Origin of the sequence: Massilibacillus massiliensis (genome assembly GCF_900086705.1) — a bacterium.
GTDB lineage: Bacteria > Bacillota > Negativicutes > FLKF01 > FLKF01 > Massilibacillus > Massilibacillus massiliensis.
In genome coordinates this window covers 3,328,377-3,442,688 of record NZ_LT575483.1, presented here as the reverse complement: position 1 = coordinate 3,442,688, position 114,312 = coordinate 3,328,377, and the positions used below count along the sequence as shown (strand labels likewise).

The 114,312-nt window shown below is 37.8% G+C and carries 145 protein-coding genes, 7 tRNA genes, 3 rRNA genes and 4 other annotated features (1 of these 159 cut by a window edge); of the genes, 9 read left to right on the top strand and 146 right to left on the bottom strand.

Annotated elements, in window-relative coordinates; all coding sequences use genetic code 11:
- The 48 genes from BN6559_RS16580 to BN6559_RS19345 all read right to left on the bottom strand — a co-directional run.
- Positions 1-208, bottom strand: the start of a protein-coding gene (locus BN6559_RS16580) for a GH25 family lysozyme (protein ID WP_234407852.1). Its footprint begins 365 nt before the window's first position; only the first 208 of its 573 coding nucleotides appear in the window; the start codon lies at positions 206-208; its stop codon lies off the left edge, out of view.
- Between the two features lie 21 nt (positions 209-229).
- Complete coding sequence (locus tag BN6559_RS16575; protein WP_199884086.1) at positions 230-688, bottom strand: phage holin family protein; 459 nt, start codon at positions 686-688, stop codon at positions 230-232.
- Between the two features lie 48 nt (positions 689-736).
- Positions 737-877 carry a CD1375 family protein gene (locus BN6559_RS19370; RefSeq protein WP_199884085.1) on the bottom strand — a complete coding sequence of 47 codons (141 nt, stop codon included), beginning with the start codon at positions 875-877 and terminating at the stop codon, positions 737-739.
- Positions 874-1,269 carry a hypothetical protein gene (locus BN6559_RS16570; RefSeq protein ID WP_110955767.1) on the bottom strand — a complete coding sequence of 132 codons (396 nt, stop codon included), beginning with the start codon at positions 1,267-1,269 and terminating at the stop codon, positions 874-876. Before BN6559_RS16570 ends, BN6559_RS19370 begins: the two co-directional genes overlap by 4 nt.
- A gap of 10 nt (positions 1,270-1,279) precedes the next feature.
- On the bottom strand, positions 1,280-2,212 hold the full coding sequence (locus BN6559_RS16565; protein ID WP_110955766.1) for a hypothetical protein: 933 nt from the start codon (positions 2,210-2,212) through the stop codon (positions 1,280-1,282).
- Between the two features lie 12 nt (positions 2,213-2,224).
- A complete protein-coding gene (locus BN6559_RS16560) occupies positions 2,225-2,824 on the bottom strand; it encodes a hypothetical protein (protein WP_110955765.1) in 600 nt (199 codons plus the stop codon).
- Positions 2,824-3,522, bottom strand: a complete 699-nt coding sequence (locus BN6559_RS16555; protein ID WP_110955764.1) for a hypothetical protein — start codon at positions 3,520-3,522, stop codon at positions 2,824-2,826. Before BN6559_RS16555 ends, BN6559_RS16560 begins: the two co-directional genes overlap by 1 nt.
- Before the next feature lie 12 nt (positions 3,523-3,534).
- Positions 3,535-3,978: a hypothetical protein gene (locus BN6559_RS16550; protein ID WP_110955763.1), complete on the bottom strand. Its 444-nt coding sequence runs from the start codon at positions 3,976-3,978 to the stop codon at positions 3,535-3,537.
- The gene (locus BN6559_RS16545; protein ID WP_110955762.1) at positions 3,971-4,969 is read right to left on the bottom strand and encodes a putative phage tail protein; all 999 of its coding nucleotides are present in this window, start codon (positions 4,967-4,969) and stop codon (positions 3,971-3,973) included. Before BN6559_RS16545 ends, BN6559_RS16550 begins: the two co-directional genes overlap by 8 nt.
- Entirely contained in the window at positions 4,959-6,020 is a 1,062-nt protein-coding gene (locus tag BN6559_RS16540) for a baseplate J/gp47 family protein (protein WP_110955761.1), read from the bottom strand. The genes BN6559_RS16545 and BN6559_RS16540 overlap by 11 nt, the downstream gene beginning before the upstream one ends.
- A gap of 4 nt (positions 6,021-6,024) precedes the next feature.
- Positions 6,025-6,456, bottom strand: a complete 432-nt coding sequence (locus BN6559_RS16535) for a DUF2634 domain-containing protein (RefSeq protein WP_110955760.1) — start codon at positions 6,454-6,456, stop codon at positions 6,025-6,027.
- A gap of 13 nt (positions 6,457-6,469) precedes the next feature.
- Positions 6,470-6,883 (bottom strand): DUF2577 domain-containing protein, encoded by a 414-nt coding sequence (locus BN6559_RS16530; protein ID WP_110955759.1) that lies wholly within the window; start codon positions 6,881-6,883, stop codon positions 6,470-6,472.
- Positions 6,883-7,860, bottom strand: a complete 978-nt coding sequence (locus BN6559_RS16525) for an XkdQ/YqbQ family protein (protein WP_110955758.1) — start codon at positions 7,858-7,860, stop codon at positions 6,883-6,885. Before BN6559_RS16525 ends, BN6559_RS16530 begins: the two co-directional genes overlap by 1 nt.
- Entirely contained in the window at positions 7,853-8,407 is a 555-nt protein-coding gene (locus tag BN6559_RS16520; RefSeq protein WP_110955757.1) for a hypothetical protein, read from the bottom strand. Before BN6559_RS16520 ends, BN6559_RS16525 begins: the two co-directional genes overlap by 8 nt.
- 226 nt (positions 8,408-8,633) lie before the next feature.
- Positions 8,634-11,015, bottom strand: a complete 2,382-nt coding sequence (locus BN6559_RS16515) for a phage tail tape measure protein (protein ID WP_110955756.1) — start codon at positions 11,013-11,015, stop codon at positions 8,634-8,636.
- On the bottom strand, positions 11,015-11,164 hold the full coding sequence (locus tag BN6559_RS19365; RefSeq protein ID WP_199884084.1) for a hypothetical protein: 150 nt from the start codon (positions 11,162-11,164) through the stop codon (positions 11,015-11,017). Before BN6559_RS19365 ends, BN6559_RS16515 begins: the two co-directional genes overlap by 1 nt.
- Positions 11,165-11,190: 26 nt before the next feature.
- A complete protein-coding gene (locus BN6559_RS16510) occupies positions 11,191-11,610 on the bottom strand; it encodes a phage tail assembly chaperone (protein WP_110955755.1) in 420 nt (139 codons plus the stop codon).
- Positions 11,611-11,655: 45 nt separating this feature from the next.
- Positions 11,656-12,090, bottom strand: coding sequence for a phage tail tube protein (locus BN6559_RS16505; protein WP_110955754.1), 435 nt, complete (start codon positions 12,088-12,090; stop codon positions 11,656-11,658).
- 23 nt (positions 12,091-12,113) lie between these two features.
- Positions 12,114-13,208 (bottom strand): phage tail sheath C-terminal domain-containing protein, encoded by a 1,095-nt coding sequence (locus tag BN6559_RS16500; protein WP_110955753.1) that lies wholly within the window; start codon positions 13,206-13,208, stop codon positions 12,114-12,116.
- A gap of 50 nt (positions 13,209-13,258) precedes the next feature.
- Complete coding sequence (locus BN6559_RS16495; RefSeq protein WP_110955752.1) at positions 13,259-13,705, bottom strand: phage tail terminator family protein; 447 nt, start codon at positions 13,703-13,705, stop codon at positions 13,259-13,261.
- Positions 13,706-13,708: 3 nt separating this feature from the next.
- Positions 13,709-14,137 (bottom strand): hypothetical protein, encoded by a 429-nt coding sequence (locus tag BN6559_RS16490; RefSeq protein ID WP_110955751.1) that lies wholly within the window; start codon positions 14,135-14,137, stop codon positions 13,709-13,711.
- The gene (locus BN6559_RS16485; RefSeq protein ID WP_199884083.1) at positions 14,130-14,468 is read right to left on the bottom strand and encodes a phage head closure protein; all 339 of its coding nucleotides are present in this window, start codon (positions 14,466-14,468) and stop codon (positions 14,130-14,132) included. Before BN6559_RS16485 ends, BN6559_RS16490 begins: the two co-directional genes overlap by 8 nt.
- A complete protein-coding gene (locus BN6559_RS16480; RefSeq protein ID WP_199884082.1) occupies positions 14,465-14,764 on the bottom strand; it encodes a head-tail connector protein in 300 nt (99 codons plus the stop codon). Before BN6559_RS16480 ends, BN6559_RS16485 begins: the two co-directional genes overlap by 4 nt.
- Positions 14,765-14,784: 20 nt before the next feature.
- Positions 14,785-15,057, bottom strand: coding sequence for a X2-like carbohydrate binding domain-containing protein (locus tag BN6559_RS16475; RefSeq protein ID WP_267886736.1), 273 nt, complete (start codon positions 15,055-15,057; stop codon positions 14,785-14,787).
- Positions 15,039-16,301, bottom strand: coding sequence for a phage major capsid protein (locus BN6559_RS16470; protein ID WP_110955747.1), 1,263 nt, complete (start codon positions 16,299-16,301; stop codon positions 15,039-15,041). The genes BN6559_RS16475 and BN6559_RS16470 overlap by 19 nt, the downstream gene beginning before the upstream one ends.
- Positions 16,294-16,992, bottom strand: coding sequence for a head maturation protease, ClpP-related (locus tag BN6559_RS16465; RefSeq protein ID WP_199884081.1), 699 nt, complete (start codon positions 16,990-16,992; stop codon positions 16,294-16,296). The genes BN6559_RS16470 and BN6559_RS16465 overlap by 8 nt, the downstream gene beginning before the upstream one ends.
- Positions 16,979-18,235, bottom strand: coding sequence for a phage portal protein (locus BN6559_RS16460; protein WP_110955746.1), 1,257 nt, complete (start codon positions 18,233-18,235; stop codon positions 16,979-16,981). The genes BN6559_RS16465 and BN6559_RS16460 overlap by 14 nt, the downstream gene beginning before the upstream one ends.
- A 15-nt stretch (positions 18,236-18,250) precedes the next feature.
- On the bottom strand, positions 18,251-19,957 hold the full coding sequence (locus tag BN6559_RS16455) for a terminase large subunit (RefSeq protein ID WP_110955745.1): 1,707 nt from the start codon (positions 19,955-19,957) through the stop codon (positions 18,251-18,253).
- Positions 19,954-20,334: a hypothetical protein gene (locus BN6559_RS16450; RefSeq protein ID WP_110955744.1), complete on the bottom strand. Its 381-nt coding sequence runs from the start codon at positions 20,332-20,334 to the stop codon at positions 19,954-19,956. The genes BN6559_RS16455 and BN6559_RS16450 overlap by 4 nt, the downstream gene beginning before the upstream one ends.
- 91 nt (positions 20,335-20,425) lie before the next feature.
- Positions 20,426-20,734, bottom strand: coding sequence for an HNH endonuclease (locus tag BN6559_RS16445; RefSeq protein ID WP_110955743.1), 309 nt, complete (start codon positions 20,732-20,734; stop codon positions 20,426-20,428).
- A gap of 134 nt (positions 20,735-20,868) precedes the next feature.
- On the bottom strand, positions 20,869-21,153 hold the full coding sequence (locus BN6559_RS16440) for a hypothetical protein (RefSeq protein WP_110955742.1): 285 nt from the start codon (positions 21,151-21,153) through the stop codon (positions 20,869-20,871).
- A gap of 149 nt (positions 21,154-21,302) precedes the next feature.
- Positions 21,303-21,821 (bottom strand): DUF1492 domain-containing protein, encoded by a 519-nt coding sequence (locus BN6559_RS16435; protein ID WP_110955741.1) that lies wholly within the window; start codon positions 21,819-21,821, stop codon positions 21,303-21,305.
- A 91-nt stretch (positions 21,822-21,912) separates the two neighbouring features.
- Positions 21,913-22,044 carry a hypothetical protein gene (locus BN6559_RS19685; protein WP_267886713.1) on the bottom strand — a complete coding sequence of 44 codons (132 nt, stop codon included), beginning with the start codon at positions 22,042-22,044 and terminating at the stop codon, positions 21,913-21,915.
- Positions 22,037-22,570: an ASCH domain-containing protein gene (locus BN6559_RS16430; RefSeq protein WP_110955740.1), complete on the bottom strand. Its 534-nt coding sequence runs from the start codon at positions 22,568-22,570 to the stop codon at positions 22,037-22,039. The genes BN6559_RS19685 and BN6559_RS16430 overlap by 8 nt, the downstream gene beginning before the upstream one ends.
- Positions 22,571-22,792: 222 nt before the next feature.
- Entirely contained in the window at positions 22,793-22,966 is a 174-nt protein-coding gene (locus tag BN6559_RS19360; protein WP_199884080.1) for a hypothetical protein, read from the bottom strand.
- Positions 22,967-22,972: 6 nt separating this feature from the next.
- Positions 22,973-23,137, bottom strand: coding sequence for a hypothetical protein (locus BN6559_RS19355; RefSeq protein WP_199884079.1), 165 nt, complete (start codon positions 23,135-23,137; stop codon positions 22,973-22,975).
- The gene (locus tag BN6559_RS16425; RefSeq protein ID WP_110955739.1) at positions 23,115-23,513 is read right to left on the bottom strand and encodes a hypothetical protein; all 399 of its coding nucleotides are present in this window, start codon (positions 23,511-23,513) and stop codon (positions 23,115-23,117) included. Before BN6559_RS16425 ends, BN6559_RS19355 begins: the two co-directional genes overlap by 23 nt.
- 406 nt (positions 23,514-23,919) lie before the next feature.
- Positions 23,920-25,200, bottom strand: coding sequence for a ParB/RepB/Spo0J family partition protein (locus BN6559_RS16420; protein WP_110955738.1), 1,281 nt, complete (start codon positions 25,198-25,200; stop codon positions 23,920-23,922).
- Between the two features lies 1 nt (position 25,201).
- Positions 25,202-25,969: a ParA family protein gene (locus BN6559_RS16415; RefSeq protein ID WP_110955737.1), complete on the bottom strand. Its 768-nt coding sequence runs from the start codon at positions 25,967-25,969 to the stop codon at positions 25,202-25,204.
- Positions 25,966-26,511 (bottom strand): hypothetical protein, encoded by a 546-nt coding sequence (locus tag BN6559_RS16410; protein ID WP_110955736.1) that lies wholly within the window; start codon positions 26,509-26,511, stop codon positions 25,966-25,968. Before BN6559_RS16410 ends, BN6559_RS16415 begins: the two co-directional genes overlap by 4 nt.
- A 47-nt stretch (positions 26,512-26,558) precedes the next feature.
- Positions 26,559-27,281, bottom strand: coding sequence for a rolling circle replication-associated protein (locus BN6559_RS16405; protein ID WP_110955735.1), 723 nt, complete (start codon positions 27,279-27,281; stop codon positions 26,559-26,561).
- A 205-nt stretch (positions 27,282-27,486) separates the two neighbouring features.
- On the bottom strand, positions 27,487-27,819 hold the full coding sequence (locus BN6559_RS16400) for a hypothetical protein (RefSeq protein ID WP_199884078.1): 333 nt from the start codon (positions 27,817-27,819) through the stop codon (positions 27,487-27,489).
- Between the two features lie 61 nt (positions 27,820-27,880).
- Positions 27,881-28,027 (bottom strand): hypothetical protein, encoded by a 147-nt coding sequence (locus tag BN6559_RS19350; protein WP_199884077.1) that lies wholly within the window; start codon positions 28,025-28,027, stop codon positions 27,881-27,883.
- Between the two features lie 2 nt (positions 28,028-28,029).
- Positions 28,030-28,233, bottom strand: coding sequence for a hypothetical protein (locus tag BN6559_RS16395; RefSeq protein WP_110955733.1), 204 nt, complete (start codon positions 28,231-28,233; stop codon positions 28,030-28,032).
- Positions 28,214-28,432, bottom strand: a complete 219-nt coding sequence (locus BN6559_RS16390) for a hypothetical protein (protein ID WP_110955732.1) — start codon at positions 28,430-28,432, stop codon at positions 28,214-28,216. The genes BN6559_RS16395 and BN6559_RS16390 overlap by 20 nt, the downstream gene beginning before the upstream one ends.
- Positions 28,429-28,860, bottom strand: coding sequence for a DUF5348 domain-containing protein (locus BN6559_RS16385; RefSeq protein ID WP_110955731.1), 432 nt, complete (start codon positions 28,858-28,860; stop codon positions 28,429-28,431). The genes BN6559_RS16390 and BN6559_RS16385 overlap by 4 nt, the downstream gene beginning before the upstream one ends.
- Positions 28,853-29,065 carry a hypothetical protein gene (locus tag BN6559_RS16380; RefSeq protein ID WP_110955730.1) on the bottom strand — a complete coding sequence of 71 codons (213 nt, stop codon included), beginning with the start codon at positions 29,063-29,065 and terminating at the stop codon, positions 28,853-28,855. The genes BN6559_RS16385 and BN6559_RS16380 overlap by 8 nt, the downstream gene beginning before the upstream one ends.
- A 45-nt stretch (positions 29,066-29,110) precedes the next feature.
- A complete protein-coding gene (locus BN6559_RS19345) occupies positions 29,111-29,260 on the bottom strand; it encodes a hypothetical protein (RefSeq protein ID WP_199884076.1) in 150 nt (49 codons plus the stop codon).
- Between the two features lie 89 nt (positions 29,261-29,349).
- On the opposite strand from BN6559_RS19345, the gene BN6559_RS16375 reads away from it, so the two are divergent.
- The 6 genes from BN6559_RS16375 (at position 29,350) to BN6559_RS16350 (ending at position 32,979) form a co-directional block, all read left to right on the top strand.
- The gene (locus BN6559_RS16375; RefSeq protein ID WP_110955729.1) at positions 29,350-30,024 is read left to right on the top strand and encodes a 3'-5' exonuclease family protein; all 675 of its coding nucleotides are present in this window, start codon (positions 29,350-29,352) and stop codon (positions 30,022-30,024) included.
- Positions 30,025-30,175: 151 nt separating this feature from the next.
- Positions 30,176-30,688 (top strand): helix-turn-helix domain-containing protein, encoded by a 513-nt coding sequence (locus BN6559_RS16370; protein WP_110955728.1) that lies wholly within the window; start codon positions 30,176-30,178, stop codon positions 30,686-30,688.
- Positions 30,689-30,796: 108 nt separating this feature from the next.
- Positions 30,797-31,174: a PH domain-containing protein gene (locus BN6559_RS16365; protein WP_110955727.1), complete on the top strand. Its 378-nt coding sequence runs from the start codon at positions 30,797-30,799 to the stop codon at positions 31,172-31,174.
- 107 nt (positions 31,175-31,281) lie between these two features.
- Positions 31,282-31,455, top strand: coding sequence for a type II toxin-antitoxin system HicA family toxin (locus tag BN6559_RS19830; RefSeq protein ID WP_110955726.1), 174 nt, complete (start codon positions 31,282-31,284; stop codon positions 31,453-31,455).
- A 46-nt stretch (positions 31,456-31,501) separates the two neighbouring features.
- The gene (locus BN6559_RS16355) at positions 31,502-31,894 is read left to right on the top strand and encodes a type II toxin-antitoxin system HicB family antitoxin (RefSeq protein ID WP_110955725.1); all 393 of its coding nucleotides are present in this window, start codon (positions 31,502-31,504) and stop codon (positions 31,892-31,894) included.
- A gap of 62 nt (positions 31,895-31,956) precedes the next feature.
- Positions 31,957-32,979: a tyrosine-type recombinase/integrase gene (locus tag BN6559_RS16350; RefSeq protein ID WP_110955724.1), complete on the top strand. Its 1,023-nt coding sequence runs from the start codon at positions 31,957-31,959 to the stop codon at positions 32,977-32,979.
- Between the two features lie 157 nt (positions 32,980-33,136).
- Here BN6559_RS16350 and rpsI read toward each other — a convergent pair whose 3' ends face one another.
- From rpsI to dcuC, 80 genes are all read right to left on the bottom strand, one after another.
- Positions 33,137-33,529: a 30S ribosomal protein S9 gene (gene rpsI, locus BN6559_RS16345; RefSeq protein WP_110955723.1), complete on the bottom strand. Its 393-nt coding sequence runs from the start codon at positions 33,527-33,529 to the stop codon at positions 33,137-33,139.
- A 22-nt stretch (positions 33,530-33,551) separates the two neighbouring features.
- Positions 33,552-33,992: a 50S ribosomal protein L13 gene (gene rplM, locus BN6559_RS16340; RefSeq protein WP_110955722.1), complete on the bottom strand. Its 441-nt coding sequence runs from the start codon at positions 33,990-33,992 to the stop codon at positions 33,552-33,554.
- 306 nt (positions 33,993-34,298) lie between these two features.
- Positions 34,299-35,063 (bottom strand): tRNA pseudouridine(38-40) synthase TruA, encoded by a 765-nt coding sequence (gene truA / locus BN6559_RS16335; RefSeq protein ID WP_110955721.1) that lies wholly within the window; start codon positions 35,061-35,063, stop codon positions 34,299-34,301.
- A 1-nt stretch (position 35,064) separates the two neighbouring features.
- Positions 35,065-35,868, bottom strand: a complete 804-nt coding sequence (locus tag BN6559_RS16330) for an energy-coupling factor transporter transmembrane component T family protein (protein ID WP_110955720.1) — start codon at positions 35,866-35,868, stop codon at positions 35,065-35,067.
- The gene (locus tag BN6559_RS16325) at positions 35,862-36,725 is read right to left on the bottom strand and encodes an energy-coupling factor transporter ATPase (protein WP_110955719.1); all 864 of its coding nucleotides are present in this window, start codon (positions 36,723-36,725) and stop codon (positions 35,862-35,864) included. The genes BN6559_RS16330 and BN6559_RS16325 overlap by 7 nt, the downstream gene beginning before the upstream one ends.
- Entirely contained in the window at positions 36,716-37,549 is an 834-nt protein-coding gene (locus BN6559_RS16320; protein ID WP_110955718.1) for an energy-coupling factor transporter ATPase, read from the bottom strand. The genes BN6559_RS16325 and BN6559_RS16320 overlap by 10 nt, the downstream gene beginning before the upstream one ends.
- Positions 37,550-37,664: 115 nt before the next feature.
- Entirely contained in the window at positions 37,665-38,003 is a 339-nt protein-coding gene (gene rplQ / locus BN6559_RS16315) for a 50S ribosomal protein L17 (RefSeq protein WP_110955717.1), read from the bottom strand.
- 14 nt (positions 38,004-38,017) lie between these two features.
- Complete coding sequence (locus tag BN6559_RS16310; RefSeq protein ID WP_110955716.1) at positions 38,018-38,977, bottom strand: DNA-directed RNA polymerase subunit alpha; 960 nt, start codon at positions 38,975-38,977, stop codon at positions 38,018-38,020.
- A gap of 63 nt (positions 38,978-39,040) precedes the next feature.
- Positions 39,041-39,634 (bottom strand): 30S ribosomal protein S4, encoded by a 594-nt coding sequence (rpsD, locus tag BN6559_RS16305; RefSeq protein ID WP_110955715.1) that lies wholly within the window; start codon positions 39,632-39,634, stop codon positions 39,041-39,043.
- A gap of 18 nt (positions 39,635-39,652) precedes the next feature.
- Complete coding sequence (gene rpsK / locus BN6559_RS16300; RefSeq protein ID WP_110955714.1) at positions 39,653-40,045, bottom strand: 30S ribosomal protein S11; 393 nt, start codon at positions 40,043-40,045, stop codon at positions 39,653-39,655.
- A 14-nt stretch (positions 40,046-40,059) separates the two neighbouring features.
- Positions 40,060-40,431, bottom strand: coding sequence for a 30S ribosomal protein S13 (gene rpsM / locus BN6559_RS16295; protein WP_110955713.1), 372 nt, complete (start codon positions 40,429-40,431; stop codon positions 40,060-40,062).
- A gap of 22 nt (positions 40,432-40,453) precedes the next feature.
- Entirely contained in the window at positions 40,454-40,567 is a 114-nt protein-coding gene (gene rpmJ / locus BN6559_RS16290) for a 50S ribosomal protein L36 (protein WP_004092858.1), read from the bottom strand.
- 62 nt (positions 40,568-40,629) lie between these two features.
- Positions 40,630-40,848 carry a translation initiation factor IF-1 gene (gene infA / locus BN6559_RS16285; protein ID WP_110955712.1) on the bottom strand — a complete coding sequence of 73 codons (219 nt, stop codon included), beginning with the start codon at positions 40,846-40,848 and terminating at the stop codon, positions 40,630-40,632.
- A 32-nt stretch (positions 40,849-40,880) separates the two neighbouring features.
- Positions 40,881-41,156 (bottom strand): KOW domain-containing RNA-binding protein, encoded by a 276-nt coding sequence (locus BN6559_RS16280; RefSeq protein WP_110955711.1) that lies wholly within the window; start codon positions 41,154-41,156, stop codon positions 40,881-40,883.
- 110 nt (positions 41,157-41,266) lie between these two features.
- Positions 41,267-41,857 carry a M24 family metallopeptidase gene (locus BN6559_RS16275; RefSeq protein WP_199884075.1) on the bottom strand — a complete coding sequence of 197 codons (591 nt, stop codon included), beginning with the start codon at positions 41,855-41,857 and terminating at the stop codon, positions 41,267-41,269.
- 1 nt (position 41,858) lies between these two features.
- Entirely contained in the window at positions 41,859-42,506 is a 648-nt protein-coding gene (locus BN6559_RS16270; RefSeq protein WP_110955710.1) for an adenylate kinase, read from the bottom strand.
- 13 nt (positions 42,507-42,519) lie between these two features.
- Entirely contained in the window at positions 42,520-43,776 is a 1,257-nt protein-coding gene (gene secY, locus BN6559_RS16265; RefSeq protein ID WP_110955709.1) for a preprotein translocase subunit SecY, read from the bottom strand.
- Between the two features lies 1 nt (position 43,777).
- Positions 43,778-44,218: a 50S ribosomal protein L15 gene (gene rplO / locus BN6559_RS16260; protein WP_110955708.1), complete on the bottom strand. Its 441-nt coding sequence runs from the start codon at positions 44,216-44,218 to the stop codon at positions 43,778-43,780.
- 18 nt (positions 44,219-44,236) lie between these two features.
- On the bottom strand, positions 44,237-44,422 hold the full coding sequence (gene rpmD, locus BN6559_RS16255) for a 50S ribosomal protein L30 (RefSeq protein ID WP_110955707.1): 186 nt from the start codon (positions 44,420-44,422) through the stop codon (positions 44,237-44,239).
- Positions 44,423-44,435: 13 nt separating this feature from the next.
- Positions 44,436-44,936, bottom strand: a complete 501-nt coding sequence (gene rpsE / locus BN6559_RS16250; protein ID WP_110955706.1) for a 30S ribosomal protein S5 — start codon at positions 44,934-44,936, stop codon at positions 44,436-44,438.
- Positions 44,937-44,959: 23 nt separating this feature from the next.
- Positions 44,960-45,319, bottom strand: a complete 360-nt coding sequence (gene rplR / locus BN6559_RS16245; RefSeq protein ID WP_110955705.1) for a 50S ribosomal protein L18 — start codon at positions 45,317-45,319, stop codon at positions 44,960-44,962.
- Positions 45,320-45,344: 25 nt separating this feature from the next.
- Complete coding sequence (rplF, locus tag BN6559_RS16240) at positions 45,345-45,896, bottom strand: 50S ribosomal protein L6 (protein ID WP_110955704.1); 552 nt, start codon at positions 45,894-45,896, stop codon at positions 45,345-45,347.
- Positions 45,897-45,925: 29 nt separating this feature from the next.
- Complete coding sequence (gene rpsH / locus BN6559_RS16235; protein WP_110955703.1) at positions 45,926-46,324, bottom strand: 30S ribosomal protein S8; 399 nt, start codon at positions 46,322-46,324, stop codon at positions 45,926-45,928.
- A 26-nt stretch (positions 46,325-46,350) separates the two neighbouring features.
- Positions 46,351-46,536: a type Z 30S ribosomal protein S14 gene (locus BN6559_RS16230; RefSeq protein ID WP_110955702.1), complete on the bottom strand. Its 186-nt coding sequence runs from the start codon at positions 46,534-46,536 to the stop codon at positions 46,351-46,353.
- Between the two features lie 14 nt (positions 46,537-46,550).
- On the bottom strand, positions 46,551-47,090 hold the full coding sequence (rplE, locus tag BN6559_RS16225) for a 50S ribosomal protein L5 (RefSeq protein ID WP_110955701.1): 540 nt from the start codon (positions 47,088-47,090) through the stop codon (positions 46,551-46,553).
- Between the two features lie 29 nt (positions 47,091-47,119).
- Positions 47,120-47,446 (bottom strand): 50S ribosomal protein L24, encoded by a 327-nt coding sequence (gene rplX / locus BN6559_RS16220; protein WP_110955700.1) that lies wholly within the window; start codon positions 47,444-47,446, stop codon positions 47,120-47,122.
- Between the two features lie 17 nt (positions 47,447-47,463).
- On the bottom strand, positions 47,464-47,832 hold the full coding sequence (rplN, locus tag BN6559_RS16215; RefSeq protein WP_110955699.1) for a 50S ribosomal protein L14: 369 nt from the start codon (positions 47,830-47,832) through the stop codon (positions 47,464-47,466).
- A 55-nt stretch (positions 47,833-47,887) separates the two neighbouring features.
- Positions 47,888-48,145, bottom strand: a complete 258-nt coding sequence (gene rpsQ, locus BN6559_RS16210; protein ID WP_110955698.1) for a 30S ribosomal protein S17 — start codon at positions 48,143-48,145, stop codon at positions 47,888-47,890.
- Positions 48,146-48,204: 59 nt separating this feature from the next.
- Positions 48,205-48,399, bottom strand: coding sequence for a 50S ribosomal protein L29 (rpmC, locus tag BN6559_RS16205; RefSeq protein WP_110955697.1), 195 nt, complete (start codon positions 48,397-48,399; stop codon positions 48,205-48,207).
- Positions 48,389-48,838 (bottom strand): 50S ribosomal protein L16, encoded by a 450-nt coding sequence (gene rplP / locus BN6559_RS16200; RefSeq protein WP_110955696.1) that lies wholly within the window; start codon positions 48,836-48,838, stop codon positions 48,389-48,391. The genes rpmC and rplP overlap by 11 nt, the downstream gene beginning before the upstream one ends.
- Positions 48,839-49,510 (bottom strand): 30S ribosomal protein S3, encoded by a 672-nt coding sequence (gene rpsC, locus BN6559_RS16195; RefSeq protein WP_110955695.1) that lies wholly within the window; start codon positions 49,508-49,510, stop codon positions 48,839-48,841.
- A gap of 17 nt (positions 49,511-49,527) precedes the next feature.
- Positions 49,528-49,860 carry a 50S ribosomal protein L22 gene (rplV, locus tag BN6559_RS16190; protein WP_110955694.1) on the bottom strand — a complete coding sequence of 111 codons (333 nt, stop codon included), beginning with the start codon at positions 49,858-49,860 and terminating at the stop codon, positions 49,528-49,530.
- A gap of 24 nt (positions 49,861-49,884) precedes the next feature.
- A complete protein-coding gene (gene rpsS, locus BN6559_RS16185) occupies positions 49,885-50,166 on the bottom strand; it encodes a 30S ribosomal protein S19 (protein ID WP_110955693.1) in 282 nt (93 codons plus the stop codon).
- A 69-nt stretch (positions 50,167-50,235) separates the two neighbouring features.
- A complete protein-coding gene (rplB, locus tag BN6559_RS16180) occupies positions 50,236-51,063 on the bottom strand; it encodes a 50S ribosomal protein L2 (protein WP_110955692.1) in 828 nt (275 codons plus the stop codon).
- 31 nt (positions 51,064-51,094) lie between these two features.
- The gene (gene rplW / locus BN6559_RS16175) at positions 51,095-51,382 is read right to left on the bottom strand and encodes a 50S ribosomal protein L23 (protein ID WP_110955691.1); all 288 of its coding nucleotides are present in this window, start codon (positions 51,380-51,382) and stop codon (positions 51,095-51,097) included.
- Positions 51,382-52,008, bottom strand: a complete 627-nt coding sequence (gene rplD, locus BN6559_RS16170; protein ID WP_110955690.1) for a 50S ribosomal protein L4 — start codon at positions 52,006-52,008, stop codon at positions 51,382-51,384. The genes rplW and rplD overlap by 1 nt, the downstream gene beginning before the upstream one ends.
- A 35-nt stretch (positions 52,009-52,043) precedes the next feature.
- Positions 52,044-52,685, bottom strand: a complete 642-nt coding sequence (rplC, locus tag BN6559_RS16165; RefSeq protein ID WP_110955689.1) for a 50S ribosomal protein L3 — start codon at positions 52,683-52,685, stop codon at positions 52,044-52,046.
- 17 nt (positions 52,686-52,702) lie between these two features.
- Entirely contained in the window at positions 52,703-53,014 is a 312-nt protein-coding gene (gene rpsJ, locus BN6559_RS16160; protein ID WP_110955688.1) for a 30S ribosomal protein S10, read from the bottom strand.
- 162 nt (positions 53,015-53,176) lie between these two features.
- Positions 53,177-54,364, bottom strand: a complete 1,188-nt coding sequence (gene tuf, locus BN6559_RS16155) for an elongation factor Tu (protein WP_110955687.1) — start codon at positions 54,362-54,364, stop codon at positions 53,177-53,179.
- Between the two features lie 15 nt (positions 54,365-54,379).
- Positions 54,380-56,458 carry an elongation factor G gene (fusA, locus tag BN6559_RS16150; protein ID WP_110955686.1) on the bottom strand — a complete coding sequence of 693 codons (2,079 nt, stop codon included), beginning with the start codon at positions 56,456-56,458 and terminating at the stop codon, positions 54,380-54,382.
- A 49-nt stretch (positions 56,459-56,507) separates the two neighbouring features.
- Complete coding sequence (rpsG, locus tag BN6559_RS16145) at positions 56,508-56,978, bottom strand: 30S ribosomal protein S7 (protein WP_110955685.1); 471 nt, start codon at positions 56,976-56,978, stop codon at positions 56,508-56,510.
- 45 nt (positions 56,979-57,023) lie between these two features.
- Entirely contained in the window at positions 57,024-57,401 is a 378-nt protein-coding gene (gene rpsL, locus BN6559_RS16140; protein WP_110955684.1) for a 30S ribosomal protein S12, read from the bottom strand.
- An 87-nt stretch (positions 57,402-57,488) separates the two neighbouring features.
- A complete protein-coding gene (locus BN6559_RS16135; RefSeq protein WP_110955683.1) occupies positions 57,489-57,734 on the bottom strand; it encodes a L7Ae/L30e/S12e/Gadd45 family ribosomal protein in 246 nt (81 codons plus the stop codon).
- A gap of 340 nt (positions 57,735-58,074) precedes the next feature.
- Positions 58,075-58,491, bottom strand: a complete 417-nt coding sequence (locus BN6559_RS16130; protein ID WP_110955682.1) for a cupin domain-containing protein — start codon at positions 58,489-58,491, stop codon at positions 58,075-58,077.
- Positions 58,492-58,617: 126 nt separating this feature from the next.
- The gene (locus BN6559_RS16125; protein ID WP_110955681.1) at positions 58,618-59,913 is read right to left on the bottom strand and encodes an NAD(P)H-dependent oxidoreductase; all 1,296 of its coding nucleotides are present in this window, start codon (positions 59,911-59,913) and stop codon (positions 58,618-58,620) included.
- A 78-nt stretch (positions 59,914-59,991) separates the two neighbouring features.
- Positions 59,992-60,360, bottom strand: a complete 369-nt coding sequence (locus BN6559_RS16120) for a PTS glucitol/sorbitol transporter subunit IIA (RefSeq protein ID WP_110955680.1) — start codon at positions 60,358-60,360, stop codon at positions 59,992-59,994.
- A gap of 14 nt (positions 60,361-60,374) precedes the next feature.
- On the bottom strand, positions 60,375-61,403 hold the full coding sequence (gene srlE, locus BN6559_RS16115) for a PTS glucitol/sorbitol transporter subunit IIB (protein ID WP_110955679.1): 1,029 nt from the start codon (positions 61,401-61,403) through the stop codon (positions 60,375-60,377).
- 33 nt (positions 61,404-61,436) lie between these two features.
- Positions 61,437-61,964 (bottom strand): PTS glucitol/sorbitol transporter subunit IIC, encoded by a 528-nt coding sequence (gene srlA, locus BN6559_RS16110; protein ID WP_110955678.1) that lies wholly within the window; start codon positions 61,962-61,964, stop codon positions 61,437-61,439.
- A 132-nt stretch (positions 61,965-62,096) separates the two neighbouring features.
- Positions 62,097-62,486, bottom strand: a complete 390-nt coding sequence (locus tag BN6559_RS16105; RefSeq protein WP_110955677.1) for a transcriptional regulator GutM — start codon at positions 62,484-62,486, stop codon at positions 62,097-62,099.
- Between the two features lie 30 nt (positions 62,487-62,516).
- On the bottom strand, positions 62,517-63,482 hold the full coding sequence (locus tag BN6559_RS16100; protein ID WP_199884074.1) for a sugar-binding transcriptional regulator: 966 nt from the start codon (positions 63,480-63,482) through the stop codon (positions 62,517-62,519).
- A gap of 330 nt (positions 63,483-63,812) precedes the next feature.
- The gene (gene rpoC / locus BN6559_RS16095; RefSeq protein ID WP_110955676.1) at positions 63,813-67,784 is read right to left on the bottom strand and encodes a DNA-directed RNA polymerase subunit beta'; all 3,972 of its coding nucleotides are present in this window, start codon (positions 67,782-67,784) and stop codon (positions 63,813-63,815) included.
- Between the two features lie 17 nt (positions 67,785-67,801).
- Positions 67,802-71,560, bottom strand: a complete 3,759-nt coding sequence (gene rpoB / locus BN6559_RS16090) for a DNA-directed RNA polymerase subunit beta (protein WP_110955675.1) — start codon at positions 71,558-71,560, stop codon at positions 67,802-67,804.
- Between the two features lie 380 nt (positions 71,561-71,940).
- Positions 71,941-72,309, bottom strand: coding sequence for a 50S ribosomal protein L7/L12 (gene rplL / locus BN6559_RS16085; RefSeq protein WP_110955674.1), 369 nt, complete (start codon positions 72,307-72,309; stop codon positions 71,941-71,943).
- 50 nt (positions 72,310-72,359) lie between these two features.
- Positions 72,360-72,890, bottom strand: coding sequence for a 50S ribosomal protein L10 (gene rplJ / locus BN6559_RS16080; protein WP_110955673.1), 531 nt, complete (start codon positions 72,888-72,890; stop codon positions 72,360-72,362).
- A gap of 21 nt (positions 72,891-72,911) precedes the next feature.
- Positions 72,912-73,059, bottom strand: a sequence feature (ribosomal protein L10 leader region).
- A gap of 18 nt (positions 73,060-73,077) precedes the next feature.
- Positions 73,078-73,776, bottom strand: a complete 699-nt coding sequence (gene rplA, locus BN6559_RS16075) for a 50S ribosomal protein L1 (protein WP_110955672.1) — start codon at positions 73,774-73,776, stop codon at positions 73,078-73,080.
- A gap of 66 nt (positions 73,777-73,842) precedes the next feature.
- Positions 73,843-74,268 (bottom strand): 50S ribosomal protein L11, encoded by a 426-nt coding sequence (gene rplK, locus BN6559_RS16070; protein ID WP_110955671.1) that lies wholly within the window; start codon positions 74,266-74,268, stop codon positions 73,843-73,845.
- Positions 74,269-74,299: 31 nt separating this feature from the next.
- On the bottom strand, positions 74,300-74,830 hold the full coding sequence (gene nusG / locus BN6559_RS16065; protein WP_110955670.1) for a transcription termination/antitermination protein NusG: 531 nt from the start codon (positions 74,828-74,830) through the stop codon (positions 74,300-74,302).
- Between the two features lie 42 nt (positions 74,831-74,872).
- Entirely contained in the window at positions 74,873-75,088 is a 216-nt protein-coding gene (secE, locus tag BN6559_RS16060) for a preprotein translocase subunit SecE (protein WP_110955669.1), read from the bottom strand.
- Between the two features lie 54 nt (positions 75,089-75,142).
- Positions 75,143-75,292, bottom strand: coding sequence for a 50S ribosomal protein L33 (gene rpmG / locus BN6559_RS16055; protein WP_110955668.1), 150 nt, complete (start codon positions 75,290-75,292; stop codon positions 75,143-75,145).
- 224 nt (positions 75,293-75,516) lie between these two features.
- Positions 75,517-75,593 (bottom strand) — tRNA-Met (locus BN6559_RS16050).
- A 6-nt stretch (positions 75,594-75,599) separates the two neighbouring features.
- Positions 75,600-75,675 (bottom strand) — tRNA-Thr (locus BN6559_RS16045).
- Between the two features lie 24 nt (positions 75,676-75,699).
- Positions 75,700-75,775: transfer RNA gene (locus BN6559_RS16040), tRNA-Met, on the bottom strand.
- Positions 75,776-75,797: 22 nt separating this feature from the next.
- A tRNA-Tyr gene (locus BN6559_RS16035) sits at positions 75,798-75,882 on the bottom strand.
- Positions 75,883-75,892: 10 nt separating this feature from the next.
- Positions 75,893-75,968: transfer RNA gene (locus BN6559_RS16030), tRNA-Thr, on the bottom strand.
- A gap of 79 nt (positions 75,969-76,047) precedes the next feature.
- A tRNA-Met gene (locus BN6559_RS16025) sits at positions 76,048-76,123 on the bottom strand.
- Positions 76,124-76,285: 162 nt separating this feature from the next.
- Positions 76,286-77,536: a diphosphate--fructose-6-phosphate 1-phosphotransferase gene (gene pfp, locus BN6559_RS16020; RefSeq protein ID WP_110955667.1), complete on the bottom strand. Its 1,251-nt coding sequence runs from the start codon at positions 77,534-77,536 to the stop codon at positions 76,286-76,288.
- Positions 77,537-77,837: 301 nt separating this feature from the next.
- On the bottom strand, positions 77,838-78,572 hold the full coding sequence (sigH, locus tag BN6559_RS16015; protein ID WP_110955666.1) for an RNA polymerase sporulation sigma factor SigH: 735 nt from the start codon (positions 78,570-78,572) through the stop codon (positions 77,838-77,840).
- A 223-nt stretch (positions 78,573-78,795) separates the two neighbouring features.
- Positions 78,796-79,323 carry an NYN domain-containing protein gene (locus BN6559_RS16010; RefSeq protein WP_110955665.1) on the bottom strand — a complete coding sequence of 176 codons (528 nt, stop codon included), beginning with the start codon at positions 79,321-79,323 and terminating at the stop codon, positions 78,796-78,798.
- Between the two features lie 96 nt (positions 79,324-79,419).
- Positions 79,420-80,199 carry a 23S rRNA (guanosine(2251)-2'-O)-methyltransferase RlmB gene (rlmB, locus tag BN6559_RS16005; RefSeq protein WP_110955664.1) on the bottom strand — a complete coding sequence of 260 codons (780 nt, stop codon included), beginning with the start codon at positions 80,197-80,199 and terminating at the stop codon, positions 79,420-79,422.
- Between the two features lie 15 nt (positions 80,200-80,214).
- Complete coding sequence (locus BN6559_RS16000; RefSeq protein WP_110955663.1) at positions 80,215-81,552, bottom strand: FAD-dependent thymidylate synthase; 1,338 nt, start codon at positions 81,550-81,552, stop codon at positions 80,215-80,217.
- A gap of 158 nt (positions 81,553-81,710) precedes the next feature.
- Complete coding sequence (locus BN6559_RS15995; protein ID WP_110955662.1) at positions 81,711-82,196, bottom strand: Mini-ribonuclease 3; 486 nt, start codon at positions 82,194-82,196, stop codon at positions 81,711-81,713.
- Positions 82,196-83,635 (bottom strand): cysteine--tRNA ligase, encoded by a 1,440-nt coding sequence (cysS, locus tag BN6559_RS15990; RefSeq protein ID WP_110955661.1) that lies wholly within the window; start codon positions 83,633-83,635, stop codon positions 82,196-82,198. The genes BN6559_RS15995 and cysS overlap by 1 nt, the downstream gene beginning before the upstream one ends.
- Positions 83,619-84,365 (bottom strand): serine O-acetyltransferase, encoded by a 747-nt coding sequence (cysE, locus tag BN6559_RS15985; protein WP_110955660.1) that lies wholly within the window; start codon positions 84,363-84,365, stop codon positions 83,619-83,621. Before cysE ends, cysS begins: the two co-directional genes overlap by 17 nt.
- Before the next feature lie 57 nt (positions 84,366-84,422).
- Positions 84,423-84,641 (bottom strand) — a binding site (T-box leader).
- 43 nt (positions 84,642-84,684) lie between these two features.
- Positions 84,685-86,151 (bottom strand): glutamate--tRNA ligase, encoded by a 1,467-nt coding sequence (gltX, locus tag BN6559_RS15980; protein ID WP_110955659.1) that lies wholly within the window; start codon positions 86,149-86,151, stop codon positions 84,685-84,687.
- Positions 86,152-86,296: 145 nt separating this feature from the next.
- Positions 86,297-86,554 (bottom strand): hypothetical protein, encoded by a 258-nt coding sequence (locus tag BN6559_RS15975; protein ID WP_110955658.1) that lies wholly within the window; start codon positions 86,552-86,554, stop codon positions 86,297-86,299.
- 71 nt (positions 86,555-86,625) lie between these two features.
- Positions 86,626-87,102: a 2-C-methyl-D-erythritol 2,4-cyclodiphosphate synthase gene (gene ispF / locus BN6559_RS19340; RefSeq protein ID WP_199884073.1), complete on the bottom strand. Its 477-nt coding sequence runs from the start codon at positions 87,100-87,102 to the stop codon at positions 86,626-86,628.
- Positions 87,099-87,860 carry a 2-C-methyl-D-erythritol 4-phosphate cytidylyltransferase gene (gene ispD / locus BN6559_RS19335; protein WP_199884072.1) on the bottom strand — a complete coding sequence of 254 codons (762 nt, stop codon included), beginning with the start codon at positions 87,858-87,860 and terminating at the stop codon, positions 87,099-87,101. Before ispD ends, ispF begins: the two co-directional genes overlap by 4 nt.
- Before the next feature lie 264 nt (positions 87,861-88,124).
- Entirely contained in the window at positions 88,125-89,252 is a 1,128-nt protein-coding gene (locus BN6559_RS15965; RefSeq protein ID WP_110955657.1) for a PIN/TRAM domain-containing protein, read from the bottom strand.
- A 79-nt stretch (positions 89,253-89,331) separates the two neighbouring features.
- Positions 89,332-89,826, bottom strand: a complete 495-nt coding sequence (locus BN6559_RS15960) for a CarD family transcriptional regulator (protein ID WP_110955656.1) — start codon at positions 89,824-89,826, stop codon at positions 89,332-89,334.
- Positions 89,827-90,152: 326 nt separating this feature from the next.
- Positions 90,153-91,517: a C4-dicarboxylate transporter DcuC gene (gene dcuC / locus BN6559_RS15955; RefSeq protein WP_110955655.1), complete on the bottom strand. Its 1,365-nt coding sequence runs from the start codon at positions 91,515-91,517 to the stop codon at positions 90,153-90,155.
- Between the two features lie 158 nt (positions 91,518-91,675).
- Between dcuC and BN6559_RS15950 the strand changes: the two genes are divergently transcribed.
- Positions 91,676-91,987 (top strand): stage II sporulation protein P, encoded by a 312-nt coding sequence (locus tag BN6559_RS15950; protein ID WP_110955654.1) that lies wholly within the window; start codon positions 91,676-91,678, stop codon positions 91,985-91,987.
- Between the two features lie 35 nt (positions 91,988-92,022).
- Here the strand turns inward: BN6559_RS15950 and radA are convergent, their stop codons facing one another.
- The 12 genes from radA to BN6559_RS15890 form a co-directional block, all read right to left on the bottom strand.
- A complete protein-coding gene (gene radA / locus BN6559_RS15945; RefSeq protein WP_110955653.1) occupies positions 92,023-93,387 on the bottom strand; it encodes a DNA repair protein RadA in 1,365 nt (454 codons plus the stop codon).
- A 285-nt stretch (positions 93,388-93,672) separates the two neighbouring features.
- Positions 93,673-96,141 carry an ATP-dependent Clp protease ATP-binding subunit gene (locus BN6559_RS15940; RefSeq protein WP_110955652.1) on the bottom strand — a complete coding sequence of 823 codons (2,469 nt, stop codon included), beginning with the start codon at positions 96,139-96,141 and terminating at the stop codon, positions 93,673-93,675.
- Entirely contained in the window at positions 96,138-97,229 is a 1,092-nt protein-coding gene (locus tag BN6559_RS15935) for a protein arginine kinase (RefSeq protein ID WP_110955651.1), read from the bottom strand. The genes BN6559_RS15940 and BN6559_RS15935 overlap by 4 nt, the downstream gene beginning before the upstream one ends.
- 13 nt (positions 97,230-97,242) lie before the next feature.
- Positions 97,243-97,761, bottom strand: a complete 519-nt coding sequence (locus BN6559_RS15930; protein ID WP_110955650.1) for a UvrB/UvrC motif-containing protein — start codon at positions 97,759-97,761, stop codon at positions 97,243-97,245.
- A 13-nt stretch (positions 97,762-97,774) separates the two neighbouring features.
- Positions 97,775-98,221: a CtsR family transcriptional regulator gene (locus tag BN6559_RS15925; protein WP_110955649.1), complete on the bottom strand. Its 447-nt coding sequence runs from the start codon at positions 98,219-98,221 to the stop codon at positions 97,775-97,777.
- Between the two features lie 172 nt (positions 98,222-98,393).
- Positions 98,394-99,302 (bottom strand): metal ABC transporter substrate-binding protein, encoded by a 909-nt coding sequence (locus tag BN6559_RS15920; RefSeq protein WP_199884071.1) that lies wholly within the window; start codon positions 99,300-99,302, stop codon positions 98,394-98,396.
- A gap of 185 nt (positions 99,303-99,487) precedes the next feature.
- On the bottom strand, positions 99,488-100,150 hold the full coding sequence (gene deoC / locus BN6559_RS15915) for a deoxyribose-phosphate aldolase (RefSeq protein ID WP_110955648.1): 663 nt from the start codon (positions 100,148-100,150) through the stop codon (positions 99,488-99,490).
- Between the two features lie 124 nt (positions 100,151-100,274).
- Positions 100,275-101,549 (bottom strand): PTS ascorbate transporter subunit IIC, encoded by a 1,275-nt coding sequence (locus BN6559_RS15910; RefSeq protein WP_110955647.1) that lies wholly within the window; start codon positions 101,547-101,549, stop codon positions 100,275-100,277.
- Between the two features lie 25 nt (positions 101,550-101,574).
- Positions 101,575-101,844: a PTS sugar transporter subunit IIB gene (locus BN6559_RS15905; protein ID WP_110955646.1), complete on the bottom strand. Its 270-nt coding sequence runs from the start codon at positions 101,842-101,844 to the stop codon at positions 101,575-101,577.
- 27 nt (positions 101,845-101,871) lie between these two features.
- The gene (locus BN6559_RS15900) at positions 101,872-102,321 is read right to left on the bottom strand and encodes a PTS sugar transporter subunit IIA (RefSeq protein ID WP_110955645.1); all 450 of its coding nucleotides are present in this window, start codon (positions 102,319-102,321) and stop codon (positions 101,872-101,874) included.
- 16 nt (positions 102,322-102,337) lie between these two features.
- The gene (locus BN6559_RS15895; RefSeq protein WP_110955644.1) at positions 102,338-104,392 is read right to left on the bottom strand and encodes a BglG family transcription antiterminator; all 2,055 of its coding nucleotides are present in this window, start codon (positions 104,390-104,392) and stop codon (positions 102,338-102,340) included.
- Positions 104,393-104,647: 255 nt separating this feature from the next.
- Entirely contained in the window at positions 104,648-105,586 is a 939-nt protein-coding gene (locus tag BN6559_RS15890; RefSeq protein ID WP_110955643.1) for a nitronate monooxygenase, read from the bottom strand.
- A gap of 266 nt (positions 105,587-105,852) precedes the next feature.
- Here BN6559_RS15890 and speD point away from each other — a divergent pair, with 266 nt between their 5' ends.
- On the top strand, positions 105,853-106,308 hold the full coding sequence (gene speD / locus BN6559_RS15885) for an adenosylmethionine decarboxylase (RefSeq protein WP_110955642.1): 456 nt from the start codon (positions 105,853-105,855) through the stop codon (positions 106,306-106,308).
- 66 nt (positions 106,309-106,374) lie between these two features.
- On the opposite strand, the gene BN6559_RS15880 is transcribed toward speD, so the two are convergent.
- Entirely contained in the window at positions 106,375-106,956 is a 582-nt protein-coding gene (locus BN6559_RS15880) for a beta-class carbonic anhydrase (RefSeq protein WP_110955641.1), read from the bottom strand.
- A gap of 105 nt (positions 106,957-107,061) precedes the next feature.
- On the bottom strand, positions 107,062-107,451 hold the full coding sequence (locus BN6559_RS15875; RefSeq protein ID WP_110955640.1) for a cytidine deaminase: 390 nt from the start codon (positions 107,449-107,451) through the stop codon (positions 107,062-107,064).
- Positions 107,452-107,625: 174 nt separating this feature from the next.
- Here BN6559_RS15875 and BN6559_RS15870 point away from each other — a divergent pair, with 174 nt between their 5' ends.
- Positions 107,626-109,383, top strand: coding sequence for a GGDEF domain-containing protein (locus BN6559_RS15870; protein WP_199884070.1), 1,758 nt, complete (start codon positions 107,626-107,628; stop codon positions 109,381-109,383).
- A gap of 242 nt (positions 109,384-109,625) precedes the next feature.
- Here the strand turns inward: BN6559_RS15870 and rrf (BN6559_RS15865) are convergent.
- The 4 genes from rrf (BN6559_RS15865) to BN6559_RS15850 all read right to left on the bottom strand — a co-directional run bounded on the left by rrf (BN6559_RS15865) (position 109,626) and on the right by BN6559_RS15850 (position 113,757).
- Positions 109,626-109,742, bottom strand: a 5S ribosomal RNA gene (gene rrf / locus BN6559_RS15865).
- 4 nt (positions 109,743-109,746) lie between these two features.
- Positions 109,747-109,863: ribosomal RNA gene (rrf, locus tag BN6559_RS15860) — 5S ribosomal RNA — on the bottom strand.
- Positions 109,864-110,075: 212 nt separating this feature from the next.
- Positions 110,076-113,010: ribosomal RNA gene (locus BN6559_RS15855) — 23S ribosomal RNA — on the bottom strand.
- A 671-nt stretch (positions 113,011-113,681) separates the two neighbouring features.
- A tRNA-Ala gene (locus BN6559_RS15850) sits at positions 113,682-113,757 on the bottom strand.
- Between the two features lie 166 nt (positions 113,758-113,923).
- Positions 113,924-114,056, bottom strand: a sequence feature (16S ribosomal RNA rRNA prediction is too short).
- Positions 114,057-114,118: 62 nt separating this feature from the next.
- Positions 114,119-114,216, bottom strand: a sequence feature (16S ribosomal RNA rRNA prediction is too short).
- Positions 114,217-114,312 lie beyond the last annotated feature (96 nt).

Sequence of the window (114,312 nt, the reverse complement as noted above, 5' to 3'; positions counted from 1 at the left end):
CGCTTAAAGCATAGCTATAGTGATATGCGCCAACCTTCAAACCTGCCGCATGAGCACCAGCGACGTTTTGTATAAACATGCTGTCCTCTGAATTTAATCCGTATGAGCTTCTTATGATTGCAAATTCAATACCTGCATCCGCTACCGCTTTCCAGTCTACTTCTCCATTATTTTCGCTTACGTCAATTCCTCTCATTTTAAAACTCATTATTTATCGCTCCTTCTATTTCTATAATTTTCTTTCAGTTCTTATTTGTACAAATTTATCTCTAATAAACGCGGGAAACACATTTCCCCATCCACCACGATCCGCATTTTCGACAATTGAAATAATCTCCATTACCCCATACCCGCAGATCGCAAAGTATCTAAGCGTAGTCATATTCATCATCAAGTCAATACCATAACAAAAGGCAACTACCGCGAAGATAGTTGCCTTTTTGAATATTCCGCGAAAGCTTTTGTAGCTTGATACTTGATCTGTTTTGTATGCAGCGTATAAACCTGTTGCATAGTCTAAAGCGACAAAAAAGAGCAGCATTTTAATTTGTATATCAAAGCCGCCTATCATTTTTGCTGCAAGCATTCCAAGAACCCCCGACAGTGCAATAATTTTAATTTCTGCTGCTGTATATAGTTCAATTAAAAATTTATACATTTCTAATAAACTTTGCGTAAATGTGTTCAAACCTTTCATCCTTTCTACTTTTAGACATAAAAATAAGGCTTAATTAGCCTATTTTGCAAGGTATTCCGCTACTGCAATTTGATATGCTTCTGGCACAACTTCAAGCGTAGAATTTTTTTCTGCTTCTAACGCCATGCGACCACCGCGCACCAAAATTGCATATGCGATTATTTTGTATTTGTATATCACGTTTGACTGCTCCCTTCTAATTTTTCAACTTTATTTGATAGCTCTAAAACTGCTTCGGCTAAATCAAGCATTGCAGGATCAATTGTTTCATTGTCTTGCTGTACTGGTTCTTCGGAAATTTCTTCTTTAGGCTGCCTGTCAATTTGTTTTTGCAAAATTGTATCAATATCATTGATAATTTGATCAAATACTGCACTTTGAAAACTTTCCTGAAGCTCATGATTTATGACGTGTACTTTTAAAGTCTGATTGTAAATAACATGATCAAATTTACTTTTCTCTAAACTATTTCTGTAATCGATGCAAAAATTCTCAAAAGTATCTTGGTAAACCTTATTGCCATTACAAATAATTACTTCATTATTTTGTAACTGAAATAAATTCTGTTGCATTTTTTCCCTCCTAATATATTTTTTTGATATATGCTAAACCAACGTAAGCAGGTCTATTGTCAAATGCCTGCCCTCCGCCATTAGCGGCAACACTGACTCCAACATTATAACCATGCGCGCCAACTGAATTTGTAGAGGGTGTATTAATCCAAAGATTACCGTTTACGTATTGTCCTGGACTATAGTCACCCGTTTTGCCAAAACTATATCCTTTTTTCCCGCCTCCAGTGCTTCCATTCCAAACATTGGTTGTATGTGTATGCGCCCCCTGCGCATCAGTCCACGCACTCGCGGTATGGGCGTGATTTGGCATATGATCTACAGACAAACTCACGCTGTTTGTTCCGCCCGTACTCCCAATACTACCTGCATTTGCTCCCATGATAAATTGATTGATCAAATTTCTTGTTCCGTTCGTTCCATCACAAATATGACAATCTAACATTGCTAGTCCCGTAATTTTATGAATTGGGAATCCGTCAGCATTAAATTCTCCATCATACAGCCAAATGTCACCGACATTATGCATTTCACCCTTATGGCGAATCGTCCACTTACAAGAGCCGTCCGTAATTTGCTGTCCTATCGCTACTATAGTAATTCCTAATTTTTCATTTGAAGTTATCCCGGCTTCTATACATTCTAGCTGCGCCCAACTTGGCAAATTTGGATCACTTACGATTGCACCATTTTGATATTGCGTTTCTGGCTGCCTGTATTGTGATTTATCTAAATTGTTATTTTTCAGCCAATTATCATTGGACAATAGCCTTACAAGCATTAGATTAAAAGTTGCCGCGTCAACGGGGTCATTTTCGATAAGTTGCGGGAAGTCAGCTGCATATTCTAAATCGATTGCAATCATTTCGTTTGGTCTTGTTTGTCCTTCAACGATCTGCGGCAATAGTTGCTTTTTCAATGCTTCAAATTCTTCATTAGTCAAACCTATCACCTCTTATCTATTTTTTATACGAAGATATCCATTACAATTAAGCATCCCATGCCATTTGGGTTTATACCCTTGAAAAAGCACTGTATGATTACCAGCACCTAAATTAAAATTAATTGTCTTAGAAAACGTATGTGCATTTGCCCCTGCATTTTCTTCAAAACTGACAATAACATTGTTATCTATTACAACTCGTACACCTACATTGCCGCTTCTTCCTTCATTCGCTCTATAGTTGTAATAAAATTCTAGGGTTAGAATTTGCGGAACATCCGTATGAAAACTACCTAATGTATAGGACTTGCCCGGAAAACTCCCTCCATCATTAAAGCCCATATTGAGCGAATAGCTTAAATTCAAAATTGCAATTGATTCAGAGCATATCTGCCACCATTTATTGTCTGCAATACGAAATATCCGCCCACATGTGCCATACGGTTTGCCAACTTCGTCAAGTTGTGCATATGCCATTTGTCCACTTGCTAGAATGATCGGCAAATAAGGCAAACTGGGTATTAAATCGGTAAGCGCACTATAGAGTGCTGCATACTCTGTTTTACCTTGGCTTGCTGAAATGATTTCAATGTGATTATTTAATTTTGCCATTAAATCACCCTTATTTTACTGCCATCTGGAAAAACTAATTGACCATCTGCATTGAAAATATTTGCGGCAATGGTTACTTTCTTTTCTTTTGTATCAGCATTTATAGTAATCATTTTCCCAGCTGCTATTGTCAAACTATCTTCTTTGGTTGTCGCATTGATGGTTGATGTACCAACTAGAATCTTACTTATCGCATTTTGATTGACTTCTGCCCCATCGGAAATATTTTTAACATTGATCGTGACTTTTCCATTATCAGCAAGTTTTATTTCTACATTGTTCCCGGCAACAAAATTCAAAATGTCTTGCACTTCATTTGCGGTATAGGTCTTATCACCAATTTTTATTACGCCGAAGGCATTTTGATTTACCTGTGCTCCGCTTTCTATTTCATCCAATTTCTTTTTGTCTTGCGCACTCATTAAGCCCTTTATGGTTTGTGTTGCTAGCTCAAAATCTTCTTTGTTTAGTGCGTCCATAAGCTGGTCAATCCATTTTTTTAAGTTACAATCATTAGATAACAAGCGCATAAGTACAGAATTAATTTGTTTATACCATACTTTATCCTTTTGAATAAATTGAGGAAAATAATCACTGAATTCAAGCGTATTTTCTATACCAGCATTCGGTCTTATATAACCTAGCAATTCGTCTGGAAATAAGTCTTCAAGGATTTCTATAAATTCCTGTTCTGTCATAATACCAGCCCCTTAAAATTCTAATGTCCACTTAAATACTAAGCCGGATTCTGCATCTGTTCCCTTACTTGTATAAAGTCGCATCTTTGCAAAAGTTTCATCATTTTCACCGATTAAGGCAACTTCATTGATATTTGCGGTAAGTTCGCCCGCGGCAATTTCACACTCAAAGCAGACACTTGTTTCGGATGGATAGGTAATAATCGAAATATCTTTCGTCAATAAGAGATTATTTAAACCGCCTGTATCAGACGGCACTTCCGGGTTTCCTTGGTCGTCTGTTTCCCCGCCATTTCCAAATGCCATTTTTATAATTTTGCTAATTTTCCCCGTTTCACTAACTGCATGTGCTAATGCTTTTCTAAAATCTATTGTTGTTTTCTTATTTGACAATAAAAAGTCGTCAACATCGACTGTTGACGTTATTTCAACCTCTTGATTTTCTGTATCACTCATAACTCTTTTTTCCTCCTTCTATAATACAAACTCTTTGATTTATGAATCCGCTTCGAAATTCACTACTGAAATTACATTTACGGTTTAGCCGTCGTGTACCATCCATACGAATTTTATGTTTGCCGTTGCTCTGCTTAAAACATGATTGATTTAACGATGATATTCTGCTATTTGTAGTTACTTGTAATTCGGGGCTTGCGATACTCGTTTGCGTGCTAGAATGTGCGTATTCTAATTTTATATTTGCTTTTGTATTAATCCCATAGAAGACATTCGTTTTCGGCTGGCTTTGCTGTTTTGCTTTGATACTTGCAAACATTTTTATTTCCTGCCACATTTTTTCCCTGTACAATCTGTCCGGCGCCATGCCATCCCAGCGCAATGTACCATCAAGCATATATGTGCCATCCCAAAACACACTTGACACACTGCCAAGATTCCAAAAGCAATGTTTGGCATCCACTATTTGCATTGCATGTAATGTATGCCGAATCAAAATTTTTTGCATTATATTGGCTATCAAAAACATGCCTAAGTGTGCGGGCTTATATAAATCTAATGTTTTTATAAGCTCCGCCCAATCTTTTACTTTGTCAATATCAACAATGATATTAAATGCGTTTTGACTATTTAATTCTTGAATTCCACCTGTTTTATCTATTGTATAACGTCGCACCAATTCAGTCATAAACGCTTTAGTAGATGTTTGATTGGCTTGATATCTTGCCAAAATGCGATTACGTCTTGCTAAATAATCGTCTGTAGGTTTTGGAGTAATTCCTAAAATATTTTCATAATACCCTAGCCCCCAAGTCGCAGTAGTAACAAAGAATTGCCTAAGAACGTCCTGTAGTTGCAATTTAATTCGCTCATGTTCATTACTACATACATTTCCAACACTTGTAAAACTCGAATCAGATTGCAAAAATTCCGGAAGATGTTTCATAATGTTTACTTGATCTTGCCGCATCCAACTCATATCAAACAACATTTAATATTACCTCTCCACAAACTGGCAATTCTTCATCACTCAAACTGATATTTCCACTTTGCCCGTTAATTAACAAGCTATCTTTATCATAATCTTTAATCGTTCCGCCATTATTTTCTAAAAGCAACTTACCGATTTGAACAATTGAAACATACTTCATGTTCAGAACATCATCTTTTAAATAGTTATTAATACTTTGCTTTATTTTTTCTATATCATAAACACCTTTTATATTAGCCGTAATGTTTATTAACTTAGGCGCTGGGCTTGTAGTCGTCACAGTCGCACCAATCGGTCTAACCGTTTCTATATAGTCAGCTACTTTTTCAATCAATTCTGCACTTGCTGTTGTTAAATTGGAATTTATGATAATTACTTTAACTGTACCATTACCATCCCATAAAGGTATTACCTTTGCCTGTCCCACACCTGCAACAGCCATCGCCCATTGCCAATAATGAAATTTGTTGCCACTCGTTGCGGGGGTACGCACTTTCATTAAATAACGTACTAAAAATTCCTTGTCATTTTCTTCGTCGAAGCCGTCATAAGTTGCAATTTCGTTTATGCAACTTATGACATTTGGTATAGACATCGGAATATTAACAATTGTACCCGATTTTACTACCCCAACCGCCCCGGCTGTTCCGGCTTCAATATCAATTGTAACCGTCCCAGTTGCTCCGATTATCGCATCTTCTGTAGAGTAAAATTTATTGTCTTGCGCGGTAGTAAATAAACTCCCTTTTATAATTCTCGCGCCTACCTCACCTACTATTTTTAATTTTCCAATTGCTTTCGTTGCTTCTTTTCTAATAACACCAAATTCAGCAGCTCTCATTGTAAGAAACTTTCCCCAACTTGTATCTGCAAAGCCAGCTTCTATCACCATATTAATTTCTTTATACACTTCTGAAAATTCAATGCTATTTGCTGATAACATATCAGAGTTGAAAGAACCTTCTATGTCACTTGCTTCATTATTAGTTTCATTAAGATTTATTTTAAGGCGCTTTAGTACATCACTTTCACTTTGCATTTCAAAACTCATAAAATCACCCCTTTTCCGACACAGTTAAAGTACCATAGATTGTAGTAAGCATGATTGTATATGACAATGAATCTCCATCAATTTCCGCTTTGATATCGTCAATAGATTTAATGTACGGATTCACAAGCAAGGCTTCTCTAATATATTGATCTATTTCCGCAGCATTACTATTGTTATTTGTATATGCTCCAATGAACTGCTCTAATTGAATTCCATAAGCATTGTCGTAAACACGATACCGCCAGCGTTCGGTTTTCAAAGTCTTGTAAATCCAAACTTTCAGCGCTTCGTTTTCCTCGACGATCTTATGTTTACCAGATTCAAATATAAAGCGATCATGTTCAAAATCCCAAGCATATTCTTTAAATGTCGGCAAATTGCTTATTGTGCTTGTCGCATCAGCCGTAGTCGTACCAGCTACAAAAGGATTCCCCATATCTCCACCAACTTTATAAATGTACTATTTTGTCCAAAACGATATATTGCTGACTGCTGCCATCTTCGGACATCATCGGCATAATACTGACGGTATCGCCAGCCTTTAAGGTATCCGTATAAATGATATTGTTCGTGTAGTCATTATCAATATCATGATTATGACTTGCAAATTCGGCATAGCCGCCACCACCTGCCCGGTTTTGTGTCGCACTTGCAAGATGTCCTTTTGCTGTGCGTTCATAGCCGACAAGCAAATACTCACTGATCCAAATTTCTTCTTTTTCAAGAATAATTCCGTTGTAACTGATCTGAATTTCTGGCGGCGGTGTGATTATCTTGCCAATCTGAATTGATGGACTATTACTGTTTAGGCTTACACCTCGCATCACTCCTAAAATTTTGCTATATGGATTTTCATTTTTCATTAGCTATCCACCGCTTTCAAAAATTCAAGATCAAGTTCCATCGTGTGTACATTGTTTTCTATGTTATGCCTGTCTGCTTTGATTGCAAAAATTCCTTTGAGTTGTTCCTCCTGCACAGTGATCGAATACCCGGAAATGCACTGCACATTTCCAATGCCGGATAAATTACTTTTAAAAGATACTGTTTTCAGCATTGCCCTTGCAGCCGTTTGCGTATCTTGTTTTTTATTTTCTTTGTAGACATCTTGCAAGCGTCCATAAGCGGCTAAATCAGAATCATTATTTATCCGTCCAATTTCTGTACCATTTTTATCAACGATTATTACAGTATTTATCATGTCTTCAATACTCTCACTATGCTGTGTGTTTTGCACATTCACAGAATCAGTAGCTATATAATTTTCAATCGTTTCCGACTGTTCAACAACATAAAGTTTATCTTGATTCATGTAATAGTGATACTGCTTACTATTTTGCGCGTATGCCAACCAAAAGGCTTTTTTAATAATCTCTGTGTAACTTTGCCTATCAGCAATAAAGTTAACGTAAACACCGATTGGCGCAATACTACCTATTTCAATGCTATTATCATTTGCGACCTGTTCAATTACTGATTCTACAGTGATATTTTTAAATTTGCGTGTTGTTTTGCTTTTTGCAAGATAGATTAAACGATCATAGACAATAAATTCAAACGTGAAATTTTCTGTATTTCTGTTTCGTGCAAAAACAATCCCTCGAAAAATTTCAATCGGCTGCGCGCCTTGGATTTGATCGTCAGTCCAATAAATGTAGACTGTATCCCCAACTATGATATTCTGATTGATAAAACCTACATCTTTTGTATTGTAAGCGATTGCAAAATCAACTTTGCGCGCTGCCTGATCTATTGCTCCTTGCCATGTACACCTTACAACATAGTCCGAAACATCTTTGATTTCACTGCTTGCACGACTTTTACACTTAAAATTAAACAATTTTACCATTCACTTTCAAAATATTATTTGTTGCTGCATAGGTCACAATATCACCAGTTTGAATACCGCCACTTTTAGCAACTTTTTTATAAGCCGCTAGGACATTTTGATCGTTTTCCCCAAGATTTGTTGTTCTTCCTACAGCGCGACCGATAATATCGCCTATTGAATCGCCGGGGTATACAGTTACGTTCGTCAAAGCATTTTCGGTAAACGACGAATCCGCCCTTTCCTTCATGCCCGTAACTTCATTTACTTGTGTACTATCAACTACACCGCCGATAAATTTATACTCTTTAAAATCAAGTGTAAAATAAACATCACCAGTTCCATCTTGCTCACCCCATTTAAAATTCTCGATCGACACCGCGTAATTAATTGGTGTGCCTGAAATGATAAAACGTGATGGTTTATTGGATACTCTCCAATCATCAATTTTTTTTATATAACTATATGGATCATCCGGTGTACATTGACAAAATGGATATTGCTGATTCGGGAAAAATGAGGAAAGACTCATTTGTTTAAGTCCAGTTTTACCAAGCATATTCAATTCACCTATGTTGTTTATATTAAGTGTAGAATTATTTTGTCTAACTGTAACTTCAAAGTCAGACGGGGGAACAGGAAACTGTATTCTATCGCTATTATTCTGCAAATAAACATTTGGGGCTGTATTAGGGGTTATTCTATTATTTAAATTCGATAACAGACTTGATAAAAAGCTCAATTTTCCACCTTCTTTCAATACAAAAAGCGGTCATTTCTGACCGCTATACTGCACCTTCTGGCTTATTCATTGCATAATTTTCAATTTCTTGCGCTAATTCTTTTGCAACACGCTTAATATCTGCTTCTTCACGCACTATTAATTTTGCAACATGAATCACAATACTAACTTTTCCTTGCCCTGATCCGTCAGCCTTGCCACGTGCGTACTCTGCCTGCATGGATTTATCGTGAGGGATAACACGACTACCAGTAGGCAAATCTACAATTTCCGCTCCGGCATCATGAATCATTGCTTTACCGCCACGCCAATTGTCAGTACCTTGCGCCAGCATTGGGATTTGCGGTTGATAATGCTGACCGCCAACAACCGGCACCCATTCCGGTACATCAACACTGACGCTGTTAACGCCTGCAATTACTTCATTAATAGCGGCTTTAATTGTACTCATGACCGTATTGCAGATTCCTTCGATTGTCGAAAAAATGCCGCTGAATATCTCTACAATCCCCTGCCATACCATAGTCCAATTACCAGTAAATACGCCCGTCAAAAATGTAATTACCCCGCTAAACACGCTAATTAATCCACCGACTACTATACCGATAACATCTAAAAAACCATTCAGATATACACCTACTATATTTACCATAATATTAAACGATGTACTAATTACTTTTAGTATCGTTGCTATTATGCTGCCGCCAGCGATTGTTTTTCCTATAATCACATTCCACACTGTACTAATTAAGCTAATTACAGGGCTTGCAATTGCCATAAATATAGCAATAACAGCATTCTTTAATCGCATAAATAAACTTATGCATACAGCAACAAACGTTGCTATTTTCGGCATGAGTGTCTGCAATTTTTCAGTAATTCCAGTCTTATCCATCCATGTTTTAATTGCCGTTATAGCTGTACTAAATGCGTTTACAATTCCATTCCATAGACTGATAAAAAACGCTTTGATCGGCTCCCAATATGTGTAGATCGCAACAGCTAACGCGATAATTGCCAAAACAGCCAAACCAACTGGATTCATAAATAATACCGTTAATGCTCTGCCAATAACCATAATACTACTTGCAAACTTACTCATAACACCAGTCACTAAATTTATTATTCCCCCGGCTTTTGTAACCGCCAAGGCTGCCATATTAAACGTTTTAGCTATATTAGCAACCATCATAATTGATTTACCACCAATGAGCAGGAACGCTGTAAGACCAACGACTACAGCAGCAATTTTTATTACCATGTCTACTGTTTCCGGATTCATACCTTTAATTGCGGCTGATATATACATGATAAAAGATGTAAATTCAATAAGCGTAGGTTTCAATTTCTCTCCGATTGTCATTGCTAAATCGGTCAGATTGTTCATTGTAATTTTAAGTACATTGATTACGCTTGTATTCATCATTGCCGCAACATCGGCAGACGTTCCACCAGATTCGGCGATCTGCTGCGCTAAATCATCCCACGCGCCAGTCCCTTGGTTGACAAGTGCCAGCATTCCCGCCATAGCTTCTTGTCCCCATAATTGAGACGCTAAAGCAGTTTTTTGAGCGCTGCCCATATTTTCGGTTGCTTTTGCAAATTGATCAATTGCAGATCGTATGCCAACAAATTTCCCTTCGCTGTCTGTCAGTGTCATATTTAACTGGTCAATGACATCTGCGGCAGCTTTTGGCGGCGCTAACATTCTAACCATGGCGCCACGCAATGCCGTTCCGGCTTCTGATCCCTTAATACCACTGTTAGACATTAAGCCTATTGCAGTGGATACTTCGTCAAACGAAGTTCCTGCCGCTTTTGCGACTGACGCAACATATTTTAAAGATTCTCCCATGAGCGGAATGCTTGTATTTGTTGCGTTAGCCGTTAACGTCAACTTATCCGAAAATTCTCCTGCTTTATCGGCTGATAAACCAAAAGCGGTCATATTATTTGTCAGAACGTCTGCCGCGGTCGCTAAATCTACTTGCGCTGCCGTTGCCATGTTCAAAAGCGCCGGGGTTGCTGCCATGATGTCGTTTGCTTTCCAGCCTGCCGCCGCCATGAAGTCCATACCCTCTGCAACTTCTTTGGCGCTGTATGCTGATACTAGTGACAATTGCCTTGCCTGCTCTGTTAGTGCCTTGAACTCTGCTTCCGTGCCGCCCATTTTCCCCTTGACGGATAACATTGCATATTCAAAATCTGAAAAAGCCTTTACGCCATAAGCCGCAACCCCGGTAATGCCTGCCGCAACTGGTAACATAGCTTCACCTAATGAATACATTGACTTACCAGTGTTTCTAATAGACCTTGTCAAACGTTCGTTTGCCCGTTGTTGTTCCTCTATATTCTTGCTGATCTGTTTCAGTGTTGGGCTAAACTGATCTTTTAAACGCATAACTGCGTCAATAACTCTTGCCATTACAATCCGCCCCCATCCGGTGACGAATTTTCATTGGAACGTTGTTCAAGTTCATACCGCATAAAACTATATAAAATTTGCCGTTCTCCCAGCGGCATCCAATAAATTTCGGAAGGTGTTTTATGATGAAAACGGAAAAGGGCGTACAATAAACGTGCTTCCCAATCCGTTTCAATTAGTTTTTTACTTCTTCATTTACTTCCTCATCTTCCTTATCGTACCCGGATAATTCATCTATTTCCGCTTTGATGTCGTCAATTTCTCCAGATAAAAAGAGCTTTGTTACAAGATCTTTTGGCGTTGCTGCGCCAAGATGAGCCAGCATTTTGGGATCTTTCAAATTTGGATCTTTGACGCCATCAAGCACAGTTAAAATTTTAGGATCAAACATATTTACATCTTTAATCCCGCCCTTTTTGCTAAATTCAAGCGTCATACGCTGTATTTCAGCGTATCTCTCTGGGGTAAGTGCGATTAACGTCATTTCAAATTTTTCTTTTATTTTTTCTGAAAGACGTTTTATTTCAAATTTTTTCGTTGGTATTTCCGTAAGTTTTTTCGCGTCTGTTTGTAAAAGTTTATCAATCAATGACATAATTTATCATCCTTTCAAAATTAAATAATAAAAATAGCGGCAATATTAATCTGCCGCACTATCTAAAATATCCCAATCGGTAAATGTAAAATTATACGATTCTTCTCCAATTTTTTTTGCTGTCCAGTCCGCCAAGGTTAAAGAATCAAATACTGCATCCTTAATGACAACTCTTTCCGTTCCAACTGCATCAGGATCGGAAAGTTTTGAAACAATGGTACAAGTTGTTTGTTTGCCTTGTTTCATGTTGTCATTTAGTTTACGAATCATGTAACTAGAAACTTTGTTCATTTTAAGAGAGCCTTTGCCCTCCCATCCAGTCATTTTGAATTGATCACCCATTGTTTTCACAATATTTACGGCTGTTTTTTTAAGATTTACCTGCGCTTTGAATTCTGTAATCTGCGCCATGTAATCTCCATCAATCCAAAGCTCCCCATGAGTACCACTCATGACCTGTTGGGCTTTCATACCTTTCATCTATATCACCTACCTTTTTGAAGTTAAACAGCTACGCCAAGTTTCACATCCTCGATCGCATCAAGTATCTTGATGTTAGCGGAAAGAAATACTTTATCACGTGTATTTGCTTCTTTAATTTCTTGATCTTTCGCCTCTGCTAATTCGGCTTTCGTATAATCACCGTTTGAAAGCAAATAAGCTTTTTGACTTTCTAAATCTATTTGACAATCATTTTTACCTTTATCTAGCAAACCATCGATTTCAAGTTGCATATAATAACCTTGAATCGCAGATATAAGCAGACATTTATTGTCGTAGCTATTCGCGTACTTCCCAATGTAGGATTCATTTGTCGTATCTTTGATATCGTCATGAATCATATCCATGCAATCAATTAATTTGATTTTTTTAAATGAATCATTTTTATCTTGCGTAGTTGTGATAAGGCTGTTAACGCCGCGCGCAATTTTATATTTTCTTCCATCAAATATGACAAAAAGCTCACCTTTGCCGACTTTCTCGTCCATCTGATCTTTTATATACTTGTCACAATCAACGACTTCCGGCAGCGGCGCGTAAGTACAACTAATTGCCATAGGTGTACCACAAATAATCCCTGCAATTCGGCTACAATACTGCGCTGTCGTATATTCTTTCGCCTTTGTGACAATTTTCGTGTTTGTAAAATTAACAACCCCTTCAAAGTCCGCAGGACAATTCGGAAGAACTGCTTTAACCATCTTATCTGCAATCGTTCTTGTGCTTTTAATCCATGTTGCAATTTTTTGGACGTCAGCATCATCAATTTTAGGGATAACAAGATAATCCCATCTTGCATGTAAAAGTTCTAAAAGATTTTCATTGTAATCTGCCGCTGTTTCATCTTGCACATAGACAAGAATGTGTTTTGGAGTTGTTTGATATCCCATCAAAGTAAGTTCAATTTGTTCCTTATTTTCATCTGATAACCCCTCCGGAACGTCGGTTGTACCATAGACAGTATAGGGTGAAGCAGGAAATTTTTTCATATCAGATTCTTTAAGAATAAGCGCTACAATACCGCGCTTACTTCTTTCAATTGCGGTAATTGACTTACTTTTAAATGCAATTTCAATGCTAGGTAATCCAAGTGCCATTTACACCATTCCTTTCTTGCTAAAATAAAAAGCCGCCCAATACTGGCGGCTTAATACTGATTTTTCATATTCATTTTTAAATCTTTCATAAGGTCATATCCATAATCGGGATCATATCCCGTTGAATCTAAGTAATCTATACTGATATTCACCTGCAAAATGTCCTGCTTCTCGCCGATCCGCTCGGCGTGAATAGATTTTACATGTAAATACCTCTTGCCTACCTGAAAGCCAATACTAAATAGCTGGTCAATATCATCCTCGCAATCAATAAAAGCAAGCTGTTTATTTGCGGCTGCATCGGCAAAGTAATTAATTATTAGACTTACGCTATCGCTAGTAATACTTTTCGTTTCAGTATTTCGCTGTTTTATCAACTTAATAAAAAAACACGGTTGCTTGAAGCCTTCTACAACTTCATCCGTGTATATTTTGCAAGTATATTTTGTTTTAAGCAGCGAAATAGCCGCTTTCAATATTTCCTTTTGCTTTAACATGCATCAATCACCTATCTTTTTACTGATTGTTTTATACAATCTTTCGATTTCGGCTGGAACAACATCAGATTCAACTTCTTTTGCTGTAGCTTCAAGGAAATGCTTGCCTTGTACAAAACCAATTGCATTACCTTTCTTATCTACTTTTTTATGACCACGGTCTACTAAATGAAAATGTGGCGACGTACTCCAAATATTCATTTTAAGATCATCACCGCTATGACCTTCCATTTCACTTTTCCACGATTTTTTTAATTTTCGTTTGTGTTCCGTACCACTATCCGGACTTTTTTCCGAAACGATTTTTTTGAACTTATTGCCGATCCGCTTTAAATGCTTTTCAGCCGTTCCGGGGTATTCTCTTGCTACAGCTTCATTTTGCTGCTTAAACTCTTCAAGATCGGAAAAATCTAAGCCGTTATCATCAGCCATTTGCAGCAGCGCCTCTTGACTTTATTGTGCAATATAATTCAAGTCTTTCGTGTCTCATATATGGATCTGTTACGGTTTTAATTTCATACTGTTGCTCACCGTAACGGATAATCATATCATCCGTTACACCTTTCCTGTAGCGTGTAGTGATCTTGAAGCTGTCGACTTCTTTGACTCGCTGTGCTTCGTAATATTCTCGCCCGCGCAAAGGCTCAATGCGCGCCCATGTGCTAAAAGCCTTAACAGGCTTTTGTTCATTTGCACCTACTTCGTTTTCAACGTCTTCATAGCGGTAAAAAGTAATTTTGCGGTCTAATGTACCTGCGTTCATATTTTTACTTCCTCCGGATATGCACCGCATAATGCTATATGTGTAATAATTGCAGTTATGCTGTGCGGATATTCAGAAAGAGTTCCGGGCTTCGTTGGATTTGGTTGCCGGGTATCGTACCAATGGGAGACAAGTAGCTCAATGCAGACATTCCAAATTTCATCATCTGCATACTGTTTGCCCGTTTGGTTCGTGATGTATTGCTGTGCGGCTGTAATAAGCGATTGGATTGTGATATCATCTTCGGTAATATCTTCATCAATACGCAAATAATTTTTTACGTCTTCTAATGTCAATATTAATCACCTCTTAGAGACTAATCTGTAATCGTAATAATTACACTCAGACTATCGCCTGACGCCATAACGACAGTGATTTTTTTATCACCATTTGCTAACGTAGCCAAATATTCTTTCTTAAAAATCACCTTTCCGTCTGCGACAGTATAATTATCAACATTTACAATGGCACTACCATTTTTTACATTACTCACTGCGTTACCTGATACTGTAAGCACTACGTCAGCGGCAGCGGCTTTACTGAATGTAGCATTTTCAAGGCTTACGGTATTTAATTTTTTTTTATCAATACAAATGCTTTCGTCGTCAATACATCACCATCAATAATGGCATATCCCATATAGTCGGTTTTTCTAGGTTTTACATGATCTTCTTGGTACATTGTGATATTCTCATTAGCATTAATTGCATATCCCTTTCCAACATTACCAATCACAATTTCCCCTTTTGAAACAGCATCTTCCTCTTTAACTGGCAATCCTAAAATTCTTCCTACACCGCCTGCATTTGCATCAGGTACAAAAATAGGTCGACCAACTCCATCAACAATATTAGCAAGTACATTCCATATCATGTCATTCTGTGCATAGATAGCCGCGCCACTTAAATAACCTGATTTCATTTTCGCAAGTGCCGCCGTCAATTTTTTATAAACGATCGGATCGCTATCTGAATAAGAAATGACTTGTGGAGTAGAAGTCTCCGCTTCTAATGCAACGGCTATACCTCTTGCCTGTGGTTTCCAAGTATCATTTGTTCCAGGCTTTCCTTTCCCTTCAACAACCCATTTAGCCAGACCATTCCCCATTTTTTCAGCAATTTTCTTAGTTATGTACGTCAAAAAAGCATCCATTGACATTTTCTTTAATTTCCAACTAATTGTAATCGCCTTTGACAATTCACAGCCTGTTAAATTTAATTCACCAAAGTCAAGTTCATCATCGTCCCCCGCTTCGTCTTCCTCATTTGATCCATCTGCATTGCTCAATGAATTCTCTTCCTTGATTAACGTCAAGTCTCCCGGAACAAAAGTCATAGCCAAATCATTTAAAATAGGATGTGCTTCTCCTATCTCTTGCCAAATCTGATCCCTTACGGTTTCAGGAACTAAAACCGTATGCGCTGCTTCGGTTTGCACTGCATTACTAAATTTAGTGTTCATACGGGAAAACATTTCACTTTCGTCTTTATCCTGTGAAACGCCCATCAAGTGCTTTGCAAATGCATTCTTATATAGCTTTTTTTCTTCGGCGGTAAACTCTTCTTTATTCTGATTCTGACCATTAAACCCTATTTGATCTACTGTTTGCATGCCATTAGGTTTTACTGACTTATTGACAAGGTTTAATACAACAGTTCCCTTTTGCAATGCAGATAAATTTGCCATTTCTTTAGCTGCATCTTCAAAATCCGTGTCCAATTTTTCTATTTGATTCCGGATTTCTTGGGCTTCTTTAATCTTTCCTTCATTGATAAAATTTTCAGCCTGAATAAGTAATTCATTCCTTTTAGCCAAATACTTTTCTTTATTCATTTATTTTCCCCCTTAATTTTAAAAGCTCTAACCGTTCCTTTTCGGCTAGAGCTTCCATTCGATCATTATTTTTTTGTCCAACTAATAAATTCCGCACCTTATTTATTACCTCTGGTGGTAACAATACAGAAGGACAGGCACTTGCGACAAGTTTATTTTCATTATCGAAAAGTATTTCGTCAGCAAAACCAAGTTCCTTCGCCTGCTGTGCATTCATGTATGTTTCTTTATTCATTAAATCCAGTAAAGTCTCTTTTTCTATACCAGTCTTTAATAAATAGGCGTTACATATTGACATATTCATGCCCTTAAGAACATCGGCAGCATGCTGCATATCTCTATAATCCCCACCTGCATAACTTGAAACATTATGAATCATGATCTGCGCTGTCGGTGAAATATAAATAGTATCACCAGCCATAGCAATAACACTTGCGGCACTGGCTGCCATTCCCACAATTCTAATATTGATAGTGCCTTGATATGCCTTTAATGTTGTGTATATTTCTGATCCAGAATAAACATCGCCACCCGGGCTATTAATTTCAACGTCGACACTTTCACCTGCTAGAGCCTGCAAAAAATTGCTCACATTTTTAGGACTTGTTGCTTCAATTCCGAAATAATCATAAATTTCCTGATAGTTATTTGGAATTATAACGCCCCTAATTTGCAACTTAGGAATTTTCATCACCCCCTTTACTAATTACAGCTAACAAATTCTTGATATCTTCTAATTGCCTTTCATGTGCTTTAAACCCCTCAAATAATTGATTAATAACCGCTGTATCAAGCCTTCTAATAGGTTTATCTCCACCCTCAATTGGTGCCATATTTAAAACTAAACGCCACTCATTAGGTGTCAATGCCCCTCTATCTACCATTTGCATTAAATTCAGCTTTGTTTTCATGCTGGCATATTGCAAACTACTAGCTTCAAAAATAATCCGATTTCCAAAACTGCGTTCACGTCTCGAAAAAAGTTTTCTTGTAAATTCATTTGACGATTGTATGGAAAATGGCTCAATTTCAGCCTCAAAGTATGCATTCCATTCATCTTCATTAAATTTTGATTGAATGATTTTTTCATTTGTGCCGAAATAATTATAAATACGTTGCACGGTTTTATCCATTTGCGAAGCATTAGGCACATAATCAGTTGGTTGCACTTGCTCAACGTCTGCCTTTGAATCAGTTCCAGCCGCCCCTGCTATGGAATTATCAGCGCTATCAGTTATTTTTAGAAAATCATCAACAAACTTTTTAGTTTGTGCTTGAATATCTTCTGGACGTATTACTCCTTTAAATTTGAGTAACCACTTTATTACAGCACTATTTTTAATTGCTTTGATGATTCCCTGATCAATTGTTGTAACAATCTCCATTAACCCCGCTAAAACGTCTTGATTGCCATCACCAAAAATATCATTGTTGTAATAATCCTGCCGTAAATGAATTACATCCTCATACGAAAAAGTTGCTGTTCTTCCGTTTTGAAATGCAAATTTAAAATAAAGCTGATATTGTGCATCGTAAACAGCCTCTACTGCAATTGCCGGAATTGGATATATCTCTATTGCAAACCCGTTATCATCCCGGTTAATAAAAGCAAATGCATTGTTATTTAATTTAAACTGTATTGCCAACTTTTCTTGTAACATTTGCCCCGTCATGTACGGGTTTGGTTCTTCAAGCAACAACTTTACATACAAATCCGGATTTATTTTTAAATCTGTACCACTTTGGCGAATCTGTTTTGCAAGTAGTTTACCTATGGATTTATAAAACGGTCTTATGCAACTTCGCACAATATCGGATTTATAAAGCTTTCCATTCCACGAATAAAAACCGTTCCCGCGATCTGTAACTAGCTGATACCTAACGACAGTCGGCGAACGGTTAAAAACTCCTGTTAACTTATTTATTAACCACAAAAAAATCCCCCATTTCTAAATTAAGTTTAAATATTCTTCCTGATGCCGTTCTAATGTTACATAAGCATCAAGCATTGCAGCAAATCCATCGATACGCCGTCGCTGATTACTCGTTTTACAAGGCAGTAAATTTGCATTTCTATCCTCAATTACAGCAACATTGCTAAGGCACCATTTGGTAATAGGATTGTTATTGTAATTAATTCGCTTAGAATCAAGGTCAGCACCTAAAGACCGTAATGGACCCGATAAGGTTTTTGCTCCCTGCATGACTTGTTCCGGGCATTCCTCTCCAAATTTTTCTTTTAGCTCCTCCACAAAATACGTTGCCGAATAACTGTCATAGCCAATCCAAGGAATCCAAATATCATAAATCTCTCGTAATTCAATAAACCACTCTACGACAAATTTATAATTTACTTTATTTCCCGGAGTTGTCCGCAATAGCCTCAAATCATGCCATAATCTGTATGGTATTTTATCTTCTTTATCCCGCGACTCAAGTAAATCCTCTGGTAGCCAATACATGTGTAAGTAATATATTGTGGTATCCCCTGGCGTCATAAACAAAACACATGCGCTTGTAAGGTCTGTAGTAATCGAAAGGTCAACGCCACCAATCCCATAGCGTGGCTTTAATGCCGGAATATCAAATACAGCTTGATTGTTGAGTTGCTCAAAAGTAAGCCATGCTTGCGACGATGTTTCTCTGATATTAAAATCCTTACACAAAAGATTTTTTACCAGCATAGGATTTTTTTTCGCCTTTTCAACCTTTGTTTTCAACTGATCTATTTTTTTTATAGTGCCAAGTCCCGGATTCGCTTTATGCCAACATTCTGGCTCTTGCCATTCTTTTCTATTGTCTAACTCGTAAATAATTGGCAAAAGCCTTTCATTTTTAAACCCGCCCGGATCGTCATAACCATTTATAACGTCTTCGCATTCACCATATTTAAAATCATATACTGATTCTCTAATCGTTCCGGCTGTAGAAGTAATAAAAATCAAAGGTTGTTCTCTTGCTGTTGTACCATCAAAAATTACATCATATAAATTTTTATCCTTCCAAGCGTGTATTTCATCCAATAACGCACCGTGTACATTTAAACCATCTAACGTATCTGAATCACTGCCAAGAGGTTTAAAAAAAGAATCATTAAAATCAGACGTCATTTCTGCTACTAAAGGTTTGATTCTTTTTCGTAGTGCAGGTGACTTTTTAACCATTCTTTTCGCTTCAAGCCATATTATTTTTGCCTGATCTTTTTTCGTTGCACAAGCGTATACTTCCGCTCCCGGTTCTAAATCTGCAATCTGTAGATATAACCCTACAGCCGCTGCAAGAGTTGATTTTCCATTTTTTCTAGCAACTATTAAAATAACCTCTTGGTGCTTTCGTGTACCATCAATTTTATGAATAAATCCAAATGTAGCCGCTACTAATGCTTTTTGCCATAATTCAAGCATAAATGGACTTCCGCCAGCTTTGCCTTTGGAATGTTTGCAATAATTTTCAATAAACTCAATTGCATGATTCGCTCTTTTAGCGCTATATTCCCATTCGCTACCTGAATCATAAATTATTTTTACAAGCTCTCTGTAAACTTTGAAAATCTTACTTGAAACTTTCTCCCTGTTTTCATTTATCCAGTTAAAATATTCAATAACCGGATTATACGCAAGCGGATAGCTAATCATTTTGACGACTTTTTTATTCATCTATTATTCACGAAGGTTTCAAATCCATCATCTTCCGGCTTTGGATCTTTTCTGGGCAGCAATTCAGTTAATTGTTTTATAATTGCCGCATGATTTTTTACCATCGTATTATATATTTCAACCTCTGGAGACTTCTTTGTTCCCCATTGATTCTCGCCATTTTTATATTCACTTACTGCCCCTTTTTCATTTATATCTCGTTGCAAGTCTTGTAATGTAACAGCCATAAAAGCTGCATTTTCAATAAGTGATTGCACAGCCTTTTTTGCCTTTACATCTATTTTCGTGAATATACTATTAAGTCTGCGCTTCTCTTTGTTTATGCTGTCAATTCTGCGTTTTTCTTCTTCAATCCGTTCTTCATCTGTTAATTTCATCCAAAATCACCTCACTTTATACCACACCCCCTCACGCGTATGAGTCATGTATTTTTTGAAGGGTGGACTCCGGTCTTCAAATTTTCTCATTCTACACACAATTAGGGGGGGCTTCGACAATCCCAACCATGTCGCCATTGGTATCAAATACAGCTTGCCTGCTGTCCTGCTTGCCATGAATGGCGTTGTGACAGTCTAGGCATAGATACATAAGGTTGTTCCAACCTAACGCAATCGCAGGATCATTAATGTTTGACGGCGTTAAGGTTTCTTTGTGATGCACTATGTAGCCCTGTCTTCCGCATTTTTCACACAAAAAGAATTTAGAAGCTGCATAGGTCTTGCTTGCCTTCTTCCATGCGCCGCTGTTGTAAAATGCTTTTGCAAATTCTTTTGCCATATGAAGACCTCACTTTCAGTTTGTTTTTTTGAGTTGTCCGAATCCTAAATAGAATTCATTATTTTAATTTCATTTGTAAACAAAAATCAAACCCCAATTTGTAATACAATTGAATTTCAATTTTAAATTTGATTTTAAAAATAAAGATTATTTAAATAACCTTCACAGGCTTCCCTTATCTCTGCACTGTTTTTCCCGTCGCGCTGCTGGTGATGTTTATAGCAAAGCAGGCATCCCTTTTCGGGAATATCTTCTTTGTATACTCCGCACGGCTCATGATGCCACTTCTCACCAATAGGCACATGTTTACCACAGCCCGGCACAACACAAGTATAATTATCTCTTTCATGAATGAATTGATTTAGTTCAGCAACTGCTTTGCCACGTAACCTAATACGCTTCTGTTTTTTTAAATTCATAGTGTGCAGCCCCTTTTGCGCATACAAAAAAGACGCTGCTAATTGTAGCAACGCCTTTTTATATGTATTCGATTATTTGACGGTTTTTGCCTTGCACATAGTATAGCACTAAAAATCGCACAAGAAAATTGCATCTTTATGGCACGGGATTATTGCACGGCATCCGCACCCCATAAACTCACGCTGATTGTGTTTATGAGCCTTTTCCTATTGCGGTATACCGTTGTCCTATCACAATGCATTTGTTCAACTATTTCTTCCTCTTTTAAACCTTCAAAATAGATCATTTCAATCACTTGATAATATTCATCACTCTTTATCGTGTTTAAAGCTATATTAATTTCTTCGATCTTTTTTTGATCTCTGACTATTTTTTGCCTGATTGCTAAAATTTTCGCTTCCCGGATATCTTCTATATCCATTTTTTCACTACCGCCGGAATTAGCAAGATATAAAACAAAGTCTTTTGAGGTTCGCATGTCCTCTTTGGCAATATCTTTTATATCTAATTCGTAACGCTTGATATTTTCTTTCAAAATCGGATATGCGCGCAATGACCGTTCAGTACGTCTGTATGTATCCCTTTCGGTTGATTGTCTACGACCGAAAGAAACTGCCTTGTTAAATAAATTTTCGATTTCCTCATGATCTTTTTTGGTTAATCCCATTCAAAAACCTCCTTGTCTAAGCTCAATATTTATTGTATTGAATTTTTATTCATGATTCCAACCTTTCTTTGTACCCAAGTTGGGTACATTTTCAGCCACCAAGATTAGGCATTATGCAGTCCCATTCATAATTATCAAATTCAATGCATTCGTATTTTGTTATTTCGCCGTTTGTTATCTTAACGTTTTCTATTGTTGCATTCATTAATTTTTCTTTACTCATTTTTGTTTCCTCCCATATAGAAATTTTCTAAAAAATAATCATCTGGTATATCCCAATTCCATAGTCGTTGCTGCCCTTTCGCCGCAATCGGCGTTATAGGCTGTACATTATCTAATTTCCATGCATATCTATTATAGGTAAAATCACCGAATGCAAGTTCCTTTCCTGTTACGATCATATCGTTTTCCAATATTGCTTTTCCAACTTCTTGATTACCAATTTTTAAGTTTGCTCTGCATGTTACTCTTGCACAATCTACTAAATCCGCTATCGCAATTACACATCCAAGACCTTCATAGCTAATACACGTATTTCCTTCTGCACTTGTTTCTACATATCCGTGTTCTTTTAAAGCCGAAAATATCGGTTCTTCCCAAGCTAAATTCATATGCCATGCTTTTAAACTTTTTGCTGCATGAATTGCAATTTTGCCCCTATAATGCGTCCTCCAACTCCGCGTCTCTATCTTTTTAGCACCACAGGCAATAAGACTCGCCCACGGCTCTAATATCGTTATTGCTTTCATTGTTTATCACGCTCCCTTTTACATTTTAATTTTGCATCGATTTATAAATTTACTACATTCAGCATTGAAAACAATTCCATGTTCTTCTCGAAGCGTTTTACTGTTCACAATACTGTATGTGTTTTTTCGCTGCTGCTTACGTTAATAGTTGTATTAGCCAGCGTTCTAATTACCTCTTTATAAACTTCTTTTTGATTGCATACATCTGATTTTATACATTCATCACAAGTCATTTTCATCACGCTCCTTATTATCTAAATCATTAGTGTCTGGACCTTCTCCCCATTCTTCCGCACATCTTTTCGAATTTGGGATTAAATACATACACCCACTTCCAGATACCGAACAATCAAATCTACCACTATCAGAATCATATTTTGCACATTTGCAGCTCATTGTTACTCACATCCTTAATCCTTGTTCCCGTTCATATTCTTCATTTTCTTCATAACATTTTTCGCAATACCATTCGTCTTTAATTATAGGTGGGAATAGACTGCAACTATCTTGAATCATTTCATCTTCTCGAAACCATTTACCGCATTCACAACATTTTCTTTTTAACATTGTTTGTCTCACTCCTTATTTGCACACTCTTCACAAAGCCATTTTTTTGAATTTCTTTAGAGTTATATTCCAAATATTCGGCGTAGCTGACATCGTTATGATCATAAGTCCCTTCTGTTTTCTCACCGCATTTTGAGCATATTCCACTAATGATGTCATGTTCGTGTGTCAGCGGATAAACAGATTCGTCTACTTCTACTTTGCAATTATAAATTCCATTTTCTATAAAACGATATTCTTCATAACTTAGAGCAGCGTTTCCTTTTGATTCGTTGTCTAATTTTTCTATGTGCTCAACAGCTTCGCAATCATTGAAAAACTCAATAAATCTTTGCATCAATTCTTTTTCCGCTTCACTACTAACGATTATTTTCATTCCGACCGTCTCCCCATGAATTTATTTATAATCTGTTTTATATTCGCCGTCACGGTTAATAGTTTTGCCCTCTACCGCTTCTAACTCATAATTACGTACTATTTTCATTACATTCCTCTAAACTGTTGTTCCTCATTGGTTATAAATGTTTCGCAAATCTCCGCACCGCACTTATCACAGTACACAATGAAATTATCCCCACCCAAACAACAAAACTTTTCTGCTTTTCGTTTATATACTAAATGGTGTTTGCAAAATAATCTTTTAAATAATGACTTTAACATTCTCCGTTACCTCGTATCTTGTATTTTATCAGTGGACAAAATCGGTAAATACCAGACTGATCCATACTGATCGGCACCGTTATTTACTGATTTTGTTTTTATACGACAGACATTATGACCGTTTATTCTTTAAATATGTCATTCCCTGTCATATCAAACAGGTCTTGCTTTACCCGCCCAAGGACTTTATTCATATAGTTCACCTTGCAACGTTCAAGTTTCGCAGCTGCTTCGTTCCCATTTTCCTTTTCAATAGCTTCCAGCTTACTGCACCTATCTAAATTTTTCCCAAGCAGATTCATGACGTACTTCGCTGCCGCTATATCCTGATCAATAGAACTTTTGCTTTCCGCTACTTGCTTAGATTCTTCTTTTACAGATTTTTCTATATATCCAACAGAAATTAGCGATTTTTTTATTTCTTCATTCCATGCCGCCATTTCGTTTAGTGCCGCCGCCCGAGCTTCTTCTTTTGTATTATAAGGTTTTTTATACATTGATGGTGAATAGACGTATCCACTATTCCTTGTTTGGCAATCAATTCCGTATCTATACTTTCCATCCTCTGAAAAGTATTTTATTCTTATTTTTGCCTGCGTTTTGTGGCTTTTAGGCAAAATTAATTCTTCCGTAATACTATGTTCCTCCGGTGCTGGCATTGGTTCAAAGCCGTCTATGTTCATGTTTTCAGGCTCTGCTAGGGCTTTTTCTTGATATTCTTTTACTTCTTTCGTAGTTACCTTGCCGCCAGTTTTTTCATATATAGCTTTTTGATCTTCTGCTGACAACTTGGAAAGCTCTACAGCGGTAGTCATGCTTAGATCATTTTTCTTAACGGCTTCTTTTAGTTCCGGGTCTAGGTTTTTATCAATTTGTTGCAGCCGCCCAACTTCTGACTTGGATACATTGAGACATTCGGCAATAATATTTTGCAGTTTGCCCGGTATTTTCTCGCCCCGGTCTTTTTTCTTTTGTAGAAGCTCTGACAATTGACGAACTTCTTCCATTTTTTCTGCAAGATTCTTTTCTCTATGATAATTGGTGACGATAAGCTGTATTTGCTCGTCTTCTTCACTTAACGACGGTGAAATTATGCAAGGCAGCATTTTAAATTGATTTTTCCCTTCTTCGGTAAGTGCTTTACATATAGCGTAACGGCGTTCGCCAGCAATTATTTTGTGCTTTCCATGTCCGTCTGGCGGATTTACTATAAGTGGTTGTAATACACCGTACATTTCAATTGTTGCCTTAACGCTCTGATTTTCTTTTTCAATATCAGGATCATTGGATACACGATAAAAATTCTTTTTATTTGGTTTTAGTTGCTTGATGTCAAGCATAACTATAGATTTTGTTGCCGTCGTTGTTCTTTTGCCCATTGCTGCCAACATATCAAATGCCATTTTATTTACCTTCCCTTTCTAAATATTCGTCTACAAAAGCTATGTAATCTACCGCCGCCCTGTTTCGTTTGGCATAGCGCACGATAGGAATTTGCTGAAAGGTGGATTCTTTCACTTTGACGGTTAAATGGATCATACTTTCAAACAGCTTATTTTGCTTGTCCTGCCGTAAGTGCTGCGCCCCTTCTCTGTCCATCTTGGTGCGACCGTTATATTTTGTGATCAAAACGCCCACAATTTCTATATTGTCATTTAACTCGCTTGCTTTAGCAATCCGTACTTGTTCTTTGATCTTGTCCAATCCATCCAATCCAAAACAATCTATTTCAGTCGGCACAATGATATGATCTGACGCAATAATCGCATTGATCACGTTCGGTGTCATATTTGGGGCGTTGTCAATGATAATGTAGTCAAAATCATTCTCTAAACTACGCAAGCAATCCCGCAAAATTTCTACTTCACTATTTTTTGCAAGTTCAATGTTGGCTTCTGCCAAATCCATTGTCGAAGGTAGAATACTTAAATTTTTATACTTTGTTTCTTTTATTGCCGCCCGCAAGGTTGCTATGTCACCGCCGGACATAAATACATCGGTTATGTTTGGCTGTATTTCTTTATGATCGAAAAAGGCTGATACATTACTTTGAATATCATTGTCCGCGATCAACACCTTCTTACCCTTTTCAGCTAAAACATACGCCATGTTGATTGCTGTCGTAGATTTTCCAACGCCGCCCTTCAAGTTTGCTATGCTTACAATTTTCATCGTTCGTCCTCCGTTTCTTTTTCTAAGTTCATTCCTGATAAAATGCGTATCCAATCGTTATTTTTCCAAACATTGTCGGTCACTTTTGCGATTGCATGGACACCATCGACAATGAGCATATGACCCGCCACGGAAATATTGTCTGAGTTTGACAGCATATCCAGTCTTGCTTGTTTAACTGCTATGTAGGTAAAACCATCTGTAAACAGGTAGCATCCTAGGATTTCAATTCCTGTATTGGTTAGTTTGCTGTTTGCGTCTGCATCATTGAGCCATTCATTGTACCGCTGTTCCCATTCTTCCTGTTCCGGCTCCCGTCTGGAAGCTTCTAGCCCGTCTTTTGTTTTCATGTACCACACGCCAAGCTGTTTAAGTTCCAACTTGCAGCGAATTGAGAAAAATTGTTCGTCCGAAACACTTAGAATAAATTGTCCAGTTATAACGAGATTTCCGGACGAACATTGCATAAGCATAAATTCGCCCAGCCCCAGTACCTGTTTGGCAACTTTTTTTGTGTCGACAAAGAATCTTCTATTTACCACATTTTCCCCTCCTTTATTCACTTTTGTTGATAAATTGTGTATAAGTTTTAATTCCTAACAAATACTATATGTTGACAAGGATATCCGTCCTTGGTGTATCCCTGATAGGTCAGCCGTTTATGTATGTGATAGCCTTTGGGCGGTAAGATCCGGGTGCTGTAGCATTCAGAACGTTTAACCTTTTCTTTTGTTTCGACCGGATTAACTAAATTTGTGCTTGTTCTGATCCGCCCGCTATGTTCGTCAACGTCTTCTTTCTTGAAATACGATGCAAGATTATTACAGTCGTCAATGTCACCGCCGAAAAACTCAATCCTCATTCTGCCAAGTGTCCAGTATTTTTTTATTACTTCCATATCTTCGGCTGTCATGGCGTTCATGAGCATATGACCGTGCGGGCGACCGCGACCTGTCATATTTTCCAGTACGGCTATGTATTTAAGTTCATCCCCTTTCCGCTTATAGTAACGGCGTAGGTTTAACATAAAATTATCAAACATCTTTTTTACTTGATCTTTAGTTGGCACTTTCCCGGCAATGGTCAATGTCAAATACCAGTCCCCGGCTTTGAAATTATTTGCGATCTTTAGGGCTAGTTTTGCAGCAGCATGACGACGATTGATTTCTTTTTGCTGTTCAGGTGTCTGGTAAACTCGCTTCGCTCTTTTTTTTGTTTCTTTTTTTGTTGGCAAAGCATGGTAGGTATAATACAAATCTTTTTCAATAATTCTTCGGTCGAGTGTAGCCCTGATCTTCCTCATATATCCCATGTTGTCAGCCCTTCCGTTTGGATAAAAATACAGTAAAATGTACGAGTTATTAATTACTTTATCAAGGGGTAAAGAGGTCTTAACCTCTGATTTTTTCAGGGCTGACTTTTTACATAATCTGTGATACAATTGATATGTAAATTCTATGTCAGCCTATAAAAACAGCAGCGCTTCCAACACTGCTGTTTTTGCTTTATAGGATTTTTCATTTAACTGCGCCCTGGGCGCGACGGCGGTTTCTTTCGTAGAAACTGCCTTTTTCTTTGTCCATTTCCTTTTTTCTTGCCAACAGCCTTGCCCTTCCGCTTTTACGCTTCTCTGCTTGGATACAATAGCTTAATTCTGCTTTTGTCAGTAATGCTATAAAAGGCTCCCCTTCTGCAAGAGGTCTATCTAACACGTTGATAACGCTTAAACTTATTGCAATTTTTTCCATCATGCACGGTATTGACGAAGCCATGCATTTATTTCCCCAGCGTTTCATTGCCGGATGGCTCTGGCAATTTCTTTCACACCAGATTTTTAAGCATTCTTTCATACTTGATCCTTTCAAGCTGGCATAATGCCATGTTTATTTTTAAATTCTGTCATGAGTTTATTTACATCATTTTCCTGTTGATATGTGCAATGCCAATCGTTGGTTTGGTGCTTGCATACAGTACAATGTGACATGCATACAATGCCTTTATGCTGCCTGCACTGTACGCCCGCCCGGAAGGGGTTGCTACAGATGGCGCAGCTTGCATTACTATAAACTTTTGCTTTTCGCATATGATTTTACTTTGTACCACGTTGGTAATTCGTTTATCTGTATTGCAAATTCAACTTTACCGGTTTTTATGTAATGTATTGTCATGATGTCCGTTATTGTCCCCATCGGCATACCGTTTTTGTTTTTGAGTACGTCTCCGATCTCATACGGACAATATGCGTTAAATGCTGCTAGTTGCATTTTCCGTACCTTCTTCCGTTTCAATCTCTTTAAATGTCATATAATAAATTTCATCATCTGTTGCACCTTTTTCTTTGAGAAAGTTTACAGCAGATTCTTCTGATTCAAACTGCATCAGTTCTCCATTTTCATCAAGCAGATATTCAAGGTCATTCAGAAATATGCCGTTAATGTGTCTGCCGACTATTGTTTTTTTCATCTTATCCTTACCTGTAAACCTTCCAATTCCTCGTCACAGCCAACTGCATAATATTGACCGCCCTTGGCTTCGATTTTTGTTCTGAACCATTCAAATTTATTTTCGTTGTATGGATCACGAAGGATTTCAATGATACTGCCGCAAAAAAATTCAATACTTTCATCTTCCTGTAATGCATACCGCCTATTTTTCTTTTTAAAAAGTCTTCCTTCTTTCCTGATCGGCTTGTTGTAGTATGCAATCAAATTACTTGCGTCATCTAACTTGTCCAGTAATTCATCGAAGAAACTTAACGTACAACGTTCGTCTGCCGTTGCATTTTTGGTACTAAACGAGTCCATGAATTCGGCTAACTCATTTGACAAAGTTTTAATTGTATTTCCTACTCTTTTCACGTCCCAATGAACTTCTTGCATTGATTTATCCATTTTGAATATCCCCTTCGTTTATTTGATTTTTTCCTACTCCAACATACTTTGAAAACAGTTCCGGCGAAATATAATAATTCCACCTATTTCCCATTTTGATCGCTGTGCCAATCGGCAAAAGTTTTCGTTGTAATCCGATTCTTACAAACTGCTGCCCTTTTCCCATAATTTCAGCAGCTCGTTTTACAGAAATTATCTCAGCCATATTTCGCCCTCCTCTTGCGTCAGAAAGGCAAGTCATTGACCTGCCTTATGCTGTTCGCTGCTCTGTTGCTTGTGCAAATCGAATTCCTTGAATGAAAATTTTTACATTCTTTTGTTCTTCCGTGGATAAAGTTTTGATAAACTCTATCATTTCTTCTGCTTCCATTTGTTCTTTCTTATTTAAAATTGTTTCCAAAGTTACCGCCCCCTTTCGACAATTTATTTGTTAATACTAGGAAATGATTCTCTTTTTGTAGAATATTGGTATTGAAAGGATGTGCTTACATGTATGAAGATTTAAATTACACTGCCTTATCTATGCAAATGGCAGGTCGAAGTTCTAAGAGCATTTGCCAACTTGCAATCCGAGTAGTCGAAAACGGTAAAATGATATTCTGTGAATCCTACTTAATTAAACCACCTGATGGACTAAAATTTACTTTCGAAGATTATCATGGTATCACGGAAAAAAGAGTCAAAGACAAGCCAACACTTGATCTAATATGGTCAGAAATAGAACATCATATAAACGGTAAAAATGTTCTAGTATATTGGTTGGAAAAATCTCAAAAATGGTTAGAAAACTCATTAGCCGTTTATAAAATTCCTGCCCCGCAATGCAACTATATTGATATCCTAGACTTGCTAAATGAAAACCGTGAACGTTTTAGCTTTAAGGCTATTGCCAAAAGCATCGACTTTGACGATGATTTTCAGCCGGGTAATTCACGAGATAATGTACAACTTTTTCAAGCTATAATTGATAACCTTATTGAGCGTCGTAGTAAAAAAGTCCAAGAAGCTTTTGGTATAAAGCTTGAATCTCGACATCGGACGAATCCGAAACAAACTACCAAAAATCCTACTTCATTAAATACAGCTACTAAGAATACTGGATGTTTATTGCCAATTTTATTAACTTTAACTTTAGTTTTTTTATTAATTTCTTACACCGTCTAGCAATAGGCGGTGTTTTTTCTATTCTCCTTTCAGTAATTATTTTCTCCCTATGTCAATATATTATCTCCCTAAGGCATTTTTGTCAATGATTATTATAAAAAATATTGACATAGGGAGATTTTTTTATTATTCTTTGTTTGGGGGTGATAAAATGAACACCAGAATAAGGGAACTTCGCAAAAATTTAAAATTAAGTCAACGTGACTTCGGGAAACGTTTAGGGGTGAAAGATAACGCCATATCTAGAATTGAAAGTGGTGAACGCAACCTTACTGATCAGATGTTTCTTTCTATTTGTCGCGAGTTCTCTATTAATGAACACTGGCTTCGTACTGGTGATGGTGAAATGTACATACAGTCCAGTGACTTTTCTTTGGATGAACTTGCCAAGAAAAATAATCTAGTTCCCTTGGAGTTGGATATCATTAAGGATTATATGGAACTGGATGAAAAGACCAGACAGAGCCTGCTTGCTTACTTTAAAAATACTTTTGCAAGACATGCCGAAACAGCAGCTACTGTTACGCCAATTGAGAAAAACTCTAAAAACAGAATGACGGATGAAGAAGTTAAGCAAGAACTTGCTGACTATCAAAAGGAACTAGAAGCAGCACAAAAAGGGCAATCAGCCTTACAAAATTTAGGCGAAGAAAAAAAGGCATAAAAAAAGCCGCCCACGTCGGGCGGTAATTTATTTTCGACATATTTTTACAAAATATCATGTTAATATATTTTATAATTATTTTAGTATCATCTAAAGGAGTTGTTATATATGGAAAAATCTCTACCAGCGAAAGTAGTCGATTGTTTAAGTAAGAAATCAATAAAAGAAAACTATGATCTTTATGGTTATCTCGTTAGTGATGAAGAAGAGATTTTACTTGAATACAAAGCAATGAGGGATCTTCTTATTTTTACAAGTAAAAAAATTATTGCTGTTGATGTTCAAGGACTCACTGGCAAGAAAAAAGAATTTCTAGTTTTACCTTATTCAAAAATGACAGCATTCTCCGTTGAAAGCGCTGGTTCTTTTGATCTTGATGCCGAATGTAAATTGTGGGCTTCCGGAGTTGGTTATATTGAATTGAAGTTTGTACGAGGTACTGACGTACGGGAAATTTCTTCTATCTTGGTAGAGAAAGTAGGATAATATTTGCACTAATAATATATATCATTAAAAGATACGTATTTAATGCGTATCTTTTTCTTGACTTATGCGCATTAAATACGTATAATATAAATGTGAGGTGATAATAGTTGAAGCGAAAGGATTTAATAAAACTCTTTCTAAAAAACAAATGGTATCTCGTAAGGAACGGTGCTAATCACGATGTCTACACAGACGGCATACATACCGAAGCAGTACCGCGACACAACGAAATAAACGAAAACCTCGCAAAAGCAATTATCAAACGTCAAGGACTTAAATAGTCCTTGGCGGTTGATACTATATAAATACTAAGCAGGAGGATTTTATATGAAAGCTGTTTATCCTATCGTTATAACAAAATATGATAATGACTATGTTGTCTATGTACCCGACTTCGATATTAATACCCAAGGTGATAGCGTTGTAAATGCCATAGAAATGGCACGTGATGCAATTGGCGTAACTGGTTGTTATTGGGAAGATGAAAAAAAAGAACTGCCAAACGCCACTACTATTGAAAGTATCGAACATAAGGAAAATGATATTGTCACTCTCGTTGATATTGACTTTTCCGAATATCGCCGAAAAAATGATATGCGCATGGTACGCAAAAATGTTACTATTCCAAGCTGGCTAAATGAAGAAGCCGAAAACGCAAATATTAATTTTTCACAAGTATTACAAGCTGCATTACTAGAACGTGTTGAAAAAAGAGTTTAATATAAATAGCCGCTTAGAGCGTCATACTAAGCGGCTTTTCTTTACGTAGAAAGGGTTTTACTATGAAATTACCTAATGGATATGGATCTGTTCATAAATTGTCCGGCAAACGTCGCAAACCGTGGGCAGTAAGAATTACAGTTGGATACAGCGACGAAGGTAAACAATTATATAAATATCTTGATTATTACGAAAAAAGAGAATTAGCCATTCATGCGCTTGCTGAATACAACGCAAATCCCTATGATCTTTCAAAACGTAAGTTGACGTACGCCGATGTTTTCAGAGAATATTGCGAATATCGTTATACTAGCAAAGGTGTTGATATACCTAATCAATATACTGCCGCATTTAATCGTAGTACTAACTTGCATGATATGATTTTCATCGATATCAGAATGGGTAATATTCAAGAATCAATTGACAATTGCGAAAAAGGTTATGCCAGCAAAAAAAACATTAGAATACTTGCTAATCTGCTTTTTAAATACGCTTTAGCAAATGATTTAGTTGATAAAAATTACGCTGAATTAACTAAACTGCCATTCGAAGAAATTAGCGATAAGCATAAACCTTTCACCGATGAAGAACTAAATATTTTATGGAAAAACACAGAAGATCAAGCTGTAAGGTTTGCATTGATTTTCTGCTATTCTGGATTACGCCCTACCGAATTACTGAAAATAAAAACAAAAAATGTATTTTTGAAAGAACGATATATGTTAGGCGGCATAAAAACTGCTGCGGGGATAAATAGGGTTATCCCTATTGCCGAAAAAATATATGATTTTATTGCTTTTTGGTACAATCCTAATAATGAATTTTTAATTACGGATGAAGCTGGTGAGCATATTAACAATTATGATAAATTGCGTTACAGGTATTGGAATCGAAGTACAATCCTTCGCAACATGGATCATCTTCCACACGACGGACGGCATACTTGCGCAACCAACCTTGACAATGCAAATATTTCTAAGGTAATTATCCAAAGAATACTTGGTCATGCGTCTAAAACTGTAACGGATAAAGTTTATACACATAAAACTATACAACAGCTTATCGAAGCAATCAATTTGATATAAAATAGCATTTATTTTTGTCTATTACGTGTCTATTATTTGTCTATTACCATAAAAAAATTACTGGTTTTTATAGGTTCTAGCTGGTAATTCAAAAATAAAAAACCCTTGGAAACATTGAGTTTCCAAGGGTTTTCGTTTCCATTTAAAATTGTAAAAATTAACGTTTTGAGAACTGAGATGCTTTACGAGCTTTCTTCAAGCCGTATTTGCGACGTTCTTTTTCACGTGGATCACGAGTCAAGAATCCAGCTTTTTTAAGAGCAGGACGGAATTCAGCATCCACTTTAAGAAGCGCACGAGAAATCCCATGACGAATAGCGCCAGCTTGTCCAGACGGACCGCCACCTTCTACTTTCGCGATTACATCATATTTACCAAGAGTTTCAGTCAAGTTTAAAGGTTGTTTAATGATCAATTCAAGAGTTTTCAAACCAAAGTAAGCCTTCAACTCACGATTATTGATAATCACGTTGCCTTCACCTGGAACCAGACGAACTCTGGCAACCGAAGTTTTTCTGCGGCCTGTGCCGTAGTAAGTAACTAATGCCATTAAGATGTTCCTCCTTCCAGTATTATCTTATATTAATTTCAAGTACTTCCGGTTTTTGAGCAGCATGTGGATGCTCAGAACCAGCATATACGTTTAATTTTGTATACATTTGCGCACCTAATCTATTCTTAGGTAACATACCTTTTACAGCCATTTCAACGACTCTTTCAGGTCTGGTTGCCAGCATTTTGCCAGCTGTTGTAAATGTAGTTCCTCCTGGATAACCAGAATGACGGAAATAAGTCTTTTGGATTAATTTCTTTCCAGTGAATACTACTTTATCTGCATTGATCACGATGACATGGTCACCAGTATCAACATGAGGTGTAAAAGTTGGTTTATGTTTACCACGAAGTACTTTTGCAACTTCAGCAGCTAATCTACCTACAGTTTTACCTTCAGCGTCTACAACGTACCATTTACGTTCAATATTAGATACATTTGCCATAAACGTTGTTTTCATTCGACATTCCCCTCCTTGTCACAAACTTTCTAAAGTTTCAATCATAAAAATCATCATTGTGAAGATTTGTCCTGACTTCCGGGGCTAATGGAAATCTCGGTAAAAGCCTCATAAAATCATTTTAATAAAAATAGCAAGTATTGTCAAGCTCTTTTACTAATCTAACACTATGTAGCTACCATATCTTTATCCACATATACTCTGTGGATAATTAACAACAGTAAATATTATATCAATATCCAAATCATTTGTATAGTCTTTCTTAAAATAATTCTATATATTCTACTTTAAATTCTTCAAAATATTTTAATAGTTGACTTTCTTTAAATATAATCCTTGTGCAGGCGCAGTCATTCCGGCTTTGGTTCGATCTTTTCCATCAAGAATTGCCTTAAATTCTTGTGGTGTTATCTTTCCCTTGCCAACATTAACAAGTGTTCCAACAAGATTGCGTACCATGTGATACAAAAAACCATTTCCCCAGAATAAAAATTCTGTCATTTCGCCATTTCGATCGCATCTTGCTTCAAAAATTGTACGAACTGGATGCATGGGTGCACTGCCAGCAGCACGAAAAGCAGAAAAATCATACGTTCCAATAATATATTGCATCGCTTCATTTATTTTATCTAGATTAAGCTCTTTACGAATATACCATGCATATTGGCGTGTAAATGGATTTAATACTTCTCCCTGTTGAATTTTATAAATGTATATTTTATCTTTTGCCGAATGCCGAGCACTAAAATCTGGCGGCATTTCCTCAGCCAAGTACACTACAATATCGGTGGGCAAATGACTATTGACAGCTCTCACTACACGATCGATTGGAATCGTGCCTTTCGTAAAAAAGCTTACAACCTGCCCATAAGCATGTACTCCGGCATCGGTTCTTCCTGATGCCGCCAATTGTATCTGTTCACCAAAAACGATCGCAAGTTTCTTTTCCAATACATTTTGCACAGATACTGCATTATTTTGCCTTTGAAATCCATGATAGTTTCCACCATCATAGGCCATAACTAATTTAATGTTACGTAATTGCATTTTTTTCTCAAGTTTTTCTGCCATATTATAATCCATATACTTTTAATACACACAAGCCCAACAAAAAAATCAGCATAATACCACATGCTTGATAATCTATTGTTCCAATGCGTAAAACTTTCATCCTCGTTCTATTTTCACCACCGCGGTAACAACGTGCTTCCATCGCAACTGCCAGATCATCCGCTCTGCGAAACGCACTGATAAAAAGCGGTACAAGCAATGGAATCATATTCTTAATACGTTTTATGATCCCTCCAGAGCTAAAATCAGCGCCTCTTGATTCTTGTGCCTTCATAATGCGCTCAGTTTCTTCCAGAAGTGTAGGGATAAAGCGCAGTGCAATGGTCATCATCATGGCCAATTCATGCGCTGGCAGACCTATTTTTTTAAATGGTGTTAACAACTTCTCTAAAGCATCCGTTAGTGTTATAGGTGAAGTGGTTAACGTCAATAAGGATGATAAAACAATAAGCAAAATTAAGCGCAGCGACATAAAACTTGCCTGCTGTATCCCCTCCATCGTAATAGAAAACAACCATACTTTTGCAATTGCTTCTCCAGGTGTTGTGAAAATATGAATAAGTACTGTAAATAGAATAATCCACCATAAAGGTTTAATTGATTTTAGAACCATCAAAAATGGTACATTGGATAATCCGATAACAATGATTGTAAATAAACAAATTAGGCCATAGCTTATCGGGCTATTCACAATAAAAATAATTGTAATTAAAGATAAGAGAGCAAGAATTTTCGTTCTAGGATCTAATCGATGAATCAATGAATTGCCCGGGAAATATTGTCCAATTGTGATATCCGCTAACAACTTTTTCTCCCCCCTACTATGCCAATGATATTCTTAACAGCTTGATCAACAGTGAGAAGATTTTCATCAACGTTCAGCCCACTCTTTTTTAACTGACGCAATAAAGTCGTGATCTGCGGTACATCGACACCTGACAATTTTAATTGCTCTGTATGTTTAAAAACTTCTTTTGGGGTTCCATCCAGACAAATACTACCTTCTTGCATAACAATTAAACGATTTGCCATCTTTGCAACATCATCCATATTGTGTGATACTAAAATGATTGTAGTATTCGTTTTTTTATGTAATTCAACAAGTTTAGAAAAAATATCATCGCGTCCGCAAGGATCTAATCCTGCAGCCGGTTCATCCAGAACAAGATAGGATGGTTGAAGCGCAACCACGCCGGCAATGGCTACACGACGCATTTGACCGCCACTCAGTTGAAAAGGAGAACGATCTTTATACAAAGTATAATCTAAATTCACAAATTGCATTGCCCTTCGTACTCTTTTATCCACTTCTTCTTCTGGCAGATCTAGATTACGTGGACCAAATGCAATATCAGCATAAATGGATTCCTCAAATAATTGCTGTTCAGGATATTGAAAAACCATACCAACATTTTTCCTGGCAATTTTAGCGGCTTCACCTTTTTGCCCTAAATCAACGCCATTGACAGTTACGGTTCCTTGGGTTGGTTTTAATAACCCATTCAAATGCTGCACAAGAGTAGATTTGCCTGAACCAGTATGTCCAATGATCGCAATAAATTCACCTTCACCGATTTCTAAATTAATATCATGAATTGCAGTTCGCTCAAAAGGCGTTTTTTGCATATAGGTATACGTCACATTTTTTAAAACTATCGACATAAAGCCACCGCCAATTCATCATTTGTAATAATTTGATCAGGTAATTGGATCCCAGCTTTTTTCAATTGATAAGCAACTTGAGCAGCTAAAGGTACATCTAGCCCCAATTCTTTTAATTTTTCTACTTTTGTAAAAATTTCTTTTGGCGTTCCATCGTCTAATATACTGCCATTTTTCATCACGATTACACGTCCTGCTTCAACGGCCTCTTCCATAAAATGTGTGATGTAGACAACAGTAATACCTAAATTTTTATGTAGATTCTTTACTGTTTCTAATACTTCTATGCGTCCTTGTGGATCAAGCATCGCTGTTGGTTCATCAAGAACTAAACATTTTGTTTTCATTGCCAATACACCTGCAATCGCAACGCGTTGCTTTTGTCCGCCAGATAATAAGTGAGGTGCATGTTTACGATATTTTTCCATGTCGACAGCCTTAAGAGCCTCTTCAACGCGTATTTTAATTTCATCACTTTCTACACCTAAGTTTTCTGGACCAAAGGCAACGTCTTCCTCAACTAGAGTTGCAACAATTTGATTGTCAGGATTTTGAAATACCATGCCTACTTTTTGTCGAATTGTCCACAAAGATTCTGTTTGGTTTGTTTCTAGTTCATCAATTCTACAGCTGCCGCTCGTGGGCAGTAAAAGTGCATTAAAATGTTTTGCTAACGTAGATTTTCCTGATCCATTCGTACCAATAATCGCTACAAATTCACCTTCGTTAATTGTTAAATTAATATCGTGAAGAGCAATAGATTCATTCGCCATATTTTCATTATAAACATGTTGTAAATTTTCAACTCTGATTAATTCTCCCATTCTGCTGCTCCTTTATCTAAAATACGAAAAAATCGCCTTTATTGGTATAAGAAAGCCTTGAATTTAAATGCTTTCTTATACCAATAAAGGCGACCCCACGGTCGCCTTCTCAGTATTACACTAATTCAAGAATTGCCATCGGCGCAGCATCACCACGACGAGGACCAAGTTTAAGTACACGAGTGTATCCGCCTTGGCGTTCGTTGTATTTAGGTGCAATTGTATCAAATAGTTTTTTAGCCACTTCTTCATCCATAAGACGCGCAATTACTTGACGGCGAGCATGTAAATCGCCACGTTTAGCTAAAGTAATTAATTGATCTGCAAGACCACTAATTTCTTTCGCCTTCGCTTCAGTAGTTTGAATGCGTTCATATTTGAAAAAGGAAGTTAAAATACTACGAAATAAAGCTTTACGTGCACTTGAGTCACGTCCTAATTTTCTGTAGCCCATACTCTTCGCTTCTCCTACTCTTCATATTCGACAAGTGACAAATCTAGTTCTTGTAGTTTCTTCTTCACTTCTTCAAGAGACTTACGACCAAGATTTCTCACTTTCATCATATCGTCTTCGCTCTTTTGAGCTAATTCAGCAACGGTATTTATGCCCGCTCTTTTTAAACAGTTATAAGAACGAACAGATAAATCTAAGTCTTCAATCGTCATTTCTAATGTTTTAGAAACACCATTATCAGGAGCCTCAGTAAATGTTCTTTCAGCTTCATCGTCATCCGCAGGAGCTCCTGCCATGTTCTGGAATAATCTAAGATGAGCAATCATGATACTTGCTGATTTGCTAACTGCTTCTTCTGGTCTTATACTACCATCTGTCCATACTTCCAGCGTCAATTTGTCGTAATCAGTGACGTTACCTACACGAGTATCAGTAACAGCATAGTTAACTCTCTGAATTGGTGAGAAAATTGAGTCGATCGGAATAATCCCGATCACATGATCAGGTTTCTTATTCTTATCGGCAGGAATATATCCGCGGCCACGTTCAACAGTGAGTTCCATTTTTAATGAACCACTAGCATCTACTGTTGCCAAATGTAATTCAGGGTTTAGTATTTCAACATCTGGATCCGTGATAATATCACCAGCTGTTACCGTTTTTTCACCGGTTACTTCAACTCTAATTACTTTTGCTTCTTCACTATGCATTTTCAGACAAAGTGATTTTAAATTTAAAATGATATTCGTAACGTCTTCCCGAACACCTGGAATGGTCGAAAACTCGTGAAGAACTCCTTCAATCCTTACGGATGTAACAGCCGCACCTTGCAATGAAGATAATAATATGCGACGCAAGCTGTTACCAAGCGTAGTACCATATCCACGTTCTAAAGGTTCGCAGACAAATTTGCCATATCGGCAATCTTCACTAATTTCCACTATCTCAATCTTCGGTTTTTCGATTTCGATCATCTGGAATAACCCTCCTCATTTATGCGCAATACCAAGTTACGCCATACCCACGGCGAGGGTACATTATCTGGAGTACAATTCAACGATCATTTGTTCTTCAACAGGTACATCAATTTCATCGCGATTAGGGAATCTTGTAACTGTACCACTCAAGTTTTGAGCATCAACTGAAATCCATGCTGGTGTGCTTAAAGAATCAAATGATTCTGCCACGCCTTTAAAAAATTCATTTGCACGACTTCCTTCTTTAATAGAAATAACGTCGTCAGCTTTTACTAAAGCTGAAGGAATATTAAGGCGTTTACCATTAACAAGGATATGGCCGTGAGAAACAAGCTGACGAGATTGTCTACGAGTAGCTGCTAAGCCTAAACGATATACAACATTGTCAAGTCTTCTTTCAAGAATTACTAGTAGATTTTCACCAGTAACGCCAGGCATTTTCTTCGCTTTTTCATAATAAGCTCTGAATGGTTTTTCTAAAACACCATATATAAATTTTGCTTTTTGTTTTTCTCTAAGTTGGATTCCGTATTCACTCATCTTTTTACCAGCACGTTTAGGTTGACGTGTGGAAGATTTGCCTAAACCAACAACAGCTGGTTCAATGCCGAGTGCTCTACATCTTTTTAGAGCTGGAACTCTATCAATTGCCATCTATATTTGCACCTCCTATTAAACTCTTCTACGTTTTGGTGGACGACATCCATTATGAGGGATTGGAGTTACATCTTTAATTAAATTAACTTCCAAACCAGTCGCTTGTAATGATCTAATTGCTGCTTCACGGCCTGATCCAGGTCCTTTTACAAATACTTCTACTTGTTTAAGTCCATGTTCCATAGCTGCTTTCGCTGCAACTTCTGCTGCCATTTGAGCCGCAAATGGAGTGCTTTTACGTGATCCTCTAAAACCAAGACCACCTGCACTCGCCCATGATAATGCATTACCTTTTGTATCGGTAATCGTTACAATTGTATTGTTAAAAGTAGAACGAATATGCGCAATACCGTGCTCAATATTTTTACGTTCTCTTCTTTTTGGTCTAGCAACTTTTTTAGCTACCAATGCTTACCCCTCCCTTACTTTTTCTTTTTACCGCCAACAGCTCTTTTTGGCCCTTTACGAGTACGAGCGTTAGTTTTCGTTTTTTGACCTCTAACTGGCAACCCCATACGATGTCTTCTACCACGGTAGCAGCCAATTTCAACTAAACGTTTAATATTTAGAGATACTTCACGACGTAAGTCGCCTTCTACTCTATAATTTTTATCAATCGCTTCACGAAGTTTTGCAACTTCATCTTCAGTTAAATCACGAGTACGAGTATCAGGATTGATACCAGTAGCCGCTAAAATATTCTGTGAAGTAGTAAGACCAATACCAAAGATGTAGGTTAAAGCTATTTCAATTCTCTTATCGCGAGGTAAATCTACTCCGGCAATACGTGCCATATATTCAGCACCTCCTTCTCAATTAACCTTGTTTTTGTTTATGTTTGGGATTTTCGCAAATCACCATGACGTGACCTTTACGTTTAATTACTTTACATTTTTCACAAATGGGTTTAACCGATGGTCTAACTTTCATTTGCTTTTTGCCCCCTTTTCTTACATTGTCAAATTCTTTGGCTGAATCAGCCAGCAAAAAGACTATTTGAAACGGTAGGTTATACGACCACGTTTTAAATCATATGGCGTAAGTTCAATAGTAACTTTATCACCAGGCAAGATACGAATGAAATTCATGCGAATTTTACCTGAAACATGTGCCAATACAACATGACCATTTTCTAATTCTACTTGGAACATTGCGTTAGGCAATGCCTCAAGAACTGTACCTTCAACCTCAATTACGTCTTGTTTGGACATGAGATTTTTCCTCCTCGTCCGCTTGTCACAAATTATCTGGGTTGCAAATTTGCGATAGCTTGGCGAATCTCCTCATTCCTAACCTTTTGGTTCGCAATAAGTTTATTTGCCAGAGCTTCTGAAATCCGCTCGTAAACTTTGACATGCCGAATATTTTTCTTTTTAGGCTTGATGATAGGACGTTCTCTGCCATCTGACAAAAGAATAGATCTACCATCGATTCCAACGACCAAGTAAATAGTTTCAGCATCACGACCTGTAATACTTTCTACAACCTGACCTAATGAAATTAGTTGAACTAGTGACACTGAGGTTCCCCCTAGCATTTTGTTAAAATTCTGGCTTATCATCTAAATCTAAGATGGTATACGCCAAATGTGCCGAAGGCTTTTAACCCTTAGTAATACCGTCCAATTATCTAATGTCTTGACTTGTGGGTTCCTAGATTTATCATCGGCTCTATCGCTAATGTCTTACCAGATTGGAATCGTGGGCCGCGACTAGCCGAACCGTAATTCGGAATCTGAGGATCTTCATGCATTTTTTCACCAATGCCATGCCCAACGTAGTCACGTACTATTCCGTAACTATAATTTTTTGCAAAGGTTTGAACAGCATTAGATATATCTCCGAGACAACTAACCGCTATTGCTTTTTCAATACCTTTGGATAGAGAAAATATGATAATATCCAGATTCTCATATAGTTTTGCATTGACCTCTCCAGTTGGAAAGGTCCTTGCAATCTTATTGTTCTTTCTAAACATTACCTGTTTTATGTCATTGTTGACATTATCTCCATTTTTTAACTTTTTTAAACTATATAACGTATAGTCTTCAAAAGGTGGAATTGTGCCACAACTTCGTATATATTTCTCGGCAATTTTATCAAGCTTGCGCTTACTAACTCCCGGCTTAACAGAGGTTTTAACTTCAACCAGCGTGTCCGACACCATCTCTTCAGCGTCTCGCATGTAATCGATTTCTCGATTAACCCTTAGGATGAACATCCTATTCGCTCCTCAAGCTAGCAATAACATCGGCAAGTACTTTATCGATAGACTGTCTGCCATCAATTTCAGTATACAAACCATTATCTTGATAGTATTCAATGAGCGGTTTTGTTTGTGAAGAATACACTGTAAGACGTTTTGTCATTGTAGCTTCGCTATCATCATCTCGTTGGTAAATCTCACCGCTACATTTATCGCATACTCCCTCTTTCGCAGTAGGTTTATAAGCTACATGATATGTAGCACCACAACTTCTGCAAATTCGACGACCAGTTGCACGGCTGATAAGTTCATCAGCTGGTACACTGATATTGACTACACGATCAAGTTTTATTTTTAGTTCTTCAAGCGTAGCGTCAAGTGCATTGGCTTGCTCTATTGTACGTGGAAAACCGTCCAAAATAAAACCTTTTTTACAATCTGGCTTAGCCAAACGTTCTTTTACAATACCGATTGTTACACTGTCTGGAACCAACTGTCCGGCATCCATACATGCTTTCGCTTGCTTACCAAGTTCAGTTCCTTCTTTTACAGCAGCACGGAACATATCTCCTGTAGAAATATGTGGAATGCCAAACTTATCCACTAGCATTGCCGCTTGTGTACCTTTTCCGGCACCAGGCGGTCCCATTAATAGGATATACATCTAAAATTCCTCCCTACTTCATGAACCCTTGGTAATGACGCATTAAGACCATCGCTTCAATCTGCTTCATTGTATCAAGAGCCACACCAACAATAATAAGTAGGGCCGTACCACCGAAATACACACCTTGAATGTTTGTCGCTGATGCAACAAGATTCGGTAGTATAGCAATAAAAGCAAGGAATATTGATCCAGCAAGAGTAATTCTGGTCATAACGCGGTCTAAATAATCTGCCGTTGGTTTGCCAGGCCGTAAGCCTGGAATAAAACCACCGTATTTTTTCAGATTCTCTGCCATATCCGATATCTTTACAGTAACCGCAGTATAAAAATAAGTGAAGAATATAATCAACAACGCATATAGCGTAGTTTGAAAAGGAGTTCCCCACGCAAAATATCCCGCAATCGTTTTTACCCATGGAACATCAATAAACTGGGCAATAGTTACTGGAAACATCAGCACGGATGACGCAAAGATTATTGGAATAACACCCGCTTGATTTACTTTTAGCGGAATGTGTGTGGAGTGACCACCATACATTTTGCGGCCAACAACACGTTTTGCATACTGCACTGGAATGCGACGCTGTCCCTGTTGGATTGCAATTACGAATACAATCATAGCAACAGCAATAATTGCAAATAAAGCAACATTGAATAAATTAACTGTACCTGCCTGCAAGTACTTATAAATTGTAGCAATGCCTTTTGGTAAACCAGCAACAATACCAGCAAAGATAATCAATGAGATTCCATTACCAATGCCTTTTGCTGTAATCTGTTCACCTAACCACATCAAAAATGTAGTACCAGCTGTTAATGTGATTGCGATTAAAAGTATTGAACCAACACCTGGATTTATAATTGCAGCTTTGAGGCCATATGCCATGCCAATAGCTTGGATAAACGCCAAAACTACAGTTGAGTAACGCGTAATCTGGGTAATTTTCTTTCGCCCTTCTTCGCCTTCTTTAGACCATTCTTCAAACTTCGGTATAACAACTGTTAAGAGCTGCATGATAATCGAAGCATTGATGTATGGGGTAATACTCATTGCAAACACTGAGAATTTACTTAAAGCACCACCGGAAAATAAATCCATAAGGCCAAAAAGGTTGCCACTCGTGAATAATTGTTCAATTACATGTGCATTTACACCCGGAACAGGAATATGTGTTCCTAACCGAAAGATTGCAAACATCACTAGTGTAAAAACAATTTTTTCCCTGAGCTCAGTTATCTTGAGTATATTTGCAAGGGCTGAAAACACCTTAGATCACCTCGACTTTTCCGCCAGCTGCCGTAATTTTAGCTTCCGCGGATTTTGTAAAGCCATTCGCGATTACAGTTAATTTCTTTGTAATTTCACCATTTCCTAAAATACGTACACCATCGCGTACATTTTTAAGAATGCCCGCTTCAATTAAAGCAACAGGATCAACTGTTGAGCCATCTTCGAAACGATTTAAAGTTTCCACGTTCACTTCAGCGTATTCACTACCAAATACATTGAAAAAACCACGTTTTGGTAATCTACGGTAAAGTGGCATTTGACCGCCTTCAAAACCAGTACGAACACCGCCACCGGAACGAGAATTTTGACCTTTATGACCTCTACCGGATGTTTTACCTAAACCAGAACCAAGTCCGCGACCAACACGGGTACGTACTTTTTTAGATCCAGGTGCCGGAGCTAATTCGTGTAATTTCATACAAGCACCTCCTTGATATTAGTCTTGTAATTCTTCAACTGTAACAAGATGTTCAACTTTATGAACCATGCCGCGAATAACCGCATTATCTTCTTGTTCTACTGATGAATTTAATTTACGTAAACCTAAAGCCTTAACAGTAGCTCTTTGATTTTCAGGTCTGCCGATCAGGCTTCTGGTAAGAGTAATTTTTAGTTTTGCCATCAAAAATGCCTCCTTAACCCAAAAGTTCTTGAACAGTTTTACCACGAAGTTCAGCCACTAATTCAGCTTTTTTAAGTTGTTCCAACCCTTTTAATGTAGCACGAACCATATTATTAGGATTAGATGAACCAAGTGATTTTGTTAAGATGTCATGAATACCAGCAAGTTCAAGCACAGCACGTGCAGGACCACCAGCGATAACACCAGTACCTTTTGCAGCAGGTTTTAATAATACGCGACCTGCGCCAAATACACCAATAATTTCATGAGGAATTGTTTTTCCTACTAATGAAACATTAATAAGATTTTTCTTAGCATCTTCGATGCCTTTTCTGATTGCTTCAGGAACTTCACCAGCTTTACCCAAACCAGCGCCAACATGACCGTTACCATCACCAACAACAACTAGTGCGCTGAATGAAAAACGACGTCCGCCTTTAACAACCTTAGCAACTCTGTTAATATAAACAACTTTCTCTTGTAATTCAAGAGCAGTATAGTCGATTCTGGCCATTCATTTACCTCCTTTTTCAAAACTTAGAATTTGAGACCCGCTTCACGAGCTGCTTCAGCTAATGCAGCTACTCTACCATGATAAATATAACCACCACGGTCGAATATTACTTCAGTAATACCTTTTTCTACAGCACGTTTCGCAACTGCTGCGCCAACTGCTTTCGCAGCTTCGATATTACCACCATACGTAGTAAATTCTTTATCTTTTGAACTTGCTGCAACCAAAGTTACACCATTTACGTCATCAATGATTTGTGCATAAATATTACTTAAGCTACGAAACACGTTTAAACGTGGTTTTTGAGCTGTACCTGAAATATTTTTGCGAACTCTTAAATGACGTCTTTGACGTGCTTTATTTTTATCTGCTTTAAGAAGCAAGTTAGTCACTCCTTTCACTTAAAGATTACTTCTTGCCTTTACCGCCGGCTTTACCAACTTTACGACGAATTGTTTCGCCTTCGTATTTAATACCTTTACCTTTGTAAGGTTCTGGTTCTCTGTATCCGCGAATGTTAGCTGCAATTGCGCCAACTTCTTCTTTACTAATACCAGAAACAATAATTCTGTTTGGAGCAGGAACATCTAAAGTAATACCTTTAGGTGGTTCTACTACTACTGGATGAGAGAAACCAAGGGACAAGTTAACATTTTGACCAGCTTTTGCAGCTCTGTAACCAACGCCGTTGATTTCAAGAGTTTTGCTGAATCCTTCCGTAACACCAATCACCATATTGGAAATTAACGTACGCGTTAAACCATGTAAAGATCTATGTTCTTTTACATCTGAAGGACGTTTTACCGTAAGAACGTTTTCTTCAATTTCAATGATCATATCTTTATGAAAAGTACGAGTAAGTTCGCCTTTAGGACCTTTTACTGTCACCGTATTTTCTTCTGCCAATGTAACTGTTACGCCAGCAGGAATCGTAATAGGTGATCTACCGATTCTTGACATTCATACACCTCCTAGCTACAAAAAATATATTACCAAACGTAAGCGATTACTTCACCGCCAAGACCACTACGACGTGCTTGTTTATCACTCATAACACCTTTTGAAGTGGAAACAATAGCGATTCCAAGTCCGCCAAGTACACGAGGTAATTCTTCGCTTTTTGCATATACACGTAAACCAGGTTTGGAGATACGTTTAATGCCTGTAATTACTTTCTCGCGGTTAGGACCATACTTAAGATTCACACGAAGAACGCCTTGTTTACTATCAGAAACGAAGTCGAAATCTTTAATAAATCCTTCTTCTTTTAAAATAGCAGCAATTGCTTGTTTGATTTTAGATCCCGGTATTTCTACTTTCTCATGATATACAGAATTTGCATTGCGCAAACGAGTCAGCATATCTGCAATTGGATCAGTCATTACCATAGATAGATATCCTCCTTCCGTTGATATTACCAGCTAGCTTTGGTTACCCCAGGGATAGCACCTTTGTAGCTTTGTTCTCTGAAACAAATACGGCACATTTCAAATTTACGCATGTATCCGTGTGGACGGCCGCAAATTTTACATCTGTTATATTTACGAACTTGAAATTTCGGTTCGTGACTCCATTTTTCAACCATTGCCTTTTTGGCCACAATAACTACCTCCTTTACGCGCTAAATGGCATTCCCATTAATTTTAGAAGCTCTCTTGCTTCTTCATCCGTTTTCGCTGTTGTTACAACGATAACATTCATACCACGAAGTTTATCGATTTTATCGTATTCAATTTCAGGGAAAATTAGTTGCTCTTTAAGACCCATGGAATAATTTCCACGTCCATCAAAAGCTTTCGCACTTACTCCACGGAAATCACGTACACGAGGAAGAGCTACGTTCATAAATTTGTCCATGAATTGATACATACGTTGACCACGAAGTGTTACCTTCGCACCGATTGGCATACCTTCACGTAATTTCCACGCCGCTAAAGACTTCTTAGCACGTGTTAATACTGGTTTTTGACCTGCAATCAATGTCATATCATTCACAGCTGAGTCAAGAACTTTAGGATTTCCTACAGCCTCACCAACACCCATATTAATAATAACTTTTTCGATTTTAGGTATTTCCATTACATTTTTATAGCCAAATTTTTCTGTTAAAGCAGGAACTACTTCTTTAAGATATTTTTCTTTGAGTCTATCCACTGATAGGCTACCTCCTTTCTTTTAAGATTTTATTTATCCACAATTTCGCCGCATTTTTTACAAGCACGAACGAATTTACCATTCAAATCTTTTTTTGCAATGCGAGTTGCTTTTGAACATGCAGGGCATACAAGCATTACTTTTGCTACACTCATTGGTGCTTCTTTTACAAGAATTCCACCTTGTGGAGCACTTTGACTAGGTTTTGTGTGACGTTTAACTTTGTTAACGCCTTCTACAACAACCTTTTCTTTTTTAGGTAAAGCTTCAATGATTTTACCTTGTTTACCTTTATCTTTGCCAGATAACACTAAAACCGTATCACCTTTTTTTACATGCAATTTGTTTTGTGACAAACAGGACACCTCCTAACTTAGATTACTTCTGGAGCTAGTGAGACGATTTTCATGAAATCTTTGTCACGCAACTCTCTAGCTACTGGTCCGAAAATACGAGTACCTCTTGGAGTCTTATCATCTTTGATGACAACGGCAGCGTTTTCATCAAAACGAATATAAGAACCATCTGGACGACGTAAACCTTTTTTAGAACGTACAACTACAGCTTTAACAACATCACCTTTTTTTACAACTCCGCCAGGGGATGCAGATTTTACTGCAGCAACAATTACGTCACCAATGTTAGCGAATTTACGGTAAGAACCACCAAGTACACGAATGCACATGATTTCTTTTGCACCAGTATTATCACCAACGTTAAGCATTGTTTGTTGTTGAATCATTATTTTACCTCCTTTTGAGTTTTTTCAGTTCATTAAAGCGAAATAAAGATTCGGATTATTTTGCTCTTTCCAGAACTTCAATAACTCTCCAACGCTTATCTTTAGACAATGGACGAGTTTCCATGATTTCTACAGTGTCACCAGTATGTGCATCATTGTTTTCATCATGTGCTTTGAATTTTACAGTTTCTTTTACTGCTTTTTTGTATAGTGGATGTTGTACAAGACGTTCAACTGCTACTACAACAGTTTTTTCCATTTTATCGCTTACCACTTTACCAATTCTAGTTTTACGCTCATTTCTTTCACTCATGCTTGAGTAGCCTCCTTCCGTTGCATATCATTTTTAGCCGCTATACAGATTCGCGTGAATTAAGCTTTTAATTCTTCTTCACGTTGGATTGTTTTAATGCGAGCAATCGTTTTCTTTACATCTTTGATACGCATTGGGTTTTCAAGCTGGCCAGTAGCAAGTTGAAATCTAAGGTTAAATAATTCTTCTTTTAGAGAAGCAAGTTTTTGGTTAAGTTCATCTGCACTCATTTCACGTATATCATTAACCTTCATTTACTTCACCGCCCTCTGCTTGCTCTTGAGTCTGTTCACGCGTAACGAATTTTGTTTTAATAGGAAGTTTATGAGCTGCAAGACGCATAGCTTCTTTTGCTACTTCTTCACTAACGCCATCCATTTCGAACATGATACGACCTGGTTTAACCACTGCAACCCAGTATTCTGGTGAACCTTTACCACTACCCATACGAGTTTCAGCAGGTTTTGCAGTTACAGGTTTATCAGGGAAAATTTTAATCCAAACTTTACCGCCACGTTTGATATAACGAGTCATCGCAATACGAGCAGCTTCAATCTGTCTATTTGTAATCCAAGCAGGTTCTAATGCTTGTAAACCAAATTCACCATGGCTTACTTTATTACCTCTGCTTGCTTTACCTTTCATACGACCACGAAATTGTTTACGGTATTTTACTCTCTTTGGTAATAACATTTATGCTTCGCTCCCTTCAACAGCAGCAACAGCACTTTTTTTCACTTCTGGTAAAACTTCACCTTTGAAGATCCAAACTTTTACGCCAATACGACCGTAAGTTGTATGAGCCTCAGCAGTACCATAATCAATATCAGCTCTTAAAGTATGAAGTGGAATACTACCTTCACGGTAAGCCTCACTTCTCGCAATTTCAGCACCGCCTAAACGACCGCCTACCATTACTTTAATACCTTTCGCACCCATACGCATTGTACGACCAACTGCTTGTTTCATCGCACGACGGAACGCAATACGACGTTCTAATTGAGCTGCAATGTTTTCTGCTACTAATGTTGAGTCTAAATCAGGTTGCTTAATTTCAGCAATATTAATATCAACATGTTTTGTAGTTAGCTTTCTCAAGCTAGCCTTAATTTGTTCGATTCCTGAACCGCCACGACCGATAACCATACCTGGTTTTGCAGTGTGGATCGTCAATTTAAGACGATTTTGACCACGTTCAGTTTCAATTCTAGATACGCCCGCAGTATGAAGTTTTGCTTTTAAGTGCGCGCGAATTTTTATATCTTCATGCAAGTTACTTGCATAATCTTTATCTGCATACCACTTGGCATCCCATGTTTTTACAACACCAAGACGCAAACCATGTGGATTAACTTTTTGACCCAATTCGATTTCCCTCCTTCTTATCTTTCTTTTACAACAACAGTTACATGACTTGAACGTTTTAAAATTTTAAACGCTTGCCCACGAGAACGTGGATGAATGCGTTTTAATGTAGGTCCTTGATCTACATATGCCGCTGCGACATAAAGATTATCAACATTCATATCAAAATTATGTTCAGCATTTGCTACTGCTGATTTCAATACTTTTTCTATTACATCAGCACCAACTTTTGGTGTGAATTTTAAAATCGCAAACGCTTCTCCGATTTGTTTGCCACGGATCAAATCCATAACAATACGGATCTTACGAGGAGCTATGCGAATGTATTTTGCTACTGATTTAGCTTCCACAAATTAGCCTCCTTTCGGCAAAAACTACTTAAGTGATGTACGTCTTTCTTCGCCGGAATGACCTTTGAAAGTACGAGTCGGCGCGAATTCACCAAGTTTGTGACCTACCATATCTTCAGTTACATAAACAGGTACATGTTTACGACCATCATGCACTGCAATTGTATGGCCAACAAAACTAGGAAGAATAGTTGAACTACGTGACCAAGTCTTTATAACCTTTTTTTCATTTGCTGCATTCATAGCATCAATTTTTTTAAGTACACTCTCATGCACATAAGGTCCTTTTTTAATCGATCTTGACAACGATGTATCCTCCTTTCGCCAAGGCAGCGAATTTAAACATTCGCGCCCATATCTTTATATAGCAATTTATTATTTCGTACGACCTTTGACAATAAACTTATCAGAGTTCTTTTTACGACGAGTTGTAGCACCCATAGCATGTTTACCCCATTTAGTAACAGGATGTTTACGACCAACTGGGCTACGACCTTCCCCACCACCATGTGGATGGTCATTAGGGTTCATGGAAACACCACGGTTTGCAGGACGAACGCCTAACCAGCGAGAACGACCAGCTTTACCAATCGTAATATTTTCATGTTCAAGATTACCTACTTGACCAATCGTTGCTTTACAATTGATATGAACCTTACGTAATTCTCCTGAAGGCATACGAAGCAACGCATAGTCGCCCTCTTTCGCCATTAATTGAGCTCCAGTTCCAGCGGAACGAACTAACTGTCCACCTTTACCGATTTTAAGTTCAATATTATGAAGCATAGTACCAACAGGAATATTTATAATTGGTAACGCATTACCAGGTTTAATATCAGCATCCGGACCAGATACAACTTTATCCCCTACTTTAATACCGTTAGGAGCTAAGATGTAACGTTTTTCACCATCAGCATAATTTAAAAGCGCAATACGCGCGGAACGGTTTGGATCGTATTCGATTGTAGCAACAGTTGCCTGAATACCATCTTTATTACGTTTGAAGTCGATCACACGATATAAACGTTTGTGACCGCCACCTTGATGTCTTACTGTTAAACGACCTTGTTGATTACGGCCACCATGTTTTTTTAGACGTTCAACAAGAGATCTCTCAGGCTGATCTGTAGTAATTTCATCGAAGCTAGCTACAGTCATGAATCTTCTGCCTGCAGAATATGGTTTAAAACTTTTTACTGCCATTGGTTAACCTCCTTTTCCAAAAACTTAACTATTACACACCTTCGAAGAATTCGATGCTTTCGCCAGGTGCAAGTTTCACAACAGCTTTTTTATAATCTGCGCGTTTACCTTCACTGCGTCCCATACGTTTTGTTTTACCTAATACATTTACAGTATTTACTGCAAGAACTTTTACGTTGAAAATCTCTTGAACAGCAGTTCTGATTTCAACCTTGTTCACTGTTTTAGGAACGACAAACGTATATTTACCTTCTTGCATCAACGCAGTAGTTCTTTCCGTGATAAGCGGACGAATTAAAATATCGCGTGCATTTGCCATTACGCAAGTACCTCCTCAATGCGGGTAACTGCATCTTTAGTAATGAAAAGCTTATTATGATTCAAGATATCATAAACATTAAGCCCACAAGAACTAATAGCTTTTACACCAGGAATATTACGGGAAGATTTTTCCACATTTTCGATTGTTTCAGCTGTAATAATAAGAGCTTTCTTATCTACGCTGAAATCGCTCAACATTTGTACAACATGTTTCGTTTTAGCTTGTTCGAAAGCAATGCTATCAAGAACAACTAATTCTCCACTTTCAACCTTCGAAGATAACGCACATTTAATTGCTAAACGACGTTGTTTACGAGGCATTCTGAATGCATGGGAGCGAGGTGTTGGACCGAACACAGTACCACCGCCGACCCAAATTGGGGAACGAGTACTACCGGAACGAGCGCGACCTGTACCTTTTTGTTTCCAAGGTTTACGTCCGCCACCACGTACTAAACCTCTAGTTTTCGTTGCATGCGTACCAAGACGTTGACTTGCAAGTTGCATTACAATTGCTTGATGAACAACTGCTTCGTTAACTTCTACACCAAATACGCTTTCATTTAATTCTAATTCTTCGCCAGTCTGTTTACCAGCGATTGTATAGACTGCTACTTTAGGCATAATATAGCACATCCTCCTTTCGAGCTCAAAAGAGCTTATTTGTTAGGTTTTACAGTATTTTTAATTACAACATAGCTGCCTTTAGGACCAGGAATCGCACCTTTAATTAAAAGTAAGTTACGATCTGTATCAACTCTTACAATGCTTAAACGTTGAAGCGTCACTTTTTGTGCGCCCATACGACCCGGTAGTTTTTTACCTTTTAAAACTCTACCGCCACCACCACTGATCATTGCACCAGTTGAACCTGGTTCACGATGTGATTTTGAGCCATGTCCCATAGGTCCACGTCTGAAATTATGGCGTTTAATACCACCAGCAAAACCTTTACCTTTTGCAGTACCAGTAACATCAATCAATTCACCAGCACTAAATATGTCAACGCCGATTACATCACCAGCATTATATTCTGAAGCATCAGATAAGCGCATTTCACGAATAAACTTCACTGCATCTACGCCAGCTTTTGCGAAATGACCTTTCATTGGTTTTGTAACATTTTTTTCTTTAATAACGCCAAAACCTAATTGCACAGCATTATAGCCATCATTTTCAACAGTTTTATTTTGAATTACAACAGTTTTACCTGATTCAACAACAGTCACTGGAACAACTTTACCTTCTTCGGTAAAGATTTGTGTCATACCAAGTTTTTTACCTAAAATTCCTTTAGCCATTCATTCCACCTCCTCTATTACAATTTAATTTCGATATCCACACCAGCTGGCAAATCCAAACGCATTAAAGCGTCAACAGTTTTGGAAGTTGGTTCTAAGATGTCAATAAGACGTTTGTGTGTACGCATTTCAAATTGCTCACGAGAGTCTTTATTCACATGTGGAGAACGTAAGATTGTAAAAATATTTTTTTCAGTAGGTAGTGGAATAGGACCTGATACCATCGCACCTGTTCTCTTTGCAGTATCAACAATTTTCACCGCGCTTTGATCAAGTGCCTTATGATCGTATGCTTTTAGACGAATTCTGATTTTTTGTTGTTTAGCCAATTTATATTTCCTCCTTATCGCCCAGTTTCTAGAACGGACATTTCTCCGTAATAGTTCCCTCGCACCCTGCGAGCAATCTACTACGTCATCGCATTAGGGATACCGAAAAAACTTTTTTATAGGGGCGACTGATGTCGCCCCCTATACATAGTAACACTATAATTAAGCTTGAACTTCAGTTACAACACCAGCACCAACAGTACGGCCACCTTCGCGGATAGCGAAACGTAAACCAACTTCAATAGCGATTGGAGTGATTAGTTCAATTGTCATTTGAATGTTATCGCCAGGCATAACCATTTCTACACCTTCTGGTAAGTTAACTACACCAGTTACATCAGTTGTACGGAAGTAGAATTGTGGACGATAGTTTGTGAAGAATGGAGTATGACGTCCGCCTTCTTCTTTAGATAAAACGTAAACTTCACCTTTGAATTTTGTGTGAGGTTTAATAGAACCTGGTTTTGCAAGAACTTGACCACGTTCGATATCTTTACGGTCAACGCCACGAAGCAAAGCACCGATATTATCGCCAGCTACTGCGCTGTCGAGTAATTTTCTAAACATTTCAACGCCTGTTACAGTTGTTGATTTAGGTGCTTCACCCATACCAACGATTTCAATAACGTCGCCAACTTTAACTTCACCACGTTCAACACGGCCAGTAGCAACTGTACCACGACCAGTGATTGTGAAAACGTCTTCGACTGGCATTAAGAAAGTTTTATCTGTATCACGAACTGGAGTTGGGATGTATTCATCTACAGCATCCATAAGTTCGATGATTTTTGCTTCATAATCAGCATCGCCTTCAAGCGCTTTTAATGCGGAACCGGAAACAACAGGAATGTCATCGCCAGGGAATTCATAGCTGGAAAGAAGTTCGCGAACTTCCATTTCTACTAATTCCATTAATTCTGCATCATCAACCATGTCAGCTTTGTTTAAGAAAACTACCATTGCTGGTACGCCAACTTGACGAGATAAAAGAATATGTTCACGAGTTTGTGGCATAGGACCATCAGCAGCACTTACTACTAAGATCGCACCATCCATTTGTGCAGCACCAGTGATCATGTTTTTAACATAGTCAGCATGGCCCGGGCAGTCAACGTGAGCATAATGTCTTTTTGCAGTTTCATATTCAACGTGTGAAGTATTGATTGTAATACCGCGTTCTCTTTCTTCTGGTGCTTTGTCGATCATGGAATAATCCATAAAATCAGCGCCGCCAGTTTTTGCTAAAACTTTCGTAATAGCAGCTGTCAATGTAGTTTTACCATGGTCAACGTGACCAATTGTACCAATGTTTACATGTGGTTTATTTCTTTCAAACTTTTGTTTTGCCATTGTTAATAATCCCCCTTATTCGCCTTTGTTTTTAGCTGTAATAGCTTCTGATATATTTTTAGGAACTTCATCATAATGTGAAATTTCCATGGAATAATTACCGCGACCTTGCGTTTTAGAACGTAAATCTGTAGCGTAACCAAACATTTCAGAAAGTGGAACGAACGCATTAATCACTTGTGCACCAGCACGAGCTTCCATACCTTCGATACGACCACGTCTTGAGTTTAAGTCACCAATAACATCACCCATGTACTCTTCCGGAACTACGACTTCAACTTTCATATATGGTTCCAACAGCACTGGTGTAGCTTTTTGTGCACCAGATTTAAAGCCCATAGAACCGGCAATTTTAAATGCCATTTCAGATGAATCGACATCATGATAAGAACCATCATAAACAATAACTTTAATATCAACCATTGGGTAACCAGCAACAACACCATTTTCCATAGCTTCTTTGATACCAGCTTCAATTGGGTTAATATATTCTTTAGGAATCGCACCACCGACAACTTTGTTTTCAAAGCTGAAACCAACACCTGGTTCTTGTGGTACAAGTTCAAGCAAGCAGTGACCGTATTGACCGCGACCACCGGATTGACGAACAAATTTTCCTTCTGCTTTCACTTGTTTACGGATTGTTTCACGATAAGCAACTTGCGGCTTACCTACTGTACAATCTACTTTAAACTCACGAAGCATACGGTCAACGATAATTTCCAAATGAAGTTCACCCATACCAGAAATGATACATTGACCTGTTTCTTGGTCAGTTCTCATCCGGAATGTAGGATCTTCTTCTGCAAGTCTTGCTAACGCAATACCCATTTTTTCTTGGTCAGCTTTCGTTTTTGGTTCAACAGCAACGGAAATAACTGGCTCTGGGAATTCCATAGATTCCAATATAATTGGCTCTTTTTCATCACAGAGTGTATCACCAGTAACTGTATCTTTTAAACCAACAGCAGCAGCTATATCACCACTATAAACTGTATCAATTTCTTCGCGGCGATTTGCATGCATTTGAAGAATACGTCCAATACGTTCTTTTTTGCCTTTTGTCGAGTTAAATACATAAGATCCAGAAGTAATGCTACCTGAATAAACACGGAAAAACGCTAATTTACCTACATACGGATCAGCCATAATTTTGAAAGCTAATGCCGAAAACGGTAACTTATCATCTGCTTCACGTTTGTCTTCTTCACCAGTATCTGGGTCAACACCTTTAATCGCTGGAATATCAAGCGGTGAAGGCATGTAGTCAATGACTGCATCAAGCATTGGTTGAACGCCTTTATTCTTATAAGAAGAACCACAAAGTACAGGTGTCATTTTGCAATCAATCGTCGCTTTACGAATCGCTGCTCTGATTTCTTCTTCTGTTAGTTCTTCGCCTTCCAAATATTTCATCATTAATTCATCGTCAGTTTCAGCAACTGCATCTAATAGAATTTGACGATATTCTTCAGCTTTTTCTTTCATATCATCCGGAATAGCAACTTCTTCACTAGTTTTACCAAGATCATCCGTGTAAATAATCGCATCCATTTTAATTAGATCAACCATTCCCAAGAATGTATCTTCCGAACCAATTGGAAGCTGAAGTGCAACCGGATTTGCATGCAACCGAGTTTTGATCATATCAACAACTCGGTAGAAATCCGCACCCAAGATATCCATTTTATTTACATACGCCATACGAGGTACGCTATATTTATCAGCTTGGCGCCATACTGTTTCAGATTGAGGTTCAACCCCACCTTTAGCACAGAACACAGCAACTGATCCATCAAGCACTCTTAATGAACGTTCTACTTCAACTGTAAAGTCCACGTGACCTGGCGTGTCAATAATGTTGATACGATGATCTAACCATTGACAAGTTGTAGCAGCAGAAGTAATAGTAATACCTCTCTCTTGTTCCTGCTCCATCCAGTCCATAGTAGCAGCACCTTCATGAACCTCACCAATTTTGTGTACTTTTCCTGTATAAAACAGAATACGTTCAGTAGTAGTGGTTTTACCGGCATCAATATGTGCCATAATCCCTATGTTCCGCGTCTTTTCGAGAGGAAACTGTCTACCCACTATTACATCGCTCCTTATTAGTGTAAAGATAATGATTATGTTCTAGATACTACCAACGATAATGAGCGAACGCTTTATTAGCTTCAGCCATTTTATGAGTATCTTCTTTTTTCTTAATTGCTGCACCTGTATTATTCGCAGCATCTAATAATTCAGCAGCAAGTCTTTCATTCATTGTTTTTTCACCACGTAATCTAGCGTAGTTAACAACCCAACGAATACCTAACGTCATACGACGATCAGGACGAACTTCTATTGGAACCTGATAATTCGCACCACCTACACGACGAGCACGAACTTCAAGAACTGGCATAACATTTTTCAAAGCAGTTTCAAACACTTCTAATGGATCTTTACCAGTTTTCGCTCTAATGCTTTCAAATGCATCATAAACAACTTTTTCTGCAACGCCTTTTTTACCAGAAAGCATAACTTTGTTAATAAACTTTGTTACGATTTTCGAATTATACACTGGATCTGGTAATACGTCACGTTTTGGAACAGGACCTTTTCTAGGCATAGTAGTAACCCTCCTTGTCAACAATTTTCATATATCGAACATATATTATTTCTTTTTAGCGCGTTTCGCACCATATTTAGATCTTGACTGTGTACGATTTTGAACGCCAGCAGTATCTAAAGCACCACGGACGATATGATAACGAACCCCTGGTAAATCTTTTACTCTGCCGCCTCTAATCAACACAACACTATGTTCTTGAAGATTGTGACCAATACCTGGAATATAAGCTGTTACTTCAATACTATTCGTAAGACGAACCCTTGCTACTTTTCTCAACGCAGAGTTCGGTTTCTTAGGAGTAGTTGTATATACTCTCGTACAAACACCACGTTTTTGTGGACATTCTTTCAACGCTGGTGATGTAGATTTCTTCTCCATGTTTTCTCTACTTTTACGTACCAATTGACTAATTGTAGGCATACATGCACCCCCTTCCCTGATATCAAATTTATTATTTAATAATCCTACCTCAATTCTCTATATAAAGAGATAGAATATTTAACAAGATTATTTTAAAACAGCCACTGCAGCAGCTCCCACTTCAATCGTGCAAGCCTTTCCCAATTCAATCATCGTTGCTATCTCGACTACTTCAATCCCATGTTTCTCACATAAATTCTTAAGCGGGTCTACAACTCTTAAATCAGCATCTTGTGCAATAAAAACTTTTTTGCATAAGCCTTTGTTGACAGCTTTCATAACTTGTTTTATGCCAATCACTTTTTTGGCAGTCTTCAATGTGTCGAGCGACATTTTATTCACTCCCATACTTGTAGATCAATGCTTTCTTGTTTCAGGCACTCGTATATAATACCATGAGTCATAATCAATGTCAACACTTGTTTTATCAATCTTTTGCATGCACACGGGTCGTGGTGTATCATCATTAATAATTATAACATATTCTACCTAAAAATTAAATCAACGAACTTATTTGACAAAACTTTTATAGAAAATAGGATTTGACTAATTCACAATTTTCCTCTGTTTTATTGCTTAACTTAATGGTAATCTTTATCTAATTTAGCACATCTTAAGAAAAATATACGAAAATTATTAAACTTTCCATCAAATTTTTATATTAAAGTAAAACCTACCACGCTTTATACCAATTTTCTAAGCTTCCATCATCTTGTACGGGCACTTTATCATTGCCAGATGGATATTTGAAAAATACTAATTTCAAACCAGCCTTTGATTTCTGTGCATAGGTAATTCCGCTACGAATTAAAAAGAAATCTCCTTTCTTAACGATTGTCTCCTTTTGTGTCTCTACATTTATATATTTACTTTCTCCTTCTAAAACATAAATATATTCTGTCGTATTTTTATGATAATGCGGTTCCTCAATGGTATATTCTTTATATTCCGTAATACCTGCTTCAACATTTTCATCGTGTAAATAGTTAAGTTCCTGCGGCAAGGACAATTCACCAACTAAATATTGACGTTTTGTATGTAGAAGAGCTGTTTGAATCTTTGTTTTTTCTATAAGCTCTATTTCGCGCATTTCACTTCACCTCCATTTCATATCATAATATAAACAATCGCGTCAAATCAAATACTTAAATTTAAGTTTAGAAATAGCCACAGAAAAAAAGCTGCCGCATCTGCGCGGCAGCTTTTTTGTTCCATTTTATTTCTTGTACATTGCATCTTGCTCTTTACGAAGTTTGTAAATCAACGTAGATGTATCAAGCTCAACCATATCTAACGTTAATAATTGACCTTTTTTCGCATCTTTTAACATTTTTGTCTTTTTCGTAACCAATCCGTAAGGAACATAACCTTTTGCATCAGATTCAGCTGCAGTAGCAATAGAACCATATGTTGTATAGCCACCAATACCATCAATGTATTGACCTGCTTTTAAATCTGTTTTTGCAACAGTAATACATTCGCTCACCAAACCATCAATTGGAACGATTGTTGATTCACCATCAATCACTGCTTTCGCTACAGTTAAAGGCGTTTCTAAATTACATAAATGATATGGACGATATAAAATCCATAATGGACCAGGTCCCATGCTATGATAACGCATTTGATACGCAATTTCTTCGTTTTCTGTAGACACAGCAACAAATACACCAGGTGCAATACCATTTACATATTCAACAACACCATGTTTATTTAATATACCGCCATCTTTTTTCAATTTATAAATTTCAGGCAATTCTTTTACCGTTGCTGCAATTCCATGTCCGCCAATTACATCTGGAATTAAACCAGTAGCATTAGACATCGCAGTCATTTCTACCATTGTTTTTGTACCATCTTTAAATGCACAAAGCATTTTAGGGCTCATCACACGTCTTGTTGCTTCTTCTAATACAGTATCTGGGTTACAAGCATAATCTAGTTTATTATTTTTACCTTTCCCCATAACTTTTACATCCATGCCCATTGCTTTTGCAAAACAATAAAGTTCCATAACAGCACCAGGTTCATCCCCAGCGGAACCTGTGTAAATTACACCGTTTTGTTCTGCTAATTTTTTAAGATATGGTCCAATAACAACGTCAGTTTCTACATTTAACATCACGACATGTTTGCCATTTTTGATTGCATCAGTAGCAACTTTAGCCCCAACATCAGGAACACCTGTAGCATCAATCGCACATTCCACTAAATTGGCTTGTGAAATTAAATCTGCATTTACAGTTGCAACATATTTACCAGCTTCAATCGATTTATTTGCATCTTGGATATTATCTACGATTGCAATCTGATCATCCTTAATTCCTGCATAATGAAAAGCATGCACTGCATTTTCAACATTAATGTCTGATACAATTGCTGGCATGATGCCTTGCATCAACACCATTTGTGTTACCATGCCTCTTCCCATTTGCCCAGCACCAACAATACCAGTGCGAATAATTTTACCTTCTTGTTGACGTTTGATCAACTTTTGATTCATGTTTAACATAATTCATACTTCCTTTTCTTGTTTTTAATATTTCATACTTTGCAATACGCCTCATGTTGACATGTTGTAAAATTTGAATTAGTAAATTTCAATCAGACTTCCCGCAGTAAAATCTTCTGCTTTTAAGTCATCACCTTCTAGCATAATACAACCTGGACGTTCTGGCTCTGTACCACCTTTGAAGCTTAAAGTACAATGCCCCAACTCTTTCAGGGTATGTCGTGCTTCTTCTCCAATTGCAGTAATCGTGAATACCTTTTCACAAATGATAACGGTATCACCGACTTCTAATTCAGCAAGAATAGGAGCAGGTTTATGAAGCACTGCGATTTCTGCTAATTCTGGTGGTGCGCCTTCATTAAAAAGAATAATGAAATTCATATCCTTTTCTTTTAGGAAAAATAAAGCTTCTTCACCCCAACCAGTAATTTCAGAACGATATTTCATTTAGCTTCCTCCTTCTATAAATAAAGACCAAAACTGCAAAAATAAGCAATAATTACTGATAATGGTCCTGTAATAACACGTGAATATAATACAGCAGGAACGCCAAGCTCAATTGTTTCAGGATCCGCTTCACCAAGACTTAAACCAACTGGGACAAAGTCTCCACCAACTTGTGCATTAATTGCAAATAACGCTGGTAAAGCATATTGCGGAGGAATATGCCCTAAGCCAATTTGAACCCCTAATAAAGTACCTACAACTTGTGCGATAACGGCACCAGGTCCAATTACCGGTGAAATAAACGGCAAGGAACATATAACAGAAATCACTAACATCCCCGGAAGTGTACTCGCTAAAGGTGAGATGGTCTGCGCAATAATATCACCAATACCCGAAGCACTGATTATACCGATAATCATACTTACGAAAGCCATGAAAGGTAAAATTGTTTTCACAACCATATCAATGGTTTCACGACCAGCTTGATAGAATTTATTTACTACACCACCAACACCGATACCCAGTTTAGTAATAAAATTCGTTTGTTTTCCAGCATTCATTTTTGCAAGTTCGGCTCTAGCCTGCGCTTTTGTTTTCGGTTCATTCGCGTTACTTTGACTCGATGGAGCAGCAGTTCCTGCGTTGCTCCCATCTTTGCTAGTCAATGGTGTTCCTTCTGCCGCATATGCCAAACAAGTTTCCGTTACAGCTGATACATATAGATTTTCAGTAATATATTGTGCAAGCGGACCAACTTTCCCAACCGGTGTCAAGTTTACAGTGAAAACTTTCTTTTTAGGATAGACACCACATCGTGCAGTACCACCGCAATCGACTACAGCTACAAGTATTTGATCATCCGGAATTGCAGTTTTAAACCCATCGATTGCTTCACAGCCTGTCATTTCGGCAATTTTAGCAGCAATAGGATGAATTCCACCGCCTGTTACACTCACAATCTTATTACAGGTATCCGTTGGCATAATTGTTAAAGGTCCGCCCCAACCGCCACTTCCTCTAGAAATCGTAATTGATTTATACATAAGATCCACCCTCCCTAATATTCTTCAATTTATTTATGAAACTCTTTCTTCTTTTGCTTTCATTGAAGCATAGATTTTTTCAGTGACAACACCACGAATGAAGATAACAATGACACCCACTAAGAAATATCGAACTGCTAACTCACCTAAAGGAAGACCTAAGGTTGTAATACCTGCTGCAATTCCCATATAAACGAAGAGCTCGCCACCATTTGCATGAGGGAATAAGCCAGTTACCGGATGAAGAAAACTTACTGTTGCATCATAAAAGGATGGTTTATGTTTTGCTTCAACAAATCTACCAAAACTATAACACATCGGATTTCCTAAAAATAAAACCGCCAATATTGGTAAAATTGTATACCGAGTAATAATATTTTTGGTTGCTTTCTGCGCTAATGAGTGCACACGTTCTTCACCAATTAATTTAATAACGGCACTAACAGCAGTCATTAAAACAACGATTAGAGGTATAATTCCAGCTACCCAAGATGCAAACGTCGCAGCTCCTGCTTTAAAAAGCTCCATAAAACCATTTGCTAATCCAGCTATAAATTCCATAATATTTTGCCTCCCTGATTTTTTTATGTTCAGAAGTTGTCCTATTTAGAGTTACTGATTGATCACCACCATTCACTCAATAGGGCCCTTATCAAGCGAAATTCTAGACATACTTCATTAACATCACCAATACTACTCTTCAATTGGATTCAATCGTAATTCCAAAGCATCCAATGCCTGCATATGCGCTTTATACTTTTTTTTCTGTTTCTCTGGTAGTTGCACATATTCATCTTTCAAAGTATAAATCGTCTTTCCAACAATACCGGAGAGATCTTTAAATGTAGTAAAGATTGTAAAGCCTTCCATAATCTTTCCTGCTGTGATAACACCATTGCGATCACAAGCGATTAACACAATATTCCCTCTAGATAATTTACCTCTTTTACTACCAATACCAACATTACCTAATTTGTGCAATCGTCGCACAGCTTTTTTATATTGTTGTACTTGTACATAAGTTCCAATTGCTTGTGCTAACATAAGTACAAATAAGAATATAAATACTTTTGTTAAATCCATCTAAATTTATTTTCTCCCTTCATTTAGATCTCATGCATCAATCAATACTTTCGCACAATCAATATCCGTAATTAAAATATTTACAAAACCACCATTGATTGCGCCTAGTACAGCTTCTGCTTTTTGGCTGCCACCTGCAATACCAATACGTTTAGGAACTTTTTTCAGTTGTTCACTTGACATTCCCGCAACTCTTTGATTGAAATTTCTGAATTTTTCTATACTCCCATATTTATCGAAAAACTGCAATGATATGTCGCCAACTGCGCCATCTTTCACAAAACTATCTAATTCTTTTTCATCAATATAACCAGTCTCTAATAACGTAGATGCTCCACGTTGTGTGATACCAATTCCCATAATTAAGGTTGTTACATTTTTATAAATATTGAAAATACTTTTTACAGTTTTTTCATTTAAAAATCCTTCCAACACAGATACATTAGAAAATACTGCAGGAGAGAAAAACTGAACACATTCCCCATTAAACAACTTAGCAAATTCTCCAGCAATATAGTTCGAATGAATTTCAATTCTACTTTGACCAACGCCACCGACGATCGGTACAAACGTGCATTTTATCTCTTCATCCATCGTACTTTTTGCTCGGATTACGTTCTGTAAAGTCATCCCCATTGATACACCGACAACTTCTCCGTCATATAGAGTTCGCGACAAATAACTTAAAGTTTCTTCCCCTAAATTGCTACTGATTCTTTCTGTACCTATTTGTAAAGGACTTGAATCTACTACAATAACTTCTTTCAGCGAAAATTTTTTTTCTAAGGAACGTTCTAATTTTCCGAAGGTTAAATTATATGGACTAATAATTTCAACTTTAACAATACCTTGTTCTTTCCCTAACTTTAACATTCTCGAAACTGATGGCCTTGAAATTCCAAGATAATCGCAAATCTCTTGTTGACTCATTTCATCTTCATAATACAAACTACAGCATTTAAAAATAAGTCTTGTATCATCAATAATTTTTTTCACGGAAAAACCTCCGATACATTTTGCCAATCAAGTTATATTCTCTCTCTTATTTTATTTATAATCCGCTTACAATTCATATTATATAGATAGATTCGCATGTTTTCAATATATTACGATAAGAACAAATGTAAAAGTACAATGTGCTTATTTTCACTTTTACATTTGTTCTATTTATATACCATTGTAATAGTGTGATTATTTTCACTTTTAAAAATATTCCCAACTCCTGCCACAAAATTTTAAATTTCAACCTCTCTTTTACTATACTATTTTTTATTTGTGCACAATAAAAAAGGATGGTACAAAACTGTACCATCCTTTTGCTATATCTTACTCTTCGCCTTCTACACCAACTGCTACTTCTTGTTCCTGTTCTTCATTCACAACTTTGATATTACGATATCTACTCATTCCAGTACCAGCTGGAACAAGTTTACCAATAATAACATTTTCTTTAAGTCCAAGAAGCGGATCCACTTTTCCTTTGATCGCAGCATCCGTAAGAACACGCGTCGTTTCTTGGAAAGATGCAGCTGATAAGAAAGAATCTGTTGCAAGTGAAGCTTTTGTGATACCAAGCAGAATTGGTCTCGCAACTGCTGGTTCACCATCTGCTTCAATTGCTTTAGCATTTTCAGCTTCAAAATTATTTACATCAATATATTCACCTGGTAAGAAATCTGTATCACCAGACTCTTCAACTTTTACTTTATGAAGCATTTGACGAACCATAACCTCAATATGTTTATCGTTAATTTCAACACCCTGAGATTTATACACTTTTTGTACTTCATACACCAAGTAACGTTGCGTAGCTTTCAAGCCACAAACCCGTAGAATATCGTGTGGGTTAATAGAACCTTCTGTAAGTCGATCCCCAGGCTCAACGATCTCACCATCTTTGGCAATAATACGAGCACCATAAGGAATTTGATATACACGTTCTTCGCCGGCTTCAGGATATACTGTAACCTTACGAAGACCTTTCGTTTCTTTCACTTCCACCCGACCATCAATTTCGGCGATAATGGATTGACGTTTCGGTTTACGTGCTTCAAATAGTTCTTCAACACGAGGAAGACCTTGCGTAATATCATCACCAGCAATACCGCCAGTATGGAATGTACGCATTGTAAGCTGCGTGCCCGGTTCACCAATTGATTGTGCAGCAATAATTCCCACAGCTTCTCCGACATCAACTTGATGTCCAGTTGCCAAATTACGTCCATAGCACTTGATACAAACCCCAAATTGCGATTTACATGTAAGTACAGAACGAATCACAACTTTTTCACGAATTTTAACAATTTCTTCTGCCAAATCTTCGTCTACTTCTTGATTAATTCCCGCAAGCTTCTCGCCTGTTTCCGGATTGACAATATCCTCAGCAAGAACACGCCCAACGATACGATCTTTTAGATGCTCAATGACAGCAGCACCTTCTTTAATCGCTTGCACCTCGATACCACGAATATTGTTATTTCTAACTTTTACTTCTTTTGCATCACTTGCTAAAATAGCTTCAATATATTCTTCATTCAAAGGCACATTCGCTGGAACAATTTCTTCACCGGCATTATTTTTAACAACAGCAGTCGTATCTTTACCCAACATCTCACGAATCATTGATTTGCGAATTGCATTTCGTACACTTTCTTCCGGTGCACCTAATGTAATAGTTTCTGTTGTCGTAGCATTGCTAACCGCACCTTCATAGCCACCCGCAGTAGAACCACGAACTACAATTTCCGGTATACAATGCTGTCCGATTAATTGCAAATTATCTTCATTCAATACAGTTTCTTCAGCAAGAATAACCTCACCTGTTTTTGTATCTGTAACTTCATTTGCAAGCAATCGACCTAACAAGGAATCTTTCAATACTTCAATTGCGCTGGTTGTAGATCTTGCCAATTTCGCACGTTCACGAACCAAATTGATACCTACAATATCACAATCATCTTCACGAACAATCACATCTTGTGCAACGTCAACAAGACGACGAGTCAAATATCCAGAATCGGCTGTTCTAAGTGCTGTATCAGCCAAACCTTTACGAGCACCATGCGTAGAAATAAAGTATTCTAACACAGTTAAACCTTCACGGAAATTTGCCTTAATAGGTAAGTCAATGATTTTACCAGATGGATCAGCCATAAGTCCACGCATACCAGCCAACTGACGCATTTGCTGAATATTACCACGTGCACCAGAGTTTGCCATCATATAAATTGGATTAAATTTATCCAAGTTATTCATCATCGCTTTTGTTACATCATCGGTTGCTTGCGTCCACAAATTGATAACTTTATTATAACGTTCATCATCTGTGATTAAACCACGACGGAATTGTTTTTCAATAGAATTTACTTGTGCTTCTGTTGCCGCCAAAATATCTTTCTTTTCTGGTGGAATCTTAATATCAGCAATTGCAACAGTCATCCCCGCACGACAAGCATAAGAATAACCTAATTTTTTCACTCTATCAATAACTTCAGCCGTTCTAGAGTTTCCAAACTTCCGATAGCAATTACCAACCAACTTACCAAGATTTTTCTTATCCATTAAGATACCAAGCGACCATTCGTCATCTTCTTTATGATAATAACGAATTTCTGGTGGAAGACTTTCATTGAAAATCATTCTTCCTAAAGTCGTATTTACCATGCCATAGCCATCAATACGAACTTTAATCTGTGCCTGTAAAGATAACTCTTTATGCTGATACGCAAGAAGTGCTTCATTGATACCAGTCATAACTTTACCTTCACCAAGAGAACCTGGTCTCACAATTGTCAAATAATAAGCTCCTAGTACCATATCCTGTGTTGGAACAGCAACTGGTCGCCCATCTTTTGTCGAAAGAATATTATGTGCAGATAACATTAAAATACGTGCTTCAGCTTGCGCCTCTGCTGATAAAGGCAAATGGATTGCCATTTGGTCACCATCAAAGTCAGCATTATACGCTGTACAAACAAGCGGATGTAATTTTAAAGCGCGTCCTTCAGTTAATACCGGTTCGAACGCTTGAATTCCTAATCTATGAAGCGTAGGTGCACGATTTAAAAGCACTGGATGTTCTTTAATAACTTCTTCCAAAACATCCCATACTTCAGGACGAATTCTTTCGACCATCCGTTTCGCACTTTTAATATTATGTGCATGCCCTGCATTCACCAATTTTTTCATAACAAATGGTTTAAAGAGTTCCAGTGCCATTTCTTTTGGCAAACCGCATTGATGCAATTTAAGTTCTGGACCTACAACGATAACAGAACGACCTGAGTAGTCAACGCGTTTACCAAGTAGATTTTGACGGAAACGCCCCTGCTTACCTTTTAACATATCGCTAAGCGATTTTAAAGGGCGATTACCAGGTCCTGTTACAGGACGACCACGACGACCATTATCAATCAATGCATCGACAGCCTCTTGCAACATACGTTTTTCATTGCGAACAATAATATCAGGTGCACCTAAATCTAAAAGACGTTTTAAACGGTTATTTCTATTTATTACACGACGATATAAATCATTCAAATCTGAAGTAGCAAAACGTCCACCATCTAATTGTACCATTGGACGCAATTCTGGAGGGATGACCGGTACAACGTCCATAATCATCCATTCTGGTTTATTACCAGATTTCCGAAATGCTTCAACAACTTCAAGGCGGCGAATCGCACGAATTTTACGTTGCCCGCTTACCTCTTTTAATTCTTGACGCAATTCTTTTCCCATCGTTTCAAGATCAAGTTCTTCAAGAAGTTTTTTTACAGCTTCGGCTCCCATGCCGACTTTGAATGCAGCACCGTATTTATCACGATATTCTCTGTATTCATTTTCTGTTAACAACTGCTTCTTCATTAACGGAGTATCTGCTGGGTCTAATACAATATAGGAAGCAAAGTATAAAACTTTTTCTAAAGAACGAGGTGAAACATCTAAAATCAATCCCATACGACTTGGTATACCCTTGAAATACCAAATATGAGATACTGGAGCAGCTAACTCAATATGCCCCATACGATCACGACGTACTTTTGAACGAGTTACTTCAACACCGCAGCGATCGCAAATAATCCCTTTATAACGAATACGTTTATACTTACCGCAATGACATTCCCAATCACGCGTCGGTCCAAAAATTTTCTCACAAAATAATCCGTCACGTTCTGGCTTTAATGTACGATAATTAATTGTCTCTGGTTTTTTTACTTCACCATGCGACCATTCTCTAATCTTTTCCGGCGAAGCCAACCCAATTCGCATTGAGTCAAAATTGTTTACATCCAACAAGGGGGTGTCACTCCCTTCTATTCTTTGATAAGATCATCAAGATTTATATCATCTGTAGTTTCGTTATCATCATCATCCGTATTATCGTTCGACGATCCAGTTCCAAATTCACCGAGTTCAGCAATAATATCTAAATCAGATTCCAGTGGCTCTGCATCTTCATTCGCATTGTCATCGGATTCTTCATTTTGATACGGCGCTGTTGTTGTTGTTAATGCTGTCTTTTCGTTTTCTGCAACTACGCCATCTACATTTAAATCTAATTCTTTCGCTGTTTCATTGATATCCTCATCGGTATCATGAATCATAATTTCTTGTGCATCTTCCGAAAGAACTTTGATATCAAGACCAATACTCTGCAATTCTTTAATAAGAACCTTAAATGATTCTGGAACTCCTGGTTCAGGAACATTTTCACCTTTTACAATTGCCTCATACGTTTTAACACGACCAACAACATCGTCAGATTTCACTGTTAAAATTTCTTGCAATGTGTAAGCAGCTCCATAGGCTTCAAGAGCCCAAACTTCCATTTCCCCGAAACGCTGTCCGCCAAATTGCGCCTTGCCGCCTAATGGCTGTTGTGTTACCAAGGAATATGGACCTGTGGAACGTGCATGAATCTTATCATCAACAAGATGATGTAATTTTAACATGTATACACAACCAACTGTGACTGGATTATCAAAAGGTTCTCCTGTACGTCCATCATAGAGAACTGTTTTCCCATCATCACGAAGTCCAGCTGCTTTAAGCGTTGCAAATACTTCAGTTTCTTTCGCCCCGTCAAATACCGGTGTAGAAATATGTACACCTGCAACATCCGGTTTTGGTAACCCATGTTTATCAACATTGTATCCCAAATCTCGAAGTCTGGATTCAACAGTAGGATCGCCTGCTTTGATCTGCATGCCAAGCGCACGCGCTGCCATACCAAGATGCGTTTCTAAAACCTGCCCAATATTCATACGCGATGGCACACCTAATGGATTCAGAACAATTTGAACTGGCGTACCATCAGGTAAAAACGGCATATCTTCCTCACGCATAATACGTGAAACAACCCCTTTATTACCATGACGACCAGCCATTTTATCCCCGACTGAGATTTTACGTTTTTGTGCAATATAAACACGAACTAAATGATTTACACCAGGTGGTAATTCATCACCATTTTCACGACTGAAGACTTTAACATCTACAATCTTACCTGCTTCACCATGTGGTACTCTAAGAGAAGTATCACGTACTTCCCGAGCTTTTTCCCCAAAGATAGCACGAAGCAATCTCTCTTCAGCAGTAAGTTCAGTTTCACCTTTTGGTGTCACTTTTCCAACTAAAATATCTCCAGGACGAACTTCCGCACCAATGCAGATAATACCACGATCATCAAGATCTCTTAATGCTTCTTCAGCAACATTTGGAATATCACGCGTAATCTCTTCTGGTCCAAGTTTTGTATCACGTGCATCACATTCATACTCTTCAATATGTATAGAAGTGTAAATGTCTTCTTTAACAAGCTTTTCGCTAAGTAAAATCGCATCTTCATAGTTGTAACCTTCCCATGGCATAAATGCTACAAGAACGTTAAACCCAAGTGCAAGCTCTCCATTATCCGTTGCCGGACCATCCGCAATGACTTGATTCTTCCGTATCTGATCGCCTTTATAAACAATCGGACGCTGGTTAATACAAGTCCCTTGGTTAGAACGAAGATATTTTTGCATTTTATAGACATCAAGGGAACCTTTTTCTGTTCTAATATGAATTTCGTCCCCAGTAACTTTTTCTACAAATCCACCATTTTTTGATAAAATCATAACGCCAGAATCACAAGCAGCTTTATATTCCATACCAGTACCTACAATCGGTGCTTGCGTACGAAGCAATGGAACTGCCTGACGCTGCATATTCGCTCCCATAAGGGCACGGTTTGCATCATCATTCTCAAGGAACGGAATCATCGCCGTAGCAATTGATACTACTTGTTTTGGTGACACGTCCATATAGTCAACGTTTTCACCTGGAACGAGCAATGTATCATGTCTATGACGAGCAGTAACACGTTCATCGACAAACCATCCATCTTCACTTAAAGTCTGGTTCGCTTGCGCTACAATCATTTCATCTTCTTCATCGGCAGTCAAATAACGAACTTCATCCGTCACTTTGTGATTTACTCTATCTACTTTACGATACGGTGTTTCAATAAAGCCAAATTCATTGATCCTACCAAAGGTAGAAAGAGAACCGATCAAACCGATATTAGGACCTTCTGGTGTTTCAATTGGGCACATACGACCATAATGAGAATGATGTACGTCACGCACTTCAAATCCGGCACGTTCACGACTCAATCCACCAGGTCCAAGCGCACTCAAACGGCGTTTATGTGTCAATTCACTTAACGGATTGTGCTGATCCATAAACTGAGACAATTGGCTAGAACCAAAGAATTCTTTGATTGCTGCAACAACAGGGCGAATGTTGATTAAAGCCTGCGGCGTAATTACATCCACATCCTGAATTGTCATACGTTCCTTTACAACACGTTCCATTCTTGATAAACCAATTCTAAATTGATTTTGTAATAATTCACCAACAGAACGTACACGTCTGTTACCTAGATGATCAATATCATCTGTATTCCCAAAGCCATCCATAAGGTTCAGTAAATAGTTAACTGCTGCAATGATATCTTCTCGCGTAATTGTTCTATGCATATATGGCAATGTTGGCGAACAAATCATTTTAACTGGATTGCCTTCTTTGGTTTTGATCTTAAGTTCAATAACTTGATCTTCACCAAAAACAGCTTTCTCGTCGATCGCATCTAACATAGTTTCATTGATAACAGTATCAACAGGAAGAATAATTTCTCCCGTTTCTTTATCAACAACAGGCTGATAAAGCGTTTTACTCATCAAACGTCTTTTCCAACCTAATTTTTTCGTTAATTTATAACGGCCAACCGTAGCTAAATCGTATCGTTTTGAATCAAAAAATAAGGATTGTAACAATTGAGTTGCATTATCTACCGTTGGTGGCTCACCTGGACGAAGTCTTTTATAGATTTCTACCAAAGCCTCTTCTTTAGAATCGGTATTATCCCTTTCTAAAGTAGCTCGAATACGAGCATCATCGCCAAACAATTCAGTAATTGCTGCATTAGAACTAAATCCTAGCGCTCTAACAAGTACTGTAACCGGCAATTTACGGGTTCTGTCTACCCGAACCGAGATAACATCATTTGCATCGGTTTCTAATTCTAACCATGCACCACGATTTGGAATTACAGTTGCGTTGTATAATTTTTTACCACTTGTATCAATTGTTTCTCCATAGTACGCTCCTGGCGAACGTACCAACTGACTTACAATGACCCTTTCAGCACCATTAATAATAAAAGTACCTGTTTCTGTCATTAGCGGGAAATCACCCATAAAAACTTCTTGCTCTTTGATTTCGCCAGTTTCTCGGTTGATTAGACGAACGTTTACTCTCAGCGGAGCTGAAAAAGTAACATCTCTTTCTTTACATTCATCCACATCATATTTTGGCTCACCTAAACTAAAATTTTCAAAAGACAATACTAAGTTTCCTGTAAAATCTTGAATTGGTGAAATATCATGGAATATTTCTTGTAAACCTTCTTTTAAAAACCATTCATAAGAATTCCTTTGAATATCAAGAAGATGAGGCATGTCCAGTACTTCTTTAATTTTTGCATAACTATACCTGACTCTTTTGCCCACCGGAACAGGATTGAACATTAAATCCTTCACCCCTTAGCCCAATTTGACTAAACCACACACATCCATAGAAAATAGAATTATCAATGAAATACTAAAAAGGCAAGGCTACTAATTTTAATTAAAACCTTGCATTTTTATTGATGAAATACCATTTTCATCCTCCATTATATTACTATTTCCTATTTTATTATGCGTTATACCTATTTTGAATAAAATCTTGCGATAGTCAATCGCATTTTTAAGTATAATACTAAATTTAACATTATACATTCTGCAATAAAAAATACTATCATATTTATAATAAAATGTCAATATATATTTTATTATAATATGGTAAAATTAAAGAGTACCATTTTTTGGTACTCTTTAATTTTTAATACTATACCGAGAAATTAAACTTATTTAACTTCAACAGTTGCGCCAGCTTCTTCAAGCTTAGCTTTAATTGCATCAGCATCAGCTTTTGCAACTTTTTCTTTGATTGCTTTAGGAGCACCGTCAACTAATTCTTTTGCTTCTTTAAGACCAAGACCAGTTACTTCGCGAACAACTTTAATAACGTTGATTTTGCTTCCACCAGCACTTGCTAAAATAACATCAAATTCAGTTTGTTCAGCAGCAGCAGCACCGCCAGCCGCAGGAGCAGCAGCTACAGCTACAGGAGCAGCTGCAGACACACCAAATTTTTCTTCTAAAGCTTTTACTAATTCTGATAATTCAAGAACTGTCATGTTCTCAATGGCTTCCATAATTTGTTCTTTGTTCATTATAAATATACCTCCAAAATTTTAATTCATTTATTTTCATTCTAAAAGAATCATGCAGATTCTTTTTGTTGACGAACCGCGTCAAGCGCATAAACCACATTGCGAATAGAACCTTGCAATACATTGACAAATCCGGCAATCGGTGATTGCATACCAGCAAGAACTTGTGCAATAAGTACTTCGCGTGCAGGTAAAGCAGCAAGTGCTTTAACCGCTTCGGTATCAATTACTTTACCTTCAACTAAACCAGCTTTAATTTCCAAGCTTTCAAGTTTATTTTCTTTTATAAACTCAGAAATGACTTTTGCTGGAGCTACTGGATCACTTGCGGACACTGCTAATGCAGTTGTACCTTCTAAATATTGATCTAAGCCTTCGATACCAGCTTCATTAGCCGCAATACGAGTCATTGTGTTTTTTACTACACTATATGAAACACCCGCTTCACGTAATTTGCTACGAAGTTTTGTATCTTGAGCAACAGTTAAACCACGATAAGATGTCAAAACGGCACCTTGTGCTGTACTAAGTTTTTCTTTCAACTCAGCGACAACCGCTTGTTTTGCTGAAGTTACAGCCATAAACTACACCCCCTTCCTCAGATAAAAACAATAAAACAACCTCTGACTAAGAACGTCAGAGGTTGCAATAAGCCTAAGCTATGCTAAAACTCCGACCTCGGCAGGCGGACAAGTCCATTATACTCTCCAAAAGAGCACCTGCTTTCTACAGCCTAATAGTTAAAATATTAAGTTGTTAAAAGCCCTTTTAGGCTTTTGCGGAAACTTTTAGCGGATTCACCTTAACGCCAGGACCCATTGTTGTGCTCACAGTAATAGAGCGCATGTATTGGCCTTTTGCAGCGGCAGGTTTCACTTTATTCAATGTATCAATTAAGGTCTGGAAGTTTTCTAACAACTTGCCAGCTTCGAATGAAGCCTTACCGATAGGCGCATGGATATTCCCAGCTTTATCAGTACGGTATTCGATTTTACCTGCTTTAATTTCATTAATAGCACGGGTAAGATCCAAAGTTACAGTACCAACTTTAGGATTTGGCATTAAGCCTCTAGGTCCAAGTATTTTACCAAGGCGACCTACTGTACCCATCATATCAGGAGTAGCTACAGCGACATCAAAATCAGCCCAGCCTCCTTGAATTTTCGTAACAAGTTCATCAGAACCAACAAAATCAGCACCAGCTGCTTCTGCTTCTTTCACTTTGTCACCTTTCGCAAACACCAATACGCGTTTGCTTTTGCCTGTACCATGTGGTAACACAACGGCACCACGAACTTGTTGATCAGCATGTTTAGGATCTACACCTAATTTCACAGCAACTTCAACAGTTTCATCAAATTTAGCTGTAGCAGTCTTTTTCACCAAATCAACAGCTTCATCAGCATCATAAAATTTATCTTCAATTAGCTTTGCAGCTTCTTGATATTTTTTACCAAATTTAGGCATTTCTTTTTTCCCCTTTCGTGGTAATAGCGGTTTTCCCTCCCACGAGTATAGCATCAAAATTAAAATTTAATCAACGATTTCTATACCCATGCTACGAGCTGTACCTTCGATCATACGAGTAGCAGCTTCAATGCTAGCAGCATTCAAATCCTGCATTTTGCTTTCAGCGATTTCGATTGCTTTTGCACGTGGCAATTTAGCAACTTTTTTCTTATTAGGTTCGCCAGACGCAGTTTCAATACCAGCAGCCTTTTTCAAAAGTACAGCAGCTGGAGGAGTTTTTGTGATAAATGTAAAGGATCTATCCTCAAAAACCGTAATTTCAACTGGAATAATCAAACCACCCTGTTGAGCAGTTCTTTCATTAAATTCTTTAACAAAAGCCATAATATTAACACCAGCTTGACCTAGTGCAGGACCAACTGGAGGCGCTGGAGTAGCTTTCCCAGCAGGCACTTGTAATTTTACAAGCTTAACAACTTTTTTAGCCATATATATTACACCTCCTTAATATAAAACCAAATTAAATTTTCTCAACTTGGCTAAACTCCAATTCAACCGGAGTTTCACGTCCAAACATATTAACTAAAACTTTAATTTTACTACGTTCAGGACTTATTTCTGTAACCGTGGCCGCAAAATTTTCAAAAGCGCCAGAGTTAATGTGAACAGCTTGCCCAACTTCAATGTCAAAGCTAGGTTTAAGTTCTTCAATTCCCATAGATTTAAGAATACGTTTCACTTCAGTATCAGTGAGCGGTATAGGTTTAGTTCCAGAACCAACAAACCCGGTAACACCTGGTGTATTGCGAACAATATACCAAGATCTATCACTAACAATCATTTCAACCAATGCATATCCAGGGAAAACTTTCTTTTTCGTAATTTTTTTCTTGCCATCTTTATGTTCAACTTCATCTTCCATAGGTACAACTACACGAAATATTTCATCTTCCATACCCATCGAATGAACTTTCCGTTCAAGATTTGCTTTTACTTTGTTTTCATATCCAGAATATGTATGGATTACATACCATTTTTTTTCTGATTCCATCACTTAAGGGACGAAACTACGTCCCCCACCCCCTTAGCCGCCTTATCGTAGAATGACTTCGAGCATTTTAGCAAACACAGTATCACAAAGCCAAATCAGAATTGAAATAAAAACCACAGTAACAAAAACTACGCCTGTATACGTTACAAGTTCTTTTTTGTCAGGCCATGATACTTTTTTCACTTCAGATTTAACTTCACGAAAAAACCCTATTACGCTTGATCCTTCAGACTGTACAGCCGACTCTTCAGTAGCCAATCTTTTCACATCCCCATTATACTGCCACGCGGAACACAAGATTCGAAGTTATAATTACTTCGTTTCTTTGTGTAACGTGTGTTTCTTACAAAACTTGCAGTATTTATTGAATTCTAATCTATCTGGGTCATTTTTTTTGTTTTTATTGGTCTGATAATTACGCTGTTTACATTCAACGCAAGCCAATGTAACTGCATTACGCATCCTATGCACCCCTCTTGCCAGTAAATATACTACATTTCAAAATGTCACTAATATAATTTATCACACTTAGCATAAGCTGTCAATAAAATCAATGCAACATTTTAAGTTTTGTATTTACTGTTAAATAATCGTTAATCGTTACTTTTCATTATTTTATGTATTTTTATAGTCTTACCCAAATACATAAAATAAAAACCCCACACAGGGGTTTTTTGTTATTTATTTGGTGGCGGCGCAGAGATTTGAACTCCGGACACTGCGGGTATGAACCGCATGCTCTAGCCAACTGAGCTACGCCGCCATATTATGGAGCTAATGACCGGGATTGAACCGGTGACCTTATCCTTACCAAGGATACGCTCTACCGACTGAGCTACATCAGCGATCACTAACTTTTTTAGATTACTTGGTTGCGGGGACAAGACTCGAACTTGTGACCTTCGGGTTATGAGCCCGACGAGCTACCAACTGCTCCACCCCGCGATATTAAAATATAAAGTTAAAATGGTGGATGGGGTTGGATTCGAACCAACGAAGGCAGAGCCGGCAGATTTACAGTCTGCTCCCTTTAGCCACTCGGGAACCCATCCATGATTCAACTGGAGCTGGCGAGAGGACTTGAACCCCCAACCTACTGATTACAAGTCAGTTGCTCTACCAATTGAGCTACACCAGCCTTAAGAACATTATTTATTATACAAACTTTTCTACGGTTTGTCAACAACTTTTTTTAAATCACTTTTTGAAAAGTAATTTGGTTGCGGGGACAAGACTCGAACTTGTGACCTTCGGGTTATGAGCCCGACGAGCTACCAACTGCTCCACCCCGCGATTAAATATCTACCAACCGGTGACAATAAGTAATGTTATCATAGTTCAATTGATTTGTAAAGTGTTTTTATATAATAAATAATATATACTATTTTAAAACAAATATACTGCCTTACAAAAATAAAATACGAGCTGTGTACACAACTCGTATTTTATTTATTCTTAAGCAAACAAATAGCTGTATTTTGATTTAAATTCCTCAATTGTCATCTTAAACGCGTTCGCCAGACTTGCATCTTGCAAATCCTCTTCTACTAAACGAATCATAAACTCTTTTGCAATTTTATAGTTCATTGCATTGACATTCACTCTTCTTACAAGAGTCTTACCTGTTTCTGGATCACGCAAATCTTTAAAATAAAGTGGTACAGTTTCATTGTTTTGAATGGAGATCATAGCTGCGCTATCGCCATTCATTAGAAAGCGAACAGCTGCATACCCAAGTGAACGTGTATAATCAATATCATAAGAAATAGGCGGTGCACAACGCAGCTCGTAACCAATTTCTTTATCAACAATTGTAATTTTCACACCAATTTTAGCCAGCTCTTTTGCAACTTCTTTCTTTAATACTTCACCAAAATCAAGTTCTGAATAGCGGATATGTCCATGCTCATCCAAGCAGAGATCGCCGAGTGCTACGAAATCTTCTTCAGCAATTTTTTCAATAACACCTTCGGCTATAACAGCAACGCCATAATTCCGACCAGTCAAATAGCGTTTTACCATCGAGCATGTCAACATGTCAATGACTTGTTGCAATCTGATTTTAGGCGCACTGAATTCTTCCGGAATAATCGTAATAATTGCTCCGGCTGACTTTCCCATACCAAGTGCCAAATGCCCCGCTGTGCGCCCCATAGCGATTCCAAAATACCAGCGATTATTCGTAGTTCTAGCATCTTCCATTAAATTTTCCAGTACCATAGTACCAAGCGCTCTGGCTGTTTCAAATCCAAATGTCGGTATACCTTCTGGCAAAGGCAAATCATTATCTATTGTTTTTGGTACATGCACAACATGAATTGTTCTGCCAATAACTGCCGCATATTCAGCAACTTTGGATGAACTAAAAGCAGTATCGTCACCCCCAATTGTAACAAGGTGCGTTACACCAAGTTCGGTTAGCGTGTCTACAACTCTTTTTAAATCATCTTCTTGTTTCGTTGGATTAAAACGCGACATTTGCAAAATGCATCCGCCCGTTAAGTGTATTCGACTTACTAAATCATAATTTAAGTGAACAAATTTCTTTTCCCCCCTTGCCAATCGTGAAAATCCATCGTAAATGCCAATTACGTCCCAACAATTTTTTCTTGCTTCCATGGTAACAGCACTTATAACACTGTTAATTCCAGGCGCCGGACCACCTCCGCAGACAATTGCAATTACATTTTTACTCGATTTGTACATAACTTCCCCCTAAAAATAATAAAATTATAAGACCAAGTATCCTATCTGAATAAACCATATGATAGAACGAAACCATTATGTAATTGAGCACCAAAAAATAATATATTTAGAATATTATTAATTTTCTAAATATATTTGAATATGCTTAAGTATTCTCCGTATAAATAATAGATTCCTTCATAATATAAAAAATTTATATTATTTCTTCGTTTAATCCCCTATTCTTTCAATGAAAATTGATGCGTCAAAAAGCAAGCGAACCGTAAAAATGCTACCTGACTTATGAAGTCAGATAGCATTTTTAATTATCACCGAGTCCGCCACACAATCCATGCAATTGTTTGTTAATATTAGTTAACCCATTATAAACGCTATTGACATCTGCATCATCACCGCGATTATCTAAATAACGTTCTAATTTACGTTTTACACGCTGCAGTGCATTATCAATTGACTTTACATGTCGATCAAGTTCTACAGCAATCTCTTGATAGGATTTCCCATCAAGATAGGACATCAATACTTTCCATTCAAGATCACTCAAGATTTGTCCCATTTTAGCTTCGATATCAATAAATTCTTCGCGACTGATCACAAGTTCTTCCGGATCAGAAATCTTTGAACCAGATAAAACATCCAGCAATGTACGATCAGAATCTTCATCATAAATTGGTTTATTTAAAGATACATAAGAATTTAAAGGAATATGTTTTTGCCGCGTTGCCGTCTTGATCGCCGTAATAATTTGCCGTGTAACACAAAGCTCTGCAAAAGCTCTAAAAGATGATAATTTATCATTTCTAAAATCTCGGATTGCTTTATACAATCCAATCATACCTTCTTGAATAATATCTTCCCGATCTGCCCCAATCAAAAAATAAGAACGTGCTTTCGCCCTGACAAAATTCCGATATTTATTAATCAGATAATCTAGTGCGATATTATTATCATTTGCCTTAGCTTCAGCAACAATTTCTTCATCGGTCATATTCTCAAAATCATTAAATACTTCTTCACTTTGAGTATTAACTCGCATCGCACCGCCTCCTCACAAATTCTCTTATCACGATATAGTATTACGTTCAGAAATAGTAGCTTGTACTTTTGTGTCTCATATCTAAGCATCAAAAAAGAAAATGCGCCTTCGCGCCATTTCAAAATACTTTTCCATTGTCCACATTCTTTACAGCAAATTATACCCTAGGGCACACTCCTAGTCAACCCTCAATTGCTTAGTTCTCACTGTTTTCTCGAACGATTTAACGTCTTTTTCTAAGCTCATCCAATTTTTTAGCAATATCCGCCTTAATTCGACAACCAAGTTCGTGTCTTGAACGTTGTATTGTATTTTGTATATATTCTTCTTGAATTTTTTTCTTTGTTTTCTTAATTGCCTTACGAAGTTCTCTTGATGACATCCGATACGCACCAGCACCTAAAATAACTGTCTGTTCAGCATAGTCAGAAGTAACAACATACACTTCTTTACCTTCTCGTACCAAATTATAGGCTAATTTTTCTATATAACTATCGGCTGTTTCCCCTTCATCAGTATAAATGATAGCTAAATGCTGATTTATTTTTTCATAAGATTCCCCGTGAACTGTGAAAAAAGCATCAAATACAATTGTTATATCATACTGCTGAAAAGCTCCATATTCCATTAAACACTCCACCAATTTGTCCCTTGCCATCTCTAAATTATCTCTCATAGCAATCAACTCTGGCCAAGCATTAATGACATTATAACCATCTATGATAAAATATTCTCGTTTACCAGCTTTCATTCATCTTCTCCTGAAAGGTACTATATAAAAATCTAGAATTCAATACCTATTTTACATTATAACACAAAAGGTTAGCATTTTTGCTAACCTTTTGTGTTATTTATTTACTTTTAGCATACGCTGTTTTAATGACTCAAACATTAAGACTGACCCTGCAACCGATGCATTTAAGGAATTGATTTTACCGGACATCGGAATCTTCACTAAAAAGTCACATTGCTCTTTTGTCAAGCGACTAATTCCTTTTCCTTCTCCGCCAATAATAAGAACTAACGCCCCCGTCAGATCCGCTTCATAATAATTCTTCTCTCCATCCATATCTGCACCAACAACCCACATGCCCATTTTTTTTAGTTCCTTAATCGTTTGTGCGATATTGCCAATACGCGCTACAGGTACATATTCTACTGCACCAGCAGAAGTTTTTGCTACAGTTGCCGATAATGGACAACTCCTTCTTTTAGGAATAAGTACACCATGTACGCCAGCTGCATCTGCAGTCCGCAAAATTGCTCCTAAATTATGTGGATCCTCTAATTCATCTAATAATACAATGAACGGAGGCTGTCCAAGATCACTTGCTCTTTGTAAAATGTCTTCGATCTCCACATAATCCACCGGTGCACCATACGCGATCACGCCTTGATGTTTCAGCCCTTTTACAATCATATCGAGCTTGTTTATTTCAACCTCTTGCAGAATGATACGTTTTTCCTTTGCAAGCCCAATCACTTCTTTTATAGAGCCTTGTTTTTCTCCTTTTGCCAATAAAATTTTATTGATAGAACGTCCACTTTTTAACGCTTCCATTACGCTATTACGACCAAAGATAATTTCATCTGATATTTCTTGCTGTGGGAGTTGTTTTTGCTTCATATCATTTCTCTCCTGTTATTTGATTTGCTCTAAATTTAAAAACTTTTCGCGCATTTTTCCAGCTTGTCCACAGGTCATTTTCCCTTCACGACAGCTTCCTAATACACACGATGGTAATGCTTTCTCATACAATTCAGGTGATAACTTTCGAAGAATCATCACTTTCTTGACCGCCAACTCACGAATTTCCCACTGCGCATTCATACAGGTACGATCTGCCAGCATAGATATATCAGCACGTGCGTTTGCAGAAATAATGAGTTTTATCTGATCACAATTCAACAAGAAAGGTAAGGCTTTATCTGTACCATATTTTTCTGCAACCATTTTACGAAAACTTCTGAATCGCTCGACGAGTCTCTTATATTCTTCACAAAAGTTAGATTCTCTAATCGTCTCTGGTATGATGACTTCACGCTGTTGATCGTGTAAAACCACATTTAAATTCTCACGATAATTCGTAGTGATTCTGTGCCTTAATTGCTGATGATATGTAACAAGACTACACATCATTCCGAATGTAGTTCTAGCTTGTTCAGCAATGCTTGTATGCCCATAACTTAAAACGCGTTTCACTACACCTTTTGCCTTAGTTGGCGCTTCTTCGCCCCACTTTGCAATCGCTTCCGACGGGGTAATTTTCATGGTGCTTGTCATCGCACCAAAACCAACTTTCATATCAAGTTCACTAAATTGATCTAATAAAATTAAATTTTCGGCCGCGTCGATCCGATCAAAATACATTTGATAAAAATTATCCATCAATGTTTTGTCCGTATAAATTGTTTGTTGCATTAATAATTGAAACATCCGCTTAGGTAAATACAATTTAAATTGATCCAGTATTGTTGTAAATAATTCTCCATACTGCGGATTCGTCAACAATTGAAACAACTGAACTAATTTGTCTCCAGCCATGGCAACACAAACATTCGTTTTTGTTCCTAAAGGTAAAATATACCTTGCATCTTCAATTGGAATTCCGTATAAATAATTTGTCCGTTTAGGGCGCCCTTTAAACTCACCATCTTTTAACCTTGACATATTCGTATACAATGCAAACGCTTCCATCGTAAGTTCTTGTGCTTTTTTTTCATCATTTTCTTCCAAGCTAGGCAAAAGATACGATTCCAAGTTTAAGGTTACATAGCGTTGACTTTGCTGTACATAAGAATCTTTCAGCTCACAGATTAAAGTACTTTGTATTCGATTAATCCCTTCTAATATAAAAGAAATATTACACGCTTTTAAAAAGCAGCACAATTCACGTTCCGATAAAGAATTGATGTCATTCAATTCAAAGAAATGTTCCACTTTATCTATACCTGTTGCTTCAAATTGAGCAATCTTCATTTCATTCACTCTCCATTTATGGATCTATAGATTATCAAATTGCAATAAACAGCCGCTGCATTACTTAAAATTTGCAATAAGTATCTGCACTTTCTCTTGTTCGGCAAAGGAGCCGCGCATACTCCAAATGCACAGCTCCTCATAAACGTTCTTCGTCTCTACTTTATTTTGGTCTTCTGCATCATTTCTGAGGAAATAATATCAAATGCTCTATCTACCAACTCATAAAGCCGTTCATATTTTTTTTGTAAATAAAGTGCGCCTAATAGCGCCTCAAAGCCCGTACTTGCCCGATATTCAGCAACAGTCGCACTTTTTGGCACATGACTTTTGGCATTGCGACCTCGACGAAATATAGATTTCTCATCTTCTGTCAACAAGGATTCAATCCCATGATAAGCAATAGATTGCCAAGTTGCGGAGACAATCTGTGCGCCAAAACGATGCAGCACTTGCACTTTATTTTGTTCATAAGCCAAAAGTTTCCCGCGTACATACAAGTTGAAATAAGCATCACCAATGTAAGCAAGAACGAGAGGATTGAGTGATTCTACTCGGATTTCTTTATAGTTTTGTTTCACCGCGCCTGCTTCATCACACTGAAAAACACTATCGACTAAAAATTTGAAATGGTCAAAATTCATTATTTTTTCCACCTAACGCCTGTAGGTGAATCTTCTAAAGTTATACCGATTTCATGCAACTGATCACGAATTTTGTCGGCAGTAGCCCAATCTTTTGAACTTCGCGCTTGTTGACGAAGTTCAATAATAATTTTCATTAAATCTTCTACCACTTCTTCATCTTCCTCGCTTTCCTGTGAACGTACATCTACTAAAATTCCCAAAATATTCGCCATTTCTTCATATACTTTCCGTGCAATAGAAAAGGCGTTTGTATCATGTGCAACTTTTCCAGTCGTAACTGCATGATAATACACATTGATTTCTTTTGCTAGTGCGAACATACTACTTAATGCCAATGCTGTATTAAAATCATCATCCATTGCCAAGCAAAAATCTGTTTCAGCCTTTTTTGCAAAGTTCTGGAGTGCTGCCGACAAGTCACTTTCAGCTCCTGCTTCATACTGATCTAAAGCTATAGAATTTAACATCGCTGTTCTCAATCGTTCTAAACTGCGAGCAGCTTCATTTAAACGTGCATCACTAAAATCAAGCGGACTGCGATAATGCGTTTCTACAATAAAAAATCTTAACACTTCTGCCGGATATTGCTTTAATATATCTAATACCGTGAAGAAATTATTTAATGACTTGCTCATTTTTTCTTCATTGATTGTAATAAACCCATTATGAAGCCAATATTTCACAAAAGAATTTGACTTTCCGCAACAGGCTTCGGATTGCGCAATTTCATTTTCATGATGTGGAAAAATAAGATCACTACCGCCCCCATGAAAATCGAAAGTCTCTCCTAAATATTTCAGCGACATTGCCGAGCATTCAATATGCCAACCAGGGCGACCTTCTCCCCATGGACTTTTCCATGCGGGTTCGCCAGGCTTTGCACTCTTCCAAAGAGCGAAATCCATAGGATTTTGTTTACGTTCGTCTACATTAACTCTAGCACCGGCTTGCATATCCTCAAGTTTTCTGCCGCTTAATTTTCCATAATCAGAAAATTTCTCTACGCTGTAATAGACATCACCTTCAAGTTCGTAAGCATATCCTTTTTTCACCAGAGTTGCAATCATTGAGATAATATCATCCATATGTTCGGAGACTCTTGGATATACATCTGCGCGTTCTACATTCAATTGATCCATTACTTCAAAGTAAGCATTCATATAGCGCTCAGAAATAGCTGACCATTTTACCCCTTCCTGATTTGCTGTGCGAATAATTTTATCATCTACATCGGTAAAATTCTGCACATGTTTCACTTTATAGCCTGATTTTCTTAAATATCGTTTAATTACATCCCAAGTAATAAATGGCCTTGCATTTCCTATATGAGGATGATTATAAGGTGTAACACCACAGACATAGATACTGGCTTCTCCGGGAACCTGCGGCACAAACGCTTCTTTTTGCCTTGTTAAAGTATTATAAACCTTTAGCATTATGCTTTTCTAACTCCCTTTCCAAGTTTTTTATTTTATTTTCTAATTGTTGCATATTCCTATGCATGCACATGAGCATTTCTTCTTCAGGATCCGGCAAATCATCATGTGCTAAATCGACGTCTTTTTCTTCTTCCATTTCTTTATCTTTATTATAAATGACAGAATGAATTCTATTCTCTTCGGCAATTTGTTCTGGAGTCTTAACTTTCTCACCATGCATCAATACGACTTTTCCAGGTATGCCTACGACAGTTGCATACGCCGGAACCTCTTTTAATACAACAGATCCCGCACCAATTTTAGCGTGATCCCCAACCTGAAAAGATCCTAATACTTTTGCGCCTGAAGCAACAACAACATTATTTCCGATGGTCGGATGACGTTTTCCCTTTTCTTTTCCTGTCCCGCCTAACGTAACCCCTTGGTATAGTGTTACATTCTTACCTACTTCTGCAGTCTCACCGATTACGATCCCCGTACCATGGTCAATAAATAACCCTTCACCAAGTTTTGCTCCAGGATGAATTTCAATCCCGGTCAAAAATCGAGCAAAGTTGGAAATCATTCTCGGCAACAATACCCACCCTTTTAAATATAAATAATGTGATAAACGATGGAACCAAATTGCGTGCAACCCCTGATAACAAAAAATAACTTCCCAAACACTTCTTGCCGCCGGATCGCGATCAAATACTACGCGTATATCTTTCTTTAAACGTGCAAACATCTTAAAATTATACTCCTTTTCCTAATAAAAATACATAGAAAAAGACCATCATCTCTTGACAGAGACGATGGCCCGTGGTTCCACTCTGTTTAGATAAATCCATAGATTTACCTCACTCAATACAGATAACGGCTGCTACCGTTTTAGCCTACTATAAATTCAGCTAAACTGCTCCCGGGTGCATTTCGAATGGCTTTCTTCCTAGTACTAATTTCAGCTATTATAGTACCTCTCTGCAGGAGAAAGTTCACCTACTTTCCCGATCAACACATTTCTCTATTTCTCATTATATGTAATCCAAATTCACTTCGCAAGCATTTTATTTCGTCACACTACGCATTGTTTTATCAATACGGTCAATCACGCGCTCACGCCCCAAAACTTCAATTAAACGAACCAAATCAGGACCATGCATCTGCCCTGTCATTGCAACACGGATTGGCATAAACACTTTTTTCCCGCCGACTTTTAATTCTTTTGTAATCGCTTTTAAAATTGGTTTAATATTTGCTGCATTTACTTCTTCCAACGCGTTTAATTTTTCTTTGAATAACGCGATGACAGCTGGAATTTCTTCATCTAATAAAATTACTTTTGTTTCCTCATCTTCGATTACAACATCATCTTTATAATAAAGATCCGCATAATCAACAACCTGTGCTACATAACTCAAATGATCTTGAATTACGGAAACAAATTTCACCAAGTTATCTTTCTCTTCTGCTGTTAATTCCCCTGAAATATATCCAGCTTCCACAAGATGAGGGATCGCCAAAAACGCAATCTTATCCGGGTTTGCAGCTTTCATATAATGTGCATTGATCCAGTTTAATTTATCGATATCAAACACTGCTGGATTCTTTGCCACACGATCCATAGAGAATTCTTGAATTAACTCTTCCGTAGAGAAAATTTCCTGTTCGCTATTCGGTGCCCAGCCAAGCAGTGCAAGAAAATTCACAATCGCTTCCGGCAGATAGCCTAATCGGCGATATTGATCTACCGAAGTTGCACCATGCCGTTTACTCATCTTGGTTCTATCTTTACCTAGAATTAATGAAATATGTCCAAACGTAGGCACTGGTAGACCAAGTGCTTCATATAAAACAACTTGCCTTGGTGTATTAGATAAATGCTCTTCAGCACGAATTACGTGGCTTATTTTCATAAGCGCATCATCCAGTACCACGGCGTAATTATATACAGGGATTCCATCTGATTTTACAATAACAAAATCGCCAACCCCATTTGAATCAAAACTCATTTTCCCACGTACCAAATCATCGAACACAACCTGTTGATTCGCTGGTGTTCTAAATCGAATTGTAGGTTTTCTGCCTTCAGCAATCAGTTTTGCTTTTTGTTCTTCTGTCAGCTCACGACAATGCCCTTGATAAATCGGCATTTCATTTTTCTCCATTAAAGCATTGCGTTCCGCCTCTAACTCTTCATCTGAGCAATAACAATAATAAGCTTTTCCCTCAGCAAGCAATTGATCCGTAAACTTTTTATAAAGCGCAAGCCGCTCGGTTTGACGATATGGTCCATATTCTCCGCCGACATCAATACCTTCATCCCAATTGATACCCAGCCACTTCAAAGCAGCTTTGATATTTTCTTCTGATTCCCTCGTTGAACGAGCTCTATCCGTATCCTCAATTCTTAGAATTAATTTTCCGCCTGTTTTTTTAGCAAGCAACCAATTAAATAATGCTGATCTTGCACCACCAATATGAAACGGGCCTGTTGGACTTGGCGCAAATCGCACACGTACTTCTTCTGACATAAAATAGCCTCCCATAATCATCCTGTACTATGTATTGTAACAAAATTTTTATTACTATGCAAAATCTACATAAAATAACTGAGATAGATAAAATACCTCAGTTATTTCTTATACATTATATCATTTTATTTAAGTTTTTCAACTTTTATTGTACTCTAAAAATAAAAAACCCATCTTCAATTTCCGGCGTTATAACTGTATGAAAATACGCTGTGTTTGAGCTTGTCGGAAGAGCCCCCGTTGGCGATAGGGCAAACCGCCAAAAGAGTGCATTGTCATACCATACTTCGCCAATAAAATTATCCTCCATTGTTTCAAAGTGTACATCAAAATCCATGGCAAAACATTCTCTTGGCAACAGCACATATACCATAACAAAAATTGCACATAGTAAATTACGCATAAAATAATGCCTCCTCATACGAGATTCATTGTAATTGTTAATATGTACAAAATTATTAAACTTATTCAAATCTATTTTTTTATGATTCCTACAACGGCATAACTTGCTATACCTTCCTCTACACCTACAAAACCTAAGCCTTCCGTTGTCGTGGCTTTTACATTCACTTTATTTAATTCACATTGCATCGCTTGTGCAATATTTTCATTCATCTTCGCAATAAAATCAGCTAATTTAGGCTTTTGCGCTGCGATTGTTACATCGATATTACCGACTTGATATCCCGCTTGATCAATCAGATTCCGTACTTCTTCCAGCAGCAAAATGCTAGAAATTCCTTTATATTTTTCGTCAGTATCCGGAAAATGTTTGCCAATATCGCCTAAGGCCGCAGCACCAAGCAAAGCATCTGAAATTGCATGCAATACAACATCGGCATCTGAATGTCCTAGCAAACCAAGATGATGGGGAACTTCTACTCCGCCTAAAATCAGTTTACGCCCTTCTACAAGTTTATGGACATCATATCCCATCCCAAATCTCATCATAATTTTTTCACACCTTTTTTCAAAGTTTCTGCAACATCGGCAACCAGAGTAGACACCCCTGAAACCAATCGCGCGACCACACCTTTTCGTAAAAAAGCTTCTGCGATAATAAAATCCTCTGGTGTCGTAATTTTTAAATTGCTATATTCACCTTTTACAACTTTGACCTTAATTCCCAATCGTTCTACTAAACTTGCATCATCAGTTCCAAGGAAATCATCTTGATCAGCTTTTTTATAAGCATCTAAAATAATCTCTCTTTTAAATCCCTGCGGTGTTTGAATTGACCATAAAGTACTGCGTTCTGGGGTTTCTGTAACAACTTGGTCTTCATTCACAATTTTAATTGTATTTTTTGCCGGAACGCCTGTAACAGTCGCCCCAAACCGTCTAGTTTCTTCCACAACAGCCGTAATGACTGCATCACTGGTAAGTGGTCTGGCACCATCATGCACTAGAACAATCTCAGTATCTGGACGCAGTGATGCCAGTCCATTTGCAATAGAGTACTGTCTTTCCGTGCTGCCTGCCACAACTTGCCATGGTTTTAAATTCGGTACTGCCTTTAATATTTTTTTTACAATTGAAACTTCTTCTGGGGCTACTACAATAATTAAATCATCAATTGCTGTACAATTAGAAAAAGCAATCACTGTATGTACTAAAATCGGCTTACCTAAAAGCTCTAGAAATACCTTATTTATGCCAATTTCCATTCTTTTTCCTTGACCCGCAGCAGGAAAAATTGCTGTTACCATATTACCCCTACCTTTATCTATTTTTACTATTTTTCATCAATATCTAAATAAACACTTCTACTATCATACTATATTTTTCAGTAACATACAAAATAATACTACATATGACTTTTTATTTCCAAAGAAGTTCAGCCTGTCGATACAATAGAAAATAACTATTCCTTCTATACGCAGTTTGTCTACAATCTGGATTTTGATATACAAAAAAGTTCTGCACCTCAAAGAATGCAGAACTTACAAAAGCAATTTCAATTTTAACGAAAATTAAGCACCTTTTTCAGCTGCTTTAGGCTTGGCAAAGATCATTCTGCCAGCCGCAGTTTGAAGTACCGAAGTAACAACAACTTCTATTGTCTCATTCATATGCTTCTTACCACCCTCAACGACAATCATTGTCCCATCGTCAAGATAAGCTACCCCTTGCGCGAATTCTTTACCGTCTTTTACAACAGTAACAACCATATCTTCGCCAGGAATAACAACTGGTTTTACCGCATTTGATAATTCATTTATATTTAAAACTGGAACTCCCTGCAATTCTGCGACTTTATTTAAATTATAATCATTGGTAATAATCTTGCCATGTACTAATTGACCTAACTTTACCAATTTAGAATCCACTTCTGAAATATCGTCAAAATCACGACTATCAATTTGAACATACATCCCAAACTCTTTTTGAATTCGATTTAAAACATCCAGTCCACGTCTACCGCGATTGCGTTTTAATAAATCAGAAGAATCTGCAATATGCTGCAATTCTTCTAATACAAACACCGGAATAAGAAGTGTACCTTCGATAAAACCACTCTGACAAATATCAGCAATACGTCCGTCGATAATAACACTCGTATCTAAAAGTTTATACTGACAATTATCTTCCGCAGACTGTTCTTTATCTTTTGTTTTTTCTCTAACGAGTTTTGGTAAAAATTCAAATAGCCCAGCAATTTCATCCCGCTTTTGTATGGTAATATGAATTCCTAAATACCCTAATATTATACTTAGGATTACCGGAATATAACTACCCACAATCGGAATTGGAGAAAATGCTGAACCTAATAAATTCGCAATTATAAGTCCAATAGCCAAACCAATAGCACCTGCAATAACATCATGAATTGGCATTTTACTTAGCTGCTGTTCTACCCACAATGATAATTTGAGTAGATTTTTAATCAGATAGGGCGAAATGAAAAAACCAATTCCACCACCGATGACACCACCGAGTAAAACGGACAATAAATTCGTCATTGTCATTCCAAAAATACCCATTTTTAAAATTTCCGCACTAATCAAAAGCGTCAGTAATGGATTTGCAAATCTCATCAGAACTAAACCAAGAATCGCCATCAAGATTGTAATAACAAAACGCAAAACTTTATCTAACACTCCTTCACCTCCTTCCAAATATTACAATGTCTTTTATCAAGATACCACTATTTTGCCCAAAACTCAATAAAAAAATACGTCAGTTACCTGGCGTATTTTTATCAAGCAATTCATACATCCATGTTTCCACAGAAGAGGCATCCTTATTGCAAGCTAAGACCAGCTCACTAACTAATATTTGCTTTGCAGTGTCTAATAACCTTCTTTCACCTGTAGAAATTTTTTTAGCACGATCTTGTAAAATTAAGTTTCTTACGATTTCAGCTACATCATAGATACTACCACTTTTAATCTTTAACAAGTTTGCATTAAATCTTCTATTCCAGCTCCCCGCTGCAATTTCAGGTTCACTTTTTAATACTTCAACTACTTTTTCAACTTCAGCCTGCGTAATCACTTCACGCAACCCAATATTTTCAACATTATTCAAGGGTATCATGACTTTCATACCACCAAATGGCATTCGAAGAATATAATAAGATTTGGTTTCTCCCATTACTTCACATTCTTCTATTCCTTCGATGATACCGGCGCCATGCATCGGGTAAACAACCTTATCACCTATACTAAGCACAGCAGCACCTCCTAATACGTATTGATTATAGCATACATATATATATTTGTCAAATTTTTAATTCTATCATGTGTTATACCTCTTGTCAATCATAAATTAAGAAAAATAAACATAACTCAAAAAGAGTTATGTTTCAGCGGGTAGACAAACTATGGATAGATGAGCAGCGAGTTGGTGAAAAGTACTTTTCACCAACCGTCAACCTGTCTTCGTACTAGTTTATAAGTGGAACGAATTTCGGTATTTTCTAACTTACCAACATAAATATAGTATTTGTCTACCGTCTGAAACTTGTTCCACTTGTAAGCGAATGTGAAGATAGATACTCAGTGAAATAAAATTAAACTTGTCAAAACCATCACAATCATTGCAATGATCATCGGAATTGCGGTTCTTTTAATCAAATCAAACGGAGAGATATTACCAAGGCTTGCTGTAACTACAATAACAGCTGTAATTGGTGATATGCACCTAGCTATACTCGCTGCAAAATGCATTGGCATCAACATAAGTACCGGCGCCATTCCCATTTTAGCCGCAACTACGGGTGTAAGCGATGCAAAAGCAAAGAAAGGTGCATTACCGGACCCCATAATAATTGCACTAAATCCAATGATAGCTACCATGACAAGAACCATGCCGATCCCACCGAATCCAGAATTTTGCGCACTGTTTATAATTGCATCAATGGTCCCCATACTTGTGAGCCCTTTGGCAAATGTTTCACCTGCAACAATTAAAGTAACCACATTTGCCATCTGCATACCCAATCCATCAAAAAAAACTTGAATATCAGCACATACTTTTTTCGCATCTTTATATCTGATATATTCACAAATCATTGTAATAAATAAGCCGATAAACATAGCCTTAATCAGATCCATCTTAATCCAAGATATCCATAGATCACTAAAACTCAAAATCAAAACGAGTGGAATCATCGGTAATAAAGCATACAATCGCGGAGGTAAATCTACTTCCGTAGTGATTTTTTCTTTATTACTGCGTTCTACGATATGATTTTCTCTTCTATCAAAATATCTTTGTGTGAAAAAATGGGAAATCGAACCCGCAATTAATACGGCAATTGTTACAGGCACTTGATATTGAGTCCAATACGTTGCAATATCAAGCCCAGCCGTGGTTGCTGATAAAATGCTTCCCGGATCGGCTGGACTCCAATCCATACAAAGTGTAGTCGCAATCACTGCACAAGCTGAGATTCTGCTTACACCTAAATTTACAAGAATCGGAAACATTGTTACCATCAACAGCATTGCAAGGCCCGATGCACTATTAATAAATAATCCCAAACACATACCAAGCACCCAAGAAACGGACATTACCGTGTAAGGTGCATGAAGCTTTGAAAGCGGCTGAATTGCAATATGTACCAGTGCCTTACTTGCGCCTACATGTTCCATATAACGCGCAAACCCGCCAACAGCCATAATATTAAGCCCTAGTGCAGCCGCCCTCGAACTAAACGTATTTTTGATAAATTCAAACATATCAAAAAATATGAATCCTGTACTCTCTTTTTCTGATAAAATTTGTCCATAGCCAAATACGACTGCACTCAGCATTAAGATCATGCCAGCAAAAAATAATACTGGCTGTGGTTTATATTTTTTTGTTATTAGATAACCAACCCAAATCGTAACAAGCAATGAAACTATAATATTAAAAATAAAAACCAGCTCCTTTCCATTTTATGATAAAACTATATTCACACAAAACTGAAAGAAACGCAAACGATTCTGCCAGTTAAAAATTACATAGTTCTGCCCTTCTAAGGAAAAACTATTTTTAGATTCATCTAAAAATAGTTATTTTGGGAGGCTAAACAATGTTAAGGCCTAAATATTTCCTCTTTTTTTTATGCAGTATTTTTTTCATATTTTTGCTTTATTATTTCTTGTTTTCTGCTCCAATTAAAAACAGATATATTGTTCCTTCACCAGAGTTAAAAACTACACAGAAATTATATGATTACTATGAAATTAATGATGAAAAAGACAAAACTATGCTTATGCGTATTCCTGTAGTGGTAACGGTCGGTGATGAACTGATTACAGAAGATAATAAACTGTATCGCGTTACAAAAATTGAAGAAAACCAAGCATATGCCAAGTTCATTAAAAACATTACATTACCTTAACTATGCGGTTATCACTCTATTTATAACCGTATAGTTTAATTCAATGCTATTTCAAGCGCCTCACTTACACTTTCTACACTATGCAACTTAACTGGCAAATCAATCGTTAAGTTCATTAAATTTTTCTTTGGCAAAATAATATTGGTAAACCCCATTTTTGCCGCCTCACGAATTCTATTTTCAGCCTGTGTCACAGCACGTACTTCACCGGCTAAACCTACTTCACCAAAAACAACCGTTTTTGCCAGTATAGCAGAATTTCGATAGCTTGATGCCAATGCTACGATCAAACCTAAATCTATCGCCGGCTCGTCAATTTTAATTCCACCAGCTACTTTCACATAAACATCACAACTTCCCAGCATCATCCCAACACGTTTTTCTAGTACAGCAAGCAATAATTGAATCCGTTTTACATCTACATAGTCTGAAGTTCGTCTAGGCGGAACATATGGAGTTTGTCCAACCAATGCTTGCACTTCAACTAATAGCGGTCTTGTTCCTTCTACTGTTGGAACAATTACACTTCCCGAAACTTCAGTTGGCGAATCGGATAAAAATAATTTAGATGCATCAGGAACATCAATCAATCCAATGCCCCGCATTTCAAATAAACCAATTTCATTTGTACTACCGAAACGATTCTTAACTGCTCTAAGAATCCGAAATTGTGCATTGCGTTCGCCTTCAAAGTAGAGAACCGTATCCACGATATGCTCTAAAACTCTCGGTCCAGCCAAAGTACCATCTTTCGTAACATGACCAACAATAAAAATAGCAATTCCATTGTTTTTCGCGATTCTAAGCAAATCCACAGCACATTCTCTTACCTGACTTACACTGCCCGGTGCAGATTGCACATCTGGTTTAAACACGGTTTGTATTGAGTCAATTACCAGTAATGTTGGCTTGATTTCCATACTATGTTTCTCTATATATTCTAAATTGGTTTCACTAAGAACCAGTAAATCTCTTTCAATCGCCTGCAAGCGATCTGCACGCATTCTTACTTGCCTCGCGCTTTCTTCTCCGGTAACGTAAAGCACCTTGCCCTGCACTTTCGCAACATTTGCACAAACTTTCAAAGTTAAACTAGATTTGCCGACACCGGGATCTCCAACGATTAAAACCATAGATCCTGGAATTACACCGCCGCCCAGCACACGATCGAGTTCAATTGAACCAGTAAGAAATCTTGGCATATCTTCCACTGTTATGTCAGCAATTTCTTCTGGTATTCCAGAACTTGATATGCCTAGACTAAGTCCGCCTTTCTTCTCTGGTACTATCGTTTCCTCTACCATTGTATTCCATTGCCCGCAACCTGGGCATTTTCCCATCCATTTTGGCGCATCATAACCACATTCTTGACACATGTATACGGTTTTACGTTTTGCCATACAACACACCCCTTAAGCTAACAGAAAAATGAATTACACGCGTTTCATCCGTGCATACAACTTTTTAGGTACATATAAAATAGCTTGAAAGAATATTTTTAAAATAGCCTTTGTTAGCCAAACAACCCCAATCACAAAATTTAAAATGGTATTCATTCATTTTTTCCTTTACCAAAATTCATAAGATAATTTCTTCTATTTTACCATTTCTTCAGCTACAACGTAAGAAAAATAAAACTTCAGCTTGATCGTGATGACAAGCTGAAGTTTTATTGTATCTATGCACTATGAATTCTTCAATTCTGTCTTTACAGCATCTTCTTTTACAAATGTTAATGCAGCATCTACAGTATCAATTTTCACATGATCGCCGGCTTTAAATTCTCCAGTCAAAATACGTTCTGCGATTTCATCTTCCACTAATTTTTGAATTGCACGTTTTAACGGGCGAGCGCCATACGTGAAGTCTGATCCTTCTTTAATAATTCTCTCTTTTGCCGTTTCTGTTAAGCTCATGCCAATTTCCATCTCACGAAGACGCTTCATCACATCTTGCAGCATGATATCAACAATTTTAACAAGTTCCGTTTTGGTTAACGCATTAAATACAAGCATTTCATCGACACGATTGATAAATTCTGGTCTGAACAATCGTTTTACTTCATCAAGAACTTTTGCTTTTGCAGCTTCCACTGAAACCTCTGATTGACTGCCAGTTAAGAAGCCAACTGCTGCACTTTCTTTCTTTAAATGTTTTGCCCCAACATTAGACGTCATAATAATCACAGTATTTTTAAAATCTACAGTCCGTCCTTGACTATCCGTCAAACGTCCATCCTCCAACACTTGCAATAAAATATTGAATACATCGTGATGCGCCTTTTCAATTTCATCTAACAAAATAACAGAATACGGTTTACGACGCACTGCGTCCGTTAATTGTCCACCCTCTTCAAAACCGACATACCCTGGAGGGGCGCCAACCAATCGTGATACAGTATGTTTCTCCATATATTCAGACATATCAAATCGCAGCATTGCATTTTCATCGCCAAATAAACTTTCTGCCAAAGCGCGTGCCAACTCAGTTTTTCCCACACCCGTAGGCCCTAAGAATAAGAAAGAACCAATCGGACGTTTTGCATCTTTTAGACCTGCTCTTGCTCTTCGTATTGCTTTCGATACTGCTTTTACAGCCTCGTTTTGCCCAACGACTCTTTTTTCTAAGATGGATTCCATCTGTAATAGACGTTCTGATTCTTCCGCCGCTAATTTTTTCACGGGGATTCCTGTCCATGTCGCTACAACTTGCGCAATATCATCTGGCGTTACGATTATGCGTGTATTTTCACGATCACTCCATTCTTTTTGCTTAGTTTCCAAACTTTCTTTCATTCGAGTTTCTTCATCACGAATTTTCGCAGCGCGTTCATATTCTTGTGCAGTAATAGCCGCTTCTTTTTCTGTTTTTAATTTTTCTAATTCTTTCTCCAAAGATTTTATGCTATCCGGCTGCGAAACAGATTTCAATCGTACACGCGACGCCGCTTCATCCATTAAATCGATCGCTTTATCCGGCAAAAAACGATCTGCAATATACCGATGTGATAATTTCACTGCCGCACAAATCGCTTCATCCGTAATTTGCGCCCGATGAAACGCTTCATACTTATCTCGAATGCCAAGCAAAATTGCAATTGCATCTTCAACCGACGGTTCTCCAATTGTAATCGGCTGAAAACGACGTTCCAACGCGGAATCCTTTTCAATATATTTTTTATACTCGTTGAGTGTAGTCGCACCAATGGTTTGCAATTCACCGCGTGCCAGCGCCGGTTTTAAAATATTCGCTGCATCAATCGCCCCTTCAGCTGCGCCCGCACCAATCAAAGTATGCATTTCATCAATGAATAAGATTACATTCCCATCTTTTTCAATCTCACCAATGATTTTCCGCAACCGTTCTTCAAATTCACCACGATACTTTGCTCCCGCCACCACAGAAGCCATATTAAGCGAAACCACACGTTTATTACTCAAAACCTCCGGAACAGTTCCTTGCACAATGCGCTGAGCAAGCCCCTCAGCTACGGCTGTTTTCCCAACGCCGGGCTCACCAATTAAAATTGGATTGTTTTTCGTACGACGACTTAAAATCTGAATCACGCGTTCAATTTCCATGTCTCGGCCAATGACCGGATCAATTTTACCGGCGGATGCCAGATCATTTAAATTGCGGCCATACTCATTTAGCGTTGGCGTATGCATTGCTTTTTTCGATGCAACCTTGCCTTCACTATTTCCACTTCCATTCTGTGCGGACTGTCCACCTAACATATCAATTACAACTTCACGAACGCTTTCAACCTCTGCACCTAAAGCTGACAGCACTTTTGCTGCAACACCTTCATCTTCGTGAATTAACCCCAATAAAATATGCTCGGTTCCAATATAATTATGTCCAAGATCCTGCGATTCAGCAACAGCCAATTCCATAACACGTTTTGCCCTAGGTGTATAAGTGAACTCCTCATTACTGCCATCGCCTTGGCCAATCATCGCTTCTACTTGCTTACGCACAAGATCTAAATCAATTTCTAAAGATAATAAAGCTTTTGCAGCAACGCCTTCTCCTTCACGGATTAACCCTAATAATAAATGTTCTGTTCCAACATAATTATGTCCTAGCTCTTTTGCTTCATACTGCGCCAATTCCAACACTTTGATTGCTCTGGCAGTAAATCTACTATTCATAGTGAATCAACTCCTTTATTTATCGTATCAGCTGTTAACACTTTCCGAATCATTTCCGCTCTTTGTTTATCAATCTCACCCGGTGATAAATTCCCATTATTCTTTAAATTTTGCAAGTAATTACTCCGACTTGAAACCAATAATTCATTAAATATACTTGGAGGAACATTATGAATAATATTCAAATCAATCCCCATTCGTACTTCACTCAGCAATGCGAGCGCCTCGTTACCTGAAATCGTTCTCGCATATTTTAAAACCCCGTAAGATCGCCAAACTTTATCACTCACAACATCAGGTGCCTGTGCATATAAGGCTTTTCGTGCCGCTTTTTCATGGGTCATAATCTCTAAAACAGCACTCGTTAGATTATCTACAATTTCCTGTTCACTAAATCCTAAAGTTAACTGATTTGATATTTGAAAAATATTTCCAATCACTTCACTACCTTCACCATACAAGCCTCGAACAGCTAATCCTAATTGAGTAGAAGCATTCATAATCTTATTAATTTGCCGTGTAAAAACCAGTCCCGGTAAATGTACCATCACAGAAGCCCGAAGACCTGTACCTAAATTTGTCGGACACGATGTTAAATATCCCATATCTTCTGTAAAAGCTATATCAAGCTTCGATTCCACTGTATCGTCAATTTTATTTGCCATTTCAAGTGTTTTTCCTAAATCGAGTCCTGACACCATGCATTGAATACGCAAATGATCTTCTTCATTGACCATAATACTAATCCTATCATCTGCACTAACAAGCACTAAACGATTTTCAGGATTTATAATATGATTATTGCTAATCATGTGTTTTTCAATTAAGACATTGCGTTCCAATGTACTCAATTTATCAATCGAAATACTTTTATATGATTTTCCCGTCGATTCTTCTAACTCCTCAATCACATCTTGAACAGAAGTTTCGACTTTTGCTAACTGTGCTAAATTTGCTCTATTTGGGAAAGGAATCCCCGCTATATTTCTCGCCAAACGAACACGACTAGACAGTACAATATCACTATCTGTACCACTTCCATCCATCCACAACGTAAGCGGTTTCACGAATAATTCTTCCTGTGACATATCTCTAAACCCCCTATTCGACATCCTCATGAAGTTCTTTCTCAAGTTCTTTAATTGTATCCCGCAGCTTTGCAGCTTGCTCATATTCTTCATTGGCAACATGCGTTGTTAATGTATTACGCATTTGCTTAATTCTTTGTTTTAAGCCAAGCTTTCCGCCTGAACGTTTAGGAAATTTACCTATATGGCTGCTTGCTCCATGAATCCGACGAAGCAATGGCTCTAGCTTTTTAGCAAATGTTGCATAACAAATACTGCAGCCAATTTTGCCGGTGCGACTGAAATCACTATATGTCATTCCACAATTCGGACAAGTCATCTCTTTCATTTGAGAATTATCTACTTCTACCAAACCATTATTAAACATTCCAGCTAAAAAATCATTGACTGAAAATTTTTGATCTATGTTAAAAATCAGCTCTCCATATTTTTTGGCACACTCCTCGCATAAATGTTTATCTATTTTTTGCGTGTGCGTAATTTGCGTAAGATGAACACAGGCTTGATTTTTTTTGCAATCATCACATAACAATTTCTATTCCCCCTTAAGAAAAATTGGCCAAAGTCAAAAAAATAGTATGCAGAAAATCGATTCTTTCTTTTTCCTCCATTTTTGCAAAAATAAAAGGTACAACTTGAAACAATATCGCAGCCTCACGATTTGCAATAAAACCATGCTGTACCAAATATCTAACAATCACTTTGATATCTTCTAGCGAAGTCTCTTCATTTATTTTATTCAATATATCTTGATATATTATATTTTGCAACGGCACTCGGGTGATACGAATAAATCCCCCTAGACCTCGTCTGGATTCAACCGTGAATCCTTTTGCTATCGTAAATCTTGTATTCAATACATAGCTGATCTGCGAAGGGGCACAGTCTATTTCATCTGCAATTTCAGTCCTTCGTAATTCTACTTTACTATCTTGCTCTCTCGATAACCGCCGTAGAATATATTCTTCTATTAAATCCGCTATATTACTCAATTCTACCACCTACTAAATGATTTTGATTTTTTGACTTTTCCTTTAATTGTTATTATATTTGACTTTTTGACTTTTTGCAATATCAATTGAAAAAAAAATAGGGCTATCTGCCCTATTTTTTCAAATCATCTCAATTCATATACCTTTTATGAAATAAAACTACAACTTTATATTATTTTAAGGCGGTTTCTAAAACTTCCGCATTTTTCTTCATCGTTTGGATATAAGCATCATAAGAATCCGGTGTTGCTTCTCCCGTTACCACTGGATCTAATGTATAGACCTTTGCACCCGTTTCTTTTGAGATTGTTTCAGCTGCACCAGCCGGATATTGTGGTTCAGCAAACAGAGCTTTTATATTTAACTCTTTGATCTTTGCAATCGTTTCTTCCAATTCTTTTGGCGAAGGCTCCGTTCCCGGTTCACGCTCGATAACAGACACAATATTTAAATTAAATTCTTTAGCGAAATAAGGGAAAGCCTCATGGAATGTAACGATATTCTTATTTGGCAGCGAATCAATTTGTTTATGCATCTGCGTTTTTAATGCTTCTAATTTTTTAACATATTCCGCGGCATTTTGTTTATACTGCGCCGCATGTACCTGATCAATTGCTGCTAACTGATCTGCAATCTGATTCACTTGTTGAATTGCATCGCTCACACTAACCCACACATGTGGATTCTCCTCATCGCCTTCTTTTAAAAGAGTAATGCCTTTACTTGCATCAACAATTTTTAAATCGGCTTGCTGTTTAACTACTTTATCTAAAAATGCTTCCATCCCTGCACCATTTACAACAAAAGCATTTGCATTCTCTAATGTCTTTAAATCTTCCGGTGTTAATTGATAATCATGTAAACACCCAGTTTGAGGTTTCGTCATATTCTTGACTTCGACCCCTTCCACACCTTTTGTTACATTGATTGTTGCTATGTACATCGGATAAAAAGATGTAACAATGTTGAATTTTTGTTTATCCTTACTTGTTTTTTCACTTGTATTATTCATCCCACATCCAACCAAAACCAACGCACTGACCATAATTGCGGCCATAATTTGAATCCATCTCAATCGCATTTTATCTTCCCCCAAGTTTTCAAATACGTAATATCTTAATTAATAACATTACTATTTAGTATAATACACTATTATTTTTCCAAATTCAAGGGGAAACGCATTATTTTTTCGTTTTCTAAAAATAAAACAGACGATACAAAAAATTACTATTCTAACTTTTTGTATCGTCTGTCAAAAAATCATTTTTACTTTCCGGCTACAAGACTCTTCTGCACGATATTTACCCCATTGCTTGTTCCAATACGGTTCGCTCCTGCCTCCAACATAAGTTTAACATCCTCTTCTGAGCGAATACCACCGGCCGCTTTTACACCAATTTTATCACCAACCACTCGACGCATAAGACGCACATCATCTTTCACCGCACCGCCTGTTGAAAAACCGGTAGAAGTTTTCACGAAATCAGCACCTGCCTCCAAGGCAAGCTGACAAGCAAGCGCTTTTTCCTCGTTGGTCAACAAACAAGCCTCGATGATGACCTTTACCTTCGCCTTGCCTCTTGACTCTTTAACCACCGCTGCAATATCCTGCTTGACATACATAGAATCGCCGCTTTTTAATTTGCCTACGGCAATGACCATATCTACCTCAGATGCCCCGTCCTCAATTGCAGTCTTCGTTTCAAAAACTTTAATAGTCGTCGGCGTTGCACCTTGAGGAAACCCGATCACTGTACAAACATTTACACTTGTATCTTTTAATGCTTTCGCTGCATACGCTACCCAAATAGGACTGATACAAACAGAGGCAAATTCATATTTTCTGGCTTCTTCCACAAGCTTAGCAATATCCGCTTCAGTTGCTTCTGTCTTTAATAAGGTATGATCAATTAATTTTGCATACTCCATATAACCTAATCACCTTTTCTTATTTATTTTTATATAAAGTATGTTCTTCAACAACAATAATTTTTCCTGTCTTTCAACCCGGTAAACAAAATATGGCCAAATGAGCTATACTGATACAATTACTCTATTTAAATAATTGTAGTATATTCCCTAATAAAATACCAACGACCCCAAAGTCTGCATCACTAAAGGTCGTATTTGCAAAACCAAGATCGCCTAATACTGGCATTAGTAAGACCGGTAAGAAAGTAATCAGTAATCCTTGTGCAAAAGCACCAGCAATAGAACCTCTTAAGCCACCTGTTGCATTACCAAATACTCCGGCAGTTGCTCCGCAGAAGAAATGCGGTACTACCCCGGGTAAAATAATTGGCAACCCGGGAAAAGATTTATCCAGCATAAGCAAGGCAATCATCCCCACTACACCACCGACAAAACTAGATAAGAAGCCAATTAAAACTGCATTTGGTGCATAAGGATAAACAACCGGACAATCAATGGCTGGCTTTGCATCCGGCACTAACTTAGTCGCAATTCCGCTAAAGGCTGGAACAATTTCAGCAAGTACCAATCTAACACCTGCGAGAATGATATACACGCCACCGGCAAAAGTAATTGCCTGAATCATTGAAAACACAATAAAATTTTGACCGCCACTCAATTCTTTCTCTACATACGCAGGACCGGATGCGATAGCAACAATGAAATAAAGTACCATCATGACGAGGGAAACGGCTAACGAAGAATCTCTTAAAAAACTTAACCCCTGCGGGAAATTAATATCTTCTGTCGTTTTTTCTTTATTGCCTACCAATGAACCAATCCAAGCGGAAAATACATAACCAATTGTACTAAAATGACCAAATGCTACATCGTCAGTTCCCGTAATCTTACGCATCGTCGGTTGTGCAATTGCAGGAAATAACGCCATAATAAATCCGAGAATCATTGAACCAACGATAATAAGTGAAATTCCCTGCATGCCACCAATAACTAAGATAGATGCAATCATACAAGCCATATACAAAGTATGATGTCCTGTTAAAAAAATGTACTTTAATGGAGTAAAGCGCGCAATTAAAATATTTACAACCATACCAAAGGCCATAATTAAAGCAGTTTGCGTGCCATAAGTTTTCAACGCCATCGCAACAATGGCTTCATTATGCGGTACGACACCATTAATATTAAAGCCTTGCTCAAACATTATCCCAAAATTGGATAACGCACCAACGACAATTCCAGCACCGCCCCCAAGAATCAAGAAACCTAAAATCGTTTTAATTGTTCCTTTAATAATATCTGCACTATTTTTCTTTAACGCAATGAGACCAATCATCGAAATTAAACCAACTAAAATTGCTGGAACACTAAGAATATCAAGTATAAACTTTAACATTTTTCTTCATCCTCTCTTGCATTTTTTAATCTACCAAGGCAGCCTCCATTTTTTCTTTTAATTCTTTTTTATCAATCATATTGTTTAAAGATACTACTTTTCCCCCTAATGAAGTTAATTGCGTTGCAATATCGCGTGTACCAACATAAATATCTGCTTTAATCCCCGATGCCGATGATAAATCACTATGCTCCACCGTAGCCTCTACGCCTAACTCAGTTAATACTTTTTTAATGTTCATTTCAATCATAAAGCTACTGCCAAGACCATGCCCACAACATACTAAAATTTTCATAATACTTCCTCCTATTTTTTATATAAATCAATTGGAATACTGCTTGATGATATCGATCACTGAACTAACTTGACGCGCAGACATGATCGTTTGAATATCATTTTCATTTGATAATAGTTCCATCAGATTTGCCAATAAAGCTAAATGTACTTTCTGATCTGTTGTTGCAAACGTAAAAACTAATTTAACTGGATCATTTATCTCATTACCAAACACCATTGGTGTTTTTAATGTTACCAAACTAATGGATACTTTCTTCGCGCCATCTTCTGGTCTGGCATGTGCTAAAACGATCCCCGGCGCAACTACCATATAGGGTCCAAATGCTTCATGATGATGAATAATTGCCGCTAAATAACTCGGCTCTATACAATTTTTTTCTAGCAACAGATCAGTCCCAGCTTTTACAGCTTCTTTCCAATTCTCACAGATAACATTTAACCGAATACAATCAGCTGTTAAAAAATCAGTTAACATGATTTATTACCCCATTTTATAAAGATTTAAACTCCGCATTCTCTTCCTTCGATTCAAAATTCTTAATTAAGGATAGTACCTCAACTTTATTTTTGCATGTACGTAAAACTTCCATTGCTGCAGGATCATTGAAAATCTGCCACAATTCATAAAGCACTCTTAAATGCGATTTAGAATCTACTGCACCAAAAGCAAATACCAAATTAACAGGGTCATTGACGGGACTGCCAAACTTCACCGGATTAACCAAACGCACCATACTTAGGCATATTTTATTGACACCATCTTCACATCTTGCATGCGGCATTGCCAGCCCTGGTCCTATCACAATATAAACGCCCATGTCTTTTACACATTGAATCATACTATCAACATATTTTTTCTCTACTGCCTTTGTATCCACCAGTAAATTACCTGCCGATTTGATTGCCTCTTCCCAATTATCTGCCTCTACATCAAGTGCAATTGTTTCCGGCAATAATACCTCCTTTAAGGATAATGTACTATTTTTTGGGGTATTTACTTTTTCTACTTTTGCAAATTTTTTATCATAAAAATATTGAATTTGATTTTCAATGACCGTAATTTCGGCATCAGATAAAATTGGAGAAACATGTAAAACCGCTACATGATCTAATTTAAGTGCAATCGTACTAATCACAATATCAATGTCATCTAATTCTTCCTCTTTAATCTCGTAAACAGATATTATTTTTTTGATATTAAGATACGACATTTTATTCTTCAATGTAATCGCCAGTAAATTAGCTGTTCCAACCCCATTGCCACAAACCAGCAATACTTGTAAGCTTTTCGATGTACGGATTTTTTTACGTTCAATTGCACCTCCTAAGTGGATCGTCAAATAGCCTATTTCATCATCTGACATCTTAATCCCCAGACTTTGCTCAATCTCTCCGACGGCTCTCAACGCAATCATAAATAAGTTACCATATTGTTCTCTTATCTGAGGTAATAAAGGATTAATAAGCTCCATACCATATTTAGCTCTTTCCACCGCCGGTTGCAAATGAAGTGCCAAATTATACATCAACTCTTCATCATCTAAATAAATATCACCCAGCCATACCTGACAATGCTCTACAAAAGTTTTGGCAATACTAAGTGCTAATAAATTTACCGAAGGATGTTCCAATGTCATATTTTTTTCATCAGAAAAGATATAAATTTTACTACTCAGCAGTTTTCTTGTAATAAACATGCCTTCCAAGTGATCACGAAAGCTTTGATTGTAGCTTGCAAACGCTTCGACCATTTTCTTTGATAGATGTGCAAGCAAATCCCATTGATAATGATCGGATTGTTGATTTTCCAATTGCAAAATTTTTTTATTCATATTTAATCTTTTTAATTGCACAATAAGTGCCAATACCATGTGATTGATTGAAAAATCATAGCAAGGTAATTTATATTCATTGACTAACCCAATAAAAAATTTAGCAATTTCTTTAACTGGCAATTCCTTAGCATATTCTCTAAATAAAATGATTTCGTAAGAAGAGTCATCACTGCAGACTTTCGTAGCCCCAAAATCATGCAGACACCCGGAAAAAATGTGAATTAATATATTACGACTCGCTTCTTCAGTGCCTTCCACCCACAAACCCAAACCCCGTTTAGTACAAAGATTTAATTTGTATTGCTCCAACAGCTTTTTTACACTTTTTAAATCTGTCAGCAAGGTACTTCTACTGATCGATAGCTTCCCTGCAAGTTGTTCTGTAGAAATATACGTATCATCATTTAAAATATTCACGATAATTGCATTACAGCGTTCCTCCTTGCTTAATACATATTCGTAATATTCAGACCAACAAGCAGTTTGCTCTGTTGCTTGCTTTTCAAACATCGATTCTATCCAAATACCCTTCTGCGCTTTTTTACAAAGTACTTGTCCTTTTTTTCGCAATTCTCCACCAATGGCATCTAAATCATAGCGAACCGTTCTATTGCTTACCCCAAGCACTTGGGCTATTTTTTCAACAGTCAGTGCAGCTCCAGAAAAACTTGTTTCTAAGAGTTTCAATAATTCTTGTCTTCTCGCATTCATAATAATATGAACCAACCCCTTAAACAGAACATTCTGTATGCTTACATTGTAATAATTTGTCTAACTAGAAACAAGCGTAATCATTGTCACATTATTCTTGCAATCTTGTGACAATATCACGCTTATAATTGCAGCCTTATGACTGCCTGAAAAAAACGAAGGTCTCAGTTGAAACTTTCGCTTCATCTGAAACCTTCGTTAAAATTTTATCAATCAAAATTTCTCCAACTGCGTACTACATGCAAATTAATCAATTTACAATTTTATGCTTTCCGCTCTTACCAAAGCCTCTTTTGCTTCGCGTATGATTCTTTCTATAATAACTTTTGCCGGCTCAATCTCTTTCAATGGTAATAAACTTTGTCCGGCGAGCACCATCCCATTTTCTACATCACCGTCAATTGCAGAAAGACGATTCGTTCCAGTAGCCAATTTCATCAATTCTTCCTCTGACGTTCCTTTTCTTTCTAATGCCACAAAATTCAAAGAAAATTTATTCTTTAAGCCACGAACACCATGACCCATTGACTGTCCAGTAACAATAGAATCCGTATCAAGCGCTTCAATCAGTTTGTCTTTTACATTCTTATGTACTTTACATTCTTCAGCAATTAAGAAACGCGTCCCCATTTGAACACCGGCAGCCCCCATAAGCAATGCTGCGGCAAGCCCACGGCCGTCTGCAATCCCCCCAGCAACAACAACAGGAATATTCACTTCCGGAATTACCTGCGTCATAAGTGGCATTGTTGTTATTACACCTATATGTCCGCCGGCTTCCATACCTTCAACAATAATTGCATCTGCTCCAGCGCTTTCAACGCGTTTTGCAAGTTTTACATTCGGAACAACCGGAATAATTTTAATTCCTGCAGATTTTAATTTTTCAAAAAACGGAATAGGATTGCCTGCGCCAAGTGTTGTAAAGGCAACTTTTTCTTCACAAATTACATCAACGATTTCTTCTTTATTAGGTGCCATCAATTGTACATTAACCCCAAATGGCTTATCTGTTAAAGTTTTTGCTAATTGAATCTGTTCTCTTACAAAACTGGCTTCACGCCCACCAGCTGAGATAATACCGGCACCACCAGCGTTGGACACAGCAGCGGCAAGATGGGCCTCCGATATCCATGCCATACCACCCTGAATAATCGGATATTTAATATGAAGTAAATTCGTTATATTTTTCATGCATGTAATCTCCTTTGCAAATTAAGATCCTTTTTATTTTAACATAAATTACTAGATATATTCACTACATTCTAGTCATCTTTTTTCAATAAAATGAATACACTATAAATTACTTTACTTTCGTCGCTTAACAAATTATAATAATAGATTGTATGATACTATCTAAATTTATACCGAACTCATATTTTAATTGTTAGCTTAATCTATTTTTGAGGAATATTGTTACGCCTCAAGATCAGTACTTAATTTAAAAGGGGCGATATGAAATGAAGATCCTTGCTAGACACTTGACAATCGATATGTATGGATGTAAATCTAAAAACTTAAATAATCTTGAAGCATTGAAAGAAACGATAAAACAAGCCATTGCTGAATCAAATATGATATTATTAGATGCAAATATACAAATCCTTGAGGGAGATCAACTAACCGCATTGGTATTACTCCATGAAGGTCATATTAGTATCCATACGTATCCTGATTTGGGCTACACTGCAATAGATATCTTTACCTGCAGTGAAAGCAGCAGACCAGAAAGAACTGTTGCAGCAATTAAAGCCATCTTAAAACCAGAGAAAACAAAAACAACCTATCTAAAACGCGGCGACTTCGGTGCTGTAAAAGATATGAAACCAAAAATAAAAGTCAGCGTAGCACCATTACGACGTATTCGTAATACGGGTGCTAGAGTCATTAAACTCTTGTCACGTAAACCACGATAATTACAATAAAGAACCCGAGCAGATATCTGAGTCTAGATTTCTCTGCTCGGGTTTTTATTTTCACATTTACTCCAGTGCTTCATAACCATTGACTACACGATCTACCTTACCTGTTTTAGGATTAAAGATAAGTCCATGAATTGGCACATCTGCAGGAATCAACGGATTTGATCGAATTTTTTCTACAGCATGCATTACATTTTGAATTGGATGATGAAACTCATCTACCCAATCTTCCAGCTCATGCTGCACCATTTTAATCGCAGCAGATGAAATTCCACGCTGAATCATACGCTCCATCAAATCTTGTGAAGTTGCATGCGCAACACCACAATCATGATGCCCAACTACCATAATTTCTTTTACGCCCAATTCAAAAATACCTACAACCAGACTACGAATTGTTGAATCAAACGGTCCCGTAATACAGTTTCCAGCATTTTTAATAATTTTTGCTTCTCCACTACGAATGCCAAGTGCTGGTTCTAAAAAATCAACCAATCTCGTGTCCATACAAGTAACCAAGGCTAAGTGCCGATTTGGTAACTTGCCATTCGTAAGATTCGTAGCATAATAACTATCCGGCAAGTGCGTTACAAAATGTTGATTTGCTATTATAACTTCTTCTAACAACGCCGTCTTAATCATCCCCTAAAGCAATACTTCCATTAAAATTCACTTTATTATACATTTATTTTAAATTTTTAACAATAAATTTTCTTAGAAATAAGCTCTATCATTTAGTCATTATGATTAAAAATCATGTTTTGAAAAAGCATAGGGCAATAATTCTTCTAACGATAATATTTGCGTATGGCCTTTGATATTTCCCAAAATAATCTTTTCGATTCCAAACTCTGCAATCACCTGTCTACACGCACCACATGGTGCTATCGGGCCATCCGTATCAGCAACAACAGCCAACGCTACAAAGGAATGTTCCCCCTCTGAAATTGCCTTATATATAGCTGTCCTTTCTGCACAATTCGTCAAACTATAAGAGGCATTTTCAATATTGCAGCCGCTATAAATTTTTCCACTAGGTGTTATCACTGCCGCGCCAACTTTAAATTTCGAATATGGACTATACGCTTTTTCTCGTGCTTCTTTTGCAGCCCGAATTAAACTTTCTATATCATGCATGTCACATCACTCTTTTCATTACTTTTTATAAATTATATCCCCATAAATTAGTTTTTTCATAATTTGATCAGATATTCTTGCATTTTTACAAAAACTTAACCTGAAATTAACGCCAAAATGAAGATGCGTTGCTATAGTTATTATATCAATATAAATGACAAGGAGCTAAATGATTTGTCTTCTAACTATTTAAAAGAACTTGATAAAATCATTGCCAATCAATTGATTACTTCAGTATTTCAACCTATCGTCAGCCTAAGAGATGGAGCTATTCTTGGCTATGAAGCACTTAGTCGCGGACCTGCTGATAGTATTCTAGCCAATCCAGAAAAATTATTTAAAACTGCCGCAGAAAATAACAAGTCGTGGAAATTAGATTATCTGTGCCGTAAAACCGCAATTACCACCGCTAAAAAAATTCTTAAAAACCAATTACTATTTCTAAATGTTGATCCAAAAATACTTTATGATAAACACTTCCATCAAGGAACAACAAAAAAACTTTTAGAAAAGCATCAATTAAACAGTGATAATATCATCTTTGAAATTACTGAAAAAACAGCCATTGATGATTATACAAATTTCTGTGCCATCTTAGATCATTATCGTAAACAAGGTTATCGTATTGCATTGGATGATGTCGGTTCAGGATACTCTGGCTTAACTTTATTAGCAAAAACATCACCTCACTTCATAAAAATTGATATAGAACTCATACAAAGCATTCACCTCGATAAAATTAAGCAGGCGATTGTCAAAGCTTTAGTTGATCTTTCTCATGCAACGAATATGACGATCATTGCTGAAGGTATTGAAACGGAAGATGAACTACTCACTTTAATTCAATTAGGCGTACAATATGGACAAGGGTTCTATCTAAGTAGGCCTAAAGCAAAGTTTACTAAAATAGAAGACCCTTTAAAAGATTTTATAAAAAAAGCTTACCTAAAAAAAGAAGAATATGCAATCAATACTCGATTAAGTACACCAATCAGTGAAATAGCAACAAGACAAGTCTATTTTACATCTTCAACATTAGGGAAAGAAATTTTAGCTTACTTACATAATAAACATGATCATATGGATATCATCATCGTAGATGAAAACCGTCCTATAGGAATTATCAGCAGAGAATTTTTTCTCAGTAATTTAGCAACCAATTATGGCATGTCTATCTATAGCAATCGCCCCGTAAAATTATTAATTAATACCAATCCTTTGATTTTGGATTACACGACCCCCGTAGAGCAAGCTACCAAAGCAGCGATGGCACGAAACTCTGATCATATTTATGATTCAATCATCATCACCAAAAACAATGAATATTTCGGAATAACAACAATTAAAGCATTACTAGAACTCACAACCAAAATCGAACTAAATCGCGCAAAACATGCAAATCCATTAACAGGATTACCAGGCAATCAGATCATTGATTGGGAATCAAATCGCTATATTAATTCTCTCATTCCTTTCAGTGCGATTTATATAGATTTAGATAACTTCAAAATCTACAATGACGTTTATGGATTTGATGCCGGTGATACTGTGCTGGCAAGTACAGCAAACCTACTTTCACGATGTTTGAAAGGCAGTTCGCACGAATATTTTCTTGGACACATTGGTGGAGACGATTTCATTATATTCTCGCCAACCATAAGTACGGAAGCCCTCTGCCAAAATATCATTGACGAATTTGCAAAAGAATCAAAAACTTTTTACTCCGAAGAACATCAACACCAAGGCTACGTAACTGCCAAAAATCGTTCAGATAAAATCGAAAATTTTCCATTAATGACGATTTCATTAGCAGTAGTAGTCGTAAATGAAAAAAATATTACCAGCAAAAAATTAGCTGCCAAAGCAGCCGAAATTAAAAAAATTTGTAAAAAAACCTGGCAAAATAATTTTGTTATAAAAAATTACAACTAAAATAAACGCAATTCATATCACTTATAAGCTAGTACGAAGATAGGTTGCCGGTTGGTGAGAAGTGCTCAGATGCTAGGCACAGTAAGGAGTTGTGAAGGAGTCGTACTTCTGTACTAGGGCGAGCAGCACCTTACTGTAACGACGCAGATGAGTGCTTCTCACCGACCCGCTGCCTATCTGTCCATGGTTTATTCTACACGCAAAAAAGACCCGACTAATGTCGAGTCTTTTTTATCTTACTTAACCAGCAATTACCGACTTTCCCAGGGCGTTTCCACCCAAGTATCCTTGGCCTCTAAGTGCTTAACTACTGTGTTCGGTATGGGAACAGGTGGATCCACTTAGGCATCATCACTGGATATAAACTGGCAACTACCTATCCTCCCAGGGCGTTTCCACCCAAGTACTTTCGGCGTTTATAGGCTTAACTACTGTGTTCGGTATGGGAACAGGTGGATCCTTATAGCTGTCGTCACCAGATTCTTCAGAGTTATTCTCTGAAAACTATACAGAAGTTTTATTTTTGTATGAATTCTTGCATTTTAGTTTCTTCTTCACTCTATTCGTCAAAATTCATCTACCACGGCCTCTGACTTCGTCTTATTCGACTAAGCCACGGCTTTGGTATCTTCTCACTTCGCTCGAACTAAAGTGATTCACTAGGAACTTTCTCAAGTTCCTGTTCTCTACTTTAAGTCAAGCCCTCGACCTATTAGTACCAGTCAGCTGAACACATTACTGTACTTACACTCCTGGCCTATCAACCTTGTCTTCTTCAAGGGGTCTTACTAGATTACTCTATGAGAAACCTCATCTTAAGGCTGGTTTCACGCTTAGATGCTTTCAGCGTTTATCCTTTCCGAACGTAGCTACCCAACTGTACTCCTGGCGGAATAATTGGTACACCATTGGTTCGTCCACTCCGGTCCTCTCGTACTAGGAGCAGCTCCCTTCAAGTTTCTTACGCCCGCGATGGATAGGGACCGAACTGTCTCACGACGTTCTGAACCCAGCTCACGTACCACTTTAATGGGCGAACAGCCCAACCCTTGGGACCTACTTCAGCCCCAGGATGTGATGAGCCGACATCGAGGTGCCAAACCTCCCCGTCGATATGGACTCTTGGGAGAGATTAGCCTGTTATCCCCAGGGTAGCTTTTATCCGTTGAGCGATGGCCCTTCCACTCGGTACCACCGGATCACTAAGCCCGACTTTCGTCCCTGCTCGACCTGTCCGTCTCGCAGTCAAGCTCCCTTCTGCCTTTGCACTCTTCGCGCGATTTCTGTCCGCGCTGAGGGAACCTTTGGGCGCCTCCGTTACTCTTTCGGAGGCGACCGCCCCAGTCAAACTGCCCGCCTGACACTGTCTTGAATTTCGTTACTCTTACAGTTAGAATTCCAGTAAATGAAGGGTGGTATCCCAACAATGACTCCTACAAAACTTGCGTTCTATATTCTCAGTCTCCCACCTATCCTGTACATCATTTACCAAAATTCAATGTCAGGTTGCAGTAAAGCTCCATGGGGTCTTTCTGTCCAGTCGCGGGTAACCTGCATCTTCACAGGTATTTCAATTTCACCGGGTCCCTCGTTGAGACAGTGCCCAAGTCGTTACACCTTTCGTGCGGGTCGGAACTTACCCGACAAGGAATTTCGCTACCTTAGGACCGTTATAGTTACGGCCGCCGTTTACTGGGGCTTCAATTCACATCTTCGATTTAACTCTAAACGCTCCTCTTAACCTTCCAGCACCGGGCAGGTGTCAGCACCTATACGTCAGATTTCTCTTTAGCAGGCACCTGTGTTTGTGGTAAACAGTCGCTTGGGCCTCTCTTCTGTCGCCTTCAGTCGCTTTGCTCTGCTTGAGAGCTCACAACCAATGGCCATCCTTTTCCCGAAGTTACGGATGCATTTTGCCGAGTTCCTTAACGAGGGTTTTCCCGCGCACCTTAGGATTCTCTCCCCGCCTACCTGTGTCGGTTTGCGGTACGGGCACCTCTAATCTCGCTAGAAGCTTTTCTTGACAGCGTGGTCCATTCGATTTCTCTTCGGCCAAGGCCTTAGATACCCATCACTCCTCAGGTATTCAAGAGACGGATTTACCTGTCTCTCACCCTACAAGCTTAGACATACTATTCCATCAGTATGCTCGAACTTCCTTCTGTGTCACTCCATCACTCAAACAATTATTGGTGGTACTGGAATTTTTGCCAGTTGTCCATCGCCTACGCTCTTTGCCTCGGCTTAGGTCCCGACTTACCCTGAGTCGACGATCGTTGCTCAGGAAACCTTAGGCTTTCGGTGGAACAGATTCTCACTGTTCTTTTCGCTACTCATACCGGCATTCTCACTTCTATACTCTCCAGCACTCCTCACGGTATACCTTCTTCGTGTATAGAACGCTCCCCTACCCAAGATATATTTTTCAATATCTTGACGCGACTTCGGTTCTGTGCTTTAGCCCCGGACATCTTCGGCGCAAAACCTCTCGACCAGTGAGCTATTACGCACTCTTTAAATGGTGGCTGCTTCTGAGCCAACATCCTGGTTGTTTGTGAAGTTTTACATCCTTTGCCACTTAGCACAGCATTGGGGACCTTAGTCGGCGTTCTGGGCTGTTTCCCTCTTGACTACGGATCTTATCATTCGCAGTCTGACTCCCAAGCTATCAGTATAGCCATTCGCAGTTTGACTGGGTTCGGTAAGCTTTACGCCCCCTAGCCCGATCAGAGCTCTACCGTCTATACTTATCACTTGAGGCTAGCCCTAAAGCTATTTCGGGGAGAACCAGCTATCTCCGCGTTCGATTGGCATTTCACCCCTATCCACAACTCATCCCAAAACTTTTCAACGTTCACGGGTTCGGTCCTCCACGCAATTTTACCTGCGCTTCAACCTGGTCATGGATAGATCACTGCGGTTTCGGGTCTACAATATATAACTCTCGCCCTATTAAGACTCGCTTTCGCTTCGGCTCCGTATCTTCTACTTAACCTCGCTATATACTGTAACTCGCCGGTTCATTCTTCAATAGGCACGCTGTTGACCACATAAGGGTCTTCAACTGCTTGTAGACATACGGTTTCAGGTTCTATTTCACTCCCCTCCCGGGGTTCTTTTCACCTTTCCCTCACGGTACTATGCGCTATCGGTCGCCAAGGAGTATTTTGCCTTGGAGGGTGGTCCCCCCTGCTTCCCACAAGGTTCCTCGTGTCTCGTGGTACTCTGGATCCTGACCCTCAGATGCAGCTTTTTGCTTACAGGAGTTTTACCTTCTACGCTCGATCTTCCCAGATCGTTCAGCTAAGCCATTTCTGATTTGTGTCAGTCCTCAACCCCAGTCAACCGAAGTTGGCTGGTTTGGGCTCTTCCCCGTTCGCTCGCCGCTACTTAGGGAATCTCAATTGATTACTTTTCCTCCGGGTACTTAGATGTTTCAGTTCCCCGGGTCTACCTCCTCATGCTCTCAGGTATGGGTAACAGTCCATTACGACTGCTGGGTTCCCCCATTCGGATATTCATGGATCAATGCCTACTTGCGGCTCCCCATGACTTTTCGCAGCTTATCGCGTCCTTCTTCGGCTCTTGGCGCCTAGGTATCCGCCGTATGCCCTTAGTAGCTTGACTTATGGAATCCACCGGATATGTCTATAAACAGCAATCTGCTTCGCTCTACCTCAGTCAATCAACTCGACGTAATTATCATTACGACTCGTCTCTTTCCTTGCGGTGCGCCTTGCATCTTACTATTTCTAGCCAATCCTAGTTTCTTCNCCCCGGGTCTACCTCCTCATGCTCTCAGGCATGGGTAACAGTCCATTACGACTGCTGGGTTCCCCCATTCGGATATTCATGGATCAATGCCTACTTGCGGCTCCCCATGACTTTTCGCAGCTTATCGCGTCCTTCTTCGGCTCTTGGCGCCTAGGCATCCGCCGTATGCCCTTAGTAGCTTGACTTATGGTACTCTCCGAACACGTCTATAAACGCACATCTGCTTCGTTGCTCCTCGGTAAAATCACTCGACGTAATTTCCATTACGACTCGCGCTTTTCCCTGTGGTGCGCCTTGCATCTGTACATTTCTAGTCTGTTCTAGTTTGTACTTAAAATCAATTTAGCCATTAAGTTTATACTTAAATGCTTAATTTTAATTTGAATCCTAAAATGCTCGTTAATTCACTCTCTAAAATATAGAGAGGTTTTCATACATTTTATTTTCTTCTGTGTAGTTTTCAAAGAACATCCGCAGAGACTAAAAAGCTCCGCTTTTCATAATTATCTGTTTAAGATATTTTATGGTGGAGACGAGCGGGATCGAACCGCTGACCCCCTGCTTGCAAGGCAGGTGCTCTCCCAGCTGAGCTACGCCCCCATAAAATTAATGCAACCTCTCGGTTGCTGATGTCGAACATCAAAGTATTCGACAGAGACAACACTTTCGTATTCTCTCAAAACTAGACAATGTAGTGCCAAATGTGTCGACCTTGGATTACGAAAGTGCATTTAAACTTTCTTGTCTCCTTAGAAAGGAGGTGATCCAGCCGCACCTTCCGATACGGCTACCTTGTTACGACTTCACCCCAATCATCGGCCCCACCTTAGACGGCTGGCTCCTTACGGTTACCCCACCGGCTTTGGGTGTGACTGACTTTCGTGGTGTGACGGGCGGTGTGTACAAGGCCCGGGAACGTATTCACCGCAGTATGCTGACCTGCGATTACTAGCGATTCCGACTTCATGTAGGCGAGTTGCAGCCTACAATCCGAACTGAGAGCTTGTTTGTGGGTTTGGCTCCACCTCGCGGTATTGCTTCCCTCTATTTAAGCCCATTGTAGTACGTGTGTAGCCCAGGACATAAGGGGCATGATGACTTGACGTCATCCCCGCCTTCCTCCGCGTTCTCCGCGGCAGTCTCCCATGAGTTCCC

Bases quoted from the DNA above. Each gene is read 5' to 3' on its own strand.
- rplQ (WP_110955717.1), bottom strand. From the start codon at position 38,003: ATGGGCTACAGAAAATTAGGACGTGACTCAAGTGCACGTAAAGCTTTA.
- rpsG (WP_110955685.1), bottom strand. From the start codon at position 56,978: ATGCCTAGAAAAGGTCCTGTTCCAAAACGTGACGTATTACCAGATCCA.
- rplM (WP_110955722.1), bottom strand. From the start codon at position 33,992: ATGAAAACAACGTTTATGGCAAATGTATCTAATATTGAACGTAAATGG.
- BN6559_RS15875 (WP_110955640.1), bottom strand. From the start codon at position 107,451: ATGCATGATATAGAAAGTTTAATTCGGGCTGCAAAAGAAGCACGAGAA.
- BN6559_RS16270 (WP_110955710.1), bottom strand. From the start codon at position 42,506: ATGTATATCCTATTAATGGGACCGCCTGGTGCCGGAAAAGGTACACAA.
- deoC (WP_110955648.1), bottom strand. From the start codon at position 100,150: ATGGAGTATGCAAAATTAATTGATCATACCTTATTAAAGACAGAAGCA.
- BN6559_RS15920 (WP_199884071.1), bottom strand. From the start codon at position 99,302: ATGCGATTGAGATGGATTCAAATTATGGCCGCAATTATGGTCAGTGCG.
- rplJ (WP_110955673.1), bottom strand. From the start codon at position 72,890: ATGGCTGTAACTTCAGCAAAACAAGCGGTTGTCGCTGAGTTGAAAGAA.
- BN6559_RS16385 (WP_110955731.1), bottom strand. From the start codon at position 28,860: ATGGATAAATCAATGCAAGAAGTTCATTGGGACGTGAAAAGAGTAGGA.
- BN6559_RS16500 (WP_110955753.1), bottom strand. From the start codon at position 13,208: ATGGCACTTGGATTACCTAGCATTGAAATTGCATTTAAAAGTAAGTCA.
- rplF (WP_110955704.1), bottom strand. From the start codon at position 45,896: ATGTCAAGAATCGGTAGATCACCTATTACGATTCCTGCTGGCGTAACA.
- rlmB (WP_110955664.1), bottom strand. From the start codon at position 80,199: ATGAAGCAAAAACAACTCCCACAGCAAGAAATATCAGATGAAATTATC.
- BN6559_RS16350 (WP_110955724.1), top strand. From the start codon at position 31,957: ATGAAATTACCTAATGGATATGGATCTGTTCATAAATTGTCCGGCAAA.
- rplC (WP_110955689.1), bottom strand. From the start codon at position 52,685: ATGGCTAAAGGAATTTTAGGTAAAAAACTTGGTATGACACAAATCTTT.
- BN6559_RS16445 (WP_110955743.1), bottom strand. From the start codon at position 20,734: ATGGCAAAAGAATTTGCAAAAGCATTTTACAACAGCGGCGCATGGAAG.
- radA (WP_110955653.1), bottom strand. From the start codon at position 93,387: ATGGCAAAACGTAAAACCGTATACATGTGTCAAGAATGTGGTTATGAT.
- BN6559_RS16320 (WP_110955718.1), bottom strand. From the start codon at position 37,549: ATGGGAGAATTAATCAGAGTTGAAAATTTACAACATGTTTATAATGAA.
- ispD (WP_199884072.1), bottom strand. From the start codon at position 87,860: ATGGTAACAGCAATTTTTCCTGCTGCGGGTCAAGGAAAAAGAATGGAA.
- BN6559_RS16465 (WP_199884081.1), bottom strand. From the start codon at position 16,992: ATGAAAATTCCTAAGTTGCAAATTAGGGGCGTTATAATTCCAAATAAC.
- BN6559_RS15880 (WP_110955641.1), bottom strand. From the start codon at position 106,956: ATGATTAAGACGGCGTTGTTAGAAGAAGTTATAATAGCAAATCAACAT.
- BN6559_RS16540 (WP_110955761.1), bottom strand. From the start codon at position 6,020: ATGAGTTTTGAAATGCAAAGTGAAAGTGATGTACTAAAGCGCCTTAAA.
- BN6559_RS16450 (WP_110955744.1), bottom strand. From the start codon at position 20,334: ATGAAATTAACAGATGAAGAACGGATTGAAGAAGAAAAACGCAGAATT.
- rplN (WP_110955699.1), bottom strand. From the start codon at position 47,832: ATGATTCAACAACAAACAATGCTTAACGTTGGTGATAATACTGGTGCA.
- BN6559_RS15890 (WP_110955643.1), bottom strand. From the start codon at position 105,586: ATGAAAAATATAACGAATTTACTTCATATTAAATATCCGATTATTCAG.
- BN6559_RS15900 (WP_110955645.1), bottom strand. From the start codon at position 102,321: ATGTTAACTGATTTTTTAACAGCTGATTGTATTCGGTTAAATGTTATC.
- BN6559_RS16490 (WP_110955751.1), bottom strand. From the start codon at position 14,137: ATGGCTGATGATAACGGCTTAGATTTTTCCGATCTTGAAGAGTTTAAG.
- rplO (WP_110955708.1), bottom strand. From the start codon at position 44,218: ATGAAATTACACGAATTAGCTCCGGCACCTGGATCTAAAAAAGTACGT.
- cysS (WP_110955661.1), bottom strand. From the start codon at position 83,635: ATGCTAAAGGTTTATAATACTTTAACAAGGCAAAAAGAAGCGTTTGTG.
- rplA (WP_110955672.1), bottom strand. From the start codon at position 73,776: ATGCCTAAATTTGGTAAAAAATATCAAGAAGCTGCAAAGCTAATTGAA.
- infA (WP_110955712.1), bottom strand. From the start codon at position 40,848: ATGTCCAAACAAGACGTAATTGAGGTTGAAGGTACAGTTCTTGAGGCA.
- BN6559_RS16555 (WP_110955764.1), bottom strand. From the start codon at position 3,522: ATGACAGAACAGGAATTTATAGAAATCCTTGAAGACTTATTTCCAGAC.
- pfp (WP_110955667.1), bottom strand. From the start codon at position 77,536: ATGTACAAATCGAGTAAAAATGTAATTGCAATTGTCTGCGGAGGTGGT.
- sigH (WP_110955666.1), bottom strand. From the start codon at position 78,572: ATGCGAGTTAATACTCAAAGTGAAGAAGTATTTAATGATTTTGAGAAT.
- BN6559_RS16560 (WP_110955765.1), bottom strand. From the start codon at position 2,824: ATGGCAAAATTAAATAATCACATTGAAATCATTTCAGCAAGCCAAGGT.
- BN6559_RS16395 (WP_110955733.1), bottom strand. From the start codon at position 28,233: ATGCAACTAGCAGCATTTAACGCATATTGTCCGTATGAGATCGGAGAC.
- rpsI (WP_110955723.1), bottom strand. From the start codon at position 33,529: ATGGCATTAGTTACTTACTACGGCACAGGCCGCAGAAAAACTTCGGTT.
- tuf (WP_110955687.1), bottom strand. From the start codon at position 54,364: ATGGCAAAACAAAAGTTTGAAAGAAATAAACCACATGTAAACATTGGT.
- BN6559_RS16105 (WP_110955677.1), bottom strand. From the start codon at position 62,486: ATGGATTTAACAAAAGTATTTATATTCTTATTTGTACTTATGTTAGCA.
- rpsD (WP_110955715.1), bottom strand. From the start codon at position 39,634: ATGGCAATTGATAGAGTTCCAGCTCTAAAAAGATGTAGAGCACTCGGC.
- BN6559_RS19685 (WP_267886713.1), bottom strand. From the start codon at position 22,044: ATGAGTAAAGAAAAATTAATGAATGCAACAATAGAAAACGTTAAGATA.
- BN6559_RS16430 (WP_110955740.1), bottom strand. From the start codon at position 22,570: ATGAAAGCAATAACGATATTAGAGCCGTGGGCGAGTCTTATTGCCTGT.
- BN6559_RS16310 (WP_110955716.1), bottom strand. From the start codon at position 38,977: ATGATCGAAATCGAAAAACCGAAGATTGAGATAGTGGAAATTAGTGAA.
- rplP (WP_110955696.1), bottom strand. From the start codon at position 48,838: ATGTTATTACCAAAGAGAGTAAAATACCGTAAACAATTTCGTGGTCGT.
- BN6559_RS16455 (WP_110955745.1), bottom strand. From the start codon at position 19,957: ATGAATAAAAAAGTCGTCAAAATGATTAGCTATCCGCTTGCGTATAAT.
- BN6559_RS15975 (WP_110955658.1), bottom strand. From the start codon at position 86,554: ATGCGTAATTTACTATGTGCAATTTTTGTTATGGTATATGTGCTGTTG.
- BN6559_RS16420 (WP_110955738.1), bottom strand. From the start codon at position 25,200: ATGGCATTTGATATGTTGGCAGCAATGGGCAAAAGAACAACGACGGCA.
- rpsE (WP_110955706.1), bottom strand. From the start codon at position 44,936: ATGGCCAGAATCGACTATACTGCTCTTGAATTACAAGAGAAAGTTGTT.
- BN6559_RS16390 (WP_110955732.1), bottom strand. From the start codon at position 28,432: ATGAAAAAAACAATAGTCGGCAGACACATTAACGGCATATTTCTGAAT.
- BN6559_RS16570 (WP_110955767.1), bottom strand. From the start codon at position 1,269: ATGCAACAGAATTTATTTCAGTTACAAAATAATGAAGTAATTATTTGT.
- BN6559_RS16130 (WP_110955682.1), bottom strand. From the start codon at position 58,491: ATGCGCGAAATAGAGCTTATAGAAAAAACAAAGATTCAAACAGCTCTT.
- BN6559_RS15950 (WP_110955654.1), top strand. From the start codon at position 91,676: ATGTTAAGGCCTAAATATTTCCTCTTTTTTTTATGCAGTATTTTTTTC.
- rpoB (WP_110955675.1), bottom strand. From the start codon at position 71,560: ATGTTCAATCCTGTTCCGGTGGGCAAAAGAGTCAGGTATAGTTATGCA.
- BN6559_RS16545 (WP_110955762.1), bottom strand. From the start codon at position 4,969: ATGTTGTTTGATATGAGTTGGATGCGGCAAGATCAAGTAAACATTATG.
- rpmD (WP_110955707.1), bottom strand. From the start codon at position 44,422: ATGGCAAAACTAAAAATTACTCTTACCAGAAGCCTGATCGGCAGACCT.
- BN6559_RS16535 (WP_110955760.1), bottom strand. From the start codon at position 6,456: ATGGGGAATCCTTTTGTAGCTGGTACGACTACGGCTGATGCGACAAGC.
- rplW (WP_110955691.1), bottom strand. From the start codon at position 51,382: ATGGCAAATGCACGCGATATTTTAATTCGTCCGCTTATCACGGAAAGA.
- BN6559_RS15995 (WP_110955662.1), bottom strand. From the start codon at position 82,196: ATGAATTTTGACCATTTCAAATTTTTAGTCGATAGTGTTTTTCAGTGT.
- BN6559_RS16125 (WP_110955681.1), bottom strand. From the start codon at position 59,913: ATGTTAAACATGAATCAAAAGTTGATCAAACGTCAACAAGAAGGTAAA.
- BN6559_RS16405 (WP_110955735.1), bottom strand. From the start codon at position 27,281: ATGGGATATATGAGGAAGATCAGGGCTACACTCGACCGAAGAATTATT.
- BN6559_RS16365 (WP_110955727.1), top strand. From the start codon at position 30,797: ATGGAAAAATCTCTACCAGCGAAAGTAGTCGATTGTTTAAGTAAGAAA.
- ispF (WP_199884073.1), bottom strand. From the start codon at position 87,102: ATGATGAGATTTGGGATGGGATATGATGTCCATAAACTTGTAGAAGGG.
- BN6559_RS16375 (WP_110955729.1), top strand. From the start codon at position 29,350: ATGTATGAAGATTTAAATTACACTGCCTTATCTATGCAAATGGCAGGT.
- BN6559_RS16120 (WP_110955680.1), bottom strand. From the start codon at position 60,360: ATGAAATATCGTTCTGAAATTACTGGTTGGGGTGAAGAAGCTTTATTT.
- BN6559_RS16435 (WP_110955741.1), bottom strand. From the start codon at position 21,821: ATGGGATTAACCAAAAAAGATCATGAGGAAATCGAAAATTTATTTAAC.
- truA (WP_110955721.1), bottom strand. From the start codon at position 35,063: ATGGCAGAAAAACTTGAGAAAAAAATGCAATTACGTAACATTAAATTA.
- speD (WP_110955642.1), top strand. From the start codon at position 105,853: ATGAAGATCCTTGCTAGACACTTGACAATCGATATGTATGGATGTAAA.
- rplL (WP_110955674.1), bottom strand. From the start codon at position 72,309: ATGAACAAAGAACAAATTATGGAAGCCATTGAGAACATGACAGTTCTT.
- BN6559_RS15905 (WP_110955646.1), bottom strand. From the start codon at position 101,844: ATGAAAATTTTAGTATGTTGTGGGCATGGTCTTGGCAGTAGCTTTATG.
- BN6559_RS16000 (WP_110955663.1), bottom strand. From the start codon at position 81,552: ATGAAGATTGCTCAATTTGAAGCAACAGGTATAGATAAAGTGGAACAT.
- BN6559_RS16010 (WP_110955665.1), bottom strand. From the start codon at position 79,323: ATGAAAGCTGGTAAACGAGAATATTTTATCATAGATGGTTATAATGTC.
- rpsM (WP_110955713.1), bottom strand. From the start codon at position 40,431: ATGGCACGTATTGCCGGAGTAGATTTACCTCGCGATAAGAGAATTGAA.
- rplD (WP_110955690.1), bottom strand. From the start codon at position 52,008: ATGCCTAAAGTAGCAGTCTATACAATCGCTGGTAAACAGACTGGCGAA.
- BN6559_RS16380 (WP_110955730.1), bottom strand. From the start codon at position 29,065: ATGGCTGAGATAATTTCTGTAAAACGAGCTGCTGAAATTATGGGAAAA.
- srlE (WP_110955679.1), bottom strand. From the start codon at position 61,403: ATGTATAAATCAATTACGATTTCTAGAGGAAGTGGCGGTTGGGGCGGA.
- srlA (WP_110955678.1), bottom strand. From the start codon at position 61,964: ATGGAATTTATAGCTGGATTAGCAAATGGTTTTATGGAGCTTTTTAAA.
- cysE (WP_110955660.1), bottom strand. From the start codon at position 84,365: ATGTTTGCACGTTTAAAGAAAGATATACGCGTAGTATTTGATCGCGAT.
- rpmJ (WP_004092858.1), bottom strand. From the start codon at position 40,567: ATGAAAGTTAGACCATCGGTTAAACCCATTTGTGAAAAATGTAAAGTA.
- BN6559_RS16275 (WP_199884075.1), bottom strand. From the start codon at position 41,857: ATGTTCATCCTAAGGGTTAATCGAGAAATCGATTACATGCGAGACGCT.
- BN6559_RS16495 (WP_110955752.1), bottom strand. From the start codon at position 13,705: ATGTTAAAGCAAAAGGAAATATTGAAAGCGGCTATTTCGCTGCTTAAA.
- BN6559_RS16470 (WP_110955747.1), bottom strand. From the start codon at position 16,301: ATGAATAAAGAAAAGTATTTGGCTAAAAGGAATGAATTACTTATTCAG.
- BN6559_RS16505 (WP_110955754.1), bottom strand. From the start codon at position 12,090: ATGAAAGGTATGAAAGCCCAACAGGTCATGAGTGGTACTCATGGGGAG.
- BN6559_RS16400 (WP_199884078.1), bottom strand. From the start codon at position 27,819: ATGAAAGAATGCTTAAAAATCTGGTGTGAAAGAAATTGCCAGAGCCAT.
- BN6559_RS16520 (WP_110955757.1), bottom strand. From the start codon at position 8,407: ATGCTTGGTAAAACTGGACTTAAACAAATGAGTCTTTCCTCATTTTTC.
- BN6559_RS15895 (WP_110955644.1), bottom strand. From the start codon at position 104,392: ATGAATGCGAGAAGACAAGAATTATTGAAACTCTTAGAAACAAGTTTT.
- BN6559_RS16440 (WP_110955742.1), bottom strand. From the start codon at position 21,153: ATGAATTTAAAAAAACAGAAGCGTATTAGGTTACGTGGCAAAGCAGTT.
- BN6559_RS16530 (WP_110955759.1), bottom strand. From the start codon at position 6,883: ATGAAAAATGAAAATCCATATAGCAAAATTTTAGGAGTGATGCGAGGT.
- rpsL (WP_110955684.1), bottom strand. From the start codon at position 57,401: ATGCCTACAATTAGTCAATTGGTACGTAAAAGTAGAGAAAACATGGAG.
- rplB (WP_110955692.1), bottom strand. From the start codon at position 51,063: ATGGCAGTAAAAAGTTTTAAACCATATTCTGCAGGCAGAAGATTCATG.
- BN6559_RS16485 (WP_199884083.1), bottom strand. From the start codon at position 14,468: ATGAACGCAGGTACATTAGACCGCAAAATTACTTTTTACCGCTATGAA.
- rpmC (WP_110955697.1), bottom strand. From the start codon at position 48,399: ATGAAGGTTAATGATATACGTGAAATGAGTGCAGATGAACTTAACCAA.
- BN6559_RS16355 (WP_110955725.1), top strand. From the start codon at position 31,502: ATGAAAGCTGTTTATCCTATCGTTATAACAAAATATGATAATGACTAT.
- BN6559_RS15935 (WP_110955651.1), bottom strand. From the start codon at position 97,229: ATGTCACAGGAAGAATTATTCGTGAAACCGCTTACGTTGTGGATGGAT.
- BN6559_RS16515 (WP_110955756.1), bottom strand. From the start codon at position 11,015: ATGGCAAGAGTTATTGACGCAGTTATGCGTTTAAAAGATCAGTTTAGC.
- BN6559_RS16550 (WP_110955763.1), bottom strand. From the start codon at position 3,978: ATGAGTGATACAGAAAATCAAGAGGTTGAAATAACGTCAACAGTCGAT.
- BN6559_RS15910 (WP_110955647.1), bottom strand. From the start codon at position 101,549: ATGTTAAAGTTTATACTTGATATTCTTAGTGTTCCAGCAATTTTAGTT.
- BN6559_RS19360 (WP_199884080.1), bottom strand. From the start codon at position 22,966: ATGAGCTGCAAATGTGCAAAATATGATTCTGATAGTGGTAGATTTGAT.
- BN6559_RS19355 (WP_199884079.1), bottom strand. From the start codon at position 23,137: ATGTTAAAAAGAAAATGTTGTGAATGCGGTAAATGGTTTCGAGAAGAT.
- BN6559_RS15940 (WP_110955652.1), bottom strand. From the start codon at position 96,141: ATGAATAGTAGATTTACTGCCAGAGCAATCAAAGTGTTGGAATTGGCG.
- rpsH (WP_110955703.1), bottom strand. From the start codon at position 46,324: ATGGTAATGACTGATCCAATTGCAGATATGCTGACTCGTTTGCGCAAT.
- BN6559_RS16415 (WP_110955737.1), bottom strand. From the start codon at position 25,969: ATGAAAATTGTAAGCATAGCAAACTTGAAGGGCGGCGTTGGAAAATCT.
- BN6559_RS16135 (WP_110955683.1), bottom strand. From the start codon at position 57,734: ATGTCGCTCGACACATTGAAGACTGCCAAAAAAGTGATTGGCATAAAA.
- BN6559_RS19350 (WP_199884077.1), bottom strand. From the start codon at position 28,027: ATGCAAGCTGCGCCATCTGTAGCAACCCCTTCCGGGCGGGCGTACAGT.
- rplK (WP_110955671.1), bottom strand. From the start codon at position 74,268: ATGGCTAAAAAAGTTGTTAAGCTTGTAAAATTACAAGTGCCTGCTGGG.
- BN6559_RS16370 (WP_110955728.1), top strand. From the start codon at position 30,176: ATGAACACCAGAATAAGGGAACTTCGCAAAAATTTAAAATTAAGTCAA.
- rpsQ (WP_110955698.1), bottom strand. From the start codon at position 48,145: ATGAGTGAAAGAAATGAGCGTAAAACTAGAATTGGTAAAGTGGTAAGC.
- BN6559_RS16325 (WP_110955719.1), bottom strand. From the start codon at position 36,725: ATGTCGATAGTTTTAAAAAATGTGACGTATACCTATATGCAAAAAACG.
- rpmG (WP_110955668.1), bottom strand. From the start codon at position 75,292: ATGCGTAATGCAGTTACATTGGCTTGCGTTGAATGTAAACAGCGTAAT.
- BN6559_RS16425 (WP_110955739.1), bottom strand. From the start codon at position 23,513: ATGAAAATAATCGTTAGTAGTGAAGCGGAAAAAGAATTGATGCAAAGA.
- nusG (WP_110955670.1), bottom strand. From the start codon at position 74,830: ATGGAATCAGAAAAAAAATGGTATGTAATCCATACATATTCTGGATAT.
- gltX (WP_110955659.1), bottom strand. From the start codon at position 86,151: ATGTCAGAAGAAGTACGTGTGCGATTTGCGCCAAGTCCAACAGGCCCG.
- BN6559_RS16510 (WP_110955755.1), bottom strand. From the start codon at position 11,610: ATGTCATTGATTGATAAACTTTTACAAACAGACGCGAAAAAACTTACG.